Annotated in this window: 79 protein-coding genes, 1 tRNA gene and 2 pseudogenes (1 of these 82 running past the window's edge); 49 read left to right on the forward strand and 33 right to left on the reverse strand. The window is 72.3% G+C overall.

What is annotated here, in order from left to right:
* The 4 genes from H299_RS0113610 to H299_RS0113625 all read right to left on the reverse strand — a co-directional run.
* Positions 1-415 carry the 5' portion of a CatB-related O-acetyltransferase gene (locus tag H299_RS0113610; RefSeq protein WP_486587265.1) on the reverse strand. It extends 185 nt beyond the left edge of the window, so only the first 415 of its 600 coding nucleotides appear in the window; its start codon is at positions 413-415; its stop codon lies off the left edge, out of view.
* Between the two features lie 293 nt (positions 416-708).
* Positions 709-1020 carry a heavy-metal-associated domain-containing protein gene (locus tag H299_RS0113615; protein WP_027748857.1) on the reverse strand — a complete coding sequence of 104 codons (312 nt, stop codon included), beginning with the start codon at positions 1018-1020 and terminating at the stop codon, positions 709-711.
* Between the two features lie 105 nt (positions 1021-1125).
* A complete protein-coding gene (locus H299_RS39605; RefSeq protein ID WP_158692325.1) occupies positions 1126-1287 on the reverse strand; it encodes a protein-tyrosine phosphatase family protein in 162 nt (53 codons plus the stop codon).
* Between the two features lie 101 nt (positions 1288-1388).
* Positions 1389-2840 carry an MFS transporter gene (locus H299_RS0113625; protein WP_027748858.1) on the reverse strand — a complete coding sequence of 484 codons (1452 nt, stop codon included), beginning with the start codon at positions 2838-2840 and terminating at the stop codon, positions 1389-1391.
* A gap of 201 nt (positions 2841-3041) precedes the next feature.
* On the opposite strand from H299_RS0113625, the gene H299_RS0113630 reads away from it, so the two are divergent.
* Entirely contained in the window at positions 3042-3695 is a 654-nt protein-coding gene (locus tag H299_RS0113630; protein ID WP_027748859.1) for a class I SAM-dependent methyltransferase, read from the forward strand.
* A 34-nt stretch (positions 3696-3729) separates the two neighbouring features.
* On the opposite strand, the gene H299_RS0113635 is transcribed toward H299_RS0113630, so the two are convergent.
* Complete coding sequence (locus H299_RS0113635) at positions 3730-4566, reverse strand: AraC family transcriptional regulator (RefSeq protein WP_051262438.1); 837 nt, start codon at positions 4564-4566, stop codon at positions 3730-3732.
* 159 nt (positions 4567-4725) lie between these two features.
* Between H299_RS0113635 and H299_RS0113640 the strand changes: the two genes are divergently transcribed.
* Complete coding sequence (locus H299_RS0113640) at positions 4726-6198, forward strand: MFS transporter (protein WP_027748861.1); 1473 nt, start codon at positions 4726-4728, stop codon at positions 6196-6198.
* Between the two features lie 67 nt (positions 6199-6265).
* On the opposite strand, the gene H299_RS0113645 is transcribed toward H299_RS0113640, so the two are convergent.
* Complete coding sequence (locus tag H299_RS0113645; RefSeq protein ID WP_027748862.1) at positions 6266-6742, reverse strand: SRPBCC family protein; 477 nt, start codon at positions 6740-6742, stop codon at positions 6266-6268.
* A gap of 46 nt (positions 6743-6788) precedes the next feature.
* Between H299_RS0113645 and H299_RS0113650 the strand changes: the two genes are divergently transcribed.
* On the forward strand, positions 6789-7385 hold the full coding sequence (locus H299_RS0113650) for a TetR/AcrR family transcriptional regulator (RefSeq protein ID WP_051262439.1): 597 nt from the start codon (positions 6789-6791) through the stop codon (positions 7383-7385).
* A 72-nt stretch (positions 7386-7457) separates the two neighbouring features.
* On the opposite strand, the gene H299_RS39940 is transcribed toward H299_RS0113650, so the two are convergent.
* The gene (locus tag H299_RS39940; RefSeq protein WP_199782441.1) at positions 7458-8327 is read right to left on the reverse strand and encodes a choice-of-anchor K domain-containing protein; all 870 of its coding nucleotides are present in this window, start codon (positions 8325-8327) and stop codon (positions 7458-7460) included.
* A gap of 593 nt (positions 8328-8920) precedes the next feature.
* Between H299_RS39940 and H299_RS0113660 the strand changes: the two genes are divergently transcribed.
* On the forward strand, positions 8921-9511 hold the full coding sequence (locus tag H299_RS0113660) for a TIGR03086 family metal-binding protein (protein ID WP_027748865.1): 591 nt from the start codon (positions 8921-8923) through the stop codon (positions 9509-9511).
* A 97-nt stretch (positions 9512-9608) separates the two neighbouring features.
* Here the strand turns inward: H299_RS0113660 and H299_RS0113665 are convergent, their stop codons facing one another.
* Positions 9609-11033 carry a DUF234 domain-containing protein gene (locus H299_RS0113665; RefSeq protein WP_027748866.1) on the reverse strand — a complete coding sequence of 475 codons (1425 nt, stop codon included), beginning with the start codon at positions 11031-11033 and terminating at the stop codon, positions 9609-9611.
* A 552-nt stretch (positions 11034-11585) separates the two neighbouring features.
* Between H299_RS0113665 and H299_RS37575 the strand changes: the two genes are divergently transcribed.
* The 3 genes from H299_RS37575 (at position 11586) to H299_RS38325 (ending at position 14501) form a co-directional block, all read left to right on the forward strand.
* Positions 11586-13892 (forward strand): type I restriction-modification system subunit M/S, encoded by a 2307-nt coding sequence (locus H299_RS37575; RefSeq protein ID WP_027748867.1) that lies wholly within the window; start codon positions 11586-11588, stop codon positions 13890-13892.
* 72 nt (positions 13893-13964) lie between these two features.
* Positions 13965-14192, forward strand: a complete 228-nt coding sequence (locus H299_RS38320; RefSeq protein WP_078512713.1) for a hypothetical protein — start codon at positions 13965-13967, stop codon at positions 14190-14192.
* A gap of 180 nt (positions 14193-14372) precedes the next feature.
* Entirely contained in the window at positions 14373-14501 is a 129-nt protein-coding gene (locus H299_RS38325) for a hypothetical protein (RefSeq protein ID WP_486587266.1), read from the forward strand.
* Here the strand turns inward: H299_RS38325 and H299_RS40420 are convergent.
* The 3 genes and pseudogenes from H299_RS40420 to H299_RS0113680 form a co-directional block, all read right to left on the reverse strand.
* Complete coding sequence (locus H299_RS40420) at positions 14455-14745, reverse strand: hypothetical protein (protein WP_486587260.1); 291 nt, start codon at positions 14743-14745, stop codon at positions 14455-14457. The two genes, H299_RS38325 and H299_RS40420, sit on opposite strands and share 47 nt — an antisense overlap.
* A gap of 62 nt (positions 14746-14807) precedes the next feature.
* Positions 14808-15362: pseudogene (locus H299_RS0113675) on the reverse strand (FAD-dependent monooxygenase); the annotation flags it as partial.
* Positions 15363-15439: 77 nt separating this feature from the next.
* A complete protein-coding gene (locus H299_RS0113680) occupies positions 15440-15931 on the reverse strand; it encodes a MarR family transcriptional regulator (RefSeq protein ID WP_027748869.1) in 492 nt (163 codons plus the stop codon).
* An 87-nt stretch (positions 15932-16018) separates the two neighbouring features.
* On the opposite strand from H299_RS0113680, the gene H299_RS34025 reads away from it, so the two are divergent.
* Entirely contained in the window at positions 16019-17815 is a 1797-nt protein-coding gene (locus H299_RS34025; protein ID WP_051262440.1) for a DHA2 family efflux MFS transporter permease subunit, read from the forward strand.
* Positions 17816-18444: 629 nt separating this feature from the next.
* Here the strand turns inward: H299_RS34025 and H299_RS0113695 are convergent.
* Positions 18445-18518 (reverse strand) — tRNA-Gly (locus H299_RS0113695).
* Positions 18519-18715: 197 nt separating this feature from the next.
* Between H299_RS0113695 and H299_RS0113700 the strand changes: the two genes are divergently transcribed.
* From H299_RS0113700 to H299_RS0113720, 5 genes are all read left to right on the forward strand, one after another.
* Positions 18716-18895 (forward strand): hypothetical protein, encoded by a 180-nt coding sequence (locus H299_RS0113700; RefSeq protein ID WP_027748870.1) that lies wholly within the window; start codon positions 18716-18718, stop codon positions 18893-18895.
* A 58-nt stretch (positions 18896-18953) separates the two neighbouring features.
* Entirely contained in the window at positions 18954-19532 is a 579-nt protein-coding gene (gene dcd / locus H299_RS0113705) for a dCTP deaminase (RefSeq protein ID WP_027748871.1), read from the forward strand.
* Positions 19533-19547: 15 nt separating this feature from the next.
* Complete coding sequence (locus H299_RS0113710) at positions 19548-20045, forward strand: phosphoribosyltransferase (protein ID WP_027748872.1); 498 nt, start codon at positions 19548-19550, stop codon at positions 20043-20045.
* A gap of 90 nt (positions 20046-20135) precedes the next feature.
* The gene (locus H299_RS0113715; RefSeq protein ID WP_027748873.1) at positions 20136-20513 is read left to right on the forward strand and encodes a nuclear transport factor 2 family protein; all 378 of its coding nucleotides are present in this window, start codon (positions 20136-20138) and stop codon (positions 20511-20513) included.
* A 187-nt stretch (positions 20514-20700) separates the two neighbouring features.
* Entirely contained in the window at positions 20701-22251 is a 1551-nt protein-coding gene (locus H299_RS0113720) for a ricin-type beta-trefoil lectin domain protein (RefSeq protein WP_027748874.1), read from the forward strand.
* Between the two features lie 131 nt (positions 22252-22382).
* Here the strand turns inward: H299_RS0113720 and H299_RS0113725 are convergent, their stop codons facing one another.
* Together H299_RS0113725 and H299_RS34030 are read right to left on the reverse strand one after the other, a co-directional pair.
* On the reverse strand, positions 22383-23366 hold the full coding sequence (locus H299_RS0113725) for a Yip1 family protein (protein WP_027748875.1): 984 nt from the start codon (positions 23364-23366) through the stop codon (positions 22383-22385).
* A gap of 305 nt (positions 23367-23671) precedes the next feature.
* Positions 23672-25204, reverse strand: a complete 1533-nt coding sequence (locus tag H299_RS34030) for an FG-GAP repeat domain-containing protein (RefSeq protein WP_051262441.1) — start codon at positions 25202-25204, stop codon at positions 23672-23674.
* A 142-nt stretch (positions 25205-25346) separates the two neighbouring features.
* On the opposite strand from H299_RS34030, the gene H299_RS0113735 reads away from it, so the two are divergent.
* Positions 25347-25979, forward strand: a complete 633-nt coding sequence (locus H299_RS0113735; protein ID WP_027748876.1) for a winged helix-turn-helix domain-containing protein — start codon at positions 25347-25349, stop codon at positions 25977-25979.
* 41 nt (positions 25980-26020) lie between these two features.
* Positions 26021-27358 (forward strand): MFS transporter, encoded by a 1338-nt coding sequence (locus H299_RS34035; RefSeq protein WP_051262442.1) that lies wholly within the window; start codon positions 26021-26023, stop codon positions 27356-27358.
* Positions 27359-27404: 46 nt separating this feature from the next.
* Here the strand turns inward: H299_RS34035 and H299_RS0113745 are convergent, their stop codons facing one another.
* Together H299_RS0113745 and H299_RS0113750 are read right to left on the reverse strand one after the other, a co-directional pair.
* Positions 27405-28637, reverse strand: coding sequence for a cation:proton antiporter (locus tag H299_RS0113745; RefSeq protein WP_027748877.1), 1233 nt, complete (start codon positions 28635-28637; stop codon positions 27405-27407).
* 365 nt (positions 28638-29002) lie between these two features.
* The gene (locus H299_RS0113750; RefSeq protein ID WP_027748878.1) at positions 29003-31333 is read right to left on the reverse strand and encodes a (Fe-S)-binding protein; all 2331 of its coding nucleotides are present in this window, start codon (positions 31331-31333) and stop codon (positions 29003-29005) included.
* A gap of 147 nt (positions 31334-31480) precedes the next feature.
* Between H299_RS0113750 and H299_RS34040 the strand changes: the two genes are divergently transcribed.
* Complete coding sequence (locus H299_RS34040) at positions 31481-32755, forward strand: PP2C family protein-serine/threonine phosphatase (protein WP_106965793.1); 1275 nt, start codon at positions 31481-31483, stop codon at positions 32753-32755.
* On the opposite strand, the gene H299_RS0113760 is transcribed toward H299_RS34040, so the two are convergent.
* Together H299_RS0113760 and H299_RS0113765 are read right to left on the reverse strand one after the other, a co-directional pair.
* Positions 32725-33306 carry a helix-turn-helix domain-containing protein gene (locus H299_RS0113760; RefSeq protein ID WP_027748879.1) on the reverse strand — a complete coding sequence of 194 codons (582 nt, stop codon included), beginning with the start codon at positions 33304-33306 and terminating at the stop codon, positions 32725-32727. The two genes, H299_RS34040 and H299_RS0113760, sit on opposite strands and share 31 nt — an antisense overlap.
* A 32-nt stretch (positions 33307-33338) precedes the next feature.
* Positions 33339-34646 carry an MFS transporter gene (locus H299_RS0113765; RefSeq protein WP_027748880.1) on the reverse strand — a complete coding sequence of 436 codons (1308 nt, stop codon included), beginning with the start codon at positions 34644-34646 and terminating at the stop codon, positions 33339-33341.
* Positions 34647-34924: 278 nt separating this feature from the next.
* Here H299_RS0113765 and dnaK point away from each other — a divergent pair, with 278 nt between their 5' ends.
* From dnaK to H299_RS0113785, 4 genes are read left to right on the forward strand one after another with little or no spacing between them, the layout of a single operon-like run.
* Entirely contained in the window at positions 34925-36811 is a 1887-nt protein-coding gene (gene dnaK / locus H299_RS0113770) for a molecular chaperone DnaK (protein WP_027748881.1), read from the forward strand.
* On the forward strand, positions 36808-37590 hold the full coding sequence (gene grpE / locus H299_RS0113775; RefSeq protein WP_027748882.1) for a nucleotide exchange factor GrpE: 783 nt from the start codon (positions 36808-36810) through the stop codon (positions 37588-37590). Before dnaK ends, grpE begins: the two co-directional genes overlap by 4 nt.
* A 52-nt stretch (positions 37591-37642) precedes the next feature.
* The gene (gene dnaJ / locus H299_RS0113780) at positions 37643-38851 is read left to right on the forward strand and encodes a molecular chaperone DnaJ (protein WP_027748883.1); all 1209 of its coding nucleotides are present in this window, start codon (positions 37643-37645) and stop codon (positions 38849-38851) included.
* Between the two features lies 1 nt (position 38852).
* The gene (locus H299_RS0113785) at positions 38853-39323 is read left to right on the forward strand and encodes a heat shock protein transcriptional repressor HspR (protein ID WP_027748884.1); all 471 of its coding nucleotides are present in this window, start codon (positions 38853-38855) and stop codon (positions 39321-39323) included.
* A 33-nt stretch (positions 39324-39356) separates the two neighbouring features.
* Here the strand turns inward: H299_RS0113785 and H299_RS34045 are convergent, their stop codons facing one another.
* Positions 39357-40094, reverse strand: a complete 738-nt coding sequence (locus H299_RS34045; protein ID WP_037758911.1) for a hypothetical protein — start codon at positions 40092-40094, stop codon at positions 39357-39359.
* Between the two features lie 267 nt (positions 40095-40361).
* On the opposite strand from H299_RS34045, the gene H299_RS39610 reads away from it, so the two are divergent.
* The 4 genes from H299_RS39610 to H299_RS0113815 all read left to right on the forward strand — a co-directional run bounded on the left by H299_RS39610 (position 40362) and on the right by H299_RS0113815 (position 42448).
* A complete protein-coding gene (locus tag H299_RS39610; protein ID WP_158692328.1) occupies positions 40362-40532 on the forward strand; it encodes a hypothetical protein in 171 nt (56 codons plus the stop codon).
* A gap of 174 nt (positions 40533-40706) precedes the next feature.
* Positions 40707-41009 (forward strand): hypothetical protein, encoded by a 303-nt coding sequence (locus H299_RS0113805; RefSeq protein WP_486587261.1) that lies wholly within the window; start codon positions 40707-40709, stop codon positions 41007-41009.
* A 128-nt stretch (positions 41010-41137) separates the two neighbouring features.
* A complete protein-coding gene (locus tag H299_RS0113810) occupies positions 41138-41698 on the forward strand; it encodes a GNAT family N-acetyltransferase (protein WP_027748886.1) in 561 nt (186 codons plus the stop codon).
* Positions 41699-41731: 33 nt separating this feature from the next.
* Complete coding sequence (locus H299_RS0113815) at positions 41732-42448, forward strand: DUF6333 family protein (RefSeq protein ID WP_027748887.1); 717 nt, start codon at positions 41732-41734, stop codon at positions 42446-42448.
* Between the two features lie 110 nt (positions 42449-42558).
* Here H299_RS0113815 and H299_RS0113820 read toward each other — a convergent pair whose 3' ends face one another.
* Positions 42559-43593 carry a LuxR C-terminal-related transcriptional regulator gene (locus tag H299_RS0113820; RefSeq protein ID WP_027748888.1) on the reverse strand — a complete coding sequence of 345 codons (1035 nt, stop codon included), beginning with the start codon at positions 43591-43593 and terminating at the stop codon, positions 42559-42561.
* Between the two features lie 262 nt (positions 43594-43855).
* The gene (locus tag H299_RS0113825; RefSeq protein WP_027748889.1) at positions 43856-44260 is read right to left on the reverse strand and encodes a TIGR03618 family F420-dependent PPOX class oxidoreductase; all 405 of its coding nucleotides are present in this window, start codon (positions 44258-44260) and stop codon (positions 43856-43858) included.
* A 144-nt stretch (positions 44261-44404) separates the two neighbouring features.
* Here H299_RS0113825 and clpB point away from each other — a divergent pair, with 144 nt between their 5' ends.
* The 4 genes from clpB (at position 44405) to H299_RS0113845 (ending at position 48617) form a co-directional block, all read left to right on the forward strand.
* Entirely contained in the window at positions 44405-47101 is a 2697-nt protein-coding gene (clpB, locus tag H299_RS34050) for an ATP-dependent chaperone ClpB (RefSeq protein ID WP_051262444.1), read from the forward strand.
* 130 nt (positions 47102-47231) lie between these two features.
* Entirely contained in the window at positions 47232-47819 is a 588-nt protein-coding gene (locus H299_RS34055; RefSeq protein WP_051262445.1) for a YbjN domain-containing protein, read from the forward strand.
* A gap of 115 nt (positions 47820-47934) precedes the next feature.
* Positions 47935-48270, forward strand: coding sequence for a hypothetical protein (locus H299_RS34060; RefSeq protein WP_037758915.1), 336 nt, complete (start codon positions 47935-47937; stop codon positions 48268-48270).
* Entirely contained in the window at positions 48267-48617 is a 351-nt protein-coding gene (locus H299_RS0113845) for a hypothetical protein (RefSeq protein ID WP_027748890.1), read from the forward strand. Before H299_RS34060 ends, H299_RS0113845 begins: the two co-directional genes overlap by 4 nt.
* A 125-nt stretch (positions 48618-48742) precedes the next feature.
* Here the strand turns inward: H299_RS0113845 and H299_RS0113850 are convergent, their stop codons facing one another.
* The gene (locus H299_RS0113850) at positions 48743-49981 is read right to left on the reverse strand and encodes a pyridoxal phosphate-dependent aminotransferase (protein WP_027748891.1); all 1239 of its coding nucleotides are present in this window, start codon (positions 49979-49981) and stop codon (positions 48743-48745) included.
* A 79-nt stretch (positions 49982-50060) separates the two neighbouring features.
* A complete protein-coding gene (locus H299_RS0113855; protein WP_027748892.1) occupies positions 50061-51341 on the reverse strand; it encodes a M14 family zinc carboxypeptidase in 1281 nt (426 codons plus the stop codon).
* A 477-nt stretch (positions 51342-51818) separates the two neighbouring features.
* Between H299_RS0113855 and H299_RS0113860 the strand changes: the two genes are divergently transcribed.
* The 11 genes from H299_RS0113860 to H299_RS0113910 all read left to right on the forward strand — a co-directional run bounded on the left by H299_RS0113860 (position 51819) and on the right by H299_RS0113910 (position 63522).
* A complete protein-coding gene (locus H299_RS0113860) occupies positions 51819-52907 on the forward strand; it encodes a ThiF family adenylyltransferase (RefSeq protein WP_027748893.1) in 1089 nt (362 codons plus the stop codon).
* Between the two features lie 506 nt (positions 52908-53413).
* Positions 53414-53947 (forward strand): DUF2617 family protein, encoded by a 534-nt coding sequence (locus H299_RS0113865; RefSeq protein WP_027748894.1) that lies wholly within the window; start codon positions 53414-53416, stop codon positions 53945-53947.
* Positions 53948-54042: 95 nt separating this feature from the next.
* Positions 54043-55833, forward strand: a complete 1791-nt coding sequence (locus H299_RS0113870; protein ID WP_027748895.1) for a spermidine synthase — start codon at positions 54043-54045, stop codon at positions 55831-55833.
* A gap of 91 nt (positions 55834-55924) precedes the next feature.
* Entirely contained in the window at positions 55925-57109 is a 1185-nt protein-coding gene (locus H299_RS0113875; RefSeq protein WP_486587262.1) for an SRPBCC family protein, read from the forward strand.
* Between the two features lie 112 nt (positions 57110-57221).
* Positions 57222-58049: an aldose epimerase family protein gene (locus H299_RS0113880; RefSeq protein ID WP_027748897.1), complete on the forward strand. Its 828-nt coding sequence runs from the start codon at positions 57222-57224 to the stop codon at positions 58047-58049.
* A gap of 10 nt (positions 58050-58059) precedes the next feature.
* Complete coding sequence (gene pyrE / locus H299_RS0113885) at positions 58060-58599, forward strand: orotate phosphoribosyltransferase (RefSeq protein WP_027748898.1); 540 nt, start codon at positions 58060-58062, stop codon at positions 58597-58599.
* Between the two features lie 187 nt (positions 58600-58786).
* On the forward strand, positions 58787-59809 hold the full coding sequence (gene fbaA, locus H299_RS0113890) for a class II fructose-bisphosphate aldolase (protein ID WP_027748899.1): 1023 nt from the start codon (positions 58787-58789) through the stop codon (positions 59807-59809).
* Positions 59810-59969: 160 nt separating this feature from the next.
* Complete coding sequence (locus H299_RS0113895; RefSeq protein WP_027748900.1) at positions 59970-60383, forward strand: DUF3151 domain-containing protein; 414 nt, start codon at positions 59970-59972, stop codon at positions 60381-60383.
* Between the two features lie 169 nt (positions 60384-60552).
* A complete protein-coding gene (locus H299_RS0113900) occupies positions 60553-61476 on the forward strand; it encodes a tryptophan 2,3-dioxygenase family protein (protein WP_027748901.1) in 924 nt (307 codons plus the stop codon).
* Between the two features lie 88 nt (positions 61477-61564).
* Complete coding sequence (gene kynU / locus H299_RS34065; protein ID WP_051262447.1) at positions 61565-62812, forward strand: kynureninase; 1248 nt, start codon at positions 61565-61567, stop codon at positions 62810-62812.
* Positions 62809-63522 carry an alpha/beta hydrolase gene (locus tag H299_RS0113910; protein WP_027748902.1) on the forward strand — a complete coding sequence of 238 codons (714 nt, stop codon included), beginning with the start codon at positions 62809-62811 and terminating at the stop codon, positions 63520-63522. The genes kynU and H299_RS0113910 overlap by 4 nt, the downstream gene beginning before the upstream one ends.
* Before the next feature lie 169 nt (positions 63523-63691).
* On the opposite strand, the gene H299_RS0113915 is transcribed toward H299_RS0113910, so the two are convergent.
* Both H299_RS0113915 and H299_RS0113920 read right to left on the reverse strand, forming a co-directional pair.
* Complete coding sequence (locus tag H299_RS0113915) at positions 63692-64813, reverse strand: peptidoglycan recognition protein family protein (RefSeq protein WP_037758918.1); 1122 nt, start codon at positions 64811-64813, stop codon at positions 63692-63694.
* Between the two features lie 592 nt (positions 64814-65405).
* A complete protein-coding gene (locus H299_RS0113920; protein WP_027748904.1) occupies positions 65406-65963 on the reverse strand; it encodes a GNAT family N-acetyltransferase in 558 nt (185 codons plus the stop codon).
* 193 nt (positions 65964-66156) lie between these two features.
* Between H299_RS0113920 and H299_RS34070 the strand changes: the two genes are divergently transcribed.
* Positions 66157-67116, forward strand: a complete 960-nt coding sequence (locus H299_RS34070) for an MmyB family transcriptional regulator (RefSeq protein WP_078512719.1) — start codon at positions 66157-66159, stop codon at positions 67114-67116.
* Here the strand turns inward: H299_RS34070 and H299_RS0113930 are convergent.
* From H299_RS0113930 to H299_RS34080, 4 genes are all read right to left on the reverse strand, one after another.
* Positions 67093-67857 carry a Clp protease N-terminal domain-containing protein gene (locus tag H299_RS0113930; protein ID WP_027748905.1) on the reverse strand — a complete coding sequence of 255 codons (765 nt, stop codon included), beginning with the start codon at positions 67855-67857 and terminating at the stop codon, positions 67093-67095. The two genes, H299_RS34070 and H299_RS0113930, sit on opposite strands and share 24 nt — an antisense overlap.
* 78 nt (positions 67858-67935) lie before the next feature.
* Positions 67936-68664, reverse strand: coding sequence for a dienelactone hydrolase family protein (locus H299_RS34075; RefSeq protein ID WP_051262460.1), 729 nt, complete (start codon positions 68662-68664; stop codon positions 67936-67938).
* A gap of 288 nt (positions 68665-68952) precedes the next feature.
* Positions 68953-69405: a VOC family protein gene (locus H299_RS0113940; protein WP_027748906.1), complete on the reverse strand. Its 453-nt coding sequence runs from the start codon at positions 69403-69405 to the stop codon at positions 68953-68955.
* Positions 69406-69565: 160 nt separating this feature from the next.
* Positions 69566-70699 carry an MFS transporter gene (locus H299_RS34080; RefSeq protein WP_037759014.1) on the reverse strand — a complete coding sequence of 378 codons (1134 nt, stop codon included), beginning with the start codon at positions 70697-70699 and terminating at the stop codon, positions 69566-69568.
* 240 nt (positions 70700-70939) lie between these two features.
* Here H299_RS34080 and H299_RS0113950 point away from each other — a divergent pair, with 240 nt between their 5' ends.
* Positions 70940-71833, forward strand: coding sequence for a LysR substrate-binding domain-containing protein (locus tag H299_RS0113950; protein ID WP_027748907.1), 894 nt, complete (start codon positions 70940-70942; stop codon positions 71831-71833).
* A gap of 431 nt (positions 71834-72264) precedes the next feature.
* Here the strand turns inward: H299_RS0113950 and H299_RS0113955 are convergent, their stop codons facing one another.
* Positions 72265-73071: a class I SAM-dependent methyltransferase gene (locus H299_RS0113955; RefSeq protein ID WP_051262448.1), complete on the reverse strand. Its 807-nt coding sequence runs from the start codon at positions 73069-73071 to the stop codon at positions 72265-72267.
* 252 nt (positions 73072-73323) lie between these two features.
* Between H299_RS0113955 and H299_RS34085 the strand changes: the two genes are divergently transcribed.
* The 5 genes from H299_RS34085 to H299_RS34095 are packed head-to-tail and all read left to right on the forward strand — an operon-like array spanning position 73324 to position 77215.
* Complete coding sequence (locus H299_RS34085) at positions 73324-73506, forward strand: hypothetical protein (protein ID WP_106965795.1); 183 nt, start codon at positions 73324-73326, stop codon at positions 73504-73506.
* 7 nt (positions 73507-73513) lie between these two features.
* The gene (locus H299_RS0113965) at positions 73514-74224 is read left to right on the forward strand and encodes a hypothetical protein (RefSeq protein ID WP_037758920.1); all 711 of its coding nucleotides are present in this window, start codon (positions 73514-73516) and stop codon (positions 74222-74224) included.
* Positions 74221-75195: a DUF6895 family protein gene (locus tag H299_RS34090; RefSeq protein WP_078512721.1), complete on the forward strand. Its 975-nt coding sequence runs from the start codon at positions 74221-74223 to the stop codon at positions 75193-75195. Before H299_RS0113965 ends, H299_RS34090 begins: the two co-directional genes overlap by 4 nt.
* Positions 75192-76139, forward strand: a complete 948-nt coding sequence (locus tag H299_RS0113975) for a DUF6895 family protein (protein WP_486587263.1) — start codon at positions 75192-75194, stop codon at positions 76137-76139. Before H299_RS34090 ends, H299_RS0113975 begins: the two co-directional genes overlap by 4 nt.
* Complete coding sequence (locus tag H299_RS34095) at positions 76136-77215, forward strand: serine hydrolase domain-containing protein (protein ID WP_078512722.1); 1080 nt, start codon at positions 76136-76138, stop codon at positions 77213-77215. Before H299_RS0113975 ends, H299_RS34095 begins: the two co-directional genes overlap by 4 nt.
* A 78-nt stretch (positions 77216-77293) precedes the next feature.
* On the opposite strand, the gene H299_RS0113985 is transcribed toward H299_RS34095, so the two are convergent.
* The 3 genes and pseudogenes from H299_RS0113985 to H299_RS0113995 form a co-directional block, all read right to left on the reverse strand.
* Complete coding sequence (locus tag H299_RS0113985; RefSeq protein ID WP_037759026.1) at positions 77294-79531, reverse strand: excinuclease ABC subunit UvrA; 2238 nt, start codon at positions 79529-79531, stop codon at positions 77294-77296.
* Positions 79532-79708: 177 nt separating this feature from the next.
* Positions 79709-79990: pseudogene (locus H299_RS0113990) on the reverse strand (hypothetical protein); the annotation flags it as partial.
* A 160-nt stretch (positions 79991-80150) separates the two neighbouring features.
* Entirely contained in the window at positions 80151-80555 is a 405-nt protein-coding gene (locus tag H299_RS0113995) for a hypothetical protein (protein ID WP_027748912.1), read from the reverse strand.
* 237 nt (positions 80556-80792) lie between these two features.
* On the opposite strand from H299_RS0113995, the gene H299_RS0114000 reads away from it, so the two are divergent.
* The 3 genes from H299_RS0114000 to H299_RS40425 all read left to right on the forward strand — a co-directional run.
* A complete protein-coding gene (locus H299_RS0114000) occupies positions 80793-81995 on the forward strand; it encodes a helix-turn-helix domain-containing protein (protein WP_027748913.1) in 1203 nt (400 codons plus the stop codon).
* A gap of 137 nt (positions 81996-82132) precedes the next feature.
* Positions 82133-82522 (forward strand): hypothetical protein, encoded by a 390-nt coding sequence (locus H299_RS0114005; protein WP_027748914.1) that lies wholly within the window; start codon positions 82133-82135, stop codon positions 82520-82522.
* A 29-nt stretch (positions 82523-82551) separates the two neighbouring features.
* Positions 82552-82832 (forward strand): DUF6415 family natural product biosynthesis protein (locus H299_RS40425; protein ID WP_486587267.1); only part of this gene is annotated, 281 nt, incomplete at its 3' end.

Genomic DNA, 82832 nt, shown 5'->3' on the forward strand with positions numbered 1-82832 from the left:
CGTCGACGACGACGGCGCCCGAGGCGACGATCGCGCCGTGCCCGATCCGGACGCCGGGCATCACCATGGCCCGGTAGCCGAGCCACACGTCGTTGCCGACCACGGTGTCGCCGCGCCCGGGGAGGCCGGTGATCAGGTCGAAGTGCTCGGCCCACGCGCCGCCCATGATGGGGAACGGGAACGTGGAGGGGCCGTCCATACGGTGGTTGGCGCCGCCCATGAGGAACCGCACGCCCGTGCCGAACGCGCAGAACTTCCCGATGACCAGCTTCTCGGGCCCGTAGTGGTACAGCACGTTGCGGGTCTCGAAGGCGGTCGGGTCGTCCGGGTCGTCGTAGTAGGTGAACTCGCCGACCTCGATGAGGGGCGAGGTGACCAGCGGCTTGAGCAGCACGACGCGGGGCTGTCCGGGCATCGGATGCACGACGTCCGGGTCGGGCGGGGCGGGCGGCACGGGCGGCTCCTGGCACGTCGGGGCGGGACCGCCCCATGATCACCGCCCGGACCCCGGATGGCCAGCGGTTATGCACGCGACCCGTCCAGCTGGGCCCCCGGCGGCCCGGCTGGACGCGGTGCTGGCGGGCGTCGGTGCCGCCGTCGACGCGGTGGGTGGCGCGTTCACGATGTGCTGCACGACGGTGGTGGCCAGCGCGGTGCGCGGTGCGTGCAGACCGGGGCCGCGGGGGCCCCGGTCGCGGAGGGGGCCGGTCAGGCGGCCCGCCCCTGGAACGCGTAGCCCGCGCCGTCCACCGCCGCGGCGATCCGCGCCTCGTCGGGCTCGCCCGCGGAGGTGACGGACACCCGGCCGGTGGCCAGTTCGATCTGGACTTCGCTGACGCCCTCCAGCTCACCGATCAGCGCCGTCACCTTGCTCCGGCAGTGGCCGCTGTGCACGCCGTCGACCTGGAAGACGGTGGTGACGGCCGGCTGGGCGGCGGGCTCGGAGTGGCAGCTGCCGTCCGTGGTGCAGCAGGACGAGGCGGTGGTGGTGGCTGCGGTGGTGGTGGTCGCGTCGGACATGGGATCACTCCTGGGGTGGCGGGGGTAGCGGGGACGGGACAAGAAGCATAAATACCCCTGGGGGGTATTAAAAATTGCTGGGTTCATGTATACCCCTGCCTGGTATCAAGTGCAAGTGCCGCCCCTCTCCCCGCCCTTGCCCGCCGCGATGCGCCGGGCGGCGGCGCTCAGCAGGCAGGCGGCCACGCAGCGCACCGCGGGGTGTGCCAGGGCGCGTGTCAGGGCCTCGTGGCCGGTGCGGCGTACGGGGGCGTTCTTCGCGGTCATGTCCTGCTCCTCTTCGTCGCGGGGAACGGCCGCTGCCGGCCGGGGGTCCGGCCGGCAGCGGCCCGGTCGGGGCGCGGGCCGGCTGGCGTACGCACGCCCGGTCAGCGGCTCACCGTCGGCTCCGTCTCGGCCGCGGGCGCCTGCGCGCCCTGCGCCGGGGACCGGCGCAGCGTGGCCGCCGCCAGGGCGGCGCCGACGGCGGCGATGCCCGCGGCGCCGAGGAAGGCGGCGGAGAAGCCGTCGGTGAGTGCGCCGAGGTCGCCCAACTCGTCGGCCCCCTGGGCGGCGGCGAGTGCGGTCATCGCGGCGAGGCCCAGCGCGGAGCCGATCTGGTAGCTGGTGTTGACGATGCCGGAGGCCAGGCCGCCTTCCTCGGGGCGCGCGCTGGAGATGGCCGTGCCGAGGGAGGGGATGAAGGCGAGCGACATGCCTGCCGCGGCGACCAGCGTGGCGGGGAGGACGTCGATCCAGTAGTCGCCGTCCGGGCGGACGAAGGACAGCCACAGCATCCCGGCCGCCAGGGCCGCCATGCCCGCCACGGTCATCGTCCGGGGGCCGAAGCGGTTCATGAACCGGGGCGCCACCACGATCATCATCAGCATCACCGCGCCCGTCATCGGCAGCAGCGCGGCGCCGGACTCGAACGCGCCCAGCCCCAGCACCTGCTGGAGGTAGAGGTTCAGGAAGAACCACATCGGCACCCACGCGCCGGCCAGCAGCAGCTGCGCCAGGTTGGCGCCCGAGAGGTTGGGTGTGCGCAGGATGCTCAGCCGCATCAGCGGCTCGCGGCGCCGGGCCTGCACGGCGACGAACAGTCCGAGCAGCAGCAGTCCGGCGGCCAGCACCAGCCAGGTCCGGCCCGCGCCCCAGCCGATCTCGGGGGCCCGTACGACGGCGTAGACGAGGGCGCCCAGGCCGACGGTGACGGTGAGCGCGCCCGCGATGTCGACCGAACCGCGGCGCGGCGGTGCGGTGGGCATCAGGCGCGGTATCGCGATCAGGGTGACCACGGCGACGGGGATGTTGAGGTAGAAGACCCACGGCCAGCTCGTGTACTCGGTGATGACGCCGCCCAGGAAGACGCCCGCGGTGCCGCCGGCCGGAGCCGCGGCGCCGTAGAGCGCGAACGCCTTGGTGAGTTCCCGGGGGTTGCCGCCGAAGAGCATCATCAGCAGCGTCAGCGCGGACGGGGCGATCAGCGCGGAGCCCAGGCCCTGTACGGCGCGGCCCGCCAGCTCGACCCAGACCTCGTTCGCGGCGCCGGCCAGCAGCGAACCGGCGGCCAGTACGACCCAGCCCGCGCTGAACACGCGCTTCGCGCCGAACAGGTCCGACAGCCGGCCGCCGAGCAGGAGCAGGCCGCCGAAGGCGATGACGTAGGCGTTGAAGACCCAGGACAGGTTGCCCTGGGTGAAGCCGAGATCGGCCTGCATCTCGGGCAGGGCCACGCCGATGATCGACGTATCCATGATCACCATGAACTGCGCCATGGCGATGAACGCGAGCGCTAGCCAGCGCCGCGGGTCGGGCGCGGTCGTCGGGTGCGTGGACATCTTCCTCACCTCATACTCCTGGGGGGTATTCTGCGAATGCAGCGGAACATACCCCAGGGGGGTATAGGAGTGCAATGGAGACGCCCCCGCCGCGGCGCCGGTCCGGGCGCCGGACCGTGTCGGTCGCGCGCCCCGCGGCGCGGCACGGCGCATCATGGGCAGCCGGGCAGCCGACCGCGACGAAAGAGCCGGGGACCGAGGATGAGCCGCCGTACCACCCGACACCCGCTCTTCGCCCGCTTCTACGCGAACGTCGCGGGCCCCGCCCTGGCCAAGGCGGGCGCCACACGGCACCGCGAGCGCCTCCTCGCGGGCGTCTCCGGCGAGGTCGTGGAGATCGGCGCCGGCAACGGCCTGAACTTCCCGCACTACCCGGCCGAGGTGAAGCGCGTACTGGCCGTGGAGCCCGAGCCGAGGCTGCGCGCCCTCGCCGCGCGCGCCGCCGCCGACGCCCCCGTACGCGTCGAGGTGACGGCCGGCCGCGCCGAGCGGCTGCCCGCCGCCGACGCCTCGTTCGACGCGGCCGTCCACTGCCTCACCCTGTGCTCGGTCGCCGATCCGCGAGCCGCCCTCGCAGAGGCGTACCGGGTACTGCGCCCCGGGGGCACGCTCCGCTTCTTCGAACACGTACGCGCCGACACGCCCGCCATGCGGCGCGTGCAGCGCGGGCTGGACGCCACGCTCTGGCCGCTGCTGTGCGGGGGCTGCCACACCGGCCGCGACACGCGGTCGGCCATCACCGCCGCCGGGTTCACCCTGGTCTCGGTCGACCGGTTCACCTTCCCCGCCACCCGGTTCCCCTCCCCGGCGGGCCTCCACATCCTGGGCGCGGCCGAACGCCCCCGCGCGGGCTGACCCGGCGGGCGCCCGGCGGGGTCAGGCGGACGGGTCAGGCGGACGGGTCAGACGGCGGCGCGTCCGCCCCGTCCGCCGCGTCGTCGCCGTCTCCCGTCAGGTAGCGCTTCGGGGAGGTGCCGACCGTCCGGCGGAAGGCCGCCAGGAACGCGCTCGGCGTCGTGTACCCCACCGCGCGGGCGACCTGGGCGACGGACCGGCCCTCGGCGAGCAGGGACAGCGAGGCCCGCAGCCGCACATGGGTGCGCCAGCGGTCGAAGCTCATGCCGGTGTCCTGGACGAACAGCCGGGTCAGGGTGCGCCGGCTCACGCCGATGGCCCGCGCGTGTGCGTCGAGGCCGCGCGGGTCGGCGGGATCGGCGAGCAGCGCGTCGCCCACCGCGCGCACGCGCGCGTCGACGGGGTGCGGCACGTCGATGGGCGTGGCCGGCAGCGGGCGCAGCAGGTCGAGGACCACCGCCTCGGCCCGCAGCCGCGCGTCGTCGGCGAGGTCCTTCCGGCCGAGGTGGGTGAACAGGTGCGCCAGCAGCCCGTCCACGGCGACCGGCGTGGGCTGCGCCCAGTCCAGGCCGCACCGGTCCGGTTCGAGGTAGAGGCTGCACAGCACCGCGTCGCGGGTCGCGCCCGTCCGGTGCACGACCCCCGCGGGCAGCCACAGCGCCCGGGTCGGCGGCAGCACCCAGTAGGTGTCGTCGACGGCGATGCCCAGCACGCCGCGGCGGGTCCACGCCAGCTGGTGCTGCGGGTGCCGGTGCGGGGCGATCCACTGCCCCGACGACAACGGGAAGTGCCCGACGACGATGGCGCCGACCCCGGTCGGGGCGGCTTCCGTCAGTATTTCCGCGGGATCTCCGGTGCCGGCGTCGACCATGCTGCGCAGCGTACGTCCTCAACGCGACACTACGTGGCCCCGTAGCGGATTGTGGCCATCGAGGCCTTCTGCGTAGCGTCGTGGCATGTCGATCATCCACCTGCACCCAGGGCGCCACCGCGGGACGTACGGGCCGGTCGCGGCCACCGGGGACACCGCATGACCTCGGCGCCGCCCGACGCGGGCCGCCGGGAGAACCGCCGGGACCGCCCGGAGAAGCACCGGGACCGGCGGCGGCCGGCGCTGATCGTGCTGTGCTTCGTGCAGTTCATGCTCGTCCTGGACGACAACGTGGTCAGCGTCGCCCTCCCCACCGTCCGCGACGACCTCGGGTTCGGCGCCGCGGGCCTGGCCTGGGTCGTCAACGCCTACTTCCTCGCCTTCGGCGGGCTGCTGCTGCTCTCCGGCCGCGCGGCCGACCTGCTGGGCCGCCGCCGCGTCTTCCTGTGCGGCGTGGCGCTCTTCGGCGCGGCGAGCCTGCTCTCCGGGCTCGCGCAGGAGCCCTGGCAACTGGTGGCCGGACGGTTCGCGCAGGGGGCGGGGGCGGCCATGGCGAGCCCGGCCTCGCTGTCCCTGATCACGCTCCTGTTCGAGGAAGGGCGGGAGCGCGCCAGGGCGCTGAGCGTCTGGGGCGGCGTCGCGGGTCTGGGCGGCACGCTGGGTCTGGTCATCTCCGGGGTGCTCACCGGCCTCGCCTCGTGGCGCTGGGTCTTCCTGATCAACCTGCCGGTGGTCGTGCTGGTCCTCGTGCTGCTCCCGCGCCTGGTCGAGGAGAGCCGGGCCACCCGCCCGCCGCGCCTGGACGTACCCGGCGCGGTGCTGGGCACCGGCGCCGTCCTGTCCCTGGTCTTCGGCCTGCTCCAGGCCGGGGAGACGGGCTGGGGCGACCGGGCCGTCGTCGTGCCGCTGCTGCTGTCCGCCGCCCTGGCCGCCGCGTTCCTGGTGGTCGAGTCGCGTACGGCCGAGCCGTTGGTGCCCCTGGCGTTCCTGGCCTTCCGCACCCGCGCCGTCGCCAACGTCGCGAGCCTGCTCTTCTCCGCCGCCTTCTACGCGATGGCCTTCCTGCTGATGATCCACCTCCAGACGGTGCTCGACTACGGCCCGTTGGGCGTCGGCATCGCCTACCTGCCCTTCTGCGCCGGAATCCTCACGGGCATGTGGCTCTCCTCCCACGCACTGATCCGCTTCGGGATGCGCTGGTCCCTCGTGACGTCCTTCCTGATCAGCGCGGTGGGTCTGCTGCTGCTCTCCGGTGTGGCACCGGGCGACGCCTACGCCACGGGCGTACTGCCGGGCATGCTCGTCACCAGCCTCGGCTGCGGCCTGAGCCTTCCTGTGCTGACGGTCGCCGCGGTCACGGGCACCACCGAGGAGAACGCCGGGCTGGGCTCGGCCGTCCTCACCTCCGTCCAGCAGATCGGCGGCGCCGTGGGGTTGTCGGCCCTCGTCGTCCTCGCCGCACGCCACGGCGACGCCCCGGACGGCTCGGCCGCGGCGCTGGAGGCGGCGACGGACGGCTACTCGGACGCGCTCGCCGTCGCGGCCGGGCTCGTCCTGCTGGGCGCCGCCGTACTCGCGGCCCTGCTCCGGAACCCGGAGACGCGGAAGACGGCCGAGGCGCCCCGTACGTAGCGGGCGGGTAGCTCCCCGGCCGCGCCGTGTGCCACCCGGCTCACCCCGAGTGGCCCGACGCCACGCTTCAGCCCGTTCCGGTACGGCCCTGCGGCGGGTACGTGCGGGCCAGTTCGGTGGCCAGGCGTCGCATGACGCGGCGGTTGGCCCGCCGCATCGTGCCGCGTACGGCCGGTGCCAGCAGGCGTTCGGCGAGCGGCGCGTGCGTCCAGGCGTACGTGAAGGAGACGCGGCTGCCGCCTGCGGGCAGCGGCTCGATGGCGTAGGTGCCGTGGCCCACGCGACGGCCGCCCGCGCTGACGTTCCGTTCGACGAGGCGCCGCGGTGCGGCGGCCTCGACGACCTCGATGGCGACTTCGGTCGTTGTGCCGCCCAGCGCGGCCGTGACGATGGCGCTCGATCCGACGCCGCGTGCGGGGCCGCCGTAGCGCCAGTCGGTCAGGTAGTGGTCGGTGAACCGCTCGTGGTGGGCCATGACATCGAGGAAGTCGTAGACCTGCTCGGGCGTCTGCGGTACGTCGGTCGACACGGTGACAGACTTCATGTACCACACGGTACACAGCAGGTGTACCGATTGGTACACTCGCGGCGTGGCAGCTGCGAACGGTTCCCCCGCCGCCCCCGGGGCCGAGGCGGACGGGGGTCGGCGCGCGCAGCTGCTGAGCGCCGCCGTCGACCACGTCGCGGCACACGGCATCGCGGACCTGAGCCTGCGCGCCCTGGGGGACGCGATCGGCGTCAGCCACCGCATGCTGATCCACCACTTCGGCTCCAAGGAGCGGCTGTTCGCCGAGATCGTCCTGACGTCCGAGCAGCGCCAGCGTGACCTGCTCATCAGCCTCCGCCGGGACCCCGGCCTCGCGCCCGTCGACGCCGCGCGCCGCCTCTGGCAGCATCTGGCCGACCCCCGACTGGCCGGCCAGGAGCGGCTGTTCTTCGAGGTCTGCGGATACGCGCTGCGCGGGCGCCCCGAGGCGGTCCCCGTCCTCGAAGGGCTCGTGCACGACTGGCTGGAGCCGCTCGCGGCAGCCGAGGCCGCGGCGGGGGCCGACCCCGCCACGGCCCGGAACCGCGCCAGGCTGGGGCTCGCCACCGTCCGCGGCCTGCTGCTCGACCTCCTCGCCACGGGCGACCGCGCCGGAGCCGACGCGGCCATGGAGGAGTTCCTGCGGCTCTACTACGCCTGAACCGCGCGGCACTCAGGGCGCGGTCCGGCCGGTCGCGCCGACGGTCTCCGCCGCGCGCCGCACGCGGAAGGGTCAGGGAGCGGCGTTGCCGTAGGCGTAGCGGGCGATCACGGTGCCCTTCCGGTTGCGGATCTCGGCGACGTCACCCGCGTCGTTCCAGATACCGCTCCTGCGGCCGAAGGAATGCCCGCCCCAGGCCGGGTGCACCTCGTCGGTGTAGACGCGCACGGGGATTCCTGGGGTGAGCGCGCCGGTGCCTGCGGGGAAGACGAAGTCCTGCCCGTCCTGCCCCGCGTTCACGACCCAGCCGTCCGCCGGGGCCATGGCGGCGGACCGGTTGACGATCTCGATGTACTCGTCGGCCTGGGTCCGGGCGACCTCACCCTTGAAGCGCACCGTGCGGATCGCGATGTCGAGCCGGTCACTGCGTACGAGGACGGCCCGCAGCTCGACCGTACGGCTCTGCCCTTCGGGGATGTGGACGGCGTCGGCGGGGGGTTCGTCGCGGCCGGTCGGGAAGCCGCAGAGCGAGAGGGTGTAGGGGACGCCGTCGAGGGTGACGGTGTCCCCCGTGGGATAGCGGTGCACCACCACCGTGTCGTCGCTGTCCTGCTCCTGGTCGTTGACGGAGTTGTAGTCGATGTAGGGGGTGAACGTCTGGGACGGGCCGCCTTCCACCTCCAGTTGGATGTCCAGGCGCATCGGGCAGTGCTCCAGGGCACCGGCTCCCTCGCGGGCGAAGTTGTCGATGGTGACGGTGCCCACGGTGAACTCCCGCCCGTCCAGCGGCGCCTCGGTGGTGGCACCGGTGAACTTCAGTCCGGCGGCGCGGCCCTCGGCGTCCGGTTTCCCCCAGGTGATGTGGTCGGACCGGTACCCCTGCACATTCTCCGGAACCACCATCACCAATTGCCAGATCGCGGACGTGGTCACAGTGGGCATGGGTTTTCCCTTTCCGTCGTGCCGGTATCGGCCGGTGTGCGGTGCTGGGCATGCTGAATTCCCGCGCGGTGGCGGAAGGTGTGCTCGCGAGATCCTCGAAGCCGGGCTCTGCGGTGGCGCTCGGCTTTCGGTGATCGCACCAAGGAGAAATTGCTTCTCGTCTGCGAAACGCCCCGCATCGGGGGTGCCCGACCACCGTAATTCCGGACCGTGCCGACTGGGCAGAGCGGAACGCGCCAGCGGAACGGGGCGCGGCGAGCCCCCTTGCGGGAGCCGCCCGGGCCGCCGGGCGCCACGGGCGGTGTGCCGCGGAGTGTCCGCTGTGGCGCCCGCACCGCGAGAGTCGAACAGCTCGCCGACACCCCCGCGTCGGCCCACCCGGGGGACGCCCCCCGACCGGCCCGTCGAGATGTTTCCCGGCCACCTCACCCCCTGCCCGCCCGGACAGGCCCTGGCCGATGAGGAACCGAGAACACCAGTACCCCTCGGGCGTGTTCGGGCGGCGGGCCCGCCGGGCACCGGTTCGGTGCCGCTGTCAGACGCGACGGCTAGCGTCTGTGCGACAGATCCCGAGCAGAGGAAGACAACGCCTCATGACTCCGACCGCCGGAAGCACCGATCCGCGACCGCAGCTGAGTTCCGCGCTGGACCAGACCCAGCGCCAGATCGACGCCCTCGGCGCCGAGGACCTCGGCCGCCCGACCCCGTGCGGCGACTACGACGCCGCGACGCTCCTCGCCCACCTCGTCGCCGTGCAGCGCAAGCTCACGGCCGTCGGCCGCGGCGAGGCGACGCATACGGTGACCGACCCCGCCACCGACATCACCGGCGGGTGGAGCGACGCGTTCCGCAGGGCCCGTACGGCCTTCGAGCAGGTCTGGTCGGCCGATGCCCTGCTGGACCGGAGCTGCACCCTGCCCTGGGCCACCCTGCCGGGCCGCGAGGTGCTCGACGCCTACACGCACGAGTTCACGGTCCACTCCTGGGATCTCTCCCGCGTCACCGGTCGCGCGGACGACCTCGACCCCGCCCTGGCCGAGGCGGCGCTGGCGTGGTTCATGACCTACGAACCCGCGGAATCCCGTAGCGACGGCGGACAGTTCGGCCCCGCCGCCGAGGCCGGCCCCGACGCGGATCTCTACACCCGCCTCGCCGCGTACACCGGCCGCCCGGTGCCCCGCTGAAGCACCCAGGGCACCGAGGGGGTGCTCGTCCGTCCTCGTTCTGTGCTGCGGATCGGGGCTCCGGAACCGGCATGCAGTGGCACGGCCGGGCACAGATTCAGGCCCAGGCGTCATGGAGATCCTCGGGTGTGAGGGTGGGGACGTCGGCTGTGCAGCCGCTGCGGGTGACGGCCAGCAAGGGGGTGGTGTCGTCGGCTCCGGGAAGCTGGGAGCGGTGGGTGAGGAGTTGGGCGAGGTCTCGCTCGTCGAAGGGCTTCTTCTCCAGCCACTTGATCGAACCCACCAGGGTGATCTTCTTCGCGATGGGGGAGCGGTCGGCGCCGACGATGTCGATCTCCGGGTCGTTGGTGCGGGTCCAGTAGCCGCCGATCGCATGGGTGCCCGCGGGCAGCTGTCCTTCGTCGGAGCCCAGCCGCCACAAGGCTTCGCGGAGGACGGGTTCGATGGCCCTGCCCCGCCAGGACGTCCAGCCGGCGCGGATGGCGTCCAGGACGCGGTCACCACGGCCGCGTTCGACCGCCGTGATGCCAGGGCCGATGAAGGAGAGCCAGAAGCGCAGGTACGGATCGGCGGGGCGATAGCGAGTCTCGCGGCTGGGTCTGGTGGAGAGGGGCAGTTCGGCGGCGACCATGCGGCGGGAGGTGAGGAGATCCAGCGAACGCGAAACGGAGCTGGGGTTGATGCCGCCGGCGGCTCTGCCGATCAAAGTGAAGGTGCGTTCGCCGTGGCCGATGGCGCCCAGGACGGTGCGAGCCTGCGCCTCGGTGGGAAACTCGGCAGCCAGGGTGCGTTCGCCGCTGACGAGCAGGGCGGACGTCGGTCTGCGCAGGGCCAGTTCGAGGTACTCCCACAGCCCGGCGCCGTGCGGCCATTCCTCCAGGATGAGCGGGAGCCCGCCGGAGATCAGAAAGGCGTCGAAGGCTTCGGCGGGCGGCAGATCAAGCATCGAGGCGACCTCTGCCGGATTCAACGGCGGCACGACCATTTCGGTGCCCCGCTGGTAGAAGGGCCGCCCGTAGGTGTTGAGCTGCTCCATCATGGTGATGTCGGAGCCGATGAGGATGAGCAGGACGGGCAGCTTCGACAACGTCCGGTCGAACGCCTTCTGCAGCGCGCCTTCGAAGGTCGGGTCCTCGCGTACGAGGTAGGGCATCTCGTCGAGAACCACCACGCTGGGCGAGTCGGCGGGCAGCACGGAAGCGAGCATCGTCAGCGCGGCGTCCCAGGTCAGCGGGGCGGCGAAATCTCGGAACCGCGGCGCGTCGGGTAGTGGGGAGGCTGTCATCTCGGCGGCGAAGCCCGCCAGATCTTCCTCGCGAGTACCTCCGACTGCCGTGAAGAACACGTGCGGCAGCCCGGCTTGCTCCAGGAACTCCTCCACCAAGCGGGACTTGCCTACCCGGCGCCGTCCGCGGATCAGCACGGCACGCCCCGGACGCCCGCTGCGCCCGCCGGTCTTCACCGGACGCAACAGGTCGTCCAGAATTCCGAGCTCGACGCGGCGTCCAACGAATCCGTTCATGGGCAGTCCGCCTCCACAGTGCACCGCTTGATACTTCTTTTCAAGATACTCTCATGAATAGAAGTATCGGAGCCTAACAGAGCGTGGTGCTGGTGGTGTGCGGCGTTTCTAGCGGTATGTCCCTGGGTGCCGGGGCCGCGAGGACCGACGAGGTGAAGGCGGGCGCGAGGTCTCTGGAAGCCGTATTTGACCGCTGTTCTCCGCTCCGAAGGGCACGGATGGGGCGGAGCGCCCGAGAGGCTGGCAGCTCCCGCGAACGGCGTGCCTGTCCAGCGGTCGGCACCTGCGCGCAACTGACATGCGGGAGGCTGGCTCCGAAGTTCTGTTAACCCACATTTCGGTGAATCTGAGCGAATGGTCCGATCGAAGGAACGTTGCTGGGTCAACTCTCAGGCTCTCCTCGCCTCCGCGGTGGTTGTGGCGGGGGTGGGTTCCCTACCACTCCGCCACAGGAGTCAGGTGAGCACTGTGAATGCGCGTTTGTCCGTGCGTCTACTTCCTCCTACGCTCCTCGCATCGGAAGCGCGTCAGACCCAACTCGGAGGATTCGTCATGCAGGTGACGCACGATGAACAAACCGGTCTTGTCACCCGAACCCAGATCGCGGAGCGCGCGGGCGTGAGGCGCCCGGCTGTGTCGAACTGGGCCCGTCGACACAAAGACTTTCCCATCCCTGTGCGCTCCGGTGATGCAGAGCTCTTCCATGAGGCTGAGGTCGCGCAGTGGCTGATGAACCGCACCATTCCTCAATCGCAGTTGCGCGACGGGGAGCAGGCGGGAACCACCTACGCCGACCGATTCCACCGGATCAGCGCTGACCGACGGCCTGCGGCGCCGAAAGCCGCAGGGAGGCACGCTCAGTCCATGGGGATCGAGGACAGGAGCGCCGTCGATCAGCTGATGGGTCGACTCGCAGACCGGGTCCGAGGCCCGGCGACGATGGCGGACTTCGTGAATCTCTGTCTCATCGTGATGTACGTACGACATGCGGAACCGGAGCAGTGGCGCCGGATCGAGGGTGCCATGTCGGCAGGTCAGGGGGCCCGAGACGTGCAGTTGTTGCTCCGTTCCCTGGGTGACGTTGCCCAGGACACGCTGCGTCGGAACGGCGACCGCACTGACATGCGCAGCAGCTTGCTCCAACTGGAACCGCGGAGCTGGGACGACCTCACCACGGCCGTACGGACGGCGGCAGGCACAGGCATTGGCGCGTTCCAACTCGTGTGGGAGTCGTTCAGCTCTCGGGAAGGGCTGCAGAGCTCGGAGTTCTGCAGCCCGGTAGGCCTGGCCTCGTTGTCCGCGGCACTCGTCCTGACCCCGGGACGGACGACCACGGTGCTCGACCCCTACATGAGAGGCGGAGAGATGCTGGCGGCTGCCTACCGGCACACCGGAGACGCGACCGTGTACGGCGAGACCCTCGACGGGCGGCTGCAAGCGGTCTCCAGTCTGTATCTTCTCCACCTCGGTGTGCGGCCGAAGCTGACCAGCATCCGGTCCGACCGATGGCCACCGAGCCGCGAACACGGTGTTGACGTGGTGCTGACGAACCCTCCGTTCAACATGAGCGATGCACCCGGCCCCGGGCGGCGGACGGGAAACTGGCCGTACGGATCGCCGCCGCAGGGCAATGACAATTTCGCCTGGGTGCAGTACGCCCTCGGCGCGCTGGTACCTGGCGGTCGCGCAGTGGTGGTCATGCCGGTCAAGGCGGGCAACTCGGTGAATACCGCCGAGCGTGAGATCCGCCGCGCCCTTGTCCGTGAGTGGGCTGTGGAGTGCGTCATCACGTTGCCATCCCATCTGTTCTCCGCGACGCCCGTGCCGGTTTCCCTGTGGGTGCTGCGAAGAGCGGAGCACCCGGTGCGGGAAGGCATCCTGTTCGTCGACGCCCAGGAGTTGGGGACGAAGGTCCGGCGGCGGCGCGTGCTGCAGGGCACGGATCGCGACGCGATCACGGCTGTGGTCCGCCCGTGGTTCGACGGAGAGCAGCGCCCGGCCGACGAGTACGCGGTGCGTGCTGCCGAGCGAGGCTTCTCGGCTGTCGTCGTGGCCCGCGCAGTTGTCGCAGACGAGGAGTGTTCGCTCCGCCCTGCCGACTACCTGGGAAGCGGAAATTACGGCGCTGCTCCGGTCCCCGCCCAGTTGCGCGAAGCCGGCGTGGCGGCGGAGCATGCGGACATGCTCCGCCTGCAGGAGCAGCAGCGGGCGATGGAAACAGGAAACGGCTACCGCACGGGTTCGGGACCTGGCGGCTGGACTGAGGCAGTGCTCGAGGACCTGTGTGAGATCCGACCCGGTCCGTCATACACCCGCCTACCAGCAGAGGCACGCACGGTAGACGCCGGAATCCCGCTTGTCTTCCCGCAGGATCTCGTCGAAGGGAAGATCGCGGACGAGGCCCGGCACCGCGTGCCGTGGAAGACGGCCGAGCGCTTCAAGAAGTTCGAGTTGCTCCCGAACGACATCGTCTGCGTGCGCACGGGCGCACAACAACGACCCGCGCTGGTCTCCGGCCCGCAGGCTGGCTGGCTGCTCAGCTCGAACGTGATGCGCCTGCGCGTACGCCCGGAAGCTGAGATCGACCCCCTGTACCTCCACGCCTACCTGGGCCTCCGGTACGCGCGCGAGTGGATGTCTCACCGTGCCGCAGCCACAGCTGCCCCCTCGCTGAGCTCTTCGGCTCTGAACCATCTTCCCGTGCGCTTTCCGCCGATCGGGCAGCAACGGATGAGCGTGGATCTTCTCGCTGGGATTGGCCGACGCGCCGATGCGTACGCCTCGTACGTCTCGGCACTTGTTCGGCTGCGGGCCGAACTCGCCGAACACCTGCTGCACGGTTCGGTCGAGCCGCTGTGACGGCCCGCCACCGCTGACCTCCACTGTCCGTCCCTCCTTTTCTCGCTCGTGCCCCTCGAAAGGATCAAGTCCATGCCCGAATCGACAGCCCGTTCCGGACGTACGTGGCAGTTGTGGCTGGCGCTTTACGTAGCCTGCTCGATGGTGGTCGGCCTCGTCGTGAGCCATTTGGTACTCGGGTCAGGCGTTGGCGCCGCTGATGCCGTTCTGGCAGGAGGAGGCGGCTTCGCGACCTCCTTCGCCCTGTGCCTCGCACTACCCGCGGCCGTGCGCGAACTCAAACGACAGAACTGCACCTGAGGCGCCGAAGATCTCGGACTGGGACTCAATAGGGTTGTCCTGTAAGGGATCAGAGGGGAAACAGCACGTGGCACTTCCGAGTACATACACGCCAGAGTTCCGTGAGGAAGCGGTCCAGATGGCGTTGAAATCCAGCAAACCATTGCATCTGTGGCCCGGGAACTTGAAGTGAATCCCGAGATGCTTCGCTCCTGGGTGCGTCGGCACGAAGCCGACCACGGAAGGCAGTCGGAGTCTCTTGCTGTCGATGAGCGAGCCTGGCTCAAAGAGCTCGAACGCCGCGTCCGGGAAGTTGAGATGGAAACGTAATCCTAAAAAATGCGCCGCGTACGTGTGCCCGGAACGGAGGTGGCTGCCGGTATAGGTCGGTAGACATCAATGGTGCTGCACAGGTGATGAGGGTTTGGCCCCTCGGAGTCGCTCGGCGGAAAGAGGCTCCAAACCGCCTCCTGCCGCGCGGGCGCAGCCGGGGATCGGTGCTGCGGAAGTAGACGTCGCAGTGGTCCGTCTCCGGACCGACGGTCGGCACGGTGATGGCTGTGCTGCGCCGCACCGCGCTGCCGGCGCCGTCGCAGCCGACGACGTAGCGCGCCCGTATGGCGACTCCTCACCGGTCGCCATGTCGGTGAGCGTCGCCGAGACCGTTCCGTCCGGCAGCTCGGTCAGCTCCCGGAAGGAGGTGCCGGTGCGCAGTTCGACCAGCGGCTCCTCGCCCGCGCGCCGTAGCAGCAGCCCTTCCAGGAGGTTTCCGGGCAGCCGCTGGTAGGGCTCCAGCGGGCTGGTGCCGTCGTTCTGCTCGGAGATGGCCGCGAACACGTCGTCGACGGACGGGTGGGTCCATTCGTCGACGGGCGGCTCGGCTAAGGAGCGGAACCACTGGAAGTTGAAGGAGTGCCGTGCGGGGAGCCCGTGGACGCGGATCTCGTCGGCAACTCCCAGACGGCGGAACAGCTCCGTGCCGCGGCCGTTGACGAAGTCCATCTTCGGGTGCAGCGACGGTGTGTCGTGCCGTTCCACGAGGAGGCTGGTGACGCTGTGGTGCGCCAGTTCCAATGCGAGTGTCGAGCCGACCGGACCGGCCCCGACGATCAGGACCGGGACGGGCGCTTCGGCGGAAGTATGCCGTTTTCCCATGGTCCGAACTCTGCCGAGGAGCGGGACGGCGCACATCGCGCGATCGCGCGATCCTCCCACCGGGCCCTGCGTGGGCACGGCGGCGCACCCGGTGCGGGCCCGGCGGGCGAGGGTCAGGCCGTACGGCGTCGCAGGTCGTCGGCGAGCCCGGGGAGGGAGTCGCTGAAGGAGCGCAGATAGTCCAGGACTGTCTTCAGCTCCTCCTCGGTGTGCGCGGAGCACCAGGTGTCGAGGGCGTCCAGGACAGGTGTGTACAGCTCACCGGTGCGCTCCCGCTGGGCGTTCTCCGGGTGGATGATCACTTTGCGCCGGTCGTCCGGATCCTTCGCGCGGCGGGCGAATCCCGCCTGTTCCAGGCGGTCGACGACGCCGGTGACTGCACCCGTGGTCAGTCCGGTCAGCTCGGCCAGCCGGCCAGCGGTGAGCGGGCCCGCGTGGTCGAGCACGCCGAGGCAGAGCAGGTCGGTGCTGCCGATGCCGAGCCGGGCCGCGACGGCCTGGTCGACCAGTGCTTGGCGGGTGGCGGCCGTGCGCGTCTCCCGATAGATCGACCGCGTCAGCTCCCGGCGCTGCGGGCCTCCCGTGTGGTGCCGTGTGTCGCGCAATGCTGTTGCACATCCCTCACGAAGTAAATATCTTAGAAACTAAGATAATTTGATCTGCACCGGCTGTCCCCGAAGGGATGCATCAGCATGAGCAGTGAATCAACACCGGCGTCGCCGCCGCCCGGGGCCCTGGAGCGTGATGAGGGCGGAGGGCGGGCCACGGGCGTCCTGGCCGTCGTCCTGATCGCGGTGTTCGTGGACGTCCTGGACGCCAACATCGTCAACGTCGCCATCCCCGCCATCCAGAGCGACCTGGGCGCCTCGAACGCCGCGATCCAGTGGTCCCTCATCGGATACACCCTGCCCTTCGCCCTGATGCTCATCACCGGCGGGCGGCTCGGTGACATCTTCGGCCGCCGGCGCCTCTTCCTCATGGGAATGGCGGGATTCACCCTGGCCTCCGCCTTATGCGGCTTCGCGGCCTCCCCGGAGATGCTGATCGCCGGACGAGTCGTCCAAGGTTTCATGGCGGCCATGATGGTGCCGCAGGTGCTCTCGATCATCGCCTCCACCATCCCGCCCGCCAAGCGCGGCGGCGCCTTCGCCCTCTACGGAATGATCGCCGGAACCGCCAACGTCAGCGGCCCCATCCTGGGCGGCCTGCTGCTGAAGGCCGACCTGTTCGGGCTCGACTGGCGACCCATCTTCCTCGTCAACCTGCCAGTGGGAATCTGCGCCTTCATCATGGCCGTGCGCCTCCTGCCCGAGAGCAAGAGCGAGAAGCCGCTGAAACTGGACCCGCTCGGCGCCGTACTGATCACCGGCGCGCTGCTGGCCATCCTCTACCCCCTGCTCCAGGGACGGGAGATGGGCTGGCCCGGATGGGGCTGGGTCCTGATGGTCGCGGCACTCCCGGTGATCGCGGCCTTCGTCCTGTGGCAGCGGCGCAAGCACGCAGCCGACAGCTCCCCACTGGTGCCGCCTGCCCTGTTCCGGTTGCCGGGCTTCAACGCGGGGCTCGTACTGATGCTCACCTTCCTGACCGCCATTATCGGCTTCTTCCTCATCCTGACTGTGTACCTCCAGCAGGGACTGGGGTACTCACCGCTTTCGGCGGGCGCCGCCAGCCTGCCGTGGCCCATCGGAGTCACCCTCGCGGCGATCTTCATCAGCAACGCGGGCGCCGCGCCGAAGCGGATCGTCGTCACGCTGGGCGCCCTGGGCATGGTCGCTGGGCTGCTCATGCTGATCGGCACCATCCAGCTGGCCGACACCGGCATGAGCGGCTGGTATCTGATCCCCTCGCTGCTGGTCGGTGGGCTGGGAATGGGCCTGGTGATCGCGCAGGCGACCAACGTCAGCCTGCTGGACGTCCCCACTTCCGGCTCGGGCGCCGCCTCCGGCGTCTTCAACGCCGTGATGCAGGCGGGTGGAGTCGTCGGTGTCGCCCTCATCGGCGTCCTGTTCTTCGGCGCCGTCGGCAGCCAGGCCGGGTCCGGATCGGCCGCGGTGGAATCGGAGCTGCGGGGCGAGATACGCGCGGTCTCTGTCGAGGGCGCGACGCAGGACCGTGTCCTGGCCGGCTTCCAGGCCTGCCACAAGCAACAGATGGACGACCAGGAGGGCGTGGCGGCCCAGCAGGACTGTGCCGGAGCACTGGCGCCGGTGCCCGCCGAGGCGCGGCCAGCCGTCGGCCAGGCCCTCGCGGATGCCTCCAAGGATGCCCGCGCCCACACGTACACCGACGCGATGCAGCGCACCCTGTGGTGGAACGTCGGCCTGCTGGTGCTCGTCACCGCGCTCACGGCCCTGCTGCCGCGCGGCAGTTCCGCGCCGGAGGACGGCGAGCAGGCCCAAGGCAAAGCCGCGCAGGATGAGGCCACCGGGGGAGTGGCCCCCGCGTCGCAAGTGCCTGCTCAGCCGGGTAAGGCCGCCCCGCGCTAGGTGCGGACCTGAGCCACACAGCCGACTGGGTCGAGAGTCCTCACAGATCCTGCGGAAGGTCCTTCTCCGCCCTCCGGGCCGAAAACGTGCGCCTAGCGGATGTCGCCCGCGAGCTGCACCTTCACCCGACTGATCTGAGTGACCTCATCTTCGACCTGGTCGTCACCGCCCAAGATGGCGGAGGGCGCCACAAGGGAACTACAACAGCCCCTGCCTGTCGGGCCGCTCATGCGCTGAGCCCGAGATTTGCGCGGGTGACGGAGCCTTCCTGCCCGAATGTGCGGCGCACACCACGCAAAGTCTTTCGCGGTATGCGAGATACTCGGTCGCCGCGCCACTTGCAGTGGTGCGGCGACGCTCGTCCTAAGGGCTGTCCCGTAATCCGCGGTGGATCAGCGCACGGCGTCAGATGCGGTGCCCTGCAAGGCGGAGGGTCGTCCTCATACCGGGCCGTATTCGGACGATCCGACAACGCGGCAGGGGACCGTAGCTGGCGTCGTGCGCCCGCCGGGGATTACGGGACGGCCCTTAGCAGCGGATTTCGCGGACTTGGGGCCGTGGAGGGCGCGACCATCCGTGACAGGTCTGGACAACAAGCAACCCCCAGGTCGCTGACCTGGGGGTTCGGGTGGAGCGGGCGACGAGAATCGAACTCGCGCTATAAGCTTGGGAAGCTCATGTTCTACCATTAAACTACGCCCGCGAGGAGACGATCTTGGATCGGCTCGTCGCCGGATACTCTACCTCATCGCGGACCCCTGGCGCACTCGGCGCAGGGGTCTTCGTGCTGCTGGGAGAGGGCGGGGCGTACGGTGGCAGGTGTGGGTGCCGGGTCAGGTGGCGGGTGACTGATCCCCTAATGTGGCTTTTGTCGTTCACGTATCTGGGGAGAGGGAATCGATGGAGTACACCGTCGTCCGATGTGCCGAAGGGCACAAGTTCAGCACCTCGACGTTCCCGATGCAGAATCTCGGCGCCGACCGGATCGGCCCCGGCCGGTTGCTGCGGTGTCCGCGGTGCGCGCGGCTGCGGCAGGCCGTGCCGGTGCCCGTGCCCGTGCCGACCGCGCCCCGCCGGTAGCGGCGTGCGGGCGCCGTCCGATTGGGTCGCGCCCGCCTGCTGCGCGTAGTCTCGGGCCGTGCTTCTCTCTGACAAGGACATCCGGGCCGAAATCGATACCGGCCGGGTGCGGATCGATCCGTACGATCCGGCCATGGTGCAGCCGTCGAGCATCGATGTGCGGCTGGACCGCTACTTCAGGGTGTTCGAGAACCACCGCTATCCGCACATCGACCCCGCCGTCGAGCAGCCCGAGCTGACCCGGCTGATCGAGCCGAAGGCGGAGGACGAGCCGTTCATCCTGCACCCCGGTGAGTTCGTGCTGGCCTCGACGTACGAGGTCGTCAGCCTGCCGGACGATGTCGCCTCCCGGCTGGAGGGCAAGTCCAGCCTGGGGCGGCTGGGGCTGCTGACGCACTCCACGGCGGGCTTCATCGATCCCGGCTTCTCCGGGCACGTCACGCTGGAGCTGTCCAACGTGGCGACGCTGCCGATGAAGCTGTGGCCGGGGATGAAGATCGGCCAGCTGTGCCTGTTCCGGCTGTCCTCGCCCGCCGAGTTCCCGTACGGCTCGGAGCGCTACGGCTCGCGCTACCAGGGGCAGCGCGGGCCGACGCCGTCGCGTTCGTATCTCAACTTCCACCGTTCGCCGATGTGAGTGCAGGGGAGTCCGATGAGTGAAGAGCGCGAGAACCTCACGTACCCCCTCTTCGGAGAGGCCGTCCGGGACCTGGCCCAGGTCATCGCGGACGACGGCTACGAGCCGGACATCATCCTCTCCATCGCGCGCGGCGGCCTGTTCGTGGCGGGCGGCCTGGGGTACGCCCTGGACGTGAAGAACCTGCACGTCATGAACGTGGAGTTCTACACCGGGGTGGGCGCGACGCTGGACATGCCGGTCATGCTGCCGCCGGTGCCCAACGCGGTCGACCTCAGCCGGAAGAAGGTGCTCGTCGCCGATGACGTGGCGGACACCGGCAAGACCCTCAAGTTGGTGCACGACTTCTGCGCCGAGCACGTCGCCGAGGTCCGCAGCGCGGTGATCTACGAGAAGCCGCACTCGCAGGTGAGGTGCGAGTACGTGTGGAAGCGCACGGATCAGTGGATCAACTTCCCGTGGTCGGTCGCGCCGCCCGTGGTGCGGCGCGACGGGCAGGTGCTCGACGCCTGACGGGCTCGGCTGCTCGGTTGTACGCTCGGCCGCTCCGTCGCTCGGCCGCTCCGTCGCGCGTTGTCAGTGGCGGGTGGCAGGCTGTGCACCATGGAGCCGAGTGAGGTCATCGAAGCGTTGTGGGCGCGGATCGAGGCGCGTGACTGGGTGGGCGTCGGCGAGCTGATCGCGCCGGACGCGGTGGTGGAGTGGCCGATCACGGCCGAGCGGATATCCAGCCGGGCGAACTTCGTCGCGGTCAACAGCGAGTACCCGCAGGGCTGGTCGATCCGGGTGCTCAGGATCGTCGCGGCGGGCGAGGAGGTCGTCTCCGAAGTCGAGGTGCCGCACGTCGAGTTCGGCGTCTTCCGCGCCGCTTCGTTCTGGACGGTGCGCGAGGGCCTGGTGGTGAGCGGGCGGGAGTACTGGACGAGTCCGGGCTCGGAGCCATCCCCGCAGTGGCGGGCCGCCTACGTGGACCTGGCCTGATCCGGACCGCGCGGGCCCCGGCCCGATCCGCGGCCGGTCACGCACGGCCGGCCACGCGCGGCGGTCGGCCGTACGGGCGCACTTCCCCCCTCGGCGTACGGTCACCCGCGCGGGGGCTTCCCAGTTCTCTTACCTGCAAGTAGAACCGCGGGTAACAGTAACTGTCCGCCGCGAGGGGAGTCACCCCATGGCACGTGCGAGACCTGTGGCAGCGACCATGACGGCGCTGGTGTTGGCATGGGGCGGAGGTGGACTGCTGAGCGCCCCCGGGGCCGCGGCTGCCCCCGACCCCGTCGGACGGGAGGGCGGCGGAGACCGCGCCGGGGGCGCCCGGCTCGTGCAGCCGCTCTCGCCGGAGCTGGAGAAGATCCGCGCGGAGCGGGCCGAGAAGCTGTACGGAGACGCGCGGCAGCGGCCGTTGGCGGACCGCAAGACCTCGCTGATCTCCCTCGGGGACAGCGAGATCTCCGGTGAGGGCGTCGGCACCTACGAGCCGGGCACGGACGGCCCGGACAACTGGTGCCACCGCTCGCCCGACGCAGCGGTCCACCGTACGGGCATCGAGGCCGACGTGACGGTCAACGTCGCCTGTTCCGGGGCCTCCACGGCCAACATCCGGATCGGCGGCACCCCGCAGTTCGCCGACGAGCTGGTGCAGAGCGACAGCCTCGCCATCCAGGCCCGGAACACCCGGCTCAAGCAGGTCGTGCTGGTCGCGGGCGCCAACGACGACCTCCAGTTCGGGCCGGTCATCACGGACTGCGTGGTGCGCTGGTTCACCCTCCAGGGCCCCTGCGCGCCCAAGTACCAGCCGGGCTGGCAGGGGCGGATCGACGGGCTGGTGCCCAAGGTCGAGCAGACGGTGCGCGATCTCAAGGCCGTGATGCGGGACGCCGGTTACGCCGACGGCGACTACCAGCTGGTCGTCATGGGCTACCCGAGCCCCATCGGCCCCGACATCAAGGACAACCCGGACTACCCCGGCAAGCTCCCCGGCGGCTGCGCCGGATACACCAGCGACGCGGGCTGGGGCCGGGACGCGGCCGTGCCCGCCTTCCAGAAGGGCATGCGGACGGTCGCCGAGCGGACGGGCGCCACCTACCTGGACGCCTCACGCCTCTTCCACGGCCACGAGGTGTGCATGGAGCAGACGTACGCGCGCGGGCTGTACGTCAACCTCACCAACCCCTTCCCGCCGGACGAGAATTCGGTCCGGCAGTCCTTCCACCCCAACGAGCGCGGGCACGGCGCCTTCGCCACCTGCCTGACCCGTATCTACGCCTCGGACGCCCGCGAGGCGGCCTGCGCCGACCCGGCGGGCCGGGGCGAGCCCAAGCTCTACGAGCTGGCCTGGGACGACGTGTTCGCCCCGCTGCGCAACACCGCCACCGGCAGCTGTGTGGACGCGGACGGCGCGAGCAGCCGCAACGGCACGGCGGTACGCGGCTGGGCGTGCCACGACGAGCGCAACCAGGGCTGGTGGCACGACCCGGACAACGGGCAGATCTACTCGGAGCTGACCCACGACCGCTGCGTCGACGTGCCGGAGAGCGCGTACGAGGCGGGGGCCGAGCTGGTCCTGTGGGACTGCCACGGCGCGGCGAACCAGCGCTTCGTGCGCGAGGGGGACACGCTGCGGCCGTCCGAGGCGACCGGGCTCTGCCTGACGCTGGGCGGGGCGCGGGAGCCGGTGCGGCTCCAGACGTGCGACGGCTCGGGCAGCCAGCGGTTCGCCTGACGGCACGGCACGGCGCTCGCCCGACAGCACGGCACGCACCGCGTTCGGCGAGCGGAGAAACGGGGGCGGGTGGCGCCGGCGGCGCCACCCGCCCCCTCCGCGTGCCGGCGCCGCGCGGGCCTGCCGCCTGCCTACAAGGTGCCCAGCTTGACCAGGAACAGCAGGGCGAGCAGCTGGATCGCCGACGCGCCCAGGGCCTTCGGCCACGGCAGGTCGTGCGAGCGGCTCACCATCAGGGCGAACAGCGCGCCCGCGCCCAGCCAGGTCACCCAGCCCAGTACCTGCACGAGGGGCGCGGTGCCGCCGAGGAACATCGCGAAGATCAGCCGGGGCGCGTCGCTGAGCGACATGATCAGCATCGACAGGCCGATCGTCGGCGCCCACAGGCCGTTGCCGCCGAACTGCCGTGCCAGCGTGTGCGTGACCGCGCCCAGGATCAGCCCCATCACCGTGATCGCGATGCCGGTGCCGATGACGTACTGGAGCGCGTTGGTCAAGGTGGCGTCGAGGACGGTCTCGCGGGCCTCGTCGAGGCCGAAGACGGCGAGCAGCCCGTAGAGGAAGGTGGTGACGACCGCGGGGCCCCAGACGGGGTAGTCGCGCATCTGCCAGAACGTCGCGCTGGGGCGCAGGACGATGCCGCGCAGCAGGTCCTTCCAGTGCAGCCGGGGACCGGCGGGCGGGGCGGGGGTGTTGCCCGCCCCGTACATGTTGCCGTCCGAGTAGCCGTCGCCGTAGCCGTCGCCCTGCGGGCCGTACGGGTCGTGGACGCTGAACGCCTGGGTGTGGCCCGCGCTGTCGGCGTACGGGTCGGGACGGCCACCGCCCTGCTGGGCGTAGGGGTCGAAGTACTCCGGCTCGCCGTGCCCGCCCTGGCCGCCGCCGTGCCCACCGTGGCCACCCTGGCCGCCGCCGGCGGGGGGCCAGCCCTGGCCGTACGGCGGCTGGGGCTGCGGTTGCCCCTGCCCGTACGGACCGCCGGGGCCCGCGCCGGGGCCGGGCCCGCGCCCGTACGGCCCCGGGCCGGGGTCCTGCCTCGGTCCCTGCGGCGGGCGCTGCCCATGCTGCTGTGCGTTCCGGGAGTCCCGGTTGCGTCCGATCCTGAATCCAGCCACCCGTCGAACGTACCGCGTCCGGCGGGGTTCGGTGCGGCGGCCGTAAGGAATGGCCGGGCATCGCCGCTGACCTGTGACATCCCTTAGGGTCTCTCGTTTGGATCTCGTCGGGCTCGCGTGCCCTGGCGGCGCACCTCGCCGCGTTGTCGTCGGTCACCGACGCTCCGCGTCGACTCCCTCCTCCGCCTTGCGAGCCACACCACCAGACCCCGCTCCCCGACCCGACGAGATCCAAACGAGAGACCCTGGGGGACCCCGGTGGTGCCCGCCCCACCAGGGGGGTGTGGCCAGCCGGTGTGCGGGGGCTACGGAGAGGACGGCGCCCCGGTGTTCAGCGGGGTCGCGTACGGCTGGCTGGTGAAGGCGAGCAGGTCCTCGCGGCTGTTGGTGATCCACCAGCGGCCCTCGTGCTTGTCGTCGGGGCCGGAGGACTGCGGCCGGGCGTGCCATCTGAGGACGAGTTCGTCCTTGCCGTCCCCGTTGAAGTCGCCCGCCTCGGCCAGTTGCGCGACGCGGTCGGACTTGCCCGCCCTCGCGCCGTCCACGCGGGCCGGGACGGTGCGGGTGAGGCTGACCCGCTTCTCGATCTTCGTCCGGCTGAGGGTGAGCAGCTCCGGGCCCTGGCTCGCGCCGCCGTCTTCGGGGGCGCCCTTGCCCACGGCCAGTTCGGTGCGGCCGTCGCCGTCCGTGTCGGCGGCCACGAACGGGCCGTTGAGGTGGGGGACGGGGAGGTGCTGGGGCTTCGCGGAGGTGTCGCCGCCGTAGTAGACGTCGAGGGACTGGTCGATCTCCGGGGCTTCCGTCTCGTAGCCCGGCTCGTTGTTGCGGCTGCCGTTGTCGCCGATGGCCACGTCCCGCGTGCCGTCGCCGTCGAAGTCGCCGAAGGCGGCGGCGCTGCCCGCGCGCACCTCGCGGCCCCGCTCGGGCAGCCCGTCCGGGCCCGCGGCGAAGAGGATGTTGCCCGCCTGCTCACCGTCGTCGCCCTGCCGGATCAGCAGGCCGGTGGGCCGGTCGGCCTCGGCGTCGATGCGGTCGGGGACCAGGTCTCCCCAGCCGCCGGTGTCCGCCGTACGGGTGTCGGTGCGGCTGGGCGTGCCGTCCCGGCGGAACGGGCCGTACATCAGGAGCAGGTTCTTGCCCTCGAGGCCCACGGCTGCCACGTCGGCGCTGCCGTCGCCGTCGAAGTCGCCGACGGCGGGCCCGGTGTCGCCCAGTCCCGTGCGGGAGTCGGCGCCGGGCAGCTTCAGCAGGGTCGGTTCGGCGCCGGTGCCCGGGCCCTGTGCGCTGCCCCAGGTGACGTAGGCGAGTGACCGGCTCGCGTGGATGACGCCGCCGGGGCCCGTCACCTCGGTGTTGTCGGAGGCGGTGGAGAGGGTTTCGGGGTAGCCGTCGCCGTCCAGGTCGGCGGTCGGGGGGACGCCCGAGGTGCCGGTGCCCAGGGCGGGGTCCTCGGCGTCGCGGGTGATCCGGGTGTCCGGGAGGAGGCCCTTCTTGGAGCCCAGCACGTAGACGGTGCGCGCCTGCGGCACCTGGAGGTGCAGGTCGCTGTAGCCGTCGCCGTTCACGTCGCGGGGGAGCTTGCTGCCCTTGCCCTGGGGTACGGGGGCACTGTCCGGGCCGGGCGTGACGACGGGGGCGGGGGTGACGGCCGGGGCGGGGGTGATGACAGGGGCGGCGCTGTCCTTGCCGTCCCCGTCTCCGTCCCGGTCCCCGTCGGCCTTTCCGCCGCCGCCCGCGGGGTCGTTGCCGCACCCGGCGAGGAGCACGGCTGCCAGTACGGCGGCGAGGGCGCCGGTGCGTGCGTTGCGTGCGCCCGTGGCACGGGCCGTGAACGTCATCGGGACAGGGTATGCGGCGGAGCGCGGCACGGAGACGGCGCGGCCGCTCGGTCCCGGTACCGCACCGGGCGGCGGGGGGACCGCGAAGAAGTCTTCGCGAAGGACTGTTCGCAAAGAGTTCTTCGCGGTTACCCTGCGAGGCATGAGCCAACCGACGGGGCCGAACCCCGAGACCGATGTGGTGCTGGACGCCAAGGGCCTGCGCGCCCTGGCGCACCCGGTGCGCGTACAGCTGGTGGGGCTGCTGCGGAAGCACGGGCCGTCGACCGCCACGCGGCTGGCGGAGCGGCTGGGCGTCAACTCCGGTACGGCCAGCTACCACCTGCGGCAGCTCGGCGCCGCGGGCTTCGTCGAGGAGGACGCGGAGCGCGGCAACGCGCGGGAACGCTGGTGGCGCTCGCGGCATCTGGCGACCTGGTTCGACAGCGTGGAGCTGGCCGAGCAGGAGCCCGAGGCGGTGATGGCGTACCTCCAGTCCGTCGTCGCGGCGGACACGCTGCGGGCCCAGCGGGTGCTGAGCGAGTTCCCGACGATGGCGCGCGAGTGGCAGCGGGCCTTCAACCTCAGCAGTACGTCGCTGCGGCTGACCGCGGCGGAGGCCGAGGCGCTGAACGAGGAGCTGTGGGCGGTGGTCGCCGGCTACCGGCGCGACACCCCGGAGCCGGACGCCGCCCCCGGCGCCGCGGGTGCGCCCGAGGACGCCGAACGGGTGACGGTGACGCTGCACGTACTCCCCGAGCTGGGCATAGTCCGTACGCACGACCCGACCTCGTGAGCGGGCCGCGCCCGTCCGCGTCGCCGCTCGTGGAACCTCCCGTGGAACCTTCCGTGACGCCCACCGTGCTGCGGGCGCGCAGCGCACGGCCGCTCGCCGGGCTGCTCGCGGCGCTCGCGGTGTCGCTGACGGGCACCCGCGTCTCGGCCGTCGCGCTGCCGTGGTTCGTGCTCGTCACGACGGGCAGCACCACGCAGACGGGGCTGGTGGCCTTCTGCGAGATGACGCCGTACGTGCTGGTCAAGGCGTTCACCGGGCCGCTGGTGGACCGGGCGGGGCCGCGGGTCGTCTCCTGGAGCACCGACTGCGTCAGCGCGACCGCCGCCGCCCTGGTCCCGCTGCTGCACGTACTGGACGTGCTGTCGCTCTGGCTGCTGCTCGTGCTGGTCGCCGTGATCGGGGCGGCGCGCGGGCCGGGTGACCTGGCCAAGGAGGTCATGGTCCCGGAGGCGGCGGAGCGCGGGGGCGTACGGCTGGAGCGGGCGACGGGGTACTCCGGGGTGACCGAGCGGCTCGCCGCGACCGTCGGCCCGGCGGCGGGCGGGGCGCTGGTGGCGCTCCTGGGGCCGATGGCGGGGCTGGTGGTCAACGCCGTCTGCTTCGCGCTCGGTTCGCTGATCATCGCGGTGGTGCTGCCCCGCGGCATGGGCCGCGCGGTCCCGGCGGGGGCGGGCGAGGCGGGGACGGGCGAGGCAGGGGCGGGCGAGGCGGCTGGGGCCATGGCGGGAGTGGCGGCGCCCGGCTACTGGCGGCGCTTCGGCGAGGGCTTCGCTTTCCTGCGCGGTGACCGGCTGCTGCTCGCCATCATCCTCATGATCTGCGTCACCAACATGCTGGCGGCCGGGTTCACGACGGTGCTGCTGCCGGTGTGGGCGCAGGAGTCGGGCCGGGGTCCGGCCGCGATGGGGCTGGCCGTCGGGGTGTCGGGCGTGTTCGCCGTGCTGGCGAGCCTGACTGCTGCGGCGGTGGCGCACCGGATGCGGCGCAGGCCGGTGTTCTTCGCCGCGTTCCTGCTCGCCGGAGCGCCGCGGTTCCTGATCCTCGCCACCGACGCCCCGATGTGGGCGGTGCTGGCGGTGTTCGCCCTGGACGGGATCGGCGCCGGATTCCTCAACCCGATCCTGGGCGCGGTCATCTTCGAACGGGTGCCGCGTCGGCTGCTGGGCCGGGTGCAGGCGCTCGGCGACTCGCTGGCCTGGTCGGGCATCCCGTTCGGCGGGCTGGTGGCGGGGGCGGCGGTCGCCTCGGTCGGGCTGGCGCCCGCGCTGGTGCTGGGGGGCGCGGTGTACTTCCTCACCACGAACCTGACGGGGCTGCGGCCGGAGTGGCGCGAGATGGACCGGCTGCGCGGGAGGGGCGGCCGGGGCCGGAGCGGGTGAGGCGGGGCGGTCCGGGGCAGCACACCGCCCCCGGACCGCCCGGGTGTCAGGACCGGCGCACGGCGCTGCTGTCCGTACCGCTGTCCTCCGTACCGCTCGTGCCGCCTTCCGCCTCGTCCGCCCCGGCGGCCGTCTCCTTCAGCGCTCCCGCCGGCAGCAGCCGGGCGAGCCCGCCCGAGCGGCTCGCGGCGAGCGGGGCGAGGACGGCGAGGATCAGCACGTAACCCGCGATGAACGGCCCGAGGCGGGCGTCCAGCCCTGCGTTGGCGGCCATCGTGGCGAGGATGAGCGCGAACTCGCCGCGCGCCAGGAGCGTCGTCGCCACGTTCGCCGCGGGGACGGCGCCGAAGCCGAAGATACGGGCGGCGAACAGTCCGGCGGCGACGTTCATCGCGACCGTGATCGCCACCGCGATGAGCACCGGCCAGATGACGCTCGGCAGGTCGCCCGGGTCGATGGAGAGGCCGAAGCCGAAGAAGAAGATGGCCCCGAACGCGTCCCGCAGCGGGTGCACCAGCTCCCGGATGCGGTCGCCGGACGAGGTGTTCCCCAGCATCAGGCCGACCATGAACGCGCCGATGGCGTCCGCGACACCGAACTCCTCCGAGATCCCCGAGATCAGCACCACGGCGCCGAGGAAGGAGATGACCAGCAGCTCGTCGTCCTTGGTCGCGATCAGCCGCCCGATGATCCGGCTGCCCCAGCGGGCGGCCACCGCGAGCAGCGCCAGGAAGGCGAACGCCTTGCCCGCGTCGAGCACGGCCGCACTCGCGCTGTCGGCGCCGGAGATGACCGGCTGGAGCGCGGCCAGGTAGAGCGCCAGGAAGATGTCCTCGACGACGATGATGCCGAGGATCGGGCGGGATTCGAGATTCCCGATCCGGCCGAGGTCGACCAGGATCTTGGTGACGATCGCGGAGGACGAGATGCCCAGGACGCCCGCGAGCACCAGCGCCTCGGAGAAGCCCCAGCCCAGCCCGAGCCCGAAGAGGAAGCCCGCGCTGACGTTCAGCGCCAGGTAGACGGTGCCCGCCGTGGCCATCTTGCGGCCGCCGGCCTTGAGGTCGTCGATGTGGAATTCGAGGCCGAGGTAGAAGAGCAGCAGGACCAGGCCGAGTGCGGTGAGCATCTCCAGCTGGTGCGGGTCCTCGACAAGGACGTAGCCGGGGGTGTGCGGGCCGAGGAGCATCCCGGCGAGGATGAAGAGCGGGATCGTCGGCAGGCCGATGCTGCGGCCCAGCCGGGCGAGGACGGCGGCGGCGAGGAAGGCGCCGCCCATGGCGAGAAGGGTGTCGGCGTGCCCCATCCGCGATCACCCGCCCCTGCGCGGCGGCGTGGGCGGTGTGGGCGGGCCGGAGGGCGTGCTCGGGAGGGGACGGGCCGCTGCGGCGTGCGGGCGGCGTGGGCGGCGTGGGCGTGGGTGGGGACGGCTGAGCGGAAGCAAGCGGGGGACTCCTCCAGGGGGCAGCGGGCATGCGGACATGACCCGATCGGGTCAACGGATAGTCAAGTGGATGCCAATAGTTACTTTACCAAACGTCTTTCGAGCCCTGGCCACAGAGCGCGGCCCCGCACTCACGGTGAGTGAGTACGGGGCCGCGGGGTGCGTGCGAGCGGGGGTGCGTCGACCGCCGCCGACGTGCCTTACGTGGCGGGCTCCGGCTCCGGCGCGTCCTCGGTCTCCGCTTCGCCCGCGGGCGGATCGGCCGGGGTGCGTACGGAGTCCAGCAGCAGCTGGGCGACGTCGACGACCTGGAGGTCCGCCTTCGCCTGGCCGTCCGCCGGGGTGTCGCCCTCGGACGCCTTCTTGCCGTTGACCGAGTCGGTCAGCATGACGAGGCAGAACGGGCAGGCCGTGGAGATGATGTCCGGGTTGAGGGAGAGTGCCTCGTCCACGCGGTCGTTGTTGACCCGCTTGCCGATGCGCTCCTCCATCCACATCCGCGCGCCGCCCGCGCCGCAGCAGAAGCCGCGCTCCTTGTGCCGGTGCATCTCCTCGTTGCGCAGGCCGGGCACCCGGCCGATGATCTCGCGCGGCGGGGTGTAGACCTTGTTGTGCCGGCCCAGGTAGCAGGGGTCGTGGTAGGTGATGAGCCCCTCGACCGGGGTGACCGGCACGAGCTTGCCCTCGTCGATCAGGTGCTGGAGCAGCTGCGTGTGGTGTACGACCTCGAAGTGGCCGCCCAGCTGCGGGTACTCGTTCGCGATGGTGTTGAAGCAGTGCGGGCAGGTCGCCACGATCTTCTTCTTGGACGCCGGCAGGGTGACGCCCTCCTCGGCGTCCTCGCCGAAGGCGGCGTTCAGGGTGGCGACGTTCTCCTCACCCAGCTGCTGGAAGAGGAACTCGTTGCCCAGCCGCCGGGCCGAGTCGCCCGTGCACTTCTCGTCGCCGCCCATGATGGCGAAGGAGACACCGGCGATGTGCAGCAGTTCGGCGAACGCCTTGGTCGTCTTCTTGGCCCGGTCCTCCAGCGCGCCCGCGCAGCCGACCCAGTAGAGGTACTCGACCTCGGTGAGGTCCTCGACGGTCTTGCCGACCACCGGCACCTCGAAACCCGCCTCGCGCTCGATCTCCTTGGTCCACTCCAGCCGCTGCTTCTTGGCCAGGCCCCAGGGGTTGCCCTTCTTCTCCAGGTTCTTGAGCATCGTCCCGGCCTCGCTCGGGAAGGCGCTCTCGATCATCACCTGGTAGCGGCGCATGTCGACGATGTGGTCGATGTGCTCGATGTCGACCGGGCACTGCTCGACGCACGCCCCGCAGGTGGTGCACGACCACAGCACGTCCGGGTCGATGACGCCGCCCAGCGCGCCGGGCCCGTCCTCGTACGTACCGACGAGCGGGCGCTCGGCCTCGGCCAGCGCGCTCGCGGGGACGTCCGCCAGCTGCTCGGCCGTCGCCTTCTCGTTGCCCTCCGCGTCCTTGCCGCCGCCGGTCAGCAGGTACGGGGCCTTGGCGTGCGCGTGGTCGCGCAGCGACATGATCAGCAGCTTGGGGGAGAGCGGCTTGCCGGTGTTCCAGGCCGGGCACTGCGACTGGCAGCGTCCGCACTCCGTGCAGGTGGAGAAGTCCAGCAGGCCCTTCCAGGAGAAGTGCTCGACCTGGGAGACACCGAACTGCGTCTCCTCGCCCTCCTCGTCGTCGAACACCGTCTCGAAGTCGATCGCCTTGCCGCCGGAGGTCATCGGCTGGAGCGCGCCCAGCGCGCTGCCGCCGCGCGCCTCGCGCTTGAACCAGATGTTGGGGAAGCCGAGGAAGCGGTGCCAGGCCACGCCCATATTGGTGTTGAGGCTGATGACGATCATCCAGATGAACGACGCGCTGATCTTGATCGTGGCGGTCAGGTAGACCACGTTCTGGAGCGTGCTCTCGCTCAGCCCGCCGAAGGCGGCGACCAGCGGGTACGAGAGGAAGTACGCCGCCTCGTACCCCTCGACGTGGTGCAGCGCGCCCTCCAGTCCGCGCAGGGTGAGGATCGCCAGCCCGACGGTGATGATCACGGCCTCGACGAAGTACGCCTGGCCGGTCTTCGAGCCGGCGAAGCGCGACTTGCGGCCCGCGCTGGAGGGGCTGCTCAGCTGCCGGATGACGACCAGCACCAGGATGCCGACCACCGTCATCGTCCCGATGAACTCGACGAACATCTCGTACGGCAGCCAGGTGCCGATGACCGGCAGGACCCAGTCGGCCTGGAAGAGCTGCCCGAAGGCGTTCACGATGGTCAGCAGGAGCGTGTAGAAGCCGATCGCCACGAACCAGTGGGCGAACCCGATGATGCCCCAGCGGTTCATCCGGGTGTGCCCGAGGAACTCCCGCGCCAGGGTGAGCGTGCGCTGCACCGGTTCGTCGGTGCGCAGGCCGGCGGGGACCGGCTGGCCCAGCGCCATCGTGCGGTAGATCTGGTGGAGGGCGCGCGCGAACAGGGCGATGCCGACCACGGGCAGCACCAGGGAAACGACGATCGCCGCGAGTTGCATGAGGGCTCCTCGGACCTGCGGGGCGAGCTTATTTACTAAGCGGTAACTTATTGGGCTCGTACGAGACTACCCACTATCCCAGCGGGGCCGCACCCGGCTGTGCGGTGATCTGCGTCGCGAGGGCCGCTGAGCTAGGGTTTCCCCACGATGTATGACAGAAAGGGAAAAAAGGGGCAAGAGCTGGCGGGTCACGAGCACGAACGTCTGTGGCTGACCCTGCCCTGGGTGCTGATCGGCGTCGTCGCGGTCGTCGAGGTGATCCGGGTTCTGCTCGACCTCGACGAGGTGCGGATCGGCCCGCTGCTCGCCCCCGCCCCCGCCATCGCCGCCATCCGGGGCGGTCCGCGCGCGGTGCTGTGGGTGTCGGTCGCGGCGACGGCCGTGGCGGTCGCCCGTACGGTGGGTCACGACACCCGTGACCTCGACCAGCATCTGACGGCGCTGGGCGCGGTGTTGCTGGTGAGCGTCGTGAGCCTGGCCGCCAGCCGTGCGCGCGTGCGGAACGAGGCGCGGCTGACGCAGGTGCGCCGGGTGTCCGCCGCCGCCCAGCTCGCCCTGCTGCGGCCGATGCCCCGCCGGGCGGGCGAACTGCGGCTGGCCGCGCGCTACGTGACGGCGGAGTCCGAGTCCCGCATCGGCGGCGACCTCTACGAGGCGGTCGCCGGCGGCCCGCACCACCACACCCGGCTGATCATCGGCGACGTGCGCGGCAAGGGCCTGCCCGCCGTACGGGCCGCCGCCGCGGTGCTCGGCGCCTTCCGTGAGGCCGCGCGGAACGAGGCGGATCTGGGGCGGATCGCTCTGCGCTGCTCGGAGGCCGTCACGCTGTTGGTGCGGAGCACCGGCGAGGACGAGGAAGCGGGCGCGGAGGCGGGCGGGGACGGCGGCGGCAGGGACGACGGTTTCGAGCGGGTGTGGCAGGCCGAGATGGGCCTGGCGACGCCGGACGCGGCGGAGCTGTTCGTCACCGCGATCGTGATCGAGTTCGTGGGCCCGGCGCTGCGCGTGGTCAACCTCGGCCATCCGCCGCCACTGCTGCTGACGGCCCGGTCGGCCGACTACGTGCACGCTGGTGACCCGCTGCCCCCGCTGGGCCTGGCACACCAGCTCTTCGACGACTTCCCCGTGCACACCTGTTTCTGGGGACGGGGCGACCGGCTACTGCTCTACACGGACGGCATCACCGAGGCGCGGGACGCCGACGGGCTGTTCTTCCCCCTGCTGCCGCACGTGGACGACCTGCTGGACGTGCACACCTACGCGCTGCCGGATGAACTGCTGCGGGCGGTCGACCGCCACTCGGGCGGCGAACTGGGGGACGACGCGGCGATCGTCGCCGTGGAGTGGTGCCCGAAGGAGGACGTGGGCGGGGGCGGGGGCGCGGAGGGGGCTCAGGCGGGCCGCGGGGCGTCCGCGGGCTGAGGCCCGCCGTCGCCGTCGGAGGAGCCGCCCCCCGTCATCTCGAACAGCACCATCGTCGCGCTCACCCGCACCGTGCCGGGCGTACGCGGCGGCCGGGCCGCCGTGTGCAGCTCCTCGCTCAGCTCCAGCGCGTGCCGCCGGATCGCCTCCCAGGCGGCGGGGTCCATCCACAGCTCCGCGTCGGTCAGCTCGCCCTCTCCGGCCGGCGACCGGTCGGCCGCACGGCGGCGCAGCTCCTCACCGAGCGCCGCGGCGACCAGCAGGTACTCCTCGGGGCTCTGCGTGGTGAGACGCCCGCCGGTGTCCGGGTCGTGCCGGTAGCGCTTGGCGCGCCCGCCCCGTACGTCGACCTGCTCCACCAGCCCGACCAGCCCGGCGGCGTGCAGCCTGCGCAGGTGGTAGCTGACGTTGGCCTGGGTCTCGTCGAGCGCGCGGGCCGCCTCGGCGGCGCTGAACGCGGCGCCCGTGAGCAGGGAGAGCAGCCGGAGCCGCAGGGGATGAGCCAGCACCCGGAGCCCGCCGACGGCGGTGCGGGAGCGCGGTTCGGGCATCGGCCCAGTATGCGGCGGTGCCGGTAAGCCGGTCAAAGCCCGCGAACGGTCAGGGAGCGCACCTCCTTGCTGCACAGTGCCGCGCACGTGGCGACGGCGACCAGCGCGGTGCCGCCGAGCAGCGTCGCCCGCACCCCGATCTGCTCCGCGAGCGGCCCGGCCGCCATCTCGCCGACGGGCAGCGCCAGCATCGAGCCGAGCGCGTCGTACGAGTAGACGCGGGCGAGCTTGTCCTCGGGGACGTTCTCCTGGAGCGAGAGGTCCCAGGCGACGCCGAACTGCTCGATGGCCATGCCGTTGACGAACATCGCGGCCAGCAGGATCGCCAGGTCGGCCGACTGCGCCAGCGCGACCAGCGGCAGGGCGTCCAGCGCCACCACGGCGACGCCGATGCGCAGCGCGTGCCGCGCGCGCGAACGGGCGACGACGAAGCCGCCCGCGAGCGCGCCCGCCATCTGGGTGCCGAGCACGAAGCCCCACGCCGTACGCCCGAAGGTCTCGTCGGCCAGGGCAGGTCCGAGGACCTGGAGGCTGCCCGCGGCCACCGCGTTGACCACGAAGAACTGGAGGACGACCACCCACACCCAGGTGCGGGAGACGAACTCCCGCCAGCCCTCGCGCAGTTCGCGCAGCGCGTGGCGCAGGCCGGGCCGGGGTGCGGCGCCCTCCGCCGCGCCCGCGCCTGCGCCTGCGCCGTCCACGCCTGCGCCGTCCACGCCGGTACGGGGCGCGGCCAGGCCGGAGCCCGCCCGGCGGTAGGCGGCGGCGGCGCACAGGAAGGCGGCGGCGTTGGCCGCCAGCGCCCAGCCCGGACCGAGCAGCGCGGCGGTCATGCCCCCGAGCGAGGTCCCGGCGATCATCCCGGTGTTGAGGCCCATCCGGGCCAGTGCGTTGGCGCCGCGCAGTTCGGCCGCGGGCACGGTCTGCGGGGTGAGCGCGGCCGAGGCCGGGATGGAGACGGCCGAGACCGCCCCGTTCAGAACGCTGAGCACGACCAGCAGCGGGAGCGTGGCCGCCTCCAGCAGCAGCACGGCGGCTACGGCGCCCTGGGCGAGGGCCGCGGCCAGGCTCGCCCCCTGGAGTACGAGGCCGCGCGGCAGCCGGTCGGCCAGCAGGCCGCCGAACAGCAGCAGCAGGGCGTTCGCCGCCGACCGGGCGCCCACGACGAGGCCGACCTCCACCGCGGACCCGCCCAGGTCCAGGACGGCGAAGGCCAGCGCGAGGGGGGCCATGGAGTTGGCGAAGTAGGTCAGCGTGCGGCCCAGGGCGAGATGACGGAAGCGGCGGTGGCGCAGCGGGCCCAGGAGCGCGCCGCGCGGCGGGGTCGGGGTGCGGGTCACCCCGGGAGTCTGCGCGTGCCGCACGCCCACAGTCAAACAACTATTTGGAGGTCGGGTGCGCGAAGCTGGAGGGAGCGGCCGGACGGTGTGATTCCCCCGCCGTATGCCCTCCCGCCTCGGCTCGTGAGGCCGTGACCTGCAATGACGTCGTGAGCGGTGTGCCATGCCTGTAAAGGCGGCATAAGAGTTGAGCGTCCTCCGCTCAGGTCATTTGACTTGCCGATCGCGGTCGTGCACTCTTGAGCCAGATTCACTCAAGGCTTCTCTGGAGGACTGAAATGGCACGTGCGGTCGGCATCGACCTGGGTACGACGAACTCCGTCGTCAGTGTTCTCGAAGGCGGTGAGCCCACCGTCATCACCAACGCCGAGGGCGCCAGGACCACGCCGTCCGTCGTCGCCTTCGCGAAGAACGGCGAGGTGCTGGTCGGCGAGGTGGCCAAGCGCCAGGCGGTGACGAACGTCGACCGCACGGTGCGGTCGGTCAAGCGCCACATGGGCACCGACTGGAAGATCAACCTCGACGGCAAGGACTTCAACCCGCAGCAGATGAGCGCCTTCGTGCTCCAGAAGCTGAAGCGGGACGCCGAGGCGTACCTCGGCGAGAAGGTCGCCGACGCGGTGATCACCGTCCCGGCGTACTTCAACGACCACGAGCGGCAGGCCACCAAGGAGGCCGGTGAGATCGCGGGCCTCAACGTCCTGCGCATCGTCAACGAGCCGACCGCCGCCGCCCTGGCCTACGGGCTGGAGAAGGAGGACCAGACGATCCTGGTCTTCGACCTCGGCGGCGGCACCTTCGACGTCTCGCTGCTGGAGATCGGCGACGGCGTCGTCGAGGTGAAGGCCACCAACGGCGACAACCAGCTCGGCGGCGACGACTGGGACCAGCGCGTCGTGGACCACCTGGTCAAGCAGTTCCAGTCCGGCCACGGCGTGGACCTGGGCAAGGACAAGATGGCGCTCCAGCGGCTGCGCGAGGCCGCGGAGAAGGCGAAGATCGAGCTGTCCAGCTCGACCGAGACCACCATCAACCTCCCGTACATCACGGCGTCCGCCGAGGGCCCGCTGCACCTGGACGAGAAGCTGACCCGGGCGCAGTTCCAGCAGCTGACGCAGGACCTGCTGGAGCGCTGCAAGACCCCGTTCAACAACGTGATCAAGGACGCCGGCATCGCGCTGGCCGAGATCGACCACGTGGTGCTGGTCGGCGGCTCCACCCGGATGCCCGCGGTGGCCGAGCTGGTCAAGGAGCTGACCGGCGGCAAGGAAGCCAACAAGAGCGTCAACCCGGACGAGGTCGTCGCCATCGGCGCCTCGCTCCAGGCCGGTGTGCTCAAGGGCGAGGTCAAGGACGTCCTGCTGCTGGACGTCACCCCGCTGTCCCTCGGTATCGAGACCAAGGGCGGCATCATGACCAAGCTGATCGAGCGGAACACCACGATTCCGACGAAGCGCTCCGAGATCTTCACGACGGCCGAGGACAACCAGCCGTCCGTGCAGATCCAGGTCTACCAGGGCGAGCGCGAGATCGCGGCGTACAACAAGAAGCTCGGGATGTTCGAGCTGACGGGCCTGCCGCCCGCGCCGCGCGGTGTGCCGCAGATCGAGGTCACCTTCGACATCGACGCCAACGGCATCATGCACGTCGGGGCGAAGGACCTGGGCACGGGCAAGGAGCAGAAGATGACCGTCACCGGCGGCTCCGCGCTGCCGAAGGACGACATCGAGCGCATGATGCGCGACGCCGAGCAGTACGCCGACGAGGACTCCAAGCGCCGCGAGGCCGCGGAGACCAGGAACCAGGCGGAGCAGCTCGTCTACACCACCGAGAAGTTCCTCAAGGACAACGACGAGAAGGTCCCGGCCGACGTCAAGTCCGAGGTCGAGACCGCGCTGGCCGACCTCAAGGAGAAGCTCAAGGGCGGCGAGACGGCCGAGGGCGAGGACACCGCGGCGATCCGCGAGGCCTCCGAGAAGGTCGCGGCCACCAGCCAGAAGCTCGGCCAGGCGCTCTACGCCGACGCGCAGGCGGCGCAGGCCGCGGGCGGCCCCGAGGGCGGCCCGCAGGACGCCGCCGGTGCGCCCAAGGGCGACGGCGCCGAGGACGATGTCGTGGACGCCGAGATCGTCGACGACGAGAAGCCCAAGGGTGGTGCCGCGTGACGGAGGAGACCCCGGGCTTCCCTCAGGAGCCCGAAGTCCCCGCCGACGCCGCCCAGGAGACACAGCCTGAAGACGCGGCGGAGGCCGCCGGGCCCGCCCCCTCCGAGGAGGCGGGCCCGGCGGGCCGGGCCGGGGACACCCAGGAAGCACGGAAGGCAGCCGGCGCCCAGGAGCCGGAGGAGGCCCAAGAGGTCTCCGGCGGCGGGGCGGAGCGGCAGAAGCCGTCCGGCCAGGCCGGTGCGAAGACCTCCGGCCAGGACGTCGCGCTGACGGCCCAGCTGGACCAGGTCCGTACGGCGCTGCACGAGCGCACCCAGGATCTCCAGCGGCTCCAGGCGGAGTTCCAGAACTACCGCCGCCGCGTCGAGCGGGACCGCGTCGCCGTCAAGGAGATCGCCGTGGCGAACCTCCTGACGGAGCTGCTGCCCGTACTCGACGACATCGGGCGCGCCCGTGACCACGGCGAGCTGCTCGGCGGCTTCAAGTCCGTCGCCGAGTCGCTGGAGATGGTCGCGGCGAAGATGGGGCTGATGCAGTTCGGCAAGGAGGGCGAGCCCTTCGATCCGACGGTGCACGAGGCGCTGATGCACTCGTACTCCCCGGATGTCACCGAGACGACGTGCGTGCAGATCCTCCAGCCGGGGTATCGGATCGGCGAGCGTACGATCCGCCCCGCGCGGGTCGGGGTCGCCGAGCCGCAGCCCGGCGCCCAGCCGGGGCAGCCCGGTGCGGACGACGGTGCGGACGACGAGGACAGCAGTGGCACGGACGAAGGCTGACCGCCGGTCGGGCGGCCGGTCGGATGGCTGAGCGGGAGGAGGGACGTCGGGGATGAGTACCAAGGACTTCATCGAGAAGGACTACTACAAGGTTCTCGGCGTCCCGAAGGACGCGACCGAGGCCGAGATCAAGAAGGCGTACCGGAAGCTCGCCCGCGAGAACCACCCGGACGCCAACCGCGGTGACGCCAAGGCCGAGGAGCGTTTCAAGGACGCCTCCGAGGCGTACGACGTGCTCGGTGACCTCAAGCGCCGCAAGGAGTACGACGAGGCGCGCACCCTCTTCGGGAACGGCGGCTACCGTCCCGGTCCTGGCGCGGGCGGCGGCGCGGGCAGCTTCAACTTCGACCTGGGCGACCTCTTCGGCGGCTCCCAGGGCGGGCCCGGCAGCCCGGGCGGCGCGGGCGGTCCCGGCGGCGCGGGCGGCTTCGGCGGCGGCCTGGGCGACGTGTTCGGCGGGCTGTTCAACCGCGGCGGCACGACGACCCGTACGCAGCCGCGCCGCGGGCAGGACATCGAGTCCGAGGTGACGCTCAGCTTCACCGAGGCGGTGGACGGGGCGACGGTCCCGCTGCGGATGTCCTCCTCGGCCGCCTGCAAGACCTGCGCGGGCACCGGCGACAAGAACGGCTCGCCGCGGGTCTGCCCCACCTGCGTCGGCACCGGCCAGGTCAGCCGCGGCGGCGGTGGCGGCTTCTCGCTCACCGACCCGTGCGTCGACTGCAAGGGGCGCGGGCTGATCGCCCAGGACCCCTGCGACAACTGCAAGGGCAGCGGGCGCGCCACCAGTTCGCGCACCATGCAGGTCCGCATCCCGGCCGGAGTCTCGGACGGGCAGCGCATCCGGCTGCGCGGCAAGGGCGCGCCGGGCGAGCGCGGCGGTCCCGCCGGTGACCTGTACGTGGTCGTCCACGTCGACAAGCACCCGGTCTTCGGGCGCCGGGGTGACAATCTCACCGTCTCGGTGCCGGTCACCTTCCCGGAGGCCGCGCTCGGCGGCGAGATCAAGGTGCCCACGCTCGGCGGCCCGCCGGTCACGCTGAAACTCCCGCCGGGCACGCCCGGTGGCCGTACGATGCGGGCGCGGGGCAAGGGCGCGGTCCGCAAGGACGGCACGCGGGGCGACCTGCTGGTCACCGTCGAGGTGGCCGTACCGAAGGATCTGAGCGACAAGGCGAGGGACACCCTGGAGTCCTACCGCGACGCGACGGCGGCCGAGGACCCCAGAGCAGCGCTGTTCAAGGCCGCGAAGGGAGACTGAGATGACCGGCCGAGGTGGGCGAGGCCCCCGATTCGGGGGACCGCAGCCGTACGAACTGACGGACGACTCACCGGTCTACGTCATCTCGGTCGCCGCCCAGCTCTCCGGCCTGCACCCGCAGACGCTGCGCCAGTACGACCGGCTCGGCCTGGTCTCCCCGGACCGCACGGCCGGGCGCGGTCGGCGCTACTCCGCGCGGGACATCGAACTGCTGCGCCAAGTGCAGCAGTTGAGCCAGGACGAGGGCATCAACCTGGCCGGGATCAAGCGCATCATCGAGCTGGAGAACCAGGTGGCCGCGCTCCAGGCGCGGGCCGCCGAACTCCAACAGGCGCTGGAGGGCGCGGCGGTGACGCTGCGGCAGCGCGAGGCGCAGGTGCACGCGTCCTACCGGCGTGACCTGGTGCCGTACCAGGACGTGCAGCAGTCCAGCGCGCTGGTCGTCTGGCGCCCGGGGCGCCGGCGCCGGTGACCCGGGCCGGCGCGTGCCGGGCGCGCGGACCGGTCAGCGGGCCGGGCCGTTGACGACGTCGTGCAGCAGGGCCTGGGTGCTCTCCCGGGTCATGGTCGCGTAGACCCGGGTGGGCTTCTTGCCCCCGTAGCTCGTCTTGAGCTGGTACGGGCACCCGTCGGTGCCGGCGGGCCCGGGGCCCTTGACCGTCCGCACCACCTTGCCGGTGCGCAGCTCGTAGACGGTGTACTCGTAGGTCTGGGAGTACATGGGGTAGGTGGTTCTGTTCGACGTGAGCGCGTTGTACTGGCACGAGCCGAGCTGCTGCGACCCCTTGGTGCCCTTGCCGCAGGCGATCAGCTCGACCTCGGAGGGGCTCTCCGAGCCCTCGAAGATCTTGAGGTTGGGGAACCGCACCTGCCAGAACACGTAGGTGCCGGAGAAGGAGGTGTCGGACTCGTAGTCGTCATGGAAGACGACCACGGTGTGCGGGCCCTTCCCCTCGTACTTCGCCGCCTCGGGGACGCCCTTGCCCATCTTGGCGCACTTCCCGTCCAGGTCCCCCACGTTCGGCTTCTCGGCGGAGGCGGAGGCGGAGGCGGAGGGGGAGGGTGAAGCGGTGGCCGAGGCGGACGGGGTGGCCTCGGGGGTGAGGGTCGCGTGGGCGCTGCCGGAGGGGGATTCCTTCGCGTCGTCCGGTGAGTCGTCGCCACCGCCCGAGCAGGCGCTCAGCGCGGTCAGGACGAGTGCCGCTCCGGCGGCGGCTCCGCTCCGGCGTCTGGGTCTGTGCACCGACAAGCTCCCTTCCGGGGGGTGAGGGCCCGGAGTCGGGGGCCCGCTGCTGCGTGCGAGCGTAGTGGAGAACGCGATGCCGCACGCCGCTATGGGCCGGACGCCCGGCCGTCGGACACCCGTGGCCCCCGCAGGGCTGCCCGCGTCCTGTCAGCATGCTGCGGGGCCGGTGCAGCATGCTGACAGCGTGCTCCCCTTCGCGACGCTTCCGCCCCCTGGCATGGTCATAACTGACCGGTAACCAGGCTCGTTTGATCGGGGAATGACATGGGTGCACGCTTCGCCTCCCGTACGACCGTGCGCAAGGCCGTCGTCGTCGCTGGGCTGATGCTGGGAGCCCTCGCCTTGTCCGCGGGCACGGCCGCCGCCTCCTCCCCGCCCGCCCCGGCCGCGGCGACCACCGCCGACGCGGGCACGCTGGTCAACGGCTGGCAGTAACGGCGGTGCGGTTCCAGCTCCTTGGGCGGCGGCCCGCCGGACGTACCGGGCCGGCACAGCGCGGAGTTCGCACCCGCCCGGCGGTGCGCACGGCGTTGCCGACCGGCCGCGCGGCGATGACCGCGACGGCCCGGCGCCCCGTCAGGCTGCCCGCCGCCGCCAAGGAGGCGGACCGTGCCGGATGACTCGGCCGGGACCGTGCCCGTGGGCCTCGCCACTTTCGAGTCGTACGTGGAGGTCACCCTCGTGCGCCGCTGCCCCACGGCCTCCAGCCCGGAGACCACGGCGGTCCGGTTGCTGGGGCTGCTCCCCGCCCGGTGGGCCTGCGAGCCACTGGTGGAACCGGACCGGGTCCGCCTGCGTGTCCAGCTGCCCGGTACGGGCGGTCCCGACGCGATCCGCGAGGCGGTCTCCCGGGTCCTGGCCGACCCGGCCCTGCGCGGCTGGACCGCCCGACCGCGTCCGTCCACCTCGTGAGGTGCGATGCCGGGGTGGCAGCACCGGGGCGTGCCGCCGGGCCCGGGGGCTGAGCCGCAGGTCACAGGCGGTCCCCGGGAGCGGAGTATCCGGTGGACGACGCCTCCGCCGCCTGATCTGATGGCGCGATGAACTCGTTCTGGCAGGGTCGGCGGGTACGCCTGCGCGGTGTCGAGCCGGAGGACTGGGAATCGCTCCTGCGGTTCGGCGCGGAAGAGGAGGGCTTGGGGGACCTGCTGCACCCGCCCCGTTCCGCCGAGAGTTACCGCGCCGGGGCGAAGGAGCGGTCCGAGGCCAAGCCCGACGGCGACTGGTTCCAGCTGATCGTGGAGGCCGCCGAGAGCGGCGAGGCGGTCGGCAGCGTCCTCGTGTACGCGGCGGACGCGCGCGGGGGCGCCTTCCGGTACGGCGTCACGATCGCCGCCGAGCACCGGGGCAGGGGTTACGCGACGGAGGCCGTGGTGATGCTGCTGCGCTTCATGTTCGCCGAGCGGCGGTTCCACAAGTGCGAGGCGCACGTCTTCGCCCACAACGAGAGGTCGCTCGCCTTTCACCGCCGCCTCGGCTTCGTCGAGGAGGGGCGCCTTCGTGAGCATCTCTTCGTCGGCGGCGAGTACGGCGATCTCGCCATCGTGGGCATGCTCGCCGACGAGTTCGCCCGGGCACACGGGATGAGCGCGCCCGGGTGAGCCCCGCCGCGCCCCGTCGCTACGGTTGCCCGTGTGATCGATACCAAGTACTGGACTTCCGCGCCGGACCGGACAGTTCGCGGCTCGACGGGCCTGTGCCACCTGACGGTGATGCACCCGCCGTTCGGCCTCGACGCCCGCGGCCTTCCGCCGCAAGACCCGGCGCGGGCGCGGGCGTTCGCCGAGTCGTCGGAGGGTGTGGAGGCGGTGGGGGAGGTCCTCGGTCCGCGCTCCGTGCAGACTCCCTTGCCCTCAGCGGTGCGTGGCGATCTGGACGTCGTCCATGCCGCCGTGTGGGGCGGCATGTCGAGCCTCGTGAATCCGGCTTTCGCGAGCGACGGGAACGACGAGCCGCTCAGGTCCGCGGCCGGTGCGCTGCGTGAGCGGTTCCCCGACGCGCGGATCGTGGGCCGGGTCGCCTACCACGGTGGCATGGAGCACACCGAGGACCTCGTGTGGCTGCCGGACGGCGCCATGTTCCACGCCTCCGGCTGGCCCGGGGACGAGCCGTTCGTCGTCGGCGGCGACCCGGAGGCGGTGATCGCCTCGCTGGCTCTGAAGAGCTGGATGCTCGACAACGCCGGCGTCGACCTGGACGAGGCACGGAACGAGATCGAGTGGTCACGCCTGGCGGGTCTGGCGCTGGGCCCTTCGGACCCGTGGGGGTGGGAGGAGATGCGGGCCACCGCGTTCCGCGTGCAGCATGCGGAGGAGGCGGTACGGGCCATGGAGGGCCTGTACTTCGGCTGAGGGCTGTCCGGTGAGCCGCGGTGACCGGCTGGCCCGTACGTCTGAGCCGGTTGCCATCCGCCGCACGGAGCGGGTGTGTTCAGCGCGGATCGTCGGCATCCGCTGGTGCGTCAGATCCAGCCGTGTTCGCGGGCCAGCAGCGCCGCCTGGGCGCGGCTGGCGGCGCCCAGGCCGCGCATGAGGTCGGCCACGTGTCTTCGATAGGTGCGTACGGAGATGCCCAGTTCGCGTGCGCCGGTCTCGTCCTTGCCCGCGGACACCATCGACTGGAGCACGCGCAGTTCCATCGCGGAGAGCGCGGACGGGGCGGGCTCGGGGGGCTTCGGCGGCTCGTCGTCGGGCGCCGGGGGCAGCGGTCCGGCCTGGTCCCAGATCTTCTCGAAGAGCGCGATGATGTTGGCGACGAGGCCGCTCTCGTGTGCCAGCAGCGCGCCGCGGGAGGGGTGTTCGGGATCGATGGGGACCAGCGCGGTGCGGCGGTCGTAGACCAGCAGGCGTTCGGAGACGTCGTCGGCCACGCGGATCATGGCGCCGTTCGCGGCCAGTTCGCGCAGGTAGCGGAGCGTGGGGCCGTGCTTGAGCGCCTTGCTCAGCACGACGCTGCGGATGCGTACGCCACGCCGCAGGCAGCGCAGGTCCAGGGGGCGCGAGTGCGCGACGTTCTCCGGCGACAGCTCGGCGTACGGCTCCACGGAGAGGATCTCGTCCCGGGCGAAGAAGGCCAGATCGTCGATGCGGCTGCGGATCTGCGGCAGTTCGGTCAGCTGCTCCACGCCCTGCGGGGGCGGGACGCGGGCGTCCGTCTCCGCGCGTAGAGCCTCGATGACGTGGCGTGACCGGGTCACCCGCAGCAGCTCCTCGTGCAGCTCGTGCATCCGCCGGTCCATCAGGCGGGAGACGGCGGCCTCGGGGCTGGTGGGGGAGACGCGGCCGGGGGCGGCGGGGTCGGGGCGGCCGGACCGGCCGGACGGGCGGAGCAGCCCCAGCTCGTACAGCCTGTTCAGCGCCTGCCGGGCGGACTCGCGGTCGGTGTGCAGCCGGAGGTGGATGTCTTCGACCGGAGTGTCCGGGTTGCGCAAGAAATGACGGTACATTTCTTCCTCTTCCGGAGAGACTCCGAAGACGGACATCGCATTGGCACCCAAGCTGTACCCCCGCTGCATGGATGTGGAGCCAGTGTGCGGCCGGTCGGCAGGTGTGGCGGGGGCGGCGTGTGTGCGGCACGGCTCGCCCCCGTGCGCAGCGTAGAGCCTGGGGTGGGGTCTGCGGGAGCTTCGGTGCGCAACTGTGTGCGTGGGGTGCATAAACCATGTGTGAATCGGGCCGGAGCGTCGCTTTCCGCGATCACACCGCCACGCACCGCCACGCACCGCCACGTACGGCCCGTACGGCGCTGCCGCGCACCGCTCACCCCGGGCGGCCCATCGCGCGGTCGACGGCGATCTCGATGAGCACCCGCGCCGGATTGGGCCGGGGGTCGCGGCCGTACCGCTCGGCGTAGCGCCGCTCGGCGTCCGCGATCAGCGCCGGGTCCCGGCGCACGGTCGCCGCCCCCTCCAGCGTCGCCCACCGGCGGCCCTGCACCTGGCAGAGCGCGACCCGCGCCGTGCCGCCGCCCGGTCCGCCGCCCGCCTCGATGTTGCGCACCTTCCGGCTGGTCCCGCTCGCCACCACGCGCGCGATCCCGGCGGCGGGGTCGTAGGTGACGCTCACGGGTACCACGTGCGGGGTGCCGTCGGGGCGAAAGGTGGTGAGAGTGGAGTAGTGGCGCTCGCGCCAGAAGTCGCGGAAGGCCGTCTCTTCGGTGATCACGGGAACGAACCTAGCGCGCGCGGCGTTACTTCGTACGGGAACTTCCTTGAGTGGAATAGACTCAACTTAATGCAGGTTGTGCCAAGCAACACGACTTGCGCCAAGCAATGCGACAGCACCGGTGACGAGGAGGAGCGCACGACTGTGGACGCCGAGCTGACCAACAAGAGCCGGGACGCCATCAGCGCGGCCAACGCACGGGCCGTGTCCGGCGGACACCCCGACATCACGCCCGCCCATCTGCTCCTCGCCCTGCTCGAGGGCGAGGACAACGAGAACGTCCAGGACCTGATCGCCGCGCTCGACGCCGACCAGGTCGCCCTGCGCGCCGGCGCCGAGCGCCGCCTCGCCGCCCTGCCCAGCATGCAGGGCTCGACCGTCGGCCGCCCGGAGCCGGACCGCGCGCTGCTGGCCGTGATCGCCGACGCCGCGCAGCGGGCCAAGGAGCTGGGCGACGACTTCGTCTCCACCGAGCACCTTCTGATCGGCATCGCCGCCAAGGGCGGTGCCGCGGCCGAGCTGCTGAAGGAGCAGGGGGTCACCGACAAGAAGCTGCTGGAGGCGTTCGAGAAGGCGCGCGGCGGCCAGCGCGTCACCAACGCCGACCCGGAGGGCACGTACAAGGCGCTGGAGAAGTTCGGCACCGACCTGACCGCCGCCGCGCGGGACGGCAAGCTCGACCCGGTCATCGGCCGGGACCAGGAGATCCGCCGGGTCGTCCAGGTCCTCTCCCGGCGCACCAAGAACAACCCGGTGCTCATCGGCGAGCCCGGCGTCGGCAAGACAGCCGTGGTCGAGGGCCTGGCGCAGCGCGTGGTCAAGGGCGACGTGCCCGAGTCCCTGCGGAACAAGCGGATCGTCGCGCTGGACCTGGGCGCCATGGTGGCGGGGGCGAAGTACCGGGGCGAGTTCGAGGAGCGGCTCAAGACCGTCCTCGCCGAGATCAAGTCCAGCGACGGCCGGATCATCACCTTCATCGACGAACTGCACACGGTGGTCGGCGCGGGCGCGGGCGGCGACTCCGCCATGGACGCGGGGAACATGCTCAAGCCGATGCTGGCCCGCGGCGAGCTGCGGATGGTCGGCGCAACCACGCTGGACGAGTACCGCGAGCGGATCGAGAAGGACCCGGCGCTGGAGCGCCGCTTCCAGCAGGTGCTGGTGGCCGAGCCGAGCGTCGAGGACTCCATCGCCATCCTGCGCGGCCTCAAGGGCCGGTACGAGGCGCATCACAAGGTGCAGATCGCGGACGGCGCGCTGGTCGCCGCCGCCACCCTCGCCGACCGCTACATCACCTCCCGCTTCCTGCCCGACAAGGCCATCGACCTGGTCGACGAGTCGGCCTCCCGGCTCCGGATGGAGATCGACTCCTCCCCGGTGGAGATCGACGAACTCCAGCGCGCCGTGGACCGGCTGCGCATGGAGGAGCTGGCCCTGGCCAACGAGACCGACCCCGGCTCCGTCCAGCGGCTGGAGCGGCTGCGCCGCGAGCTGGCCGACCGCGAGGAGGAGCTGCGCGGCCTGACAGCCCGCTGGGAGAAGGAGAAGCGGGGCCTCAACCGGGTCGGCGAGCTGAAGGAGCAGCTGGACGAGTTGCGCGGCCGGTCCGAGCGGCTCCAGCGCGACGGCGATTTCGAGGGCGCCTCGCAGCTGATCTACGGTGAGATCCCGGAGCTGGAGCGGGAGCTGGCGGAGGCCAGCGCCGCCGAGGAGGAGGCCGCCTCGGCCGCCGCGCAGGACGGGTCGGGCGGCCCCCGGGATGCGGCCCGGCAGACCATGGTCAAGGAGGAGGTCGGCCCGGACGACATCGCCGACGTCGTCGCCTCCTGGACGGGCATCCCCGCCGGGCGGTTGCTGGAGGGCGAGACCCAGAAGCTGCTGCGCATGGAGGAGGAGCTGGGCAGGCGGCTGATCGGCCAGTCCGAGGCCGTGCGCGCCGTCTCCGACGCGGTGCGGCGTACCCGGGCGGGCATCGCCGACCCGGACCGGCCCACCGGTTCGTTCCTCTTCCTGGGCCCGACGGGCGTGGGCAAGACCGAGCTGGCCAAGGCGCTCGCAGACTTCCTCTTCGACGACGAGCGGGCGATGGTCCGCATCGACATGAGCGAGTACGGCGAGAAGCACTCGGTCGCCCGGCTGGTGGGCGCCCCGCCCGGTTACGTGGGGTACGAGGAGGGCGGTCAGCTGACCGAGGCGGTGCGGCGGCGGCCGTACAGCGTGGTGCTGCTGGACGAGGTGGAGAAGGCCCACCACGACGTCTTCGACGTGCTGCTCCAGGTGCTGGACGACGGGCGGCTGACCGACGGGCAGGGCCGTACGGTCGATTTTCGCAACACCCTCCTCATCCTCACCTCGAACCTCGGCAGCCAGCACCTGACCGACCCGCTGGAGAAGCCGGAGACGAAGCGGGAGAACGTGATGGCGACGGTCCGGTCCGCCTTCCGCCCGGAGTTCCTCAACCGCCTCGACGACGTCGTGGTCTTCTCCGCGCTCAGCGGGGACGAGCTGACGCGGATCGCGGCGCTCCAGCTGGAGAGCCTCCAGAGGCGGCTGGCCGAGCGGCGGCTGACCCTGGACGTCACCCCGGCCGCGCTCGCCTGGCTGGCCGAGGAGGGCAACGACCCGGCGTACGGCGCCCGGCCGCTGCGCCGCCTGGTGCAGACGGCGATCGGGGACCAGCTGGCGCGGGAGATCCTGGCGGGTGAGATCCGCGACGGCCAGACGGTCCGCGTCGACCGGGCGGACGGCGGGGACGCCGGAGGCGCCGGGGACAGCGGGAGCGGGAGCGGGCTGAGCGTGCGTCCGGTGCTGGAGGCGGAATCCGCGGCGGACGGGGCATAGCGGCCGGGCCGGCGGGCAGGGGCAGGGGAGGGAATTTCCGGCCCTCCTGGCCGCTGGGCCGTGGACACGGTTGCCAGGACCGGGCGGTCATGAGGGAGGATGGCCCGATCCGTATGAAGGGAACTCCACGGTGACCATCGACCCGTCCTCGATTCCGAATTTCGGGGGCCAGCAGTCCGACCCGCAGGAGACGGGGCCCGCGGGCCCCGTCGTCCCCGACCAGGATCTGGTCAAGCAGCTCCTCGACCAGATGGAGCTGAAGTACGTCGTCGATGACGAGGGTGACCTCGCCGCGCCGTGGGAGGAATTCCGTACGTACTTCATGTTCCGGGGAGAGGGCGACCAGCAGGTCTTCTCGGTGCGTACGTTCTACGACCGGCCGCACTCGATCGACGACAAGGTCGCCCTCCTCGAATCGGTCGACGACTGGAACCGCCGCACGCTGTGGCCGAAGGTCTACAGCCACACGCACGACGACGGCACGGTGCGGCTGATCGGCGAAGCGCAGATGATGATCGGCACCGGCGTCGCGCTGGAGCACTTCGTGTCCAGCACGGTCAGCTGGGTGCGGGCGTCCATCGAGTTCGACAAGTGGCTGGTGGACCAGCTGGGTCTGGAGAAGGCGGTGGACGGCGACGACGCCGCCGCCGACGACAAGCCCGACACTCCGGAGAGCAACGGCCCCGGCTCCGGCCCGGTCACCGGCTCCGACGACTGACGGCCCCGGCTGCGGCTCCGGCTCCGGCCTCGGCCCCGCAGGCGCCCCCTTCCGCATCGGCGGACAGGGGGCGCTTCCGCGCGCCCACCCGGCACCGGTCGATGGAAACACCGCTGTGCGCGCGGAGCACGCCGAGGAGAATCTGACCACCGCCTCCCGGCTCTTCCTCGCTCTCATGAAGCAGGACGACGGGGCGAAGTCGCTCCTGCTCGCACTGCCCGAGGTGTTCCCCTGGGTACGGCATCTGGACGCGGAAGAGGTCCGAGCCTTCACCGTCGAGCTTCTCGGGGCGCTGTCCGACGCTGCGGAGCTGGGGGCTGGGGAAGCCGTGCACCGCGCGATCATTTCCTGGCGCGCCACTGCCCGCATCAACGCTGATCCTGACCAGCTCAGGGAATCGCTGCGTCCGCTCGACGGTGACGACCTCGGCTCGGTCGAGGTGCGTGCGTGAGCCCGAAGAAGGGTGATCGAGTCAGCGTCCCTCCGCTGAGCGGCTGGAACGTCGTCTTCGGTACGACAGAGGCCGTGGCGGGGTGGGAGCAGCTGTGCCGGGCGGTGCTGCCGGACGCGCATCGATGCCTGGAGGCGCTGCGTACCGACCCTCCGTCCCGATCCAACTGGAACCGCCAGCACCAGCTCCGCGGCAGGCATGCGACCAAGGAGTGGAAGGGGCCCGAGCGGGACCAGTGGGAGTACGAGATCACCAGTGTTGGCCGGGTCCGCTACCTGGTCAGCCCGGAAACCTCGACGGTGATCCTCGTGTACGCCTCGCCCCGGCACCCGAAGGACACCGAGTGAGCGCAGGCTGACCGGGCGGGTGTGGCTGCCGCGCCGGTGCGCACCGCACCCCACACCCCACACCCCACCGCACCCCACACCCCACACCCCGCGCCGCGGCACGAGCGGCGATTCCGGGCGCCCCGTCAGGGCGCCACCCGCTTGAGGCGGCGCACTGCCTCATCCAGGGTTTCCCTGCGCTTGCAGAACGCGAAGCGGACCAGGCTGCGGCCCGCCTCGGGGTCGTCGTAGAAGACCGAGTTGGGGACGGCGACGACGCCGCAGCGCTCGGGCAGGGCGAGGCAGAAGGCGCGGCCGTCCCGCTCGCCCAGCGGCCGGATGTCAGCGGTGACGAAGTACGTGCCGGCGGGCCGGTAGACGGTGAAGCCCGCCTCCGCCAGGCCCGCCGTGAGCAGATCGCGCTTGGCGCGCAGGTCCTCGCCAAGGCTGGTGAAGTAGCTGTCCGGCAGGGCCAGCGCCTCGGCCACCGCGTACTGGAAGGGACCCGCCGAGACGTACGTCAGGTACTGCTTGGCCGACCGCACGGCCGCCACCAGCTCCGGCGGCGCCGTCACCCAGCCGACCTTCCAGCCGGTGAAGGCGAAGGTCTTGCCCGCCGAGGAGATGGTCACCGTGCGCTCCCGCATGCCGGGCAGTGAGGCGAGCGGGATGTGCGTGCCCTCGGCGTCCGCGCTGCCGTCCGCGCTGCCGTCCGCGGGCGGGAAGGCGATGTGCTCGTAGACCTCGTCGGTCACCGCCAGCAGGTCGCGCTCCCGGCACAGCTCGGCGACGGCGGTCAGCTCCGCGCGGCTGAGCACCGTGCCGGTGGGGTTGTGCGGGGTGTTGAGCAGGATCAGCCGGGTGCGGCCGGTGACGGCGGCCCGCAGCTCGTCCAGGTCGAGGTGGTAGCGCCCGTCACCGCCGGGCCGCAGCGTGACCGGCACCCGGGTGCCGCCCGCCATGGCGATGCTGGCGGCGTACGAGTCGTAGTACGGCTCCAGCGCGACCACCTCGTCGCCCGGCTCCACCAGCGCCAGCAGGGACGCGGCGACGGCCTCGGTGGCCCCGGCGGTGACCAGCACCTCGCCATCGGGGTCGTACGCCAGTCCGAGATGGCCGTAGAAGCGCCGCTGGTGCTCGGCGACCGCCCGGCGCAGCTCGGGGATGCCCGGGCCGGGCGGGTACTGGTTGCCGCGACCGTCCCGCAGGGCGCGTACGGCGGCCTCCCGGACCTCCTCGGGGCCGTCGGTGTCCGGGAAGCCCTGGCCCAGGTTGATCGCACCGGTACGGGTGGCGAGGGCCGACATCTCGGCGAAGATCGTGGTGCCGAACTCGGCGAGCCGGCGGTTGAGCAGCGGTCGTCCTGTGGCGGTCATGCCCGCCATCCTGGGTGAACGCCACAGCTTCCTCAACACGCCGCCGCCCCCGCGCGCCCCCGTCCGCGCCCCCGTCCGCGCCGCCGGGCTACGCCGTGAGGCGGTCGAAGACGGCCAGCGTGGTACGCGCCTGGAGGCTGACCTGATCGTCCACGGGGACCCAGCGGGTGCCGAACTCGGCCTCGACCGCGGCGCACCACTCCTCGACCACCCGGTCCAGCTCGCCGCGCAACCGCTCGGCGTGCGGACCCGGGAGCGGGTCGAGCGCGGTCAGCGCCATCGCGGCGGCCCGCAGCGGGATGCGCCAGGCGGCGGCGGCCAGGGAGGCGACGTGCCCGGTCGTACGGATCGGCGAGGGCATGTCGTGCGGCGTGCGGGAGAGCCGGTCCCAGTCGTCGGCCAGCCCCGGGCACACGTGTACGGCCGCGAGCGCCCCGCGCAGCACCGCGCTGTGCTCGGCGTCCACCAGTTCGCCCGTCGCCCGCACCAGTTCGCCCGCCAGCCGGCTGCGGCGGCGCAACCGGTGCGCGCACCGCCGCAGGTCGCGCCGGGGCGCGCGGGCCGGGGCGGGGTCGTCGACGAGGCGGCTGGCCCACATGGGTGTCTCGATGACGGCCGTCATGCCCCCGTACCGGTGCGGCCGATACCAGGTGGAGCGTGCGGCGTCCTCCTCGAAACAGGTGAAACGCTCCGGAATTCCCGGTTCGGGCATGACGAATACGCCCGGTCCGGAACCGGGCCAGAACATGGTGTCAATGCTGCCCAGTTCCAGCGGGATTCCCAGATCGGCGGCGGTCTTGCTGAACGGGTCGGCGAGCCCGGGCAGGTCGCGCGTCAACTGCACCCAGCCGCCGCCCACGTCATTCGCGTGCAGGGAGCACTGGAGAAAGGGCCGGAGTTCGTCGATGACGCCGAGCAGCGCCCGGCTTTCCGGCAGTTCTCCGCCTGCGGCCGGGCGGAGTGACGGGGCCCATTCCGGCTGTTCGTCGCCGACCGGGCGGAAGAACGGGCGGTGCCCTTCGTGCAGGGTGCGCCGCCGGGGTGCTCCGTTCTCATTCCGGCGGGTGCCGTCCGGGTCGAGGCAGAGCAGGAAATGCCAGCACGCGTCGCGCGCCCCGCCGTGCAGCGCGACGTCTCCGGCGACCCGGGTCGCCAGGCTCAGCGCCGTGGCGCCGCCGACCCGTTCGTTGGCGTGCGGACCGGCGACCACCAGTACGTTCCGGTGGCCGTGCCCGACCGACAGCAGCAGCAGCTCCTCACCTGCGCGTGAGGCGCCGACCCGGCGCAATCCGCACACATCGGGATGATGCGACGTCAATTCTCGGGCCGAGGCGTAGATTTCGGAAACAGTCGGATAGTCGTCGAACACGGCGCAGCCGCGCTCGGACAGGGTGTCGCTCAGCAGGACGCTGCCTCGCTTCTCTCCGGGTCCGCACAGGGGACGGGTCGGGGGCTTGGCGGCGGTGGGGTCGGCGCCCGCGCGGCGCGGCACGCGGGCGCCGCGAATACCGGTCAGCTGTTACTGGTGCCGCTGAGACCGGTGGTTTCCCGCTTCTCCAGCGGCCGGATTTCTATTCGGTGTGCCATGCCAGCTCTCCCTCCCCTCCTGCTCGCCGTGATGTACGGGCAGTGCGGTGTGTGAAGTGCCCTGTGCGGTGCGCGGCAGGGGGAATCGCCGGATGCGCAGAGGAAAATGTGAATAGATCACGCACTGTGTGGGCAGGCGCGAATTCACGGATAGTACCGTGCCAGTACTCCATGGCAACGGCACCGTGTCAAGGGTGTGTTCCGGCCGTCCAAGGGGATCAGCGTGTCGATGACAATTGCGGCGATAGGACAGCCTCGGGTGAAGCCCGAGCACCGCCCGTACCGGACGGTCGACGGCAATATCAGGATCGGCAGTGTGATCTTCGGCATCGGTGCCGAGGTCCGTGATCCGGACGGCTGGATATGGAGCCTGACCGAGGCGATGGACGGGCTCCGCTCCCCCGACGAGGTCGTGGCCGAGGTGCTGGATCGGCATTCCGCGCTGGCGCCGGGCGAGGTGTTCCAGGCCATGGACGACCTCTTACGGGCCGGCTTCCTGGAGGACGCCGCAGCGCCCGTGCCCGAGTGCCTCACCGAGCGCGAACGCGTGCGCTACGGGCGCGGGGTGGCGCTGCTGCGCTGGATGGACCGGGAGCCACGAGCGAGCGCGTGGGACCTGCAACTGCGGCTGCGCGAGGCGCGGGTGCTGCTGGTGGGGGTGGGGGGCACGGGCGGGGTGGTGGCGCAGAGCCTGGTGTCCTCCGGGGTGGGGGCGCTGCACTGCGTGGAGCCGGACGTCGTGGAGCTGTCGAACCTCAACCGCCAACTGCTCTTCCAGGAGGCCGACATCGGCCGCCCCAAGGTCGAGGCCGCGCTGACCCGGCTGCGGCTGCTCAACTCCGACGTGTCCGTGACCGGTGAGCGGCGCCGCGTGCACGACGCGGACGACCTCGCCCGGCTGCTGCGGCCCGGCTACGACCTGCTGGTGCTGGGTGCCGACCGGCCGCCCGAGATCCGGGGCTGGGCCAACACCGGGTGCCTGGCGGCGGGGTTGCCCTGGGTGGAGGGCGGCTACCGGGGGCCGCTGGTCTCGGTGGGCGTGCACGTGCCGGGGCGGGGGGCGTGCTGGGAGTGCCACCGGGCGGGCGAGATCGAACACCGCGACCTGCGGCTCGGGCCGGGGCAGGACGAGGACGTGGCCTCGCCCCGGATGCCGTGGAACCCGGTCAACGCGGTGACCGCGGGCCTCTCCGGGAGCCTCCTGGCGTACGCAGCGCTCGCCCTGATCACCGGGGCGCCGCCGCTGGAGCCGGGCTTCCGGCTCGGCCTCAACCTGATGACGCCCGGCGATCCGGTCATGGACCGGTTCCCGCGCCGCCCCGACTGCATTTCCTGCAAAGGCATCTGATGGTCCGTCAGCGCGCGGAAAAGTCTTCCGACGATCAGCGGGACGGGGGATTACAGTCGGCGGGGACGGGGAACGCTCCGTCCTACTCGCCGTCTGGGGACGGCGGAGTCGTGGCTTGAGTGAGGGGGATGCCATGACCGCAGTGATTGTTCTCGCGATCCTTGTCGCACTGGTTGCCGTGACGTTCTGGGCCTTCAGTGACGGCCCCCGGTCCAGGGGGACTTGGAGTCGCAGTGACAGGGGAAGTCACGGGCAGGACACATACGAGACGTACGCCCATGTCGGGTGGGGCGGTGGGGGCGACGGTGGCGGGGGAGACTCGAGCGGCAGTTGAGCCGGTCCGGCCAGGATTCCGTAATGCCTTGACAGGCAGTTGAGTTGAACGTTTGAGCAGCTGTGCCCTCGCGCGGATGGAAACCCGTCGAAGATGGGTAAAACCGCTGTGGGTACGGCGCTTTTCGTGATTCGGTGAACCCACCCTCAACTGCGTCTTGCGGAGCCGACCCATGCTCACTTCTCTCAAGACTGCCTACAGCGACACCCGTGCGGGCGATCTCGCCTGGGCGCTGGGGCGGGAGCCGCTGCCCGCGCTGGCAGCGCTAGATCTGGAACTGTCCGGGGCCAACGTGCAGTTGCGGTTACTCGGCGCCTCTCATCAGGTGCTTCTCCACGAGGATGACCGCTACTGCTCCGAGACCGTCGCCTGTATGCCCGGCAGCAGTTCACCGCTGCCGCTCGGTGTGTCCAAGCGCGTAGGAGAATGGGAGTACGAGTTCGCCGCGCGTGTCGAAACATTGTCCGGGAACTCCTTCCTCGGGCGGGCGCAGGAATTGCTCGCACTCGTCGCCGATCATCCGAATGGGCTTGCGGGTACGTTCCCGGGGAGCCCGACCGCTTTCACCGCGCTGCTCGTCCAGCGGCACGACGGCCAAGTGCACTGGCGCACCTGGCATTCGTACCCGCAGGAGGGAAAGCTGGTGTCGACCCGTACGAGGGTGGGTGTACGTATGCGCGAGAGTTTGGAACAGGCGTTGGTGTGAGAGCACTCGAAGGAGGCGGAATCTCCGGTTTCGCTTGCGGATAGCACTCGTGTGGGTGACCAGGCGTGGTGTGACGGTGACGTAGCGTTATCGACATGATCGATCGCCCCTTCACCCCTGCCCGGTTGCCCGTTCCGGCGGGCATCGGCCGGGCCGCGGTGCTCGTCTCCGTCTTCGTCTGCGCCGCCTGCGGGCTGGTGTACGAGCTGGAGTTGGTCGCGCTCGCCGCCTACCTGGTCGGTGACTCCGTCACGCAGGCGTCGGTGGTGCTCTCCGTGATGGTCTTCTCGATGGGCATCGGCTCGCTCCTCGCCAAGGGGCTGCGCTGTCACGCCGCGGTCGGTTTCGGCCTGATCGAGGCACTGCTGGCGCTCGTGGGCGGCGGCTCCGCCATGGCGCTCTACGCCACCTTCGCGTGGTTCGGCGAGCCGCATGCGGCGCTGGTGGTGTTCTCCGTCGTCATCGGAATGCTGATCGGCGCGGAGATGCCGCTGCTGATGACGCTCATCCAGCGCATCCGCGCGCAGGACCCGGGCGTCGCCGTCGCCGATCTGTTCGCGGCCGACTACGTGGGGGCCCTGCTGGGCGGGTTGACCTTCCCGTTCCTGCTGCTGCCCTTCTTCGGGCAGCTGACGGGCGTGCTGCTCACGGGCGTGGTCAACGCCGTCGCGGGAGGAGTGGTGGTGCTGTGGCTCTTCCGCCGCGATCTGAGTGTGCGCGGCCGCTGGACGCTGCTCGCGGTCAACGGCGGGGTGACGGCACTCCTGGTGGCGGGCACCTTCTTCGTCGGCCCCTTCGAGCGCGCGGCGCGCGAGGCGATGTACGGACCGGACGTGCGGGTCGCCCTCCGGACGGAGGTGCAGGAGGTCGTGCTCACCGGAGGCATACCGGACCGGCCGGGCCTGCTCCGGTCCGGACCGCGGGAGCGCGCGGCGCTCGTGCCGCCGGGGGGTGGCGGCCGGTCGGTGCCGCCCAGGTCGTCCCGGTCGCCCGGCGCGGCCGGTGCGCCCGCGGCCGGTGCGCTCTCGCCCGGCGCTCCCCGCTCGGCCGGTCCGCCCCGTCCGGCCGGGACCGGCCCCCCGCTGCGGCTCTTCCTCGACGGGCGGTTACGCGTGAGTTCGCAGAACGAGGCGCGGTTCCACGAGGCGCTGGTCCACCCGGCGATGACGGGCGGCCCCCGGGCGCGGGTGCTGATCCTCGGCTCGGGGGACGGCCTCGCGCTGCGCGAGGTGCTGAGGTACCGCGAGGTGGAGTCGGTCACCGTCGTCGCACCAGATCCGGAGCTGGTCTCCCTGGCCCGCAGCGACCCGGGCCTGTCCCAGCTCAACGACGACGCCTACCGCGACCCGCGCGTGCGCGTCCGCACGGGTGACGTCTTCCGCTGGCTGCGCGAGCGCTCGCGGGGCGACAGCCCGTACGACGTGATCGTCTCCGCCCTCCCGGACCCGGGCATATCCGGGAGCACCAAGCTCTACTCCCGGGAGTTCTACGGGCTCGCCACGCGCGTCCTTTCCCCCCGGGGCCGCCTGGCGGTGCACGCGGGCGCCTTCTCCGAGCGCCCCCGGGACTTCTGGACGGTGGACGCGACGATCCGCGCGGCCGGGCTGCGCACCACCCCCTACGCGGTGGACGGCCGCCGTCCCGAGGGCCAGGCGGTGTCCGGCCGGGGCCTCCCCGGCGACGCGCCGCCGCCGCGCGACTGGGGTCTCCTCCTGGCCGGGCGCGGCCCGGAGAGCCCGCCGGTCCGGCTGGCGGCCCGGTCCTCGGCCCCCCGGCTGCGGGCGGTCACCCGTGACGCGCTGCGCGAGGCCGTCCGCCGGGCTCGCGGCCAGCGCATACCCGGCCTGCCGCCGTCCTCGCTGATGCACCCGCGCTACCTGGACTGAGCGGTGCGCCGGCGCCGCGCGGGGCGGGTGCGCGTGTGATCGGGCGCATGTACGGGGCACGGTGGGTAGGCTCCGGCCTATGGAGCACGAGGTGTACGTTCCGTTTTCCGTCGGCTCGGTCCGCGAGGCGCTCGCCGACCGGGCGCGTGTGACGCGCTGTGTGCCGGGCCTCCAGTTGGCCGCCGCAGAGGGCCGGGGTGATGCGGTCGAAGGGCGGCTGCGCATCCGTATCGGCGGCTCCACGATCACCTATCGCGGCGAGCTGAGGATCACCGCCGAGGGCGACGGCTTCCGGGTCAAGGGCTCCGGCGGCGAGGTGCGTGGCAGCGGCTCCGTCCGGCTGGCCCTCAAGGTGGTGCCGCGGCTGTCCGCGGACGAGCAGGGCACCCGGCTGGTCTGCTCCGGCAAGCTCACCGGCGACGGCCGGATCGCGGAGTTCGACGAGAAGATCGCGGCTGCCGCGGGCCGGCGTCTGCTCGACCGCTTCGCCGCCGCGCTCAGCGAGAGCCTCCAGGCAGAGACGCGGCAGCCCTCCGGGCGCCCCGCGCGCGCGGAGGGGGAGTCGGGCCCCGAGCAGGGTGCGCGCGGCGCCGCCGGGATCGGGGAGCCGGACGACAACGACCGTGCCATTCCCGGCATTCCGGGCCCTGAGAAGGGCGGCAAGGACCGGGCCGGGAAGGACGCGGGCAAGGACGGCCCGGGCAAGGACCGGAGCAAGGAGCCGGGCCAGGGCAAGGAGCCGGGCAAGGGCGACGGCCGGGACGGCGATGAGGGCCCGAGCGGCGCGGAGAGCGCGGGGCCGGCGGCCGGCGGCGTCTTCGACACCGAGGTCCCGCCCCCCTCGCTCGACCCGCAGGACGAGGCGGCCGAGGTGACCGGCCCGCCTGCCCTGCCGGACGCGAGCGGCGACGGGCCTGGCGGCACCGGCCTCGGCGACGACTCCGGCTTCGCGGAGATCCGTGACGGGGAGATCCGTGACGCGGCGGACGACGGGGAGAGCTGTGATGCGGAAGATGGCGACGCGGGGAGCCATGACGCGGCGGACGGCGGCTCGGGCGACGGCCGCCTGACCGCCGAAGCGGCGCACGCCCGCCGCACCATGATCGGCCGGAGCGCGGAGGAGGTCGACCACGCCCCGCCGCGCGGACGCTACGCACCGGTCCCGGCCGCCGACTCCGCCACCGCGGCGGACACGCTTCGCTGGGCGGCCCCGGCCGCGGCGCTCGTCCTGGCAGGCGCGGTGATCGTGAGCCGCGCCCTCCGCCGCCGCCGCTGATCGCCGGTCGCTGACCGCGTGGCCGGCCGCAGTGGTCGGCCCCTGCCGTCGGCCGCCGCGGCTGACCGCCGTCGTTGACCGACGCCTCCGGCAGGGTCGTTAGGCTCGGGGCATGACCGCTCACGCCCCCGCCAAGCCTGTCGTCCTGCGCGCCGCCGATACCGAGCTGACCGTCGACCCCGGGCACGGCTGCCGCCTCTCCTCGCTCCGCGTCGGGGCCAGGGAACTGCTGCGGCAGGGCGAGCAGTACGGCTCATTCGTCATGGTGCCGTGGTGCGGCCCCACCGACCAGGGCCGGTTCGGCAACGGCGGGGAGGTGCACCAGCTTCCGGTCGGCGCCGGCTCCGGGCCGCACGCCCTGCACGGCACCGTCCGCCGGGCGGCCTGGCGCACCGCCCGGGCCGACGAGCGCTCCGCCGCCTTCACCCTCGACCTCACCGACCCCTGGCCCTGGGAGGGCCGGGTCACCCAGCTCGTCGAGCTGGCCGAGGACGGCACCGGGCTCACCCTCACGCTCGGTGTCGAGACGCTGCGGGACACCTTTCCCGCGCAGGCGGGCTGGCACCCCTGGTTCCTGCGGAACCTGGGCGAGGGCGGCGAGGACGTCCGTATCGCCTTCGGCGCCGAGTGGCAGGAGGAGCGGGGCGAGGACCACCTGCCCACCGGCAACCGGATCGACCCGCGGCCCGGCCCCTGGGACGACTGCTTCGGCATGCCGCAGGGCGTCGACGTCACCCTGACCTGGCCCGGCGAGCTGGAGCTGCGGCTGGCCAGCCGCGCCGAGTGGGTGGTGATCTACGACAAGCAGGCCGAGGGCGTGTGCGTCGAGCCGCAGTCCGGCCCGCCCAACGGGCTCAACACCCTGCCCCGCTTCGTCACCCCCATCGAGCCGCTGGAGATCGCGACGACCTGGAGCTGGCGCCCGGCTCCGCTGTCATAGGCTCCTCCCCATGAGTGATGTGCGCGCAGAGCTGCTCCGGCAGATCAAGGAAAAGGCCGTGGTGCACGGCAAGGTGATCCTCTCCTCCGGGATCGAGGCCGACTTCTACATCGACCTTCGCCGGATCACCCTCGACGGCCGGTCGGCGCCGCTCACCGGTCAGGTGATGCTGGACGCCACCGCCCACCTGGAGTACGACGCGGTCGGCGGGCTGACCCTGGGCGCCGACCCGGTGGCCGCCGCCATGCTGCACGCCGCCGCCGCGCGCGGTCGCACCCTGGACGCCTTCGTGGTCCGCAAGGCGGGCAAGGCGCACGGGCTCCAGCAGCGCATCGAGGGGCCGTCCATCGCGGGCCGCCGGGTACTGATCGTCGAGGACACCACGACCACCGGGGGCTCGCCGCTCACGGCCGTGGAGGCGGCGCGGGAGGCGGGTGCGGAGGTGGTCGCGATCGCCTCCGTCGTGGAGCGCGGAGCCGCCGAGGCGGTACGGCAGGCGGGACTGCCGTACGTCCACCCGTACGACCTGGCGGATCTGGGCCTCGGCTGAGGGTCTCCCGGGTGGTCCGGGCCGCTGGGCCGCTGGTTCCACGTGAAACCACCGGCCGACGCGCTCGTGATCTCGTGAACCGGCGTCGAGTGCGGTAGCGGCGTCTGGGAGGATGGCTCCGACGATGACGTCGTTCCGTTGAGCCCACCAGAGCCGACACGCATTCGCATACCCAAGGAGCGGACAGATGCCCATCGCAACCCCAGAGGTCTACAACGAGATGCTCGACCGGGCGAAGGCGGGCAAATTCGCCTACCCGGCCATCAACGTCACCTCCACGCAGACCCTGCACGCCGCACTGCGGGGCTTCGCCGAAGCGGAGAGCGACGGCATCATCCAGATCTCCACCGGCGGTGCGGAGTTCCTGGGCGGCCAGTACAGCAAGGACATGGTCAGCGGTGCGGTCGCGCTCGCGGAGTTCGCGCACATCGTCGCGGAGAAGTACCCGGTCAAGGTCGCGCTGCACACCGACCACTGCCCGAAGGACAAGCTGGACGGCTACGTGCGTCCGCTGATCGCGGTCTCCAAGGAGCGGGTGGACGCGGGCCGGAACCCGCTCTTCCAGTCCCACATGTGGGACGGCTCCGCCGAGACCCTCAAGGACAACCTGGCCCTCGGTGAGGAGCTGCTTGCCGCCGCCACCGCCGCCCGGATCATCCTGGAGGTCGAGATCACCCCGACCGGCGGTGAGGAGGACGGCGTCACGCACGAGATCAACGACGAGCTGTACACCACCGTCGACGACGCGCTGCGCACCGCCGAGGCGCTCGGCCTGGGCGAGAAGGGCCGCTACCTGCTGGCCGCCTCGTTCGGCAACGTGCACGGTGTGTACAAGCCGGGCAACGTCGTGCTCCGTCCCGAGCTGCTCAAGGACCTCCAGGCGGGCGTCGCCGAGAAGTACGGCAAGCCCTCCCCGTTCGACTTCGTCTTCCACGGCGGCTCCGGCTCGACCGCCGAGGAGATCGCCACCGCGCTGGAGAACGGCGTCGTGAAGATGAACCTCGACACCGACACCCAGTACGCCTTCACGCGCCCGGTCGTCGACCACATGTTCAGCAACTACGCCGGCGTGCTGAAGGTCGACGGCGAGGTCGGCAACAAGAAGGTCTACGACCCGCGCAGCTGGGGCAAGGCCGCGGAGAAGGGCATGGCGGAGCGCGTCCAGCAGGCGTGCGCCGACCTGCGCTCCACGGGCACCCGCCTGAAGTGATCCGGTGGCCCCTCGGGGCACCGTTCGCGGGCGTCCCGCGCACCCGGCCCGGCATCCCCGCACGGATGCCGGGCCGGGTGCGCGTGCGGGGGCGTGCACGGGGCGCCGCCCCGAGGGGCTGCCCCGGCAAACCCCGCGGCGGCCAGGCAGACTGGGACACATGTCCACACACGAGAACCTTCTCGGGGGCCCGCCCCCGACCCACCTGCCCGACGACCCCGAGCCGCGCGAGCTGCTCGCCGCGGGCACCTCGCCCGCCGAGGTCGCCGCGCAGCACCCGACCTCCTCGCTGGCCTGGGCCCGGCTGGCCGACGACGCCTTCGAGGCCGGCCGGGTCGTCGAGTCGTACGCCTACGCCCGCACGGGCTACCACCGCGGCCTGGACGCACTGCGCCGCAGCGGCTGGAAGGGCCACGGCCCGGTGCCGTTCGAGCACGAGCCGAACCGCGGCTTCCTGCGCGCCCTGCACGCCCTCGCGCGGGCGGCCGGCGCGATCGGGGAGCAGGATGAGTACGAGCGGTGCAGCACGTTCCTGAAGGACAGCTCGCCCACCGCGGCGGCGACGCTGTCGTAGCCCCGACGGGACCGTCCGCGCGGCCCCGGGAGGGGCTTGTGACGGGCGGGCCGTGTCGCTGATGATGCTCCTGGGCCCGCACCACTCACCGCGGGCCCAGGGGACCGGGGCTCCACTGCCGTACGGAAGGGGCGGACCGCTACCCGGAATCCACCGTGAGGAGACAGCGATGTCCCACCGGCCCCACGCCTCCGATCCGCAGCCCGGCGCCGAGCAGGCCCCGGACCTCGACTTCGAGGGCACCACGCCGTACGAGGACTACGTCCAGGCCGAGGTCCTCACCCACCTCCAGCACCCCCTCTCCGACGATCCGGGAGAGCTGGCCTTCCTGGTCACCACCCAGGTCATGGAGCTGTGGTTCACCGTGCTCGTGCACGAGTGGCAGACGGCCGCCGGCGCGCTGCGCGAGGACGACCTGCCGGGCGCGCTGGCCGCGCTCAAGCGCTCCGTGTACGAACTCCGGTCGCTCAACGCGTCCTGGGAGCCGCTCGCCCATCTGACCCCGGCGCAGTTCAACTCCTACCGCGGGGCTCTCGGCGAGGGGTCGGGCTTCCAGTCGGCGATGTACCGCCGGCTGGAGTTCCTGCTCGGTGAGAAGTCCGCCTCCATGCTGGTGCCGCACCGCGGGTCCCCCCGGGTGTACGACGAGCTGGCGAAGGCGCTGCACGAGCCGAGCCTCTACGACGAGGTGCTGCGCTACCTCGCGCGCCGGGGAGAGGACATCCCGGCGGCGCTGCTGCGGCGCGACGTCACGCTGAAGTACGAGCCGGACCCGGCGGTCGAGGCCGTCTGGGCGCGGGCGTACGCGGCCGAGGCGGACGGCGGAGCGGGCGGCGCGGCCGAGGCGGACGGCGGAGCGGGCGGCGCGGCCGAGGCGGGCACGCCCGGCGCGGCGGACACGGTCCGGCTGGGGGAGGCCCTCACCGAGGTCGCCGAGCTGGTCTGGCGATGGCGCAACGACCACCTGGTGGCCACCCGGCGGGCGATGGGCTCGAAGACGGGCACGGGCGGCTCGGCGGGCGTGGCCTGGCTGGAGAAACGTGCCGCCAAGAACGTCTTCCCGGAGCTGTGGACAGCGCGCAGCCATGTCTGACGCCCCGCACGATGCCTCACAGGACACCCCGCACGACCTCTCGCAGAACGCCGCCCCGCACCACATCCAGCCGAGTCAGGAGCCGCGTATGGACGTCGCCGCAGACCTCGCCGCCGCGCACCCGGACCTCGCCGCCGAGGCCGCCGCGCTCGACGCCACCGACGAACTCGCCGCCAAGCGCGCCGAGTTCGTCCTGGACGAGGAGACCGTCTACCTGGACGGCAACTCCCTCGGCGCGCTGCCCCGCGCCGTCCCCGCCCGCCTCGCCGACGTCGTCGCCCGCGAGTGGGGCGAGCTGCGCATCCGCTCCTGGGGCGAGTCCGGCTGGTGGACGGCGCCCGAGCGGGTGGGCGACCGTATCGCCCCGCTGCTCGGCGCCGGGCCGGACCGGGTGGTCGTCGGCGACTCGACCAGCGTCAACGTCTTCAAGGCGGTCGTGGCGGCCGTGCGCCTCGCCCGCGAGGACGGGCCCGGCCGGGACGAGGTGCTCGTGGACGAGGCGACGTTCCCCACCGACGGCTACCTCGCGGCCTCCGCCGCCCGGCTGACGGGCACCCGGCTGCGCCCCGTGCCGCCCGCCGAGCTGGCCTCGGCCCTCGGGCCGCGTACGGCCGCGGTGCTGGTCAACCATGTCGACTACCGCACCGGCGAGCTGCAGGACCTGCCCGGCCTCACCGCGCACGCGCACCAGGCGGGCGCCCGCATCGTGTGGGACCTGTGCCACAGCGCGGGGGCGCTGCCCGTCGGACTCGACGCGTACGGCGTCGACTTCGCCGTCGGCTGCACCTACAAGTATCTCAACGGCGGCCCCGGCGCGCCCGCCTTCCTCTACGTGCACGGTGATCTCCAGCAGCGCTTCGACTCCCCGCTGCCGGGCTGGCACTCGCACGCCGACCCGTTCGCCATGGCGCCCGAGTACGCCCCCGCCGAGGGCGCGGTGCGGGGCCGTGTCGGCACCCCGGACATCCTCTCGCTGCTCGCCCTGGAGGCCGCGCTGACCGTCTGGGACGGCGTGGACCTGGCGGTCGTACGGGAGAAGAGCCTCGCCCTCGGGGACTTCTTCCTACGCTGCGTGGAGAGTTACGCGCCGAAGGGCGCGCTGCGCAGCGTCACCCCGACCGCGCGGGAGCGGCGCGGCAGCCAGATCTCGCTGCGCCGCGCCGACCGGGGGGTGGGCGATCTCTCGGGCGCGGAGGCGATGGACGCGCTGATCGCGCGCGGTGTCATCGGCGATTTCCGCCGTCCCGACATACTGCGCTTCGGCTTCACCCCGCTCTACACTTCATTCCTGGACGCGGAGCGTGCGGCGCGCGCGCTGGGGGAGGTCGTCGGTTGAGCGATGATGCGGAGTGGGACGCGCTGCACGGGCTGGAGCCCGTCGCGCCTGAGCAAACCGTCCGGTACGGACCGCACCCCTCCCAGGTGGTCGACCTCTACGGCACGGGGAACGGGCCCCGGATCACCGTGCTGCACGGCGGGTTCTGGCGGGAGAAGTACGACCGCACCCATCTCACCCCGCTCGCCGCCGCGTTGGCCGAGCGGGGATACGCGGTGGAGCTGGTCGAGTACCGCCGGGTCGGCGGAGGCGGCGGCTGGCCGCAGACGGCGGAGGACGTCGACGCCGCGCTCGAACTCCTGGGCCCGCCACCGCATGTGCTGCTCGGCCACTCGGCGGGCGGCCAGCTCGCGCTGTGGGCGGCGGCCAGGCGGGAGCGGGCGGCGACCGCGCGGGTCCTGGTGGTCTCACCGCTGGCGGACCTGCTGCGTGCGCACGAACTGCGGCTGAGCGGCGGGGCGGTCGCCGAGTTCCTGGGCGGCGAGGCGGAGTGGGATTCCCGGCTCGCGGACGCCAACCCGATGAAGCTGATGCCCCGGGTGCCGGTGGAGATCCTGCACGGCACGGCGGACCGTGAGGTGCCCGTCGAGATCTCCCGCCGGTACACGAACGACTGGGGCGCCCGCCTGCACCTGGTCTCCAGCGGGCACTTCGCGCCGGTGACGCCCAACACCCCGGCCTTCGGCGTCCTGTTGAGCGTGCTGCGCTGACGCGGGGGCTCGCGCAGGTACTGACGCGTGCGCTGAGGCAGCGCCGACCCGCGTGCCGGCGTGCGGCGGGGGCGGTGCCCGGCCGGGTAGGCGTACGCGGGTGCGCCGCGTACGCCCACGCCGTGCCTGCCCGCCTGGAGCGCGGTGACGGGCTCGACCGGGTGTCGTCTCAGGCCAGCAGCCGCTGCCAGTCTCGCGTGGAGAGTTCCCCGCCCACACGGCTCCCGCCGCGCAACGCGCCGAGCGCGTCGGCGACTTCGCCGTCACCGCCCGCCCGTGCGCGGGTGGGCGTGATCAGCGGCCACAGGTCGGAGCCGAGGTAGCCGGTCTCGTCCGCCTTGCTGTGATGCAGCGCGGAGCAGGCGTGCGGCTCGATGCCGTGCGTGTCGGCCAGCTTCGCGACCGCCCGCTTGGTGTCCGTGCCGAACACGCCGTCCACCGGCAGGCCTTCGAAGCCCTTCGCCCGCAGCAGGTGCTGTGCCGCCCGTACTCGGGCGCCGGTGTCGCCGGGCCGCAGCAGCGGCCAGACGGCCGGGGTGACGGAACGTACGCCGAGCACGTCGGCGACCGCGTCCCGCAGCTCCTGGAGCCGCCCGTACAGGACCTCGCCGGGGCACTCGGTGGAGTTGAAGTCCCGGTGCCCCATGATGTTCTCGACCGGCCGCCCGTACTGCGCGGCGAGCCAGGCGACCAGTTCGACCAGCGAATCCCAGAGCGCCTGCGGTACGTCGACTTCGGTGTAGAGGCCCTCGTTCTCGATGCCGACGATCTCGCTGTTGTGCCCGCCGACGTTGGCGCCCTGCACGTGCTGGGTGCCGCCCTGCGCCACGCCCAGGCTCTCGTGCCGCCCCTCCAGGACGTAGCCGCCCCGGCTGTTGGTGAACTGCTGGCCCGAGTCGGCCCAGCCGTTGCCGTCCATGTGGTACGCCTGGATGTCCCGGCAGATCTGCATGGCGTGTTCGAGCGAGTAGTCCTCGCTGTTGCCGGGCGAGGCGGTGTGGTGCACGACGATGTACGTCGGTACGTGGTCCAGGATGACGATGTCGCTCGACGGCGGGCGGGCGCCCCACTCGGCGGTGGTGTGGACGCGCGGTTCGGCGGCGCCGGCGCGGCGGGCGGTCACGGGGGTGGCGCCCGCGGAGGTGCCCGTCACGGGGGTGGCCCCCGCGGAGGTGGCCGCCGCAGAGGTCGCCGCCGTCAGCCCGAGGGCTCCGGCGGCGCCTGCGGTGAGTCCGCCGCGCAGCAGGGTGCGGCGGTCGAACCGGGGGCGGGGGTGGGGTCGTGGTGCCATCTCGGTCTCCTTCGGCGTGGGGGCGGGAGGTGTCCGTGGGGGGACTCCCGTGGTGCTCGGGGCGGGCGGCCCCGTCGGCATACTTCCGTTCGCGGCCCTGGTGGCTCAGGCCGGTTTACGCGCGTAGTCCCAGTAAAGTCACCGCGCCATGTACGCGACAACCTCGGGAACGCGACCGGACCGCATCTCCCCGGTGAACTACCTGAATCCGCCATCGCGAATGCCCCGTAACCGAGGGAATCGGACCGTGCTTTCTCCGGTCCGACCAGTGAAAGGCCCGCCTGCCCCGGCCCGGGCCGCGCCACACCCGCCACCGCCGGGACGTTCCCCCGTACGGGCCGCGCCCGTGCGGAGGGTCCGACGGAACGGCTCCTGCGGGCGCCGCCTGGGGCCGTGCCCGCCCTGGCGTGGGGCGGCACTCCCGCCTGACGGGAGCGCTCGGCTTCCCGGAGGGCCGGGAGGAGGAGCCGGGACGGAGCGGGCGAAGCGAGCGCAGTGCACCGGACGCCGCATGCCCCGCCCCGCCCCGTGGGCGGGCGGGCGGCGCCAGGTGCACGGCACGGCACGGGCCGCACCCGCACCCGCACCCGTGTCACCACAACCGGTCGATCTCGCCGGAGTACAGCGCGATCCGGGAGTGTGCGAACGCGGCGCGGTGCCGCCGCGCCTCCGCGGTGAAGAACTCCGCCATGGTCACCTTGTCGAAGCCCGGCCGGTCGCTGGGGAACGGCTCCTCGCGCGTGCCTCCGACGACCACCGCCCCGTCGAGCGCCTGCCACCCCGCCCGCTCGTAGAACCGCCGGAGCGGCCGGTCGCAGGTGAACAGCCCCAGTTCGAGGCCGTGCGCCGCCATCACCGCGCGCGCCTCGGTCACGAGCCGCAGCCCGTGGCCGCGCCCCCGCGCCTCGGGCCGGGTCACCACGGCGCTGAGCCCGCCCGCGCGGAACCCGCGTCCCGCGTGCGTGACCTCCTTGCGGAGGATGTCGAGCACGGACAGCACCGTCGTGCCGTCGACCAGCAGCAGCGACAGCGGGCGCAGCGCCGGGTCGTGCCGCGTGCTGGCGCCCGGCCAGGCGTCGCTGCGCAGCCGTGCCGCCTGTCCGTGCAGCGCGGGCGGGGTCTCGGCGGCGGGGTATTCGACGATACGCACGCGCCGATTCTGCCTCTCACCGCTCCTCGACGCCCCCGGTTCCCCGCCCGGCAGGGGCCGGACAGTGCCGGGTCACGACCCGCCCCCGCCGGCGGCCACGGTCAGGGTGCGGCCCTGCGCCGTTCCCTCGACCGCGTCCACGTACGCCTGGCAGGTGCAGGTTCGGCGTACGCGGCTCCGGGACGCTGGCGGTATGGACACACACGCGGAGCTGGGCGGGTTCCTGCGCTCGCGGCGGGCCCGGCTGCGGCCGGAGGACACCGGCCTCCCCACGTACGGGGGCCGCCGTCGGGTGCCCGGTCTGCGCCGGGAGGAGCTGGCGCAGCTGGCCGGGGTGAGCGCCGGGTACTACACCCGGCTCGAACAGGGGCAGAGCCCCAACGCCTCGGACGCCGTGCTCGACGCCGTCGCCCGTGTCCTGCGTCTGGACGAGGCCGAGCGCGCCCACCTCTACACCCTCGCGCGCCCGCAGCCGCGTGCCCGGCCCCCGGCGGCAGCAGCCCGGCCGGAGGCGGTGCGGTCCGGCGTGCGGGCCATGGTCGAGTCGTTCGGGCCGGTGCCCGCGCTGGTCATGGGGCGCTACCTGGACGTACTGGCGTGGAACCCGCTCGCGCACGCGCTGCTGGCCGGGCACTTCGACCCGGCGGCCCCGGGCCGACCGGCCGACCGCCCCAACATCGCCCGCATGCTCTTCCTGGACCCTCACACGCGCGAGCTGTACGGGGACTGGGACCGCAAGGCGCGCGCCACCGTCGCCGACCTGCGGCTGATCTCCGGCCGACGGCCGGACGACCCGGGGCTGACCGGGGTCGGCGAACTGACGCTGAACAGCAATGAGTTCGCCGAACTGTGGGTGGTGCATTCGGTGGGGGACTGCGGCGGCGCCACGCGTACGTACCGTCATCCGGTGGTCGGCACCATGGAGTTGGGGGTCCAGCTCATGTCGCTGCCGGAGGACGACGGGCAGCGGGTGGCGGTCTTCTGCGCCGAGCCGGGCACGGCCTCCGCGTCCGCGCTGCGGCTGCTCGCGGACATGGCCGAGGGGGCGGGCGGCCCAGGGTGTGACGGCCCGCTCCCGGGGGGAGGGGCCGTCAACCTGCCGTGTTGCGGCGCGGATTGCTACGGACATCTACGGGGCTGCGTCCCCGCCTGACTCCCCGCCCGTCTCCTCGTCCGCGAGGAGCGCCAGCCGCTCGGCGATGTGCGCCTGGGCGGCGGACTTGTCGAGCCCGATGTCCGCGAGCGGGCCGTTGCCGTCCTCGACCTCGAACAGCGCGAGCAGGATGTGCTCGGTGCCGATGTAGTTGTGCCCCAGCCGCAGCGCCTCGCGGAAGGTCAGTTCCAGCACCTTGCGCGAGCGCGCCTCGTACGGGGTGAGGTCGGGCACGTGCGCGGCCTTCGGCGGCAGCGCCCCGAGCAGGCTCTCCCGCAGGTCCGCCAGGGCCACGCCCTGCGCGGTGATCGCGGACGCGGCGAGCGCCTCGGGCTCGCTCAGCAGCCCCAACGCCAGGTGCACGGGGTGGATTTCGGAGTTCTCCGCCGCGTGTGCCTCGTTCTGCGCTGCCGTCACGACGTTCTTGGCGCGCAGGGTGAAGCGGCTGAAGCCCTGGCTCATGTCGAGGGCCGGCGACTGGTCGGAGTCCTTCGTCACGAAGCGCTTCTGCGCGGCCTGTTTCGTGACGCCCATGCTGCGGCCGATCTCCGTCCAGGAGGCGCCGGAGCGGCGCGCCTGGTCGACGAAGTGGCCGATGAGGTGGTCGGCCACCTCGCCGAGGTGATCGGCGGCGATGACCGCGCCGGAGAGTTGGTCGAGGGAGTCGGTGTGGGACTTCTTGATGGCGTCGATGAGTTCGTCGAGCGAGATGGGGCGGACCAGGCGGGCCGGATTCGTCATGCGTCAACGATAGGTTGACGCCCTTCGACCGTCAACCCCGAGTTGACGGTAGGGGGGGGAAGTGGCACGGGCGGCCGGTCACGGCCGGCGCGGCTCCTGCGGAGCCTCCTCCGGCGAATCGTTTGGCGTCTCGTCGAAGACCTCGTCGAAGAGGTCGAGCATCGCCCGCCAGGACCGCTCGGTGGAGAGCCGGTCGTAGCCGACGCCGGGCAGTACGCGCTGGTCGGGGTCGTCCTGCGGGCGCGTGAAGCTGTGCAGGGCGCCGCCGTAGATGTTCATGCGCCAGTCGACGCCGGCGGCCCGCATCTCCTCCTCGAAGACCAGCCGCCGCCCGGCGGAGACGATCGGGTCGTCCGCGCCCGTGCACACCAGGACCTTGCCGGTGATGTTGCGCGAGTCGTGGGGGTTGGGGTTGCTGAGGCCGGGGTGGAAGCCGACGATCGCCTTCAGGTCCACGCCCGCACGGCCCAGTTCGAGCACGACCGTGGCACCGAAGCAGTAGCCGATCGCGGCCAGCCGGGACGGGTCTGCCCTGGGCTCGGCCAGGAGTACGTCGAGCCCGGCCGCGCCTATCCGCCGCGTACGCTCCGGGTCCGCCGCCAGCGCCTCGATCCGGCCGAGCATCTCGTCCGGGTCGGTGAGGTAGCGTCCGCCGCCGTGGTAGTCGAGGGCGAAGGCGACGTAGCCCAGTGCGGCGAGCGCGTCGGCCTGGCCCTTCTGCTGGTCGCTGAGCCCCGGCCCGTCCGGTCCGACGAGCACCGCGGGCCGGGGGCCACTGCCTTCGGGGAGGGCGAGGTGTCCGCGCATGGTGGTGCCGTCCGCGCGGTATTCGATGGCCTTGGTCGTCAGCACGAGATCAGATCCTCCGTCGGCTCGGAGTCGGGTCGGAGTCGGGTCGAGGTCGCTCGGGGGTCCGTTTCCGGCCGGAGCGCTGCGAGCCGGCACGGGGAGGGCGCGGAGTGCGGCCGCCGGGAACGCTGCCCCCTCAGGCTCCCGGATCGCGCATTCCACGGTAGTGGCGGAGCCGACCCGTCACCAGGTTGCGTACCCGGGGAAGGTGCGCGCCCTGCCCGTGTCGAGACCGCTCCGGCGCCGTCAGGGCGCGGCGGCGAGGGGCGGCTCCTGGGTGCCGAAGACCCAGGGCGCCAGGACGACCAGCCAGCCGTCCGGGTCCTCGAAGAGGACGGCGCCGCGTTCGGGCCAGTACGGGTTCGCCGCCGGTACGGGCGCGAGGCCGTGCGCGGTGAGCCGGTGTACGGCGGCGGCGACAGCCGCCGGGCCGCGCAGGTAGAGCACGAGTTGGTTCTCGGGGTGGGGTGCGGGGATGCGGGGCGGGTCTCCATGCTGGGTGATCTCCATGTGCACGGGGGCGCCGGGCAGCCCCAGCACGATGCCGTCGTAGCCCGCGTGCCCGCGCCACCGGGCGAGTACGGGCAGGCCGAGCACGTCCCGGTAGAAGCCGAGCACCTCCTCGTACCGGGCGGTCGGCCGGGCGAAGCGGACCGCGCCGACGTCGAGGTGGGCGGGCCAGGAGTGTGTGGTGGTCATACGGCGATGCTGGCAGGGGGCGGCGGGGCGGGCATCCGTCAAGTGTCCCAGCGGGCAAGGGCCGCTCGGCCTACGACCCGGGGCGCGTACGGCCGCCCCCGCCCCGCTGTCCCCCGGCCCCCCCCGTCCCGCCGGCCCCCCCGTCCCGCCGCCCCCGCCGTCAGGCCCGGGTGCCCGCCGGGGCGCGCCCGGTGAGCGCGGCGGCCAGCGCACCGGCCGCCAGCGCGCCCGCCAGCCAAGTGACCGACGCGACGCCCGCGCCGTTCGCCAACAGGCCGCCGGCCAGCGCGCCGAGGGCGATCGAGCCGTTGAAGACGCCGACGAACAGCGACGAGGCCGCCTCCCGTTGCGTCGGCGCGGACGCCATCAACCACGTCTGCGTACCGACGGACACCCCGCCGTACGCCAGCCCCCACACCGTCACCAGTACCGCGGCACCGGCCACCGAACCGCCCAGCACGGGCAGGAGCAGCACCGCCGCCGCGAGGACGGCGCTCAGCGCGGCGACGGTCGCACGCGGGGAGCGCGCGGTCAGCGTGCCGGACGCGAAGTTCCCCGCGACGCCCGCGACTCCGTACACCAGCAGCAGCGTGCCGACGAGCGCCGGGCCGACCCCGGCGACGTCCTCGAGGATCGGGCGGATGTAGGTGTACGCGGCGAAGTGCGCGGTCACCAGCAGGCCGAGCACGATCAGGCCCGTACGCAGCCGGGGTTCGCGGAGCAGACCCAGCACCCCGTCCAGCCGTACGGCCCGTTCGGCGGGGAGCCGTGGCAGCAGTACGGCCACGGCCGCCGCCACCAGCAGGGCCAGCAGCCCGGCTGCGGTGAACGCGACGCGCCAGCTGGCCAGTTCGCCGAGGTAGGTGCCCGCGGGCACGCCCAGGACGGAGGCGACGGCGACACCGCTGAAGATCAGCGAGGTGGCCCGCGCCACCGACCCCGGCGGCACCAGCCGCGCCGCGAGACCCGCCGCCAGCGTCCACACACCGCCCATCCCGAAGCCGAGCAGCACCCGTGCCACCACCATGAGCGCGAAGTTCGGCGCCCAGGCCGTCAGCAGGTTCGCCGCCGCGAGCAGAGCCAGCAGGACGACGAGCATCGTCCGCCGGTCGCGGCGCCCGACGCCGAGCGTGATCAGCGGAGCGGACAGCGCGGCCACCACGCCGGTGATCGTCAGAGTCAGGCCCGCGGTGCCCTCCGAGACACCCAGGGTGTGGCCCATGGGGGTGAGCAGGCCGACGGGCAGCATCTCCGAGGTGACCACGGTGAAGGTGCCGAGGGCGACCGCGCCCACGGCGAGCCACGCGCGGGCGCCGGCGGGGGCGGCGGGATCTGCGGGACCTGCGGGCTCGGCCGGGTCGGCCCGGCCGGACGGCTGGGCTGGGGTACTTTCCTGACCTGCGGCGCGCACGCTCTCCGGACTCTTGGGCATGCCCCCAGGGAAGCCGAGGCGCGGTGTCGGGAACAACGCCGAGTTCCTCATCCTTCTATGAGCTGGACTCATCGATCCACGGAGCGCGGAGGGAGGCCGGAGATGAGCGGCGGTGTCGAGATACGGGAGCTGGAGTGCTTCCTGGTGCTGGCCGAGGAGCTGCACTTCGGCCGTACCGGCGAGCGGCTGTACATCTCGCAGAGCAGGGTCAGCCAGCTGCTGCGCGCGCTGGAGCGGCGGATCGGCGCGCGGCTGGTCGAGCGCACCAGCAGGCGCGTGAGCCTCACCCCTTTCGGGGAGACCTTCCTCGCCTCGCTGTGCCCCGCGTACGACAACCTGCGGATGACGATCGACGACGCCCGCGCCGCCGCGCGCGGTCAGCGGGGGCGGCTGCGTGTCGGCTTCCAGGGCACCCTGCACCGCGACGTCATGGCGGCGATCACGGACTTCCGCGCGGACTGCCCCGACTGCGACACCGACATCGTGGAGATCCCCCTCTCGGACCCCTTCGGCCCGCTGCGGCGCCGCGAGGTGGACATCGCCGTCCTGCTGCTGCCGCTCGCCGAGCGCGGCCTCACGCTGGGGCCGGTGTTCTCCAAGCAGCCGCAGCACCTCGCGCTGCCCGGACAACACCCCCTGGCAGAACGGGAGTCGCTCACGGCCGAGGACCTCGCGGACGTCCCCCTCCTCACGATCGCCGGGCCCGCACCCAGCTACTGGCGCCGGGTGCACGCGCCCTCGCGCACGCCGGGCGGCGCGCCGATCCGCCACGAGGCCACCGTACGGACGCTCCAGGAGGGCCTGAGCCTGATCACCGCCGGGCGCGGGGCGATGCTGCTGTGCGGTCCGACGGCCGAGTACGCGGGCGGGCGGGGCATCCGTTTCGTGCCGGTCACCGGGCTGCCGGACTCCGCCCTCGGGCTGGTGTGGCCGCAGGGGCAGGAGACCGCGCACACCCGCGCCTTCTCCGCTGCGCTGGCGGCTGCGCTGCGCTGAGCGGCGCGGGGCCGCCGCGCGGGGCCGCCGGGTGGCGGGGGCACGACTTGGGGGGCACCCCCCGTACGCGTCATACCTGGGAGCCAGTGCGCAGGTGGGCTCTGTAGCGGGACGCGGCGACGCGGCGACGCGGAGGCGGTGGCCCGTGGCTGAGCGGCACAGATGGCGGCGGCGCTGGTGGCGACGGGGGTGGTGTCGGTGGCGCGGGTCCTCGGCCTGCTCGCGCTCGCGCCGCTGTGGCTCCTGCTGACGCTGGCCGTGTTCACCGCCGTGACTCCGCTGCTCGCCCGGCTGAGCCCGTTGTGGCCGCCGGCAGCGGCGCTCCACGTCGACGCGTACCGCATGGGCTACGAGGACGCCCCCCAGCGGCTCGGCGGATTCAAGGGGCCCCGCCAGTTGCGGGGCCCCTGCCGCCCGGCCCGCCACCGCCGTCAGGCGGGCTTGCGCGCCTCGATCAGGAAGCGGGCGGAGTGGGCGACGAACGGGCCCTCCGCCGTGATCCGCTCATGCAGTGCGCGCAGCCGCTCGCGGTACGCCTCGACGGTGAAGCCGGGGACCATCCAGACCACCTTGCGGAGGAAGTAGACCACCGCGCCCACGTCGCGGAACTCGACGCGCAGGGTCTCCGCCCGCAGCCCGGTCACCTCCAGTCCGGCCGCCTCCGCCGCCCGCCGGGCGTCCTCGGGGTGGCGGCGTCGGCGCGTCTCCGCGGACTGCGGCCCGAGGAAGTACTCGACCAGCTCGAACACGCTCGCCGGGCCCACGTGCTGAGCCAGGTACGCCCCACCCGGCCGCAGCACCCGTGCGATCTCCGCCCATGCCACGTTCACCGGATGGCGGCTGGTCACCAGGTCGAAAGCGGCGTCCGCGAAGGGCAGCGGCGGTTCGCCCGTGTCCGCGACGACGACCGCGCCGCGCGGGTGCAGCAGCCGCGTCGCCTTCGCGAGGTTCGGTGGCCAGGACTCGGTGGCGGCCATCACGGGCGGGAAGTGCGGTGCCCCGGCCAGGACTTCGCCGCCGCCCGTCTCGAGGTCGAGTGCCGCCGACACCTCGGCCAGCCGCGTGCCCATCAGGCGCTGGTAGCCCCAGGAGGGCCGTTCCTCGGTGGCGCGGCCGTCGAGCCAGGAGAAGTCCCAGCCCGCCACGGGAGCGGCCTCGGCCTCGGCGACCAACTCCTCGAACGTACGGGCTGCGGCGGAGGCTGCGACTGCGTCCGGTGACCGGCTGTCCGTGTCCATCCGCGCATCATCGCCCGCCCCCGGGACACCGGCCACCGGATATCTGCCCGCCGCCGCGCCCCCACCCGGCGCACCACCCCGCGCCCCCGCCCCGTGCCCGTCCGCATCCCCCGTCCGTGGGACGCGGGTTGCACCGAAAATCGCTGGTCGTACGGCGTTCTTCGCGATCCCCGGCCTGAGCGTTTGCAGAATCGGACATAACGCTTTCTACTTGCTAAAGGCACACACACCTACCCCCTAGGGGATGATCACATGATGCCTGTCGGTACTCCGAACACGCTGACCACGAAGACCATGGCGGACGACGTCGAGTCGCTCCTCAACCCCGAAGAAGCGGAAGGCACCTTCCGCGACTCGGCCGAGTGCGGCGGCGTCGTGCTGCTCGCCGGTCTGCTGCTCGCTTCGCCGCCCACCCCGCGGCCGAAGAAGGGCTGACCGTACTGTGGCAGCCGAACGCTCCGACGCTACGAGCCGCTTGCCGGTCATCGTGCAGGAGTTCGCATCGGCGGCCGTCCTCGCCCTTCGGGGCGGGGACGGCCGTTTCGATCTCCTGGGTTCCGTGCTCAGCCGCCCCGACGACCCGGCGACGGTGGCCGCCGCCCGCGTGCTCGGAGCCGACGTCCTCGCCCCCTGCACGCTCGCCGGGCAGGCGCCGAGCGAGGCGGACGTGGCGCTGGTCCAGGGCGCGGTCGAGGCGTTCCCGCCCGGCGCCGACGCGTCGCCGGTGAGCGCGTGGAGTCACTGGGGTATGCGCGCCGCGCTGCACCGCGTCCACGGCGGGCCGGGCGTGGACGACCACCCCGCCTCGGAGTGGGTCGCGGCCGAGCCCTGGCAGCGCCTGTCGCACCCGCTCTCCCAACTGGCCGCGCTGGCCGTCCCGGGCCTGCCCTCACCGCTGGCCGGTGCCGTGGCCAAGCGGCCCGTCGACCTGGCGCGCGGGTTCGTCCGCGCGGTGCGGCGGCGCGACTGGCTCCAAGCGGCCGGTACGGGCCGCTGGCTGGCGTCCGTCGACGGCGTGCCCGAATCCCTCGGCCTGGACACCGGACTCGACTTCGTCCACCACATGTGCCCCTCCGACGCGCGGGTGACCCTGCACGTGCGGGCCGCGCAGCGAGCCCGCGAGGCGGCGGGCCGAGCCGGGGCGTATCGGTGAGAGCGGCGGAGCTGGAGCGGATCTCGCTCCCGGCGGTGGCGTGGCTGCACGCCCACCTGCCGGACTTCCGGCTGCCCCCGGACGCCACCTCCCCGGGCGGCGACCGCAACGCCACGCTCAAACCGCTGGGTGAGCTGACCCAGTTGAGCGCGTCCATCCTGCGCGCGAGCGTCCCCGGCGGCACGCAGCACCGGCTCGCGCACGCCATGCTGGACTTCGCCTGGCGCGAGACCTCGCAGGGGCAGCTCTTCCTGACCCTCGTACGGGGCGAGCCGCACGCGACGTATCCGATGGAGTTCTACGCCTCCTTCGCCGAAGCCGGTCTGCGGCTGCCGGAGTTCGAGGAGTACGTCCGCTTCATGGCCACCTTGCGCGCGTGGAACGTCACCGAGCACGAGCCCACCCGGCTGCTGGCGCTGGTCAACGGGCAGCGCAGGATGGGCATTCCGGTGCGCGGCGACGTCGAGGCGGCGATGCGCCGCACCTGGCTGGGCGGTCTGGCCGAGCCCTGGGCCTTCGAGACCCGGGCCGGGTACGCGCTCACGCACTACGTCTTCCACGTCACCAACTGGGGCCGGGAACCAGGCCGGTTGCCCCCGGAGGTGCTGGAACACCTCCTGCTGTGGCTGCCGCCCTGGCTGGACTCCTGCGTGGCGGGCGAACTGTGGGACCTCGCCGGCGAACTGCTGGCCGTGGCCGCCTGCCTCCCCGCCCCCGAGGACGTGCCGCTCGCCGAGGCGTGGCGGGCGTACGCGGGGGCGCAGAACAGCGAGGGCGCGTTCGCGGAGTCCGGGCCGCCGCCGCCCCTGCCGGAACCGACGGGCACGTTCCGCTCGTGCTACCACTCCACGCTGGTGGGCGCGTTCGCCGCCGCCCTGGCCGCAGCCCGCGCCCGCGACGGCGGTGGTGGCGACCGCGACCGCGCCGCGCAGGCCGACCCCACACCCGACCCCGGCGGAGGCCGCCCGTGACCACCACCCCCACCCCCCAGCCCATCGGCCCGGAGCTGCTGCACCACGTGGGCGTGCGGGCGCTGGAGTGGCTCGCCGCCCACCGCACGTACTTCCGCGCCCGTACGGACGCCGACACCCCGGTGCGGGAGGTCGGCGAGCGCCTCAAGCCCATCGGTGAACTCGCCGTCATCGGCAAGGTGCTGCTGCGCGAGGGCGTGGCCGGTGCGCAGCAGGCCACGCTCATCCGCCAGTTGCTCGACCACTGCTGGCGGGACCTGCTGGAGTCCGGCGAACTGCTGGCCTGGACGCTGGAGAGGGACCCGCTCACGCCCATCCCGCTGGAGCTGTACGTGCCGTTCCAGGAGATGGGCTACCACAACGCGGCCGTCGAGGAGGCCGCCCGGGTGACGCGCGGGCTCGCCAGCTGGTCGGCCCTGGAGATGGTGCCCAACCGCCGCCTCGGCCTCTCCCGGGTGGAGATCCGGGCCGGGATGCCGCCGAGCATCGACGTCGCGGAGGCGGCCCGGCGGACCTGGCTGGGCCGCACGCCGGAGCCGTGGACGGTCGGCCAGCACATCGCGTACGACGTGACGCACACCGTCTTCCACCTCACCGACTGGGGCGAGCACCCGGACGCGCTGCCCCCCGACATCGCCGACTACCTCTCCCTGTGGCTGCCCGTGTGGATCGACGACTGGGCCGCGCTGGAGAACTGGGACCTGCTCGGCGAACTCCTCGTCATCGACGCGTGCCTGCCCCGCCCCGCCCTCGACCCGGCCGCCTGGCGGCTGTTCGCACAGGCACAGCAGCCGGACGGCGCGATGCCGCTCCAGGGCACGCTGCCGCCCGGCGACCCCTCGGACACCTTCGACCTCGCCTACCACCCCACGCTGGTCGCCGCGTTCGCCTCCGTCATGGCGACCTCGCGGGCGATGTCCGCGCTCACGGCGTCCCGCCCGTGACCTCCGCCGCGCCGTCGCGGGTGCTCTCGGCCGGCGACCCGGAGCTGGCGCGCACGCTCCGCGTCGCGCTGTCCGGCGTGGACGCCCCCGACGTGGTCCTCGCCCACACCCGCCACGGCCTGCGCACCGTCGTCACCGGCGGTACGGGCCCCCCGCCGGCCGCACCGACGGCGCCGCGCGCCGAACTGCGCTACGAGCTGGGCTCCGTCACCAAGACCCTGACCGGCCTGCTGCTGGCCGAACTGACCCAGCGCGGCCTGGTGCGCCGCACGGACCCGGTGCTGGCCCGGCTGCCCGCCGCCCTCGCGCTCAGCGCCCCGCCCGACCGCCACCGCGACGCCGCCACACTCCTGCACCTGATCACCCACACCGCCGGACTCCCGCGCCTGCCCCGGGATTTCTGGGCGCAAGCCCTCCCGCGCCTGCGCACCAACCCGTACGCCGCCTACCCCAGGGAGCGGCTGCTGGAGGCGTTCGTGCGCGGCAGCGGCCCCCGCCGCGCCCCGGGCAGCCGCTGGCACTACTCCAACTACGGCGTCGCGCTGCTCGGCCAGGCCCTGGCCACCGCGACCGGGACGCCGTACGAACAGCTGCTGGCGCGGTGGGTCCTGGAGCCGCTCGGCCTGCGCGCCACCGGGTGCGCGCCGCGGGGGCCGCACGCCGACGCGACGGGCCACGGGCGGGACGGACGTACCGCGCTGCCGCCGTTCGACGCCGGGGGGTTCGCCGCGAGCGCCGGCGTCCGCTCGACGCCGGAGGACCTGCTGCGGCTGCTGGAGGCCCACCTGCGGCCGGAGGAGAACGCCCCGGAGCTGGGCGAGGCGCTGCTCGCCGTCCGCGAGCCGATGCTGCACCGGGGCTGGCGGCACCGCCACACGCACACCCTGACCTGGTTCCGGCACCTCACCGACCGCGGGCCGCTCTACTTCCACTCGGGCGCGACCATGGGGCAGGAGGCCTTCCTCGGCTTTCGCCCGGCCACCGGCACGGCGCTGGCCGCCCTGGCCACCCGCCGCTACGCGCGCTCGGGCGCGCTGGCCCCGACGGCGTACCGGCTGCTCACCGAGGGCGCGTAGCGTCCCGGCCCCGGGTGAGGGCGGGGGCGCTCGCCGAACGCCCCCGCCGAACGCCCCCTCGCTACGCGCCCCGCGCCGCTACGCCGCGCCCACGTACGCCCGCAGGTGCTCCGCCGTCAGCGTGTCCCCGTGGGCCACCAGGTCGGCCGGGGTGCCCTCGAACACGATCCGCCCGCCGTCGTGCCCGCCGCCCGGGCCGAGGTCCACGATCCAGTCGGCGCGCGCCATGACCGCCTGGTGGTGCTCGATGACGATCACCGTGTTCCCGTCGTCCACCAGCCGGTCCAGCAGCGCCAGCAGCTGGTCCACATCCGCCATGTGCAGCCCGGTGGTGGGCTCGTCCAGCACGTACACCGCCGACTTCTCCGCCATGTGGATGGCCAGCTTGAGCCGCTGCCGCTCGCCGCCGGAGAGGGTGTTCAGCGGCTGCCCCAGCCGCAGGTAGCTCAGCCCGACGTCGGCGAGCCGGTCGACGATGGTGCGGGCCTGCCCGCCGGGGAAGAACTCCTGCGCCTGGGCCACCGACATGCCCAGCACCTCGCTGATGTTCCGGCCGCGCAGCGTGTACGTCAGCACCTCGGGCGTGAAGCGCTTGCCCTCGCACTTCTCGCACACCGAGGCCACCCCGGCCATCATGGCCAGGTCGGTGTAGACGAGGCCGATGCCGTTGCAGTGCGGGCAGGCGCCGGCCGAGTTGGCGCTGAAGAGCGCCGCCTTGACGCCGTTGGCCTTGGCGAACGCCGTGCGTACGGGCCCCAGCAGCCCGGTGTAGGTGGCCGGGTTGCTGCGCCGCGAGCCGCGGATGGGCGCCTGGTCGGCGACGACCACACCCTCCCGGGGCGAGACGTAGCCGTGGATGAGCGAACTCTTGCCGGACCCGGCGACGCCGGTGACGACGGTCAGCACCCCGAGCGGCAGGTCGACCTTGACGTCCTTGAGGTTGTGCAGCCCGGCCCCGGCCACCGACAGCTGCCCGCTCGGCTGCCGTACGGTCGCGCGCAGCCCCGCCCGGTGTTCGAGGTGCCGTCCGGTGAGGGTGTCGGAGGCGCGGAGACCGGGCACGTCGCCGGTGTAGCAGATCCGTCCCCCCGCCGTGCCGGCGCCGGGGCCGAGGTCGACGACGTGGTCGGCGATGGCGATGACCTCGGGCTTGTGCTCGACCACGAGCACGGTGTTGCCCTTGTCGCGCAGGCGCAGCAGCAGCTTGTTCATCCGCTGGATGTCGTGCGGGTGCAGGCCGATCGTCGGCTCGTCGAAGACGTAGGTGACATCGGTGAGACTGGAGCCCAGGTGGCGCACCATCTTCACGCGCTGCGCCTCACCGCCGGAGAGCGTGGAGGAGGTGCGGTCCAGGCTCAGATAGCCGAGCCCGATCTCGACCAGCGAGTCCAGCGTCTGGCGCAGGGTCGCCAGCAGCGGCGCCACGGACTCGTCGTCGATGCGGCGTACGAACTCCGCCAGGTCGTTGATCTGCATCGACGAGCACTGGGCGATGTTGAGCCCGTCGATGGTGGAGGAGAGCGCGGCGGCGCTGAGCCGGGAGCCGCCGCAGTCGGCGCACTCGGCGAAGACCACGGCCCGGTCCACGAAGGCCCGCAGGGCGGGCTGCATCGACTCCCGGTCCTTGGTGAGGTACACACGCTGGACCTTGTTGACGAGGCCCTCGTAGGTGATGTTGTTCGAGCCCACCTTGATCTTCGTGGTGGGCTTGTACAGCAGGTCGTCCCACTCGGCGGGCGTGAAGTCGCCCAGCTTGGTGTCCGGGTCGTAGAGCCCGGAGTGGGCCAGTACCTGCCAGTACCAGGAGTCGACGGAGAATCCGGGCACGGTGATCGCGCCCTCGTTGAGCGACAGTTCGCGGTCGACCAGCTGGTCCACGGCTATCGTCGACACCTGCCCGATGCCCTCGCACACCGTGCACATGCCCTCGGCGCTGTTGAAGCTGAAGGCGGTCGACGTGCCGATGTGCGGGGTGCCCAGGCGGCTGAAGATGATCCGCAGCATCGTGTACGCGTCGGTCGCGGTGCCCACGGTGGAACGGGAGTTGGCGCCCATCCGCTCCTGGTCCACGACGATGGCGGCGCTCAGGTTCTCCAGGCTGTCGATGTCCGGCCTGCCCAGGCTCGGCATGAAGCCCTGTACGAAGGCGCTGTACGTCTCGTTGATCAACCGCTGCGACTCCGCGGCGACCGTACCGAAGACGAGGGACGACTTCCCGGAGCCGGAGACCCCGGTGAAGACGGTGAGGCGCCGTTTGGGGATGTCGAGCGAGACATCCGCGAGGTTGTTCTCCCGGGCGCCGCGCACCCGGATCACGTCGTGGCTGTCGGCGGCGGAGACCCCGCCGCCTACAGCGGGCACGGCACCGGGCGACGCGGCGGAGTCGGTGGTGAGATTGCTGGCGAGATCGCTGATGGCATCGAAGGACATGAGACCGGCTCCCCTGACTTCCCCCGTGATGACACTGGCCGCGAGATCAGCGGCCGACCGACATTACCTGCCACTCCGGCCCGAAGCGAACGCGCTCCCGGGCGAGCCGGGGCGCCAGGCGGCGAGCAGGTCGGCCGGTCCGTACGCCGCCTGGAGCCCGCGGCAGTCCACGCCGCTGCGGGAGACCGCCACCAGCGGCACCGGCTCGTCGGTTACCGCCGCACGGTGCTTGTGCAGCGCCGCGAGGTCATGGCTGTCGAACGGGCTGTTCTCCAGCCACTTCACCGAGCCGAGGAACAGCAGGCGCTTGGCGACGGGCTGCCGGTCGGCGCCGACGATGTCGACCGGGCCTGCGTCGCCAGGATGCCGCCGACGCCCTCGTGCACCCGCTCCGCGAGGAGCCGCGTGAGCACGGTGTCTTCGCGCAGCGGCGCGCAGCGGCTGATTCCGGCTGCGGCGATCACCCGGCGCCGTGCGCGCCCGCTGCCGGGGCCCCGTCCGTCGCCTACACGTCGTCCCAGGCCATCGCGCACATCCGCCAGCCCGCAGGGGTCCGCAGGAACTGCGTGGTCTTGCCGCCGGAGCCCTCGAACCACTCGCCCTTCAGGTATCCGGACTTGCGGTACTCGCTGAACCGGTGCGCGACCGTCCCGAAGATCTCGGTACGCTCGGCGACCTCCCACTCGGAGAACTCCGTGAGCGTCCCGTCGGTGAGCATCTTCTCCCGAGGTGTGATGAACCCGTCGAGGTCGTAGATCACGGCATTACCGCCGACGTTGCTGATGATCATGCCCTGCGGGATGAACACCTCGCGGATCACACCGAGGTCCGGCCGGCGCCCGTCGGTGTTGGTGAACGCACCGAGGAACGTGTGCGTCAACTGATCCAACTCGGCCTTGACATCCGACATGGCTGCTCCTGACGTTCGTCATCTGTGCTGCATGCACGGAACCATGATGGCGCACGGCGGTGAGCTGCCCTCACCGCGTCCGGCCAGCACGTCCGGCGCGAGGAGCCCAGCCCGCACCGTACGGATGCCCGCGCGTCGTCCGCCGCGTCAACCGCGCTCGCGCGGTGGGCGATCACGATGACTCTGCCGAGGGACGGGCGTACCGTTCTGAGTGTCTACGTCAGAACGGAGAGCACCATGCCGCAGTGGGCCGAGTACAGCACGGGTGAGCGGATCAAGATGCTGCGAGGGCGGGAGATCAAGCAAGCTCAGCTCGCCGAGATGACCGGGCTGTCCATCGTGACGATCCAGAAGGCCGAGCAGGACAGAGCACTTTCCCTGCCCACGCTGCTCGCCGTCGCGGACGCGCTCTCCGTCGATACCTCGGTCATCCTCGGCCAGCAGGCGCCCCGGCGAGCGATGGCGCAGACGGAGCGCACCACCATGCGCCGTATCTCCAACGCAGTGCACGATGTCGCGGCAGGCTGCGTCCCGTCCACGTCGGTGCCTCTGACACTGCCCGACCTGGACAAAGCCACTCGTGCGGCGTGGCGTCACTACTGGACGGGTGACTACGTCGAGTTGGGCGCCGTCCTGGTCCCGCTGCTCGCGGACGCGGCGGTCACGGTCCGAGAGGCGGACGGCGACCAGCGGGCGCGCGCCCTGGCGCTGCTCTCGGACGCCTACCAGATCGCCGCCTGCTGCGCGAACCTCCTCGGCGCGCGGGACCTCGCGTACGCGGCCGTCGGCCACGCCCGGCGTGCGGCGGAACGGGGTGAGGACGAGTTGCGCGCTGCCCGTATCGATTCCGTACGAGCCTGGGTGTACATGCGCGACGGGCGGCTCACCGACTCGCTGGAACTGTCCCAGCGGGCGGCGGCAAGGGTGGAACCCCGGTATTCGGACGCCACGCCGCAACTGCTCACCGTCTACGGCAACTTGTTGACGCACTGCGCGGTGACTGCTGCGCGACTGGAGCGGCACGACGTGTCCGACTACCTGTCGCAGGTGCACGCCGTGGGCGCCCGGCTCGGGCGCGAGCACGACTTCCACGGCGCGCGTTTCGGCCCGACGACGGCGACGACGCAGGCGGTGGGCATCTCCGTCACCACCGGGCAGGCCGGGAAGGCCCTGAAGCTCGCCGGTTCCGTGGCGACGGATCGCCTGGGCACGCTCGCGGTGGCGGCGCGCAACCGCTACAAGCTGGACCTGTCACTCGCGCAGGCGGACGCACGCATGTGGGACGCGTCGCTGGACACCCTGGAGGAGACGATTCTCGCCGCACCGCAGTGGTCGCGGCATCAGGCTCTTCCGGGGATCATCCTGGAGCGCGTCGGTCGGGCATCTACTGCTCGGCTGCGGCGGGTATCGCGACTGATGGGCACAGCAATGCATCACTGACTGGTACGTAGCGGACGACTCTGCGTGGTTGAGGGCTGATGAGTCGTCCCCGGCGGGCGAGTCGCAGACGCAGGACCTCGGGAAGTCGTCCGCTCCGGCGCTTCATTCGCACAGTGTGTAGCGGCACTGTTACGCACATGCAGAGAACAGCAGAAGACCGTCGCCGACGCCGGAACATCGCAGACGCCAGCGCGCTCGTCCGCACCAGGGTCATCCTCTACTCGACGGGCGCCGCCGACACCGTCATCCCCGTCCTCCATGTGCTCCGCGAGTACGCCACCGCCCGCGACTGGTCGCCCGCCGCTGAACTCGGTGACGTCGCACGGGACGAAGCCCCACTGAGCGACCGCGAACGCTGGCCCGCCGTCCGCCGTGTGATCGAGTCGGGTGGTGCCCACGGCATCGTGGTCCTCCAGTCACCGTGCTCCTTCTCGGACCATGCCCGCGTGCGCGACTGGCTGGACGCGCGCCACGCCTGGCTCACCTCGGTGCAGGACTGCCCGCACGCCCGGGTGTGCTCGTCGTGACCGCACCCGTCGCTGCGGTGCGTGCTGTGGTGGATCGGGCGTTGGCCTCGTTGACCGCTCCGGCAGGGCCTGAGTTGGCGGTGTTGGAGGGGGAGGTGCGGGGGTATGTGGTGGCGATACTGCCTGCGGCAGAGGTTGCCGCCGAAGCCCTTCCCCGCCGTTCGCCCGATTGGTGGCAGCGGCGTACCCGGCTGGAGATGATCCGCCAGCAGCTCGCGCAGCCTCCCGCGCGGGGGCCGCTGGCGGCGCATGTGCGGGTGCAGCTTCTGGCGCGGGACTGCGCCTGGCTCCTGGCCTGCGCGCAGGAGGC

It is taken from the genome of Streptomyces sp. CNH287 (genome assembly GCF_000424825.1).

Coding starts and splice junctions, on each gene's coding strand:
- H299_RS0113615 (WP_027748857.1), bottom strand. CDS start 1,020: ATGTCCGACGCGACCACCACCACCGCAGCCACCACCACCGCCTCGTCC.
- H299_RS39605 (WP_158692325.1), bottom strand. CDS start 1,287: ATGACCGCGAAGAACGCCCCCGTACGCCGCACCGGCCACGAGGCCCTG.
- H299_RS0113625 (WP_027748858.1), bottom strand. CDS start 2,840: ATGTCCACGCACCCGACGACCGCGCCCGACCCGCGGCGCTGGCTAGCG.
- H299_RS0113630 (WP_027748859.1), top strand. CDS start 3,042: ATGAGCCGCCGTACCACCCGACACCCGCTCTTCGCCCGCTTCTACGCG.
- H299_RS0113635 (WP_051262438.1), bottom strand. CDS start 4,566: ATGGTCGACGCCGGCACCGGAGATCCCGCGGAAATACTGACGGAAGCC.
- H299_RS0113640 (WP_027748861.1), top strand. CDS start 4,726: ATGACCTCGGCGCCGCCCGACGCGGGCCGCCGGGAGAACCGCCGGGAC.
- H299_RS0113645 (WP_027748862.1), bottom strand. CDS start 6,742: ATGAAGTCTGTCACCGTGTCGACCGACGTACCGCAGACGCCCGAGCAG.
- H299_RS39940 (WP_199782441.1), bottom strand. CDS start 8,327: ATGCCCACTGTGACCACGTCCGCGATCTGGCAATTGGTGATGGTGGTT.
- H299_RS0113660 (WP_027748865.1), top strand. CDS start 8,921: ATGACTCCGACCGCCGGAAGCACCGATCCGCGACCGCAGCTGAGTTCC.
- H299_RS0113665 (WP_027748866.1), bottom strand. CDS start 11,033: ATGAACGGATTCGTTGGACGCCGCGTCGAGCTCGGAATTCTGGACGAC.
- H299_RS37575 (WP_027748867.1), top strand. CDS start 11,586: ATGCAGGTGACGCACGATGAACAAACCGGTCTTGTCACCCGAACCCAG.
- H299_RS38320 (WP_078512713.1), top strand. CDS start 13,965: ATGCCCGAATCGACAGCCCGTTCCGGACGTACGTGGCAGTTGTGGCTG.
- H299_RS38325 (WP_486587266.1), top strand. CDS start 14,373: ATGCTTCGCTCCTGGGTGCGTCGGCACGAAGCCGACCACGGAAGGCAG.
- H299_RS34025 (WP_051262440.1), top strand. CDS start 16,019: ATGAGCAGTGAATCAACACCGGCGTCGCCGCCGCCCGGGGCCCTGGAG.
- H299_RS0113700 (WP_027748870.1), top strand. CDS start 18,716: ATGGAGTACACCGTCGTCCGATGTGCCGAAGGGCACAAGTTCAGCACC.
- H299_RS0113710 (WP_027748872.1), top strand. CDS start 19,548: ATGAGTGAAGAGCGCGAGAACCTCACGTACCCCCTCTTCGGAGAGGCC.
- H299_RS0113715 (WP_027748873.1), top strand. CDS start 20,136: ATGGAGCCGAGTGAGGTCATCGAAGCGTTGTGGGCGCGGATCGAGGCG.
- H299_RS0113720 (WP_027748874.1), top strand. CDS start 20,701: ATGGCACGTGCGAGACCTGTGGCAGCGACCATGACGGCGCTGGTGTTG.
- H299_RS34030 (WP_051262441.1), bottom strand. CDS start 25,204: ATGACGTTCACGGCCCGTGCCACGGGCGCACGCAACGCACGCACCGGC.
- H299_RS0113735 (WP_027748876.1), top strand. CDS start 25,347: ATGAGCCAACCGACGGGGCCGAACCCCGAGACCGATGTGGTGCTGGAC.
- H299_RS0113745 (WP_027748877.1), bottom strand. CDS start 28,637: ATGGGCGGCGCCTTCCTCGCCGCCGCCGTCCTCGCCCGGCTGGGCCGC.
- H299_RS0113750 (WP_027748878.1), bottom strand. CDS start 31,333: ATGCAACTCGCGGCGATCGTCGTTTCCCTGGTGCTGCCCGTGGTCGGC.
- H299_RS34040 (WP_106965793.1), top strand. CDS start 31,481: ATGTATGACAGAAAGGGAAAAAAGGGGCAAGAGCTGGCGGGTCACGAG.
- H299_RS0113760 (WP_027748879.1), bottom strand. CDS start 33,306: ATGCCCGAACCGCGCTCCCGCACCGCCGTCGGCGGGCTCCGGGTGCTG.
- dnaK (WP_027748881.1), top strand. CDS start 34,925: ATGGCACGTGCGGTCGGCATCGACCTGGGTACGACGAACTCCGTCGTC.
- dnaJ (WP_027748883.1), top strand. CDS start 37,643: ATGAGTACCAAGGACTTCATCGAGAAGGACTACTACAAGGTTCTCGGC.
- H299_RS0113785 (WP_027748884.1), top strand. CDS start 38,853: ATGACCGGCCGAGGTGGGCGAGGCCCCCGATTCGGGGGACCGCAGCCG.
- H299_RS39610 (WP_158692328.1), top strand. CDS start 40,362: ATGGGTGCACGCTTCGCCTCCCGTACGACCGTGCGCAAGGCCGTCGTC.
- H299_RS0113810 (WP_027748886.1), top strand. CDS start 41,138: ATGAACTCGTTCTGGCAGGGTCGGCGGGTACGCCTGCGCGGTGTCGAG.
- H299_RS0113850 (WP_027748891.1), bottom strand. CDS start 49,981: ATGGCGGGCATGACCGCCACAGGACGACCGCTGCTCAACCGCCGGCTC.
- H299_RS0113865 (WP_027748894.1), top strand. CDS start 53,414: ATGCTCACTTCTCTCAAGACTGCCTACAGCGACACCCGTGCGGGCGAT.
- H299_RS0113870 (WP_027748895.1), top strand. CDS start 54,043: ATGATCGATCGCCCCTTCACCCCTGCCCGGTTGCCCGTTCCGGCGGGC.
- H299_RS0113880 (WP_027748897.1), top strand. CDS start 57,222: ATGACCGCTCACGCCCCCGCCAAGCCTGTCGTCCTGCGCGCCGCCGAT.
- pyrE (WP_027748898.1), top strand. CDS start 58,060: ATGAGTGATGTGCGCGCAGAGCTGCTCCGGCAGATCAAGGAAAAGGCC.
- fbaA (WP_027748899.1), top strand. CDS start 58,787: ATGCCCATCGCAACCCCAGAGGTCTACAACGAGATGCTCGACCGGGCG.
- H299_RS0113895 (WP_027748900.1), top strand. CDS start 59,970: ATGTCCACACACGAGAACCTTCTCGGGGGCCCGCCCCCGACCCACCTG.
- H299_RS0113900 (WP_027748901.1), top strand. CDS start 60,553: ATGTCCCACCGGCCCCACGCCTCCGATCCGCAGCCCGGCGCCGAGCAG.
- kynU (WP_051262447.1), top strand. CDS start 61,565: ATGGACGTCGCCGCAGACCTCGCCGCCGCGCACCCGGACCTCGCCGCC.
- H299_RS0113915 (WP_037758918.1), bottom strand. CDS start 64,813: ATGGCACCACGACCCCACCCCCGCCCCCGGTTCGACCGCCGCACCCTG.
- H299_RS34070 (WP_078512719.1), top strand. CDS start 66,157: ATGGACACACACGCGGAGCTGGGCGGGTTCCTGCGCTCGCGGCGGGCC.
- H299_RS0113930 (WP_027748905.1), bottom strand. CDS start 67,857: ATGACGAATCCGGCCCGCCTGGTCCGCCCCATCTCGCTCGACGAACTC.
- H299_RS34075 (WP_051262460.1), bottom strand. CDS start 68,664: ATGCGCGGACACCTCGCCCTCCCCGAAGGCAGTGGCCCCCGGCCCGCG.
- H299_RS0113940 (WP_027748906.1), bottom strand. CDS start 69,405: ATGACCACCACACACTCCTGGCCCGCCCACCTCGACGTCGGCGCGGTC.
- H299_RS0113950 (WP_027748907.1), top strand. CDS start 70,940: ATGAGCGGCGGTGTCGAGATACGGGAGCTGGAGTGCTTCCTGGTGCTG.
- H299_RS0113955 (WP_051262448.1), bottom strand. CDS start 73,071: ATGGACACGGACAGCCGGTCACCGGACGCAGTCGCAGCCTCCGCCGCA.
- H299_RS34085 (WP_106965795.1), top strand. CDS start 73,324: ATGATGCCTGTCGGTACTCCGAACACGCTGACCACGAAGACCATGGCG.
- H299_RS0113995 (WP_027748912.1), bottom strand. CDS start 80,555: ATGTCGGATGTCAAGGCCGAGTTGGATCAGTTGACGCACACGTTCCTC.
- H299_RS0114000 (WP_027748913.1), top strand. CDS start 80,793: ATGCCGCAGTGGGCCGAGTACAGCACGGGTGAGCGGATCAAGATGCTG.
- H299_RS0114005 (WP_027748914.1), top strand. CDS start 82,133: ATGCAGAGAACAGCAGAAGACCGTCGCCGACGCCGGAACATCGCAGAC.